The sequence below is a fragment of the Arthrobacter oryzae genome, assembly GCF_037911235.1.
Taxonomy (GTDB): Bacteria; Actinomycetota; Actinomycetes; order Actinomycetales; family Micrococcaceae; genus Arthrobacter; species Arthrobacter oryzae_E.
Window position 1 is genome coordinate 55,386 of sequence record NZ_JBBLYW010000065.1, and the last position, 114,432, is coordinate 169,817.

The 114,432-nt window shown below is 65.2% G+C and carries 110 protein-coding genes and 1 tRNA gene (2 of these 111 running past the window's edge); 52 read left to right on the forward strand and 59 right to left on the reverse strand.

The window, feature by feature from the left end; all coding sequences use genetic code 11:
- Positions 1–937: the end of a 4-alpha-glucanotransferase gene (gene malQ, locus WMN78_RS17185; RefSeq protein WP_340534946.1), read on the forward strand. The gene continues 1,217 nt to the left of window position 1, outside the view; 937 of the gene's 2,154 nt are visible here — the last part of the coding sequence; its start codon lies off the left edge, out of view; the stop codon is at positions 935–937.
- A gap of 16 nt (positions 938–953) precedes the next feature.
- On the opposite strand, the gene WMN78_RS17190 is transcribed toward malQ, so the two are convergent.
- From WMN78_RS17190 to WMN78_RS17210, 5 genes are all read right to left on the reverse strand, one after another.
- Entirely contained in the window at positions 954–1,856 is a 903-nt protein-coding gene (locus WMN78_RS17190; RefSeq protein ID WP_340534947.1) for an HNH endonuclease, read from the reverse strand.
- Positions 1,857–1,886: 30 nt separating this feature from the next.
- The gene (lhgO, locus tag WMN78_RS17195; RefSeq protein WP_340534948.1) at positions 1,887–3,083 is read right to left on the reverse strand and encodes an L-2-hydroxyglutarate oxidase; all 1,197 of its coding nucleotides are present in this window, start codon (positions 3,081–3,083) and stop codon (positions 1,887–1,889) included.
- A gap of 42 nt (positions 3,084–3,125) precedes the next feature.
- Positions 3,126–4,427, reverse strand: a complete 1,302-nt coding sequence (locus WMN78_RS17200) for a class I SAM-dependent methyltransferase (protein WP_340534949.1) — start codon at positions 4,425–4,427, stop codon at positions 3,126–3,128.
- A gap of 475 nt (positions 4,428–4,902) precedes the next feature.
- Entirely contained in the window at positions 4,903–5,094 is a 192-nt protein-coding gene (locus WMN78_RS17205) for a hypothetical protein (protein WP_340534951.1), read from the reverse strand.
- Positions 5,091–5,567, reverse strand: coding sequence for a hypothetical protein (locus WMN78_RS17210; protein ID WP_340534952.1), 477 nt, complete (start codon positions 5,565–5,567; stop codon positions 5,091–5,093). The genes WMN78_RS17205 and WMN78_RS17210 overlap by 4 nt, the downstream gene beginning before the upstream one ends.
- Before the next feature lie 112 nt (positions 5,568–5,679).
- Between WMN78_RS17210 and WMN78_RS17215 the strand changes: the two genes are divergently transcribed.
- The 3 genes from WMN78_RS17215 (at position 5,680) to WMN78_RS17225 (ending at position 7,763) form a co-directional block, all read left to right on the forward strand.
- Entirely contained in the window at positions 5,680–6,183 is a 504-nt protein-coding gene (locus WMN78_RS17215; RefSeq protein WP_340534954.1) for a hypothetical protein, read from the forward strand.
- A gap of 63 nt (positions 6,184–6,246) precedes the next feature.
- On the forward strand, positions 6,247–6,951 hold the full coding sequence (locus tag WMN78_RS17220) for an HNH endonuclease family protein (protein WP_340534955.1): 705 nt from the start codon (positions 6,247–6,249) through the stop codon (positions 6,949–6,951).
- A 77-nt stretch (positions 6,952–7,028) separates the two neighbouring features.
- The gene (locus tag WMN78_RS17225) at positions 7,029–7,763 is read left to right on the forward strand and encodes a Pr6Pr family membrane protein (protein ID WP_340534956.1); all 735 of its coding nucleotides are present in this window, start codon (positions 7,029–7,031) and stop codon (positions 7,761–7,763) included.
- A 70-nt stretch (positions 7,764–7,833) separates the two neighbouring features.
- Here WMN78_RS17225 and WMN78_RS17230 read toward each other — a convergent pair.
- Positions 7,834–7,916, reverse strand: a tRNA-Leu gene (locus WMN78_RS17230).
- Positions 7,917–8,081: 165 nt separating this feature from the next.
- On the opposite strand from WMN78_RS17230, the gene WMN78_RS17235 reads away from it, so the two are divergent.
- Positions 8,082–9,386 carry a M20/M25/M40 family metallo-hydrolase gene (locus WMN78_RS17235; RefSeq protein ID WP_340534957.1) on the forward strand — a complete coding sequence of 435 codons (1,305 nt, stop codon included), beginning with the start codon at positions 8,082–8,084 and terminating at the stop codon, positions 9,384–9,386.
- Positions 9,387–9,432: 46 nt separating this feature from the next.
- Positions 9,433–10,596 carry an acyl-CoA dehydrogenase family protein gene (locus WMN78_RS17240; RefSeq protein ID WP_340534958.1) on the forward strand — a complete coding sequence of 388 codons (1,164 nt, stop codon included), beginning with the start codon at positions 9,433–9,435 and terminating at the stop codon, positions 10,594–10,596.
- 34 nt (positions 10,597–10,630) lie between these two features.
- Here WMN78_RS17240 and WMN78_RS17245 read toward each other — a convergent pair whose 3' ends face one another.
- Positions 10,631–10,864: a DUF5703 family protein gene (locus WMN78_RS17245; protein ID WP_340534959.1), complete on the reverse strand. Its 234-nt coding sequence runs from the start codon at positions 10,862–10,864 to the stop codon at positions 10,631–10,633.
- 39 nt (positions 10,865–10,903) lie between these two features.
- Between WMN78_RS17245 and WMN78_RS17250 the strand changes: the two genes are divergently transcribed.
- Positions 10,904–11,170, forward strand: coding sequence for a hypothetical protein (locus tag WMN78_RS17250; RefSeq protein ID WP_340534960.1), 267 nt, complete (start codon positions 10,904–10,906; stop codon positions 11,168–11,170).
- A 27-nt stretch (positions 11,171–11,197) separates the two neighbouring features.
- Here the strand turns inward: WMN78_RS17250 and WMN78_RS17255 are convergent, their stop codons facing one another.
- On the reverse strand, positions 11,198–12,133 hold the full coding sequence (locus WMN78_RS17255) for an aldo/keto reductase (RefSeq protein ID WP_340534961.1): 936 nt from the start codon (positions 12,131–12,133) through the stop codon (positions 11,198–11,200).
- A 52-nt stretch (positions 12,134–12,185) separates the two neighbouring features.
- On the opposite strand from WMN78_RS17255, the gene WMN78_RS17260 reads away from it, so the two are divergent.
- Together WMN78_RS17260 and mshC are read left to right on the forward strand one after the other, a co-directional pair.
- Positions 12,186–13,019 carry an undecaprenyl-diphosphate phosphatase gene (locus tag WMN78_RS17260; protein ID WP_340534963.1) on the forward strand — a complete coding sequence of 278 codons (834 nt, stop codon included), beginning with the start codon at positions 12,186–12,188 and terminating at the stop codon, positions 13,017–13,019.
- 15 nt (positions 13,020–13,034) lie between these two features.
- The gene (gene mshC / locus WMN78_RS17265) at positions 13,035–14,312 is read left to right on the forward strand and encodes a cysteine--1-D-myo-inosityl 2-amino-2-deoxy-alpha-D-glucopyranoside ligase (protein ID WP_340534964.1); all 1,278 of its coding nucleotides are present in this window, start codon (positions 13,035–13,037) and stop codon (positions 14,310–14,312) included.
- Positions 14,313–14,322: 10 nt separating this feature from the next.
- Here mshC and WMN78_RS17270 read toward each other — a convergent pair whose 3' ends face one another.
- Entirely contained in the window at positions 14,323–15,228 is a 906-nt protein-coding gene (locus WMN78_RS17270) for a PAC2 family protein (RefSeq protein WP_305941092.1), read from the reverse strand.
- A 197-nt stretch (positions 15,229–15,425) separates the two neighbouring features.
- Between WMN78_RS17270 and WMN78_RS17275 the strand changes: the two genes are divergently transcribed.
- From WMN78_RS17275 to WMN78_RS17360, 18 genes are all read left to right on the forward strand, one after another.
- Positions 15,426–16,175 (forward strand): HAD family phosphatase, encoded by a 750-nt coding sequence (locus WMN78_RS17275; RefSeq protein ID WP_340534965.1) that lies wholly within the window; start codon positions 15,426–15,428, stop codon positions 16,173–16,175.
- Positions 16,168–17,355, forward strand: coding sequence for a site-2 protease family protein (locus WMN78_RS17280; protein ID WP_340534966.1), 1,188 nt, complete (start codon positions 16,168–16,170; stop codon positions 17,353–17,355). The genes WMN78_RS17275 and WMN78_RS17280 overlap by 8 nt, the downstream gene beginning before the upstream one ends.
- A gap of 102 nt (positions 17,356–17,457) precedes the next feature.
- Positions 17,458–18,525 (forward strand): tRNA (adenine-N1)-methyltransferase, encoded by a 1,068-nt coding sequence (locus WMN78_RS17285; RefSeq protein WP_340534967.1) that lies wholly within the window; start codon positions 17,458–17,460, stop codon positions 18,523–18,525.
- A gap of 82 nt (positions 18,526–18,607) precedes the next feature.
- The gene (arc, locus tag WMN78_RS17290) at positions 18,608–20,389 is read left to right on the forward strand and encodes a proteasome ATPase (protein WP_340535297.1); all 1,782 of its coding nucleotides are present in this window, start codon (positions 18,608–18,610) and stop codon (positions 20,387–20,389) included.
- 50 nt (positions 20,390–20,439) lie between these two features.
- Positions 20,440–22,059 carry a depupylase/deamidase Dop gene (gene dop / locus WMN78_RS17295; protein ID WP_340534968.1) on the forward strand — a complete coding sequence of 540 codons (1,620 nt, stop codon included), beginning with the start codon at positions 20,440–20,442 and terminating at the stop codon, positions 22,057–22,059.
- A gap of 83 nt (positions 22,060–22,142) precedes the next feature.
- Positions 22,143–22,346, forward strand: a complete 204-nt coding sequence (locus tag WMN78_RS17300; protein WP_340534969.1) for a ubiquitin-like protein Pup — start codon at positions 22,143–22,145, stop codon at positions 22,344–22,346.
- Between the two features lie 86 nt (positions 22,347–22,432).
- On the forward strand, positions 22,433–23,260 hold the full coding sequence (gene prcB / locus WMN78_RS17305; RefSeq protein WP_340534970.1) for a proteasome subunit beta: 828 nt from the start codon (positions 22,433–22,435) through the stop codon (positions 23,258–23,260).
- Position 23,261: 1 nt separating this feature from the next.
- Positions 23,262–23,969: a proteasome subunit alpha gene (prcA, locus tag WMN78_RS17310; RefSeq protein ID WP_340534971.1), complete on the forward strand. Its 708-nt coding sequence runs from the start codon at positions 23,262–23,264 to the stop codon at positions 23,967–23,969.
- Between the two features lies 1 nt (position 23,970).
- A complete protein-coding gene (gene pafA, locus WMN78_RS17315) occupies positions 23,971–25,335 on the forward strand; it encodes a Pup--protein ligase (RefSeq protein ID WP_340534972.1) in 1,365 nt (454 codons plus the stop codon).
- Positions 25,336–25,446: 111 nt separating this feature from the next.
- Positions 25,447–26,376, forward strand: a complete 930-nt coding sequence (locus tag WMN78_RS17320; protein ID WP_340534974.1) for an FKBP-type peptidyl-prolyl cis-trans isomerase — start codon at positions 25,447–25,449, stop codon at positions 26,374–26,376.
- Between the two features lie 44 nt (positions 26,377–26,420).
- Entirely contained in the window at positions 26,421–26,816 is a 396-nt protein-coding gene (locus WMN78_RS17325) for an FKBP-type peptidyl-prolyl cis-trans isomerase (protein WP_028269209.1), read from the forward strand.
- A 122-nt stretch (positions 26,817–26,938) separates the two neighbouring features.
- The gene (locus tag WMN78_RS17330) at positions 26,939–28,930 is read left to right on the forward strand and encodes a helix-turn-helix transcriptional regulator (RefSeq protein WP_340534976.1); all 1,992 of its coding nucleotides are present in this window, start codon (positions 26,939–26,941) and stop codon (positions 28,928–28,930) included.
- Between the two features lie 10 nt (positions 28,931–28,940).
- Entirely contained in the window at positions 28,941–29,318 is a 378-nt protein-coding gene (locus WMN78_RS17335; protein ID WP_340534977.1) for a hypothetical protein, read from the forward strand.
- Between the two features lie 32 nt (positions 29,319–29,350).
- Complete coding sequence (gene tatA, locus WMN78_RS17340; protein ID WP_340534978.1) at positions 29,351–29,644, forward strand: Sec-independent protein translocase subunit TatA; 294 nt, start codon at positions 29,351–29,353, stop codon at positions 29,642–29,644.
- Between the two features lie 48 nt (positions 29,645–29,692).
- Complete coding sequence (tatC, locus tag WMN78_RS17345; protein WP_305943631.1) at positions 29,693–30,487, forward strand: twin-arginine translocase subunit TatC; 795 nt, start codon at positions 29,693–29,695, stop codon at positions 30,485–30,487.
- 24 nt (positions 30,488–30,511) lie between these two features.
- Positions 30,512–33,406: a DEAD/DEAH box helicase gene (locus tag WMN78_RS17350; RefSeq protein ID WP_340534979.1), complete on the forward strand. Its 2,895-nt coding sequence runs from the start codon at positions 30,512–30,514 to the stop codon at positions 33,404–33,406.
- 61 nt (positions 33,407–33,467) lie between these two features.
- On the forward strand, positions 33,468–35,144 hold the full coding sequence (locus WMN78_RS17355; protein ID WP_340534980.1) for an amidohydrolase: 1,677 nt from the start codon (positions 33,468–33,470) through the stop codon (positions 35,142–35,144).
- 418 nt (positions 35,145–35,562) lie between these two features.
- Positions 35,563–36,303 carry a polyprenol monophosphomannose synthase gene (locus tag WMN78_RS17360; protein WP_340534981.1) on the forward strand — a complete coding sequence of 247 codons (741 nt, stop codon included), beginning with the start codon at positions 35,563–35,565 and terminating at the stop codon, positions 36,301–36,303.
- A 147-nt stretch (positions 36,304–36,450) separates the two neighbouring features.
- On the opposite strand, the gene WMN78_RS17365 is transcribed toward WMN78_RS17360, so the two are convergent.
- The 4 genes from WMN78_RS17365 to WMN78_RS17380 all read right to left on the reverse strand — a co-directional run bounded on the left by WMN78_RS17365 (position 36,451) and on the right by WMN78_RS17380 (position 39,604).
- Positions 36,451–36,798, reverse strand: coding sequence for an RNA polymerase-binding protein RbpA (locus WMN78_RS17365; RefSeq protein ID WP_011692034.1), 348 nt, complete (start codon positions 36,796–36,798; stop codon positions 36,451–36,453).
- Between the two features lie 262 nt (positions 36,799–37,060).
- Positions 37,061–38,035 (reverse strand): SPFH domain-containing protein, encoded by a 975-nt coding sequence (locus tag WMN78_RS17370; RefSeq protein WP_340534982.1) that lies wholly within the window; start codon positions 38,033–38,035, stop codon positions 37,061–37,063.
- A 121-nt stretch (positions 38,036–38,156) separates the two neighbouring features.
- Positions 38,157–38,618 carry an NfeD family protein gene (locus WMN78_RS17375; protein WP_305941109.1) on the reverse strand — a complete coding sequence of 154 codons (462 nt, stop codon included), beginning with the start codon at positions 38,616–38,618 and terminating at the stop codon, positions 38,157–38,159.
- A 122-nt stretch (positions 38,619–38,740) separates the two neighbouring features.
- Complete coding sequence (locus WMN78_RS17380; protein WP_340534983.1) at positions 38,741–39,604, reverse strand: methyltransferase domain-containing protein; 864 nt, start codon at positions 39,602–39,604, stop codon at positions 38,741–38,743.
- A 125-nt stretch (positions 39,605–39,729) separates the two neighbouring features.
- Between WMN78_RS17380 and WMN78_RS17385 the strand changes: the two genes are divergently transcribed.
- Positions 39,730–41,790 (forward strand): S9 family peptidase, encoded by a 2,061-nt coding sequence (locus WMN78_RS17385; RefSeq protein ID WP_340534984.1) that lies wholly within the window; start codon positions 39,730–39,732, stop codon positions 41,788–41,790.
- On the opposite strand, the gene WMN78_RS17390 is transcribed toward WMN78_RS17385, so the two are convergent.
- Positions 41,787–42,458 (reverse strand): peptide deformylase, encoded by a 672-nt coding sequence (locus WMN78_RS17390; protein ID WP_340534985.1) that lies wholly within the window; start codon positions 42,456–42,458, stop codon positions 41,787–41,789. The two genes, WMN78_RS17385 and WMN78_RS17390, sit on opposite strands and share 4 nt — an antisense overlap.
- A gap of 10 nt (positions 42,459–42,468) precedes the next feature.
- The gene (locus tag WMN78_RS17395; protein ID WP_340534986.1) at positions 42,469–43,395 is read right to left on the reverse strand and encodes a hypothetical protein; all 927 of its coding nucleotides are present in this window, start codon (positions 43,393–43,395) and stop codon (positions 42,469–42,471) included.
- Positions 43,396–43,453: 58 nt separating this feature from the next.
- Between WMN78_RS17395 and WMN78_RS17400 the strand changes: the two genes are divergently transcribed.
- Complete coding sequence (locus WMN78_RS17400; protein WP_340534987.1) at positions 43,454–43,870, forward strand: nuclear transport factor 2 family protein; 417 nt, start codon at positions 43,454–43,456, stop codon at positions 43,868–43,870.
- 45 nt (positions 43,871–43,915) lie between these two features.
- Here WMN78_RS17400 and WMN78_RS17405 read toward each other — a convergent pair whose 3' ends face one another.
- Genes WMN78_RS17405 through WMN78_RS17415 form a run of 3 tightly spaced genes read right to left on the reverse strand, consistent with a single transcriptional unit; the run spans position 43,916 to position 46,981 of the window.
- A complete protein-coding gene (locus WMN78_RS17405) occupies positions 43,916–45,052 on the reverse strand; it encodes an NAD(P)/FAD-dependent oxidoreductase (protein ID WP_340534988.1) in 1,137 nt (378 codons plus the stop codon).
- Entirely contained in the window at positions 45,045–45,770 is a 726-nt protein-coding gene (locus tag WMN78_RS17410) for a class I SAM-dependent methyltransferase (protein WP_425341169.1), read from the reverse strand. Before WMN78_RS17410 ends, WMN78_RS17405 begins: the two co-directional genes overlap by 8 nt.
- On the reverse strand, positions 45,770–46,981 hold the full coding sequence (locus tag WMN78_RS17415) for a type III polyketide synthase (protein ID WP_340534990.1): 1,212 nt from the start codon (positions 46,979–46,981) through the stop codon (positions 45,770–45,772). Before WMN78_RS17415 ends, WMN78_RS17410 begins: the two co-directional genes overlap by 1 nt.
- Positions 46,982–47,129: 148 nt before the next feature.
- Here WMN78_RS17415 and WMN78_RS17420 point away from each other — a divergent pair, with 148 nt between their 5' ends.
- A complete protein-coding gene (locus tag WMN78_RS17420) occupies positions 47,130–49,523 on the forward strand; it encodes an excinuclease ABC subunit UvrA (RefSeq protein WP_340534992.1) in 2,394 nt (797 codons plus the stop codon).
- A 200-nt stretch (positions 49,524–49,723) separates the two neighbouring features.
- On the opposite strand, the gene WMN78_RS17425 is transcribed toward WMN78_RS17420, so the two are convergent.
- The 3 genes from WMN78_RS17425 to WMN78_RS17435 form a co-directional block, all read right to left on the reverse strand.
- Positions 49,724–50,062, reverse strand: coding sequence for a hypothetical protein (locus WMN78_RS17425; RefSeq protein ID WP_340534993.1), 339 nt, complete (start codon positions 50,060–50,062; stop codon positions 49,724–49,726).
- 44 nt (positions 50,063–50,106) lie between these two features.
- Positions 50,107–50,403 (reverse strand): antibiotic biosynthesis monooxygenase family protein, encoded by a 297-nt coding sequence (locus WMN78_RS17430; protein ID WP_340534994.1) that lies wholly within the window; start codon positions 50,401–50,403, stop codon positions 50,107–50,109.
- 121 nt (positions 50,404–50,524) lie between these two features.
- On the reverse strand, positions 50,525–51,001 hold the full coding sequence (locus tag WMN78_RS17435) for a VOC family protein (RefSeq protein ID WP_340534996.1): 477 nt from the start codon (positions 50,999–51,001) through the stop codon (positions 50,525–50,527).
- A 116-nt stretch (positions 51,002–51,117) separates the two neighbouring features.
- Here WMN78_RS17435 and WMN78_RS17440 point away from each other — a divergent pair, with 116 nt between their 5' ends.
- Entirely contained in the window at positions 51,118–51,750 is a 633-nt protein-coding gene (locus tag WMN78_RS17440) for a LysE family translocator (protein WP_340534997.1), read from the forward strand.
- 3 nt (positions 51,751–51,753) lie between these two features.
- On the opposite strand, the gene WMN78_RS17445 is transcribed toward WMN78_RS17440, so the two are convergent.
- The gene (locus tag WMN78_RS17445; RefSeq protein WP_340534998.1) at positions 51,754–52,122 is read right to left on the reverse strand and encodes a VOC family protein; all 369 of its coding nucleotides are present in this window, start codon (positions 52,120–52,122) and stop codon (positions 51,754–51,756) included.
- A gap of 71 nt (positions 52,123–52,193) precedes the next feature.
- Between WMN78_RS17445 and WMN78_RS17450 the strand changes: the two genes are divergently transcribed.
- Together WMN78_RS17450 and WMN78_RS17455 are read left to right on the forward strand one after the other, a co-directional pair.
- Positions 52,194–52,610 carry a DUF3054 domain-containing protein gene (locus WMN78_RS17450; protein WP_340534999.1) on the forward strand — a complete coding sequence of 139 codons (417 nt, stop codon included), beginning with the start codon at positions 52,194–52,196 and terminating at the stop codon, positions 52,608–52,610.
- 80 nt (positions 52,611–52,690) lie between these two features.
- Positions 52,691–52,972: an Lrp/AsnC family transcriptional regulator gene (locus WMN78_RS17455; RefSeq protein ID WP_028269180.1), complete on the forward strand. Its 282-nt coding sequence runs from the start codon at positions 52,691–52,693 to the stop codon at positions 52,970–52,972.
- Positions 52,973–53,001: 29 nt separating this feature from the next.
- Here the strand turns inward: WMN78_RS17455 and trpD are convergent, their stop codons facing one another.
- Complete coding sequence (trpD, locus tag WMN78_RS17460; RefSeq protein ID WP_340535000.1) at positions 53,002–54,060, reverse strand: anthranilate phosphoribosyltransferase; 1,059 nt, start codon at positions 54,058–54,060, stop codon at positions 53,002–53,004.
- Positions 54,061–54,172: 112 nt separating this feature from the next.
- Here trpD and WMN78_RS17465 point away from each other — a divergent pair, with 112 nt between their 5' ends.
- The 4 genes from WMN78_RS17465 to WMN78_RS17480 all read left to right on the forward strand — a co-directional run bounded on the left by WMN78_RS17465 (position 54,173) and on the right by WMN78_RS17480 (position 58,542).
- Positions 54,173–54,847, forward strand: a complete 675-nt coding sequence (locus WMN78_RS17465) for a heme-copper oxidase subunit III (RefSeq protein WP_340535001.1) — start codon at positions 54,173–54,175, stop codon at positions 54,845–54,847.
- A gap of 87 nt (positions 54,848–54,934) precedes the next feature.
- A complete protein-coding gene (locus WMN78_RS17470; protein ID WP_340535002.1) occupies positions 54,935–55,723 on the forward strand; it encodes a cytochrome c in 789 nt (262 codons plus the stop codon).
- Between the two features lie 100 nt (positions 55,724–55,823).
- Positions 55,824–56,894, forward strand: coding sequence for a ubiquinol-cytochrome c reductase iron-sulfur subunit (locus tag WMN78_RS17475; RefSeq protein WP_340535003.1), 1,071 nt, complete (start codon positions 55,824–55,826; stop codon positions 56,892–56,894).
- Positions 56,872–58,542: a cytochrome bc complex cytochrome b subunit gene (locus WMN78_RS17480; protein ID WP_340535004.1), complete on the forward strand. Its 1,671-nt coding sequence runs from the start codon at positions 56,872–56,874 to the stop codon at positions 58,540–58,542. Before WMN78_RS17475 ends, WMN78_RS17480 begins: the two co-directional genes overlap by 23 nt.
- Positions 58,543–58,603: 61 nt before the next feature.
- Here the strand turns inward: WMN78_RS17480 and WMN78_RS17485 are convergent, their stop codons facing one another.
- Positions 58,604–59,398, reverse strand: a complete 795-nt coding sequence (locus tag WMN78_RS17485; RefSeq protein WP_340535005.1) for a GntR family transcriptional regulator — start codon at positions 59,396–59,398, stop codon at positions 58,604–58,606.
- A 151-nt stretch (positions 59,399–59,549) separates the two neighbouring features.
- On the opposite strand from WMN78_RS17485, the gene WMN78_RS17490 reads away from it, so the two are divergent.
- Positions 59,550–59,843, forward strand: coding sequence for an HPr family phosphocarrier protein (locus WMN78_RS17490; protein WP_340535007.1), 294 nt, complete (start codon positions 59,550–59,552; stop codon positions 59,841–59,843).
- Between the two features lie 94 nt (positions 59,844–59,937).
- On the opposite strand, the gene WMN78_RS17495 is transcribed toward WMN78_RS17490, so the two are convergent.
- From WMN78_RS17495 to WMN78_RS17515, 5 genes are all read right to left on the reverse strand, one after another.
- Complete coding sequence (locus WMN78_RS17495) at positions 59,938–60,339, reverse strand: cytochrome c oxidase subunit 4 (RefSeq protein ID WP_340535008.1); 402 nt, start codon at positions 60,337–60,339, stop codon at positions 59,938–59,940.
- A complete protein-coding gene (gene ctaD / locus WMN78_RS17500; RefSeq protein WP_214951366.1) occupies positions 60,336–62,063 on the reverse strand; it encodes a cytochrome c oxidase subunit I in 1,728 nt (575 codons plus the stop codon). Before ctaD ends, WMN78_RS17495 begins: the two co-directional genes overlap by 4 nt.
- A 10-nt stretch (positions 62,064–62,073) precedes the next feature.
- Entirely contained in the window at positions 62,074–62,946 is an 873-nt protein-coding gene (coxB, locus tag WMN78_RS17505; protein WP_340535009.1) for a cytochrome c oxidase subunit II, read from the reverse strand.
- A 186-nt stretch (positions 62,947–63,132) separates the two neighbouring features.
- Positions 63,133–63,522: a HesB/IscA family protein gene (locus WMN78_RS17510; RefSeq protein WP_011692062.1), complete on the reverse strand. Its 390-nt coding sequence runs from the start codon at positions 63,520–63,522 to the stop codon at positions 63,133–63,135.
- 150 nt (positions 63,523–63,672) lie between these two features.
- Entirely contained in the window at positions 63,673–65,103 is a 1,431-nt protein-coding gene (locus WMN78_RS17515; protein WP_340535010.1) for a dipeptidase, read from the reverse strand.
- Between the two features lie 131 nt (positions 65,104–65,234).
- On the opposite strand from WMN78_RS17515, the gene WMN78_RS17520 reads away from it, so the two are divergent.
- A complete protein-coding gene (locus tag WMN78_RS17520) occupies positions 65,235–65,834 on the forward strand; it encodes a DUF3043 domain-containing protein (protein WP_340535011.1) in 600 nt (199 codons plus the stop codon).
- A gap of 78 nt (positions 65,835–65,912) precedes the next feature.
- Here WMN78_RS17520 and WMN78_RS17525 read toward each other — a convergent pair whose 3' ends face one another.
- Positions 65,913–66,986 carry a quinone-dependent dihydroorotate dehydrogenase gene (locus tag WMN78_RS17525; RefSeq protein ID WP_340535012.1) on the reverse strand — a complete coding sequence of 358 codons (1,074 nt, stop codon included), beginning with the start codon at positions 66,984–66,986 and terminating at the stop codon, positions 65,913–65,915.
- A gap of 124 nt (positions 66,987–67,110) precedes the next feature.
- Between WMN78_RS17525 and WMN78_RS17530 the strand changes: the two genes are divergently transcribed.
- Together WMN78_RS17530 and WMN78_RS17535 are read left to right on the forward strand one after the other, a co-directional pair.
- Positions 67,111–68,121: an alpha/beta hydrolase gene (locus tag WMN78_RS17530; RefSeq protein ID WP_340535013.1), complete on the forward strand. Its 1,011-nt coding sequence runs from the start codon at positions 67,111–67,113 to the stop codon at positions 68,119–68,121.
- Complete coding sequence (locus WMN78_RS17535) at positions 68,118–69,203, forward strand: alpha/beta hydrolase (RefSeq protein WP_340535014.1); 1,086 nt, start codon at positions 68,118–68,120, stop codon at positions 69,201–69,203. Before WMN78_RS17530 ends, WMN78_RS17535 begins: the two co-directional genes overlap by 4 nt.
- Positions 69,204–69,210: 7 nt before the next feature.
- On the opposite strand, the gene WMN78_RS17540 is transcribed toward WMN78_RS17535, so the two are convergent.
- The 3 genes from WMN78_RS17540 to leuA form a co-directional block, all read right to left on the reverse strand.
- Positions 69,211–70,032: an isoprenyl transferase gene (locus WMN78_RS17540; protein WP_340535015.1), complete on the reverse strand. Its 822-nt coding sequence runs from the start codon at positions 70,030–70,032 to the stop codon at positions 69,211–69,213.
- 2 nt (positions 70,033–70,034) lie between these two features.
- On the reverse strand, positions 70,035–70,790 hold the full coding sequence (gene recO / locus WMN78_RS17545) for a DNA repair protein RecO (RefSeq protein WP_340535016.1): 756 nt from the start codon (positions 70,788–70,790) through the stop codon (positions 70,035–70,037).
- A 99-nt stretch (positions 70,791–70,889) separates the two neighbouring features.
- Positions 70,890–72,629 (reverse strand): 2-isopropylmalate synthase, encoded by a 1,740-nt coding sequence (leuA, locus tag WMN78_RS17550; RefSeq protein WP_340535017.1) that lies wholly within the window; start codon positions 72,627–72,629, stop codon positions 70,890–70,892.
- A gap of 254 nt (positions 72,630–72,883) precedes the next feature.
- Here leuA and WMN78_RS17555 point away from each other — a divergent pair, with 254 nt between their 5' ends.
- On the forward strand, positions 72,884–74,836 hold the full coding sequence (locus tag WMN78_RS17555) for a M13 family metallopeptidase (protein ID WP_340535018.1): 1,953 nt from the start codon (positions 72,884–72,886) through the stop codon (positions 74,834–74,836).
- A gap of 113 nt (positions 74,837–74,949) precedes the next feature.
- Here the strand turns inward: WMN78_RS17555 and WMN78_RS17560 are convergent, their stop codons facing one another.
- The 5 genes from WMN78_RS17560 to WMN78_RS17580 form a co-directional block, all read right to left on the reverse strand.
- A complete protein-coding gene (locus WMN78_RS17560; protein WP_340535019.1) occupies positions 74,950–76,521 on the reverse strand; it encodes an LCP family protein in 1,572 nt (523 codons plus the stop codon).
- An 82-nt stretch (positions 76,522–76,603) separates the two neighbouring features.
- A complete protein-coding gene (era, locus tag WMN78_RS17565) occupies positions 76,604–77,563 on the reverse strand; it encodes a GTPase Era (protein WP_340535020.1) in 960 nt (319 codons plus the stop codon).
- Positions 77,547–78,890: a hemolysin family protein gene (locus WMN78_RS17570; RefSeq protein ID WP_340535021.1), complete on the reverse strand. Its 1,344-nt coding sequence runs from the start codon at positions 78,888–78,890 to the stop codon at positions 77,547–77,549. The genes era and WMN78_RS17570 overlap by 17 nt, the downstream gene beginning before the upstream one ends.
- The gene (gene ybeY / locus WMN78_RS17575) at positions 78,887–79,360 is read right to left on the reverse strand and encodes an rRNA maturation RNase YbeY (protein WP_340535022.1); all 474 of its coding nucleotides are present in this window, start codon (positions 79,358–79,360) and stop codon (positions 78,887–78,889) included. Before ybeY ends, WMN78_RS17570 begins: the two co-directional genes overlap by 4 nt.
- The gene (locus tag WMN78_RS17580; RefSeq protein ID WP_340535023.1) at positions 79,357–80,445 is read right to left on the reverse strand and encodes a PhoH family protein; all 1,089 of its coding nucleotides are present in this window, start codon (positions 80,443–80,445) and stop codon (positions 79,357–79,359) included. Before WMN78_RS17580 ends, ybeY begins: the two co-directional genes overlap by 4 nt.
- A 370-nt stretch (positions 80,446–80,815) precedes the next feature.
- Between WMN78_RS17580 and WMN78_RS17585 the strand changes: the two genes are divergently transcribed.
- Positions 80,816–81,778: a GerMN domain-containing protein gene (locus WMN78_RS17585; RefSeq protein WP_340535298.1), complete on the forward strand. Its 963-nt coding sequence runs from the start codon at positions 80,816–80,818 to the stop codon at positions 81,776–81,778.
- A gap of 39 nt (positions 81,779–81,817) precedes the next feature.
- Here the strand turns inward: WMN78_RS17585 and WMN78_RS17590 are convergent, their stop codons facing one another.
- From WMN78_RS17590 to hrcA, 3 genes are all read right to left on the reverse strand, one after another.
- Positions 81,818–82,594 (reverse strand): 16S rRNA (uracil(1498)-N(3))-methyltransferase, encoded by a 777-nt coding sequence (locus WMN78_RS17590; protein WP_340535024.1) that lies wholly within the window; start codon positions 82,592–82,594, stop codon positions 81,818–81,820.
- A gap of 2 nt (positions 82,595–82,596) precedes the next feature.
- Positions 82,597–83,724, reverse strand: coding sequence for a molecular chaperone DnaJ (dnaJ, locus tag WMN78_RS17595; RefSeq protein WP_305941155.1), 1,128 nt, complete (start codon positions 83,722–83,724; stop codon positions 82,597–82,599).
- Positions 83,725–83,837: 113 nt separating this feature from the next.
- Complete coding sequence (hrcA, locus tag WMN78_RS17600; RefSeq protein ID WP_340535025.1) at positions 83,838–84,851, reverse strand: heat-inducible transcriptional repressor HrcA; 1,014 nt, start codon at positions 84,849–84,851, stop codon at positions 83,838–83,840.
- 259 nt (positions 84,852–85,110) lie between these two features.
- On the opposite strand from hrcA, the gene WMN78_RS17605 reads away from it, so the two are divergent.
- Entirely contained in the window at positions 85,111–85,962 is an 852-nt protein-coding gene (locus WMN78_RS17605) for a DUF3097 domain-containing protein (RefSeq protein WP_340535027.1), read from the forward strand.
- Between the two features lie 109 nt (positions 85,963–86,071).
- Positions 86,072–86,491 (forward strand): DUF4870 domain-containing protein, encoded by a 420-nt coding sequence (locus tag WMN78_RS17610; protein WP_340535029.1) that lies wholly within the window; start codon positions 86,072–86,074, stop codon positions 86,489–86,491.
- Positions 86,492–86,525: 34 nt separating this feature from the next.
- On the opposite strand, the gene hemW is transcribed toward WMN78_RS17610, so the two are convergent.
- Positions 86,526–87,755 (reverse strand): radical SAM family heme chaperone HemW, encoded by a 1,230-nt coding sequence (gene hemW, locus WMN78_RS17615; RefSeq protein WP_340535030.1) that lies wholly within the window; start codon positions 87,753–87,755, stop codon positions 86,526–86,528.
- Positions 87,756–87,791: 36 nt separating this feature from the next.
- Positions 87,792–89,645 carry a translation elongation factor 4 gene (gene lepA / locus WMN78_RS17620; protein ID WP_340535031.1) on the reverse strand — a complete coding sequence of 618 codons (1,854 nt, stop codon included), beginning with the start codon at positions 89,643–89,645 and terminating at the stop codon, positions 87,792–87,794.
- 179 nt (positions 89,646–89,824) lie between these two features.
- Here lepA and WMN78_RS17625 point away from each other — a divergent pair, with 179 nt between their 5' ends.
- Together WMN78_RS17625 and rpsT are read left to right on the forward strand one after the other, a co-directional pair.
- Positions 89,825–90,391, forward strand: coding sequence for a type II toxin-antitoxin system PemK/MazF family toxin (locus WMN78_RS17625; RefSeq protein ID WP_340535032.1), 567 nt, complete (start codon positions 89,825–89,827; stop codon positions 90,389–90,391).
- A gap of 188 nt (positions 90,392–90,579) precedes the next feature.
- Positions 90,580–90,840 (forward strand): 30S ribosomal protein S20, encoded by a 261-nt coding sequence (rpsT, locus tag WMN78_RS17630; RefSeq protein WP_011692086.1) that lies wholly within the window; start codon positions 90,580–90,582, stop codon positions 90,838–90,840.
- A gap of 84 nt (positions 90,841–90,924) precedes the next feature.
- On the opposite strand, the gene holA is transcribed toward rpsT, so the two are convergent.
- The 3 genes from holA to WMN78_RS17645 are packed head-to-tail and all read right to left on the reverse strand — an operon-like array spanning position 90,925 to position 94,833.
- The gene (gene holA, locus WMN78_RS17635; protein ID WP_340535033.1) at positions 90,925–91,941 is read right to left on the reverse strand and encodes a DNA polymerase III subunit delta; all 1,017 of its coding nucleotides are present in this window, start codon (positions 91,939–91,941) and stop codon (positions 90,925–90,927) included.
- The gene (locus tag WMN78_RS17640; protein WP_340535034.1) at positions 91,875–93,872 is read right to left on the reverse strand and encodes a ComEC/Rec2 family competence protein; all 1,998 of its coding nucleotides are present in this window, start codon (positions 93,870–93,872) and stop codon (positions 91,875–91,877) included. Before WMN78_RS17640 ends, holA begins: the two co-directional genes overlap by 67 nt.
- A 1-nt stretch (position 93,873) precedes the next feature.
- A complete protein-coding gene (locus tag WMN78_RS17645; RefSeq protein WP_340535035.1) occupies positions 93,874–94,833 on the reverse strand; it encodes a ComEA family DNA-binding protein in 960 nt (319 codons plus the stop codon).
- A 214-nt stretch (positions 94,834–95,047) separates the two neighbouring features.
- Between WMN78_RS17645 and WMN78_RS17650 the strand changes: the two genes are divergently transcribed.
- The gene (locus tag WMN78_RS17650) at positions 95,048–95,503 is read left to right on the forward strand and encodes a hypothetical protein (RefSeq protein WP_340535036.1); all 456 of its coding nucleotides are present in this window, start codon (positions 95,048–95,050) and stop codon (positions 95,501–95,503) included.
- 19 nt (positions 95,504–95,522) lie between these two features.
- On the opposite strand, the gene WMN78_RS17655 is transcribed toward WMN78_RS17650, so the two are convergent.
- The 6 genes from WMN78_RS17655 to WMN78_RS17680 all read right to left on the reverse strand — a co-directional run bounded on the left by WMN78_RS17655 (position 95,523) and on the right by WMN78_RS17680 (position 104,037).
- Positions 95,523–95,708 (reverse strand): hypothetical protein, encoded by a 186-nt coding sequence (locus tag WMN78_RS17655; RefSeq protein WP_305941166.1) that lies wholly within the window; start codon positions 95,706–95,708, stop codon positions 95,523–95,525.
- 59 nt (positions 95,709–95,767) lie between these two features.
- Positions 95,768–96,784 (reverse strand): DegV family protein, encoded by a 1,017-nt coding sequence (locus tag WMN78_RS17660; RefSeq protein WP_340535037.1) that lies wholly within the window; start codon positions 96,782–96,784, stop codon positions 95,768–95,770.
- A gap of 68 nt (positions 96,785–96,852) precedes the next feature.
- Positions 96,853–99,384, reverse strand: a complete 2,532-nt coding sequence (leuS, locus tag WMN78_RS17665; protein WP_340535038.1) for a leucine--tRNA ligase — start codon at positions 99,382–99,384, stop codon at positions 96,853–96,855.
- Between the two features lie 364 nt (positions 99,385–99,748).
- Positions 99,749–101,263 carry a glycerol kinase GlpK gene (glpK, locus tag WMN78_RS17670; RefSeq protein ID WP_340535040.1) on the reverse strand — a complete coding sequence of 505 codons (1,515 nt, stop codon included), beginning with the start codon at positions 101,261–101,263 and terminating at the stop codon, positions 99,749–99,751.
- A gap of 61 nt (positions 101,264–101,324) precedes the next feature.
- Positions 101,325–102,074, reverse strand: coding sequence for an MIP/aquaporin family protein (locus WMN78_RS17675; protein WP_340535041.1), 750 nt, complete (start codon positions 102,072–102,074; stop codon positions 101,325–101,327).
- Positions 102,075–102,234: 160 nt separating this feature from the next.
- Positions 102,235–104,037 (reverse strand): glycerol-3-phosphate dehydrogenase/oxidase, encoded by a 1,803-nt coding sequence (locus tag WMN78_RS17680; RefSeq protein WP_340535042.1) that lies wholly within the window; start codon positions 104,035–104,037, stop codon positions 102,235–102,237.
- A gap of 124 nt (positions 104,038–104,161) precedes the next feature.
- Between WMN78_RS17680 and WMN78_RS17685 the strand changes: the two genes are divergently transcribed.
- The 4 genes from WMN78_RS17685 (at position 104,162) to WMN78_RS17700 (ending at position 108,083) form a co-directional block, all read left to right on the forward strand.
- Positions 104,162–105,124: a sugar-binding transcriptional regulator gene (locus WMN78_RS17685; protein WP_340535043.1), complete on the forward strand. Its 963-nt coding sequence runs from the start codon at positions 104,162–104,164 to the stop codon at positions 105,122–105,124.
- Between the two features lie 69 nt (positions 105,125–105,193).
- Positions 105,194–106,069: an aldo/keto reductase gene (locus WMN78_RS17690; protein ID WP_340535044.1), complete on the forward strand. Its 876-nt coding sequence runs from the start codon at positions 105,194–105,196 to the stop codon at positions 106,067–106,069.
- Between the two features lie 11 nt (positions 106,070–106,080).
- A complete protein-coding gene (locus WMN78_RS17695; RefSeq protein WP_340535045.1) occupies positions 106,081–107,010 on the forward strand; it encodes an alpha/beta hydrolase in 930 nt (309 codons plus the stop codon).
- The gene (locus tag WMN78_RS17700; RefSeq protein WP_340535046.1) at positions 107,007–108,083 is read left to right on the forward strand and encodes a glycosyltransferase family 1 protein; all 1,077 of its coding nucleotides are present in this window, start codon (positions 107,007–107,009) and stop codon (positions 108,081–108,083) included. The genes WMN78_RS17695 and WMN78_RS17700 overlap by 4 nt, the downstream gene beginning before the upstream one ends.
- A gap of 23 nt (positions 108,084–108,106) precedes the next feature.
- Here WMN78_RS17700 and WMN78_RS17705 read toward each other — a convergent pair whose 3' ends face one another.
- From WMN78_RS17705 to pyrF, 7 genes are all read right to left on the reverse strand, one after another.
- Positions 108,107–110,257 carry a primosomal protein N' gene (locus WMN78_RS17705; protein WP_340535299.1) on the reverse strand — a complete coding sequence of 717 codons (2,151 nt, stop codon included), beginning with the start codon at positions 110,255–110,257 and terminating at the stop codon, positions 108,107–108,109.
- A gap of 152 nt (positions 110,258–110,409) precedes the next feature.
- Positions 110,410–111,645: a methionine adenosyltransferase gene (gene metK / locus WMN78_RS17710; protein ID WP_340535047.1), complete on the reverse strand. Its 1,236-nt coding sequence runs from the start codon at positions 111,643–111,645 to the stop codon at positions 110,410–110,412.
- Between the two features lie 109 nt (positions 111,646–111,754).
- Positions 111,755–112,990, reverse strand: a complete 1,236-nt coding sequence (coaBC, locus tag WMN78_RS17715) for a bifunctional phosphopantothenoylcysteine decarboxylase/phosphopantothenate--cysteine ligase CoaBC (RefSeq protein ID WP_340535048.1) — start codon at positions 112,988–112,990, stop codon at positions 111,755–111,757.
- 40 nt (positions 112,991–113,030) lie between these two features.
- Positions 113,031–113,291, reverse strand: a complete 261-nt coding sequence (gene rpoZ / locus WMN78_RS17720) for a DNA-directed RNA polymerase subunit omega (RefSeq protein WP_011692102.1) — start codon at positions 113,289–113,291, stop codon at positions 113,031–113,033.
- Positions 113,292–113,330: 39 nt separating this feature from the next.
- Entirely contained in the window at positions 113,331–113,903 is a 573-nt protein-coding gene (gene gmk, locus WMN78_RS17725; protein WP_305941179.1) for a guanylate kinase, read from the reverse strand.
- Entirely contained in the window at positions 113,900–114,250 is a 351-nt protein-coding gene (gene mihF, locus WMN78_RS17730; RefSeq protein WP_340535050.1) for an integration host factor, actinobacterial type, read from the reverse strand. Before mihF ends, gmk begins: the two co-directional genes overlap by 4 nt.
- Before the next feature lie 108 nt (positions 114,251–114,358).
- Positions 114,359–114,432: the 3' portion of an orotidine-5'-phosphate decarboxylase gene (pyrF, locus tag WMN78_RS17735; protein ID WP_340535051.1), read on the reverse strand. The gene runs 793 nt beyond the window's last position; only the last 74 of its 867 coding nucleotides appear in the window; its start codon lies off the right edge, out of view; it ends in the stop codon at positions 114,359–114,361.

A 114,432-nucleotide genomic window follows, 5' to 3' on the forward strand; every position in this document is an offset into this window, starting at 1 on the left:
GGCCGTGGGCGTCAAGACAACCGGTGCCGACGCCTGGATGCTCCGCGGCGAGCTGGCCCAGGGCGTTACCGTCGGTGCTCCACCGGACGTCTTCAATCAGCAGGGACAAAACTGGACCCAGCCGCCCTGGCACCCCGGTCGGCTGGCAGCGTCAGGGTACAAGCCATACCGCGACATGCTCCGGACGGTGCTCCGCCATGCAGGCGGCATCCGCGTGGACCACATCCTGGGCCTCTTCCGCCTGTGGTGGATCCCGGAAGGCGCCGGTCCGGACGAGGGCACGTATGTGTACTACGACCATGAAGCACTCATCGGCATCCTTGCGCTTGAGGCCCAGCGGGCCGGGGCGACCGTTGTCGGAGAAGACCTTGGCGTGTTCGAACCCTGGGTCCGCGACTACCTGGCGGAGCGCGGCATCCTGGGAACCTCCATCCTGTGGTTTGAACACAATGAAGCCGGTCCGCTTTCGCCCGAGGAATACCGCCAGCAGTGCCTTACCAGTGTCAACACCCATGACCTGCCCCCTACGGCGGGCTATCTCGCCGGGGAGCATGTCACCCTCCGGGAATCGCTGGGCCTGCTCCTGCGTCCTGTCGAGGAGGAAAGGGCGGAGGCGGCGGCCGAGCAGGAGTCCGTGCTGGCCCTGGTCCGCGAGCGGGGGCTGCTTCCTGAGCCGTCCGGAAGCGTTCAGCGCACAGTTGAGGCGCTGTACGCCTTCACCGCCCTGACGCCGTCTTCCATGTTGGGCGTTGCCCTCGTGGACGCCGTCGGCGAAACCCGGACGCAGAACCAGCCCGGTACCGACGCTGAACACCCCAACTGGCGCATTCCCCTCGCGGGGCCGGATGGTCCCGTCCTCCTTGATGACCTGCCCGACAACGGCCGGTTCAATTCCCTGGTGGGTGTCGTCCGGGAAGCGCTGAAGGCGTCCGGCTAAGTGGTTCCTGCCGGGTTCAGGGTTCGGGAACCGGCGGATGCCCGGGATCGGCCCTCACGGGGCCAAGGATCCGTAGTGCCTCGGCGTGCGACTCCAGTTCCTCGGGGCGCACGGTCTGCCCTCTCAGGAAGCCCGCGCCTGCCAGGACCTGGCGCATCTCCGAAAGCGTTCGCGGCGTACTGACGCCGATGTGCGCCATGGCGTGGCAGTTCGCGCACAACGGAATCAGGTCCGTGACCGGATCCAGCCGATAGTTGCTGACAAGCAGTGAGGCGGGCACGGTGTGGTGGACGTCGATGAATTCCCTGCCGATGTCCCCGTAGGCGGTCTCGAAAGAAAAGCCGCAGGCGGCACAACTGGTCCCGAAGTGGGCGATGCAGGCACGCCGCGCCTCCGGATCCCGTTCGTACCGGTTCATCCCGACGGTGGTGACTGCCCACGCAGGATAGGTCCCGGGCAGCGGCAACGTCGACTCCGGAACAGGCGGCGGGCCTTCCAAGCGCCACAGGTCGCGGATCCGGGCCTCCTCGGATGGCTCCAGGCCCTGGCCGTCGCGGACGTCGTTCCAGCCCACTTCCGGAAGCAGGCGCCCGAGGATTTCCGGCCCCAGCTGGTCGCCGAGGGGCAGCAGGGAGTCGAACGCAACGATCCGCCGGGAGGATGACGTGCCGGCGGCGGACGCCGGCACGTTGCAGGGCTCGGCTGTGATCACCGCGCCGTGCCCGAGCAGGCCAGTCCCTTTCCTTCCCCGCAGCAGCAGCCACGCGTCCGCGCCGGCAGGGACTCCGGCGTCTCCGGCGTCTCCGGCGGCGTGCCACTCGCAATGGAACTGACCGGTTTCCTGCACATGCTCGACGACGGCTGCATAGTTCCAGCCATCCCTGCGGTCCGGGTTCCACACCAGGAAGATAGCAGTCATGTACCCATTCTTTCAGGGCAGTCGGCCGCCTTATCGGCGGAGGACATGGTGCTCGAGCACATAGTCTGCGATCGCCATCGCGGAGGTTGCCGCGGGGGAGGGGGCGTTGCGCAGGAGCGTCACGTGTCCCACCTTCTCGATCACGAAGTCGTCGAGGAGGGTGCCGTCCAGCGACCACGCCTGGGCGCGGACACCGGAAGCGGTCTTTGCTGTGAGGTCGTCCATGCGGAGTTCCGGGACAAACCTTCGTGCCTGTTCGAAATACAGCGGTTTGATCAGCGATCCCGCGATTTCCTTGGCGCCCATCAGCCAGTGCTTCCTGGCCAGCGCCCAGGCGCCCGGCCACATGATCGACGCAGCAGTGTCCCTGAAGGACACCTTGTTCCAACCGTAGCCCTCCCGGGCCAGGGCAGGGACGGCGTTCGGTCCCACATGGATGGAGTCGTAAACGCCGCGGGTGAAGTGCACGCCCAGGAAAGGGAAGCGGGGATCCGGCACCGGGTAGATCATGCCCCGGACCAGATGTTGCTTGGCCGCAGACAGGCCCCAGTACTCTCCGCGGAAGGGCAGGATTTTAGGCGCCGGGGCAGCACCGGCAAGCCCGGCGACCACATCGGATTGCAGGCCGGCACACACGATCAGGCGATCGAACACGAACTCGGCCTGTGGCGTGGTGACCCGTACTTCGGCGCGCCCTGACGCGATGGCGGTGGCCTCCTGACCGAAGACAATCCGTCCGCCTGCGGACCTGATGTCCTCGGCCATGGATTCCGTGATGGCAACAAAGTCGACGGCGGCGGTATGGGGTGAGTGAAGCGCCGCCACCCCTGCAACGTGCGGTTCGACGTCGCGCATCTCGCCTGGACCCAGGCGGCGCAACCCGGGCACCCCGTTCGCGATGGAGCGGCTCTCGATGTTGGCCAGGGCGGGAAGTTCGTGGTCCGTCACCGCAACGACGAGTTTGCCGAGTTCCCGGTACGGCAGGTTCTTCTCCTTGCAGTAGTCCCGCGTCAGCACCCGGCCGCGCTGGCACAGCAGGGCTTTCAGCGAACCCGGGGCGTAGTACAGGCCCGCGTGCACCACCCCGGAGTTATGCCCTGTCTGGTGCGTGGCAACGCGATGTTCCTTTTCGAGGACAGTGACCTCCGCGAGTCCGCGGCTGCTGAGGGCGCGTGCAATCGCGATTCCGACGATGCCGCCGCCAATGATGCCTATGCGCTCAGTCATTGATTCGACGATCCGCCCGGCCGCGAGCTGATAACCGCACTTTCAGATCCATGCATGCCGCCGCAGCGGCGGTTTGGCTCCGCCAGGGCGCTGAACCAGCACCTGGTTGACACCGGTCAGGCCATCCTCGAAGCCCAGCGCACTGGCGGCCATGTAGAGCCTCCAGATGCGCGCCCGCCCGGGGCTGCTGGCGCTGACCGCTTCCTCCCAGCGCTCCTCCAGGTTGCGCACCCACGCGCGGAGAGTGAGGGCGTAGTGGCGCCGCAGCGCTTCGACGTCGAGCACTTCCAGGCCGCCGGACTCCAGCGCACCGATCATGTCGGCGAGGCTGAGCATCTCGCCGTCGGGGAAGACGTAGCGGGGTAAGAACGAGTCCGGGTCCGGACTCGTCGGCCCCGCATTCCAGGAGATCGCGTGGTTAAGCAGCCTGCCACCGGGACGCAGCAGACCGTGGAGCTGGGAGACGTAGCGGGAAATCTGCTCGCGGCCCACGTGCTCGGACATACCGATCGAGCTGATCGCATCGAACGGGCCGTCGTCCACGTCGCGGTAGTCCTGAACCCGGATATCGACGCGGTCGGTCAGGCCGGCGTCGGCCACGCGCTTGCGGGCCAGCCCTGCCTGCTCGTTGGAAAGGGTGACGCCGACGACCTCGACACCAAATTGCCGGGCGGCGTGGAGGGCGAAACTTCCCCAGCCGCAGCCGACGTCCAGCACACGCATGCCGGGCTGCAGGCCCAGCTTGCGGCAGACCAGGTCGATTTTGGCCTCCTGTGCAGCTTCCAGACTCATCGGCCCGTCATCGGCGTCCGTTTGGTCGTTCCAGACAGCGCAGGAGTAGACCATGGACGGGCCGAGAACAAGGGCGTAGAAGTCATTGCCGACGTCGTAATGATGCGAGATTGCTGCGGCATCGCGGGTCTTCGAGTGGCGTCTGCCGTGTCGATGGATCCTGGATTCCTCCGGTGGCGGAGCAGGATTCGGACCGATCGCACCGGTCAGGACTGCGGTCCTGAACAGCGTCCACGTCTCCTTCGCCGATAGCGGGGGAAACGGCCCGGGCTCGGCGAACTTCCCGGCCGAGCTCAGGGCGGCGAAGCTGGCGAAAATGTCACCGGGTGCGTCTATGTCCCCGGCGACATACGCCCGACTGAGGCCCAGCTGCCCGGGGGACCACAGCATTCGGCGCAGGGCGCGCCGGGAACGGAATTCGACCACCGGCGCGCCGTCCGGGCCCGCCTCGGAGCCATCCCAGGCGCGCAGCCGCAGCGGGATCCCTTCGGTGCCCAGGACTATGGCCAGCGCTTCGGCCAGCCGTGGTGCCGCACCTGTTGTCTTCGCCATGTGCATGCCTCTCATTCCACCCTGAAACTGCTGCCTGCCGGTCCTCATGTCATGGCTGCGGGAGTGCTGCATGCGCCCTCCCGCACCTGTAATTGTTCAATCTATGGTGCAACCCCCGCCGGTGTCTTGGGCCTAACGACACTCCCGGAGCCGCCGCGCGAAAAAGCGGTCGACCGGCGTGCAGATTGGGAGGAGGATTAAAGGGCATTCACTATGAGGAGGTCAGTGATGTGCTATCCGTATAACAGGGATTTCCAGAGGGACACCAGGAAAGAGGAATCGCGGAAACCTGAGAAGCAGCCGGAACCGCGTGTGGAGATGAAGGACTTCAAGTTCTGGGCTTTCCCGCGCCGGGAACGGAAGTTCGCGGGTTCAGAGCCAGTGGTGGACCGCACCGCCGAAAAGGTTTAGGAATCCTGGACAGAGAAGAGAAGGCCCCGCATTGCGGGACCTTCTCTTCTCTGTCTTCTCTTCTCTACAAATCTTCCTTGGAGAGCGCCTTGGTCTCGGCCGGAGTGGAGCGTCCCAAGCGTTCGTCGAGGGCCACACGCAGCTTTGCTGCGGCAACCTGGACCCTGTGCTCGGAAGGGGTCAACTGCCTGTCCCGCGGCGCGGACACGTGACGGGGCGTCCGGGATTTCTTCTGTTCCGGTGTGCTGGTGCTCATGGCCTGCCCTCCTCCGTTCGGTTCGTGCTCGTGGTTCCATTGTCGCCGATTGGTTCCCCTGAGTCCACGGCGTCGACGTCCTCATCCCATGGGCCGCCATCGCCGTTGGCCTCCGCCACGGATTGCCACGCAATGTCCAGCAACTCAAGCTCCTCTTCACGCGCGAGGTCGCTCCGAGCCAGGACCGCAAGGGACGCGAGGCCAATGGCCTTGGCATCCTCGTGTTCCTCCAAGGCTTTGTCCAGAGCCCACTGCGTGCGCTTCCACCATTCGGCGCGGTCGTCAGCCCGCGTTCTTTGCCTCAGCGCCTGGGCGTCCGCCACGGCTTTTTGCCGCAGTGTCCGCCACCCAATGAAGGCGGCGAGAACGGCTCCCGCCAGCACCGCCAATGGACCCAGCGCGGCCACGATCTGCCACCACTCGGCAGGGGCCGAAAGGGCAGCTTCAAAAGGGGCCGGAAACAACAACTTCACAGAACCAGACTAGGCCTTGCCCCCGGCGGGACGGGTATTTGGTGAGCCGCGACAGCGAGTCTCCTGATCCGGTAAGCCATTGGCCGGTACCGTTGGTTTGGGGGTGCATGACATGGAGAACCGGCTAACCGACCGCCTGTGGGACAGGGACGTGCAGGCGTTCATTGCTGCCTGCCGCCAAGAGCGGCTGAGCGACATCACGGTGAGCCAAAAGGAAGCGGACAACGGGCAGTCGCTCTTGGCCGTTTCGGCAACTTACCGATCCGGGAAAGGGCGCATTCAGCCGGTCGGTTACCGGTGGGTGACGTCAAGATCCGGCCTGGCGGGGGAGGTTTACGTTGGGAAGGCCAAGGCTCCGGCCGGGCTGGAGTTGGACGGCCTGTTCTGGCTGGCCCTGAGGGCCGGCCTGTGGGGGGAGCGGCGACACCTTGCCTTTGCGCTTCTGGCGCTTGCCGACCTCCGGTCAAAAGCCGACGGCGTCCGCGGCCGGCTGCAGCTTGAGTACCTCGGGACGCTTGGCGGCAAAGCCTCAATGGCACAAGCACAGGAGCTGACCCTCCAGACGCTCAATGATCTCGCCTACCTTTACGGCACCCGTACGACGCCAGCAGCCTGAGCTGAAGCCCGCATCAAGAAAGACAAGACGATTCCACACCGCAGTACCAAAGCATTGACCCTTGTGACCGCCGTACTTTTGCTGGGAGGACTGTCCGGCTGTGACGCAGCAGCATCCGCCGGAACTGCCATTGCCAAAACCCTCCGAAGCGCAGCACCGGTCCCTGGTGCAGAACAGCCGGCCGCACAGCCGGCAATAAACCCGCAGGAGGTTGCTGCTGCAATCGCCCAGCTTGGCAACATTCCGGTGAAGGGGCGCGCACCGAAGACGGGTTATAGCCGCGACCAGTTTGGCCCGGCCTGGGCTGACGTGGACCGAAACGGATGTGACACACGTAACGACATCCTGGCCCGGGACCTGACCGGCGAGACATTCAAACCCGGCACCCGCGACTGCGTTGTGGCAACCGGCACACTGGCGGACAAGTACACGGGCACGACCATACGGTTCGTCCGCGGTGCCGATTCCAGCTCAGCGGTACAGATAGACCACATCATTCCGCTGTCACTTGCCTGGCAGACCGGCGCCCAGCAGTTCAGCGTCGAGCAGCGGAGGCAATTCGCCAACGATCCCCTGAACCTCATGGCCGCCGACGGCGCGGCGAACTCGGCAAAGGGCGACCGTGACGCCGCCACCTGGCTGCCGCCGAACAAGGCCTTCAGGTGCGAATATACGGCCCGGATGACCGCGGTGAAGGCAAAGTACAAGCTATGGGTCACCCAGCCCGAGCATGACGCGATCCAAGGCATCCTGGCCGCCTGCACGTAATCCCGGGCGATGGTCCCTTTCCATCACCGGTACTTTTGGCTCTGGGGATCGTCCCCCCGCAGCACCACACTGGTGCAATGAGTGCTGTGCTGACGCTGATTCCCCCGGTCGAACGCAACGTGGGCGCCAACCGGGCGCTACATCCGGACCGTCTCTGGATCCGCCTGGTCCGCGGCGGGGCCGGACTTGCCATGCTCGCCGCTCTCGCCCAGGAGTTCTACGACGCGACGCAGCCGGGCAACTCCGTCGACATCCCCCAGCTCATCTCGCAGTTCACGTTCCAGTCGAACCTCGTCCTCGGGCTCGTGCTGCTTGTGTCGGCCGCGCGACCGCGGGCGCGGCTGCCCCAGTGGTGGGATCACCTCTTCGGGGCCCTCGCGTTCTACCTGGTGATGACGGGCATTATCTACGTGGTGCTCGTGGCCCCGCCCGGGGAGCCGTGGTGGACGCTGGACATGTACTGGCCGTGGATGATCACGCACCGCATCGCACCGGTGGTCGCGGTGCTCGATTGGCTACTCGTCACCCGCACCGTCCGTGGCCCGTGGCAGCGGCCCCTCCTCTGGCTTTGCTACCCAGTCTCTTTCCTGATCTTCTCGTGGGTGCGCGGCGCCCTCGATGGCTGGTATCCCTACGACTTCCTCGACCCGAGGCTCGACGGCGGCTGGCCGGCGGTGATCACCACGAGCGCCCAGGTGCTCGCCGCGTTCCTCATAGCAGGGGTTCTCGTGCACCTGGCCGGCAATGCCCGGGTGGGCCTGGCCCGCGATCTCGGAAAGGAACCCCATGCGGCGTCCCGGACGGTGCCGTGAGATGCGCGGAAGCGTGGGTGGAGACAGAAAAAAACCCCAGGAATCCGTGGATTCCTGGGGTTTTCCCTTGTGCGCGGAGGGGGACTTGAACCCCCACCCCCTTTCGAGGACTAGCACCTCAAGCTAGCGCGTCTGCCATTCCGCCACCCGCGCAGGTGGTAATTCGGAGATCGTTTCCGCCTTTCAGCGTTTTGGATTTCTCCGAAGCAGCGAGAAAGACTCTAGCACGACTTTTCGGGAAACAAATAATCGGGGGTAGCGGGGGCCTTGTGGGTAGGCTGAAACCAGCAATCAAGCCGCCCCCACGAGGAGTGAAACATGACTGAAGTACGCCCCGAGGATGAAGTCGTCAGGATCTGCCAGGAACTGATCCGGATCGACACTTCGAACTACGGCGACGGAACAGGTCCGGGGGAGCGGGCTGCTGCGGAATACACCGCCGGACTCATCGCCGAAGTGGGGTTGGAGGCTGAGATCTTCGAATCGGCGCCCGGCCGTGCCAATGTCGTAACCCGGATCGCCGGAGAGGACCCGTCGGCAAGCGCCCTCGTTGTCCACGGGCATCTGGACGTGGTGCCGGCACTCCGGGAACAGTGGTCAGTCGACCCCTTCGGCGCAGAGTTGAAGGACGGTCTGATCTGGGGCCGCGGAGCCGTGGACATGAAGGACATGGACGCCATGATCCTTTCAGTGATGCGGAATTTCGCCCGGACCGGACGCAAGCCCAAGCGCGACCTGATCTTCGCTTTCTTCGCCGACGAGGAAGCGGGCGGCACCTACGGCGCCCGTTACGCCGTCGAAAACCGCCGGGAACTTTTCGACGGCGCCACGGAGGCAATCTCTGAAGTCGGCGGCTTCTCCGCAACCATCGGCGGCCAACGGACCTACCTCCTGCAGACCGCGGAAAAGGGCCTGTCCTGGTTGCGGCTGGTGGCCCACGGCCGTGCGGGCCACGGTTCGCAGATCAATACGGACAACGCCGTCACGCGCCTTGCCAGCGCGGTATCCCGCATCGGTGAATACAGGTGGCCGGTGGAGCTGACACCCACCACCCGGCAGTTCCTCGACGGCGTGACGGAACTCACGGGCGTGGAATTCGATCCGGACGATCCGGAAAAGCTCCTCAAGGAACTCGGGACCGTGGCCCGGTTCGTGGGAGCCACCCTGCAGAACACCACCAACCCCACGCTCCTCAAAGGCGGGTACAAGCACAACGTCATTCCCGAGTCTGCTGAGGCCCTGGTGGACTGCCGGACACTTCCCGGCCAGGAACAGCAGGTGCTCGAGATCGTGAAGGAACTCGCCGGCACCGGCGTCGAAGTTTCCTACGTCCACAACGACGTCTCATTGGAAGTGCCGTTTGCCGGGAACCTGGTGGATTCCATGATCGACGCCCTGCACGCCGAGGACCCCGGCGCCAAGGTCCTGCCCTACACGCTGTCCGGCGGGACGGACAACAAATCCCTCAGCCGGCTGGGCATCACCGGGTACGGCTTCGCCCCGCTGCAGCTTCCCGATGAACTGGACTTCACGGGCATGTTCCACGGCGTGGACGAGCGTGTGCCCGCCGAATCCCTCAAGTTCGGCGCCAGGGTCCTGGATAGGCTCCTGACCACCTACTGATCCCGCACGCTCCCGAATGACCCGAGACGCCCCGGAAAGGCGGCCCATGACTCCTGACCAGATCCTTACCGAGCCATTGCTGGAGCGCATCCGTGGCCGTGCCGCCGGTTACGACCGGGAGAACGCATTCTTCACTGAGGATCTGGAGGAACTCGCCGCAGCGGGTTACCTCAAGATCTTTGTGCCGGCGGCCGACGGCGGGCTGGGCCTCGGGCTAGCAGCGGCAGCCCAGCTGCAAAGGAGGCTTGCGACGGCGGCGCCGGCCACCGCACTGGCCATCAACATGCACCTGGTCTGGACCGGCGTCGCGCATGTCCTGGCCGCCCGCGGCGATTCCTCGCTCGATTTTGTCCTTCGGGAGGCCGCGCAGGGAGAGATCTTCGCGTTCGGCAACTCGGAGGCCGGCAACGACTCGGTGCTTTTCGATTCACAGACCGTTGCCACGCCGCATGCGGACGGCAGCTACAGCTTCACCGGGCGAAAGATTTTCACCAGCCTTTCCCCGGCGTGGACCAGGCTCGGCATCTTCGGCAAAGACGGTTCTGCCCGGGGCGGCGAGGGGGAACTGGTCCACGGCTTCCTCGGCAGGGACGCATCTGGCTACGACATCCTTGACGATTGGGACACCCTCGGCATGAGGGCCAGCCAGTCAAACACCACGGTGCTGAACGGCGCCATGGTGCCGGCCGACCGGATCTTCCGAAAACTTCCGGTGGGACCGAACGCGGACCCGCTGATCTTTGCCATTTTCGCCTGCTTCGAGACGCTGCTCGCGGCTGTCTACACGGGCATCGGCGAACGGGCTCTCGCCCTGGGCGTTGAAGCCGTGAAGCGGCGGACGTCCTTCAAGAATGAGGGGCGCAGCTACGCCCAGGACCCCGACATCCGGTGGAAGGTGGCAGAGGCGGCCATGGCGATGGATGCTCTGTATCCGCAGCTTGCAGAGCTGTCGCGTGACGTTGACGGGGTAGTGGACCACGGCAGCCAGTGGTTTCCCAGGCTTGTAGGCCTCAAGGTCCGGGCCACGGAAACCGCGCGCACGGTGGTGGATCTGGCAATCCGGGTGTCCGGCGGATCCAGCTACTTCCGGGGATCTGAGCTGGAACGGCTCTACCGTGACGTGCTGGCCGGCATGTTCCACCCCTCGGACGACGAATCAGCGCACAACACCGTGGCCAACGCCTGGCTGGGGAAGCTGGAGACGCCGTAGGCGGCTGTACTGAACGGTGCACCGGGCAGATGACCTAGACAGTCCGCTGGACCTGGATGACCTTCCGGCGGAGCCAGAAGCGCCGCCCGCCGCCCAGATAGAGGACGCTGCGCTCCAGTTCCCACTTGCCGTATTCGGAATGTTCGACGAGGCGCCGGCGGGCCTCCGGCAGCGAATCCTCAGGGCTGACCGTCAGTACAAGGTACTCGTACTGCCTCGCGTAGTCCCGCTCCCGATGGACTGAACTGCTCAGAAAATGTTCTTTCATTGCTCTCCATTTTCGTCTTTTTCCGGCTAACGTGAAGTCATGAGCATCGATCCGCGTGTCGCGCTTCAGTCCCTGACCACAGCCCTTGAAGAACACCTGATCGCAGCCTCCGCCCGGCGGGGCGAAGGGGACCCAACGGTCGAAGCGGCCTTCTTTGCCGTAGCCGATGCCTTCGAAGTTTATGACGATTCCCTCTACGAGGCATATGGCGAGGTGACTCCCCTGGAGGTCATTGACGACGTGGAAGACGACGACGATGACCAGGATGCCGAAGAAGACGAAGAGCTGGAAATCGTCGACGACTAAGTCACCGGGTCAACAGGATCCAAACTGCTACTCCACCGTTGAGACGTCTTCCAGCGCCCGCGCAATTTCCGCAGGCACGTGGGTCAGCTGAGAATTCAGGATCTCTTTCAGTTGCACGGGGGACCTGGCACCCACAATCGCGGTAGCCACGCCATGCTGTGACAGCAGCCAGCTCAGGGCAACATCGATGGGGGAGCGGCCGAGTCCCCGCGCGGCCATCGCGACCGCTTCCACGATCCTGGACGCTGGCTCCTCCAGATAGGGCTCCACGTAGCCGGCCAGCCTCTTCTGCGCCGCCCGCGATTCCGCCGGTATGTGCCCCCGGTACTTCCCGGTGAGGACCCCGCGGCCCAGCGGCGCCCAGGCAAACAGGCCCAGGCCGGCGTCCTCGATGGCCGGAATGAGCTCGGACTCGGGTTTCCGCTGCAGCAACGAGTATTCCGACTGGCTGGCCACCAGCGGGAAACCGGCCACCGCCGCGGCCTTTGCCGTTTGCCAGCCGCTGAAATTTGATACTCCGGCATACCGGGCGCGGCCTGTGCGCACCGCAAACTCAAGGGCTGACAACGTCTCCTCCAGAGGGACGTTGGCATCCCATGCCTGCGCAAACCAGATGTCGACGTAATCGGTGCCCAGCCGGGCCAGGCTCGCATCCAGCCCGGATAGCATGCCGTTGCGGGAGGTATCGACGCTCCTCCGGCCGTCCGACGTCGACACTCCGGCTTTGGTGGATATCACCACTTCAGAGCGGGAGACAACGTCACCGAGCATTGAGCCCAGGAGGGCCTCTGCCTGGCCATCGGCGTACGAGGCGGCAGTATCGATCACGGTCCCGCCGGCGTCAACGAACGAACGCAGCAGTTCGGAGGCATCCTGCTCATCCGTCTCCCGTGCCCATGACATGGTTCCAAGGGAGAGTGAGGACACGCGCAACCCACTGTTGCCGACATAACGCTGCTGCATAGCAGTTAGCTTACGGGGATTCACCATGCTCCATGACGTAGGGTCTATAAACGTGAACTGGTTTGAAGCGGCCCTGCTGGGTCTTGTCCAAGGGCTGACCGAATTCCTCCCGATTTCCTCAAGCGCCCACCTGCGCATCGTCGGTTCGTTCCTTCCCCATGCAGCGGACCCGGGAGCAGCGTTTACCGCCATCACCCAGCTCGGAACCGAGACCGCGGTGATCATCTATTTCTGGCGGGACATCGTCCGGATCGTTAAGGCCTGGTTCGGCTCCTTGACGCGGCGCGTGCCGTCCGACGACCCGGATGCCCGCATGGGCTGGCTGGTGATTCTGGGCAGCCTCCCGATCATCGTCCTCGGCCTGATCTTCCAGGACCAGATTGAGTCCGTACTCCGCAGCCTCTGGATCGTGGCCACCATGCTCATCGCCTTCGGCCTGATCCTCGCCGTCGCTGACGCGGTGGGCCGCCAGGAGCGCGACCTGACGAAGCTGACGTATAAGCACGGCATCCTCTATGGTTTCGCTCAGGCCATGGCACTCATCCCGGGTGTGTCGCGGTCCGGCGGAACCATTACGGCCGGCCTGCTGATGGGATACACCCGCGAGGCAGCGGCCCGGTATTCGTTCCTCCTGGCCATTCCGGCAGTGTTCGGCAGCGGCCTCTACCAGCTATACAAAGTGGTATCCAAGGAAGGGATCACAGGCCCCTACGGCTTGCCGGAAACAGCCCTGGCCACCGTGATTGCCCTCGTCGTCGGCTACGTCATCATCGGCTGGTTCCTGAAATTCGTCTCCACACGCAGCTACCGGCTGTTCGTCTGGTACCGCATCTTCCTCGGCCTGGCGCTGTATTTGCTGCTCGGTTTCAATGTCATCAGCGCCTAGCACTAGGCTTGGCCTGTGAAATCCTGGATCTCCCGCCCTGTACCTCAGCTCCCCGGCCGCATGCCCGCCGTTCGGATTTTCGACACCGCCGAGAGGGCCTACAGCACCCTTGAGGCCACGGGCGAACAGTCGCTTTATGTCTGCGGAATCACCCCTTATGACGCAACCCACATGGGGCACGCGGCAAGCTATGTCGCCTTCGACCTGCTTAATCGCGCATGGCGGGACGGTGGCCAGCGCGTTGCGTACGTCCAGAACGTGACCGACGTCGATGATCCCCTCCTCGAGCGGGCAACTGCCACAGGCGTCGACTGGCGCGAGCTCGCTGCAAGCCAGATTGAACTCTTCCAGACCGACATGGCCGCCCTGAACGTCCTGGCGCCGGACCACTACGTCGGAGCGGTCGAATCCATTCCTGACATCGTTCCCCCGATCGAACGGCTCCTGCACCTGGGCCTCGCCTATCGCGTCGCAGGCACTGCCGGTGAACCTGACGGGGACGTCTACTACGACGTCGAGGCCGCCAGCAAGCGGTCAGCCGACGCCGGAGCCTGGACCCTGGGATCGGTCTCCGGACTCTCTGAAACCGAAATGCTGGAACTCTTCGCGGAACGCGGCGGCGATCCGGGCCGCGGCGGCAAGCGGCAAGCCCTGGATCCGCTGCTTTGGCGCGTGGCCCGCGAGGGTGAACCCAGCTGGCCTGGGGGCGAACTGGGGGAGGGGCGGCCAGGCTGGCACATTGAGTGCACGGTCATTGCCCAGAAGTACCTGCCCGCGCCGTTCACCGTCCAGGGCGGGGGATCGGACCTTATCTTCCCGCACCACGAGATGGGCGCCGGCCACGCATATTCGCTGGCGGGCGTTCCCCTGGCACGGCACTTCGCCCACGCCGGAATGGTGGGACTCGACGGCGAAAAAATGAGCAAATCCAAGGGAAACCTGGTGCTCGTCTCCAAACTTCGGGCTGCCGGCGAGGAACCCGCCGCCATCCGCCTGGCAATCCTCGCCCACCACTACCGCAGTGACTGGTCCTGGACGGAAGCCGGCTTCGCCGAAGCCAAAGCCAGGCTTGCCGAGTGGCGCAGCGCCCTGTCCATGGCCCCGGAAGGGTCGGCCGCGGCCCTTATCGCCGAGATGCGGGACGGCCTCGCGAACGACCTCAACGCACCCGCCGCCCTGGCGGCCGTGGACCGCTGGGCCGCCGACGCGCGCGCCCGCGGCGGAGCCGGCTCTCCCATGGACCAGGCCCTGGTCAGCGACGCCGTCAACGCGCTGCTCGGCGTCGAGGTCTAGACTTCCGGCACTACTGCTTGTCCTTGCCGCGCCGCTTGAGGTACCGCTCGAATTCGCGGGCAATCGACTCCCCGCTCGCTTCCGGAAGGTCGGCGGTGTCTTTGGCTTCTTCCAGCTGCCGCACATAGGCTGCAATTTCGGGGTCCTCGGTGGCCAGTTCGTCCACGCCGCGCTCCCACGCATCCGCTTCTTCCGCGAGTTCGTGCGTGTCGAGCGGCACCTGGAGCAACTCCTCAATCCGGTGAAGAAGGGCAAGCTGGGCCTTGGGCGACGGAGCCTGGGCGACGTAGTGCGGGACGGCCGCCCAGAGGGACACTGTAGGCAAGCCCGCCAGCAGTGCCACTTCCGAAAGCACGCCGACGATTCCGACCGGGCCCTCATACTGTGAAGCCTCAAGGTTCATGCGTTCCCGCAGGGCGCTGTCGTCCGTCGACGTGCTCACCGGGATGGGCCGGCTGTGGGGCACGTCCGCGAGCAGGGCCCCCACAAGGATGACGTAGTCCACGTGCAGGGCTTCGGCATGGACCAGCAGCTCAGCCGTGTACGCCCGCCACTTATACGACGGCTCCGTACCCTGGACAAAGATCACATCGACATTCGCGTCCGGGGCGCTGGCCTTGTAGATCCGCGTGGACGGCCATTTGATTTTGCGCTCCCCGGACGAGGTTCGGCGGATGGTGGGCCTGGTGAACTGGAAATCGTAGTATTCGTCTGCGTCAATCGAGGCCACTTTCTTGCCGCCCCACAATTTGTTCAGGTACCGAAGAGCATCGCTCGCCGCTTCACCGGCATCGTTCCAGCCTTCAAAAGCGGCGAGCATCACTGTGATGCGCTGACCTTCGGGCACGGGCTGCAGCAGCCGCTCCGGCTCGGGCGTGGCACCCGGTTCGCTGGTGTCTCCCTCGAAGCTATTCATTTCTTCACCCTACGTCCAAGACCCCGTCGGGTGCATGAAATGAAGTGCCAGTAATCTTGGCCGCGCCGCAGCCGGACCCCGGCAAAACGGCGGCCAGACCGCAGCTGAACTGCGGGAAGACCACGGCATCCTGCAGGATATTCGCCAAGGGCGTACTGCAGGGCTGCGGCTGATTGCTGCACCGTAGACTTGGAGCTATGCGATCCTCAGCCTCCCAGCCACTTCTCAAAGCCGCTTTATGGGACATGGATGGCACCATCGTCGACACCGAACCGTACTGGATCGAAGCGGAGCATGCCCTCGTTGCAGCCCATGGCGGACAGTGGTCCCACGCGCAGGCAATGCAGTTGGTGGGGCAGTCCCTGGTGTTCTCGGCCGGCATTCTCCAACGGGCCGGCGTGAAGCTTGAGGTACGGGAAATCATCGACACACTCACGGCCCAGGTCGTCAGCAAGGTCCGCACCTCCGTTCCCTGGCGGCCGGGAGCGCGCGAATTGCTGGACCAGCTCCATGAGGCAGGAGTGCGGTGCGCCCTGGTGACGATGTCCGAAGGTCCGCTGGCGCGCGAGGTCGTTGCGGCGCTGCCCAAGCCCTATTTCGAGTTCCTGGTGACCGGGGACACCGTAGCCCACGGCAAGCCCCACCCTGAGGCATACCTCAAGGCAGTAGCCCTGCTGCAGCAGGAAGACCCGGACCTCACCATCCACGACTGCGTTGCGCTGGAGGATTCGGCACCAGGCGTGGCTGCAGCCATGGCCTCGGGGGTGGTGACCGTGGCTATCCCGCACATTGTTCCGCTACCTGCCGATCCTGCCCGGGCCACGTGGCATTCCCTTGAAGGCCGCACCGTGACTGACCTGCAGCAGCTCGTGGCCAAGCGGAGCGAATTTCCGTCCGGGGATGTCAACCTGGAAGACTCGATGGTCCGGAGCCACGGCCTTGACTGAACCGGCAGGCGGCAGGGACCCGAAGGTCGCCAACGGCCGCAGGGAAGGCATCTCACTGGGACGCATCGCGGGTATCCCGGTAGTCCTGGCATACTCGTGGTTCATCATCGCAGCGTTCACCGTGATCGTGTACGGACCCGAACTCGAGCGCCAGTACCCGGGCATGGGCATGGTGGCCTATTACGTGGCCTTCGCCTACGCCTTGCTTCTTCTCATCTCTGTGCTCGTCCACGAGCTCGCGCACGCGCTGACGGCCAAGATCTTTAACTGGCCCACCGAGAAAATCGTGCTGAACCTCTGGGGCGGCCACACCCAGTTCGAGGGCTTCACCGCCACCCCCGGACGCTCGGTGCTGGTAGCGATGGCCGGTCCCGCTGCTAACTTATTGCTTGCCGGAGCCGGCTGGCTGTTCATCCTCGCAACGGACCCCTCCGGCGTGGTGGGCATCCTCTCCAACATCTTTGTCTGGGCGAACCTGCTCATCGGCATATTCAATGTCCTCCCCGGGCTCCCCCTCGACGGCGGCCGCCTGGTTGAATCCATTGTCTGGAAAGCCAGCGGCAGCCAGGAAAAGGGCACCATTGCTGCGGGCTGGGCGGGCCGGATCATCGTTATTGCCCTGGCCGCCTGGTTTGTTCTCCTTCCGTTGGCACGCGGTGACCGCCCTGACGTGGCGCTGATGCTCATCACGGTCCTGGTTGGCAGCTTCCTTTGGATGGGGGCCTCGGCCTCGATCCAGCACGGGCGGCTCCGCAGCCGGCTGCACCTCGTCAATGCCGCCGCCCTCGCTGAACCAGCGGTGGGCATCCCGGAATCCTCCACAGTGTCCGATGTCCTGCAGCTGGCTCCGCAGGGTACTCCGGCCGTTGTCCTGTGCGGACCGGACGGCCGGCCGGCACGAATCGTCTCCGACGTCGCCGTCGCCTCCGTCCCGGCAGGAGCGGCGGCCACGACGCCCGCCACCGCCGTCTCGCACGCCCTCGGTGCCGGCGCGTATGTGCCTGAGTGGTCCCAGGGCCAGGAGCTCGTGCAGTTCCTCGCCCAGCTCGAAGGGCAGGAGTACGCAGTGGTGGATCATCACGGCAAAGTGACCGGCCTGCTCCGCCAGTCGGCCGTGGTGAGCGCCATTACAGGCAAAGAATTGCGCCGCAGCGGGCGGGCGAAGGCACAGAACCGGTAGAGTTACCTGCCGGTCATGAAATACCGGCGCCCGGGCCGGCAGCTGGTGCCCGGCCGTCCTGATGCACGGCCACCCAAGGTTTACAAAAGCGAGGAATATTCCATGAGCAGCGAAACTGCCGCCAACAACATCACGCCGGTCGACGCCGTCGGCACCGCAGGCACCACCGGGGCAATGCCGGTGGGCGCTGCCCGGCGCCGGGGTCCGTTCCGCGAAGGCGAGCGTGTGCAGCTGACTGACGAACGCGGCCGGATGAACACCATCACCCTTGAGGCCGGGGGAGCATTCCACACCCACCGCGGGTTCCTGAACCACGATGAAATCATCGGCAAGGTCGACGGATCGGTCGTGACCAACAACGTGGGCCAGCAGTACCAGACCCTCCGCCCGTTGCTCTCGGATTTTGTCCTCTCCATGCCCCGCGGCGCCGCAGTGGTCTACCCGAAGGACGCCGGCCAGATCGTCACGATGGCGGACATCTTCCCGGGCGCGCGCGTGGTGGAGGCCGGTGTGGGTTCGGGTGCGTTGTCGATTTCGCTGCTGCGTGCCGTGGGCGACAACGGCTACCTGCATTCCTTTGAGCGGCGCGAGGAATTCGCGGACATCGCCCGGGGCAACGTGGAGACGATCTTCGGAGGTCCGCACCCCGCGTGGAAGATTTCGCTCGGCGACTTCCAGGAGGAAGTGGTCCGCAGCGAAGCTCCCGGGTCCGTGGACCGGGTGGTGCTGGACATGCTGGCACCGTGGGAGTGCCTTGACGCCGTGGCCACCGTCCTTGCCCCCGGCGGCGTGTGGATCAACTACGTGGCCACCGTGACCCAGTTGTCGAGGACGGCGGAAGCCATCCGCGCCGACGGCCGCTTTACCGAACCCGACGCCTGGGAATCCATGGTCCGCGGCTGGCACCTTGAAGGCCTGGCCGTCCGGCCGGACCACCGAATGGTTGCCCACACGGGCTTCCTGCTGGTCACGCGCAGGCTTGCGGACGGCGTTACCGGCATATCGGTCAAGCGCAGGCCTTCCAAAACAGACTTCAACGAAGAGGACGTCAACGCCTGGACACCGGGCGCCGTGGGCGAGCGGCTCGTCTCCGACAAGAAACTTCGCCGCGCCGCCCGCGATGCAATCGCCGGCACCAACGTCAAGGACGATCCGGAGGTCACGAACTAGTCCGTATTTCGGATGTCTCCAGCGGTACCCGGCTTCTTGGGGCTATGGTCTTAATAGAAGCGCAGGAAGGGGCTGATGCATGATGGAAACTCCGAACAACGACTCCTCATGGACACCGGACGAAGCCATGGGGGCAGAGGAACCTGAGAATGCCCGCTATGTGGCCAACGAACTCTCGGTTGCAGACCGGCAGGTAAACATCCTTCGGGACAAACTGCGGCACATAGACCGCCAGCTTGCTGCCGCGACGCAGAACAACTCAAAACTGGTAGGCATGCTGGAAACCGCCAAGGCGGAAATCCTGCGTCTGAAGAACGCCTTGGACCAGGAAGGCCAGCCGCCCTACAGCTTTGGCACCATTCTGCAGCTAAACCCCAGGCGGCAGCCCACCCCCGGCAACAGCGGACAGGCTGCCACTGAGGAATCCGTGGACATCTTCAACGCCGGCCGCAAAATGCGGGTCGGGGTGAGCCCGCTCGTCAACATGAACCAGCTGGCCGTGGGGCAGGAAGTCCTCCTCAACGAGGCCCTGCTGGTTGTGGCAGGACTCGGATACGAACGGGCGGGCGAACTTGTGACGCTCAAGGAAATGCTGGGGTCGGACCGTGCCCTGGTGGTGGGTCGTGCTGATGAGGAGCGCGTCATCCGCCTGTCCGGGGCCCTGATGTCGGAAAAGCTCCGCGTCGGCGACGCCCTCTCCATCGACTCCCGGACCGGTTATGCCCTCGAAAAGGTTCCCCGCTCCGAAGTGGAGAACCTGGTGCTTGAAGAAGTCCCGGACATCACGTACGAGGACATCGGCGGCCTCGGCCCGCAGATTGAGCAGATACGCGATGCCGTGGAGCTTCCGTTCCTTCACCCGGACCTTTACCGCGAACACGGCCTCAAGGCTCCCAAGGGGATCCTTCTCTACGGCCCCCCGGGATGCGGTAAGACGCTCATTGCGAAGGCAGTGGCCAATTCACTGGCTGCCCGGGCGGCCGAGCGCACCGGAAACGTGGACCTGAAGAGCTACTTCCTCAACATCAAGGGTCCGGAGCTCCTGGACAAGTACGTGGGCGAGACTGAGCGGCACATCCGCCTGATCTTCTCCCGGGCACGGGAGAAGGCGTCGGACGGGAGCCCGGTCGTCGTGTTCTTCGACGAAATGGATTCGCTGTTCCGCACGCGCGGCACCGGCATCTCCTCCGACGTCGAAACGACCATTGTGCCCCAGCTCCTGAGCGAGATCGACGGCGTTGAACGACTCGACAACGTCATAGTCATCGGTGCGTCGAACCGTGAGGACATGATCGACCCCGCCATCCTGCGGCCCGGCCGGCTGGACGTCAAGGTCAAGATCCAGCGCCCGGATGCAGAGGCCGCCGCGGATATTTTCTACAAGTACATCACCACGGACCTTCCGTTCCATGAGTCCGACCTCGCGGAACACGGCGGCGACGTCCAGGCAACCGTGGACGCCATGATCCAGCGGACCGTCGAAGCGATGTACTCCACCGAAAAGTCCAACGAATACCTTGAGGTGACGTACGCCAACGGGGACACCGAAATGCTGTACTTCAAGGACTTCAACTCGGGCGCCGTCGTGCAGAACGTGGTGGACCGTGCCAAGAAGTATGCCATCAAGGACCTGCTGACCTCGCAGCAAAAGGGTATCCGCATCGACCACCTGCTGCGCGCCGTCGTCGACGAATTCCGCGAACATGAGGATATGCCCAACACCACCAACCCGGATGACTGGGCCCGCATTTCCGGCAAGAAGGGTGAGCGCATCACCTACATCCGCACCATCGTCCAGGGCAAGGCAGGGCAGGAGCCCGGGAAATCCATCGAAACAATGCCGAGCACGGGCCAGTACCTGTGACCCCGCGCAGCGGAGGAGCGCCCGGCGCGCCGCTCCCGGTAGGCGGGGCAATGCGGGTGATGGGATCGGAAACCGAATACGGCATCCACGCACCGTCGGCGCCCGGCGCTAACGCCACGATGATGTCTGCCCGGGTGATCCAGGCCTACGCCCAGCTGACCCGGCAGCGTGCCGCGGGCGGGGCGGAAACCCGGTGGGACTACACGGATGAGGAACCGCTGCATGATGCCCGGGGGTGGACCCTGGAACGGAACCAGGCGGACCCCAGCCAGCTGACGGACCAGCCTCCGGTCCTTGACGCGGAGGCTGTGGCCCTGGCCTATGGGCGGGAAGAACTGGAGCAGGACGGCGAGGACGAAGCCGGCTCACTCCTGATGAACATGGTGCTGGGCAACGGCGCGCGCCTATACGTGGATCACGCGCATCCGGAGTATTCCAGCCCGGAGGTTACGAACCCGCTGGACGCGGTCGCCTGGGACGCGGCGGGAGACCTGGTGGCGCTTTCGGCGGTTCGCCGGATGGCCGCTGATCCGCAGCTTCCGCCCGTGAATCTTTACAAGAACAACACCGACAACAAGTCAGTGTCCTATGGCTCCCACGAGAATTACCTCATGCCGCGCGCCGTGCCCTTTGGCGACATTGTCCGGGGGCTGACGCCGTTCTTCGTCACGCGGCAGATCATGTGCGGCGCAGGCCGCGTGGGCCTTGGCCAGGACAGTTCCCGGCCGGGCTACCAGATCAGCCAGCGGGCGGATTTCTTCGAGGCGGAAGTGGGCCTGGAGACCACCATCCGCCGGCCGATCATCAACACCCGGGACGAGCCGCACGCCACGGCGGACAAGTACCGCCGGCTGCACGTAATCATCGGTGACGCCAACCTCAGCCAGCCCGCCAACTACCTGAAGTTCGGTACCACGGCCATGGTGCTCAGCCTGATCGAAGCCGGACTGGCACCCCGCGTGGAGGTTCACGAGCCGGTTGCCGCCCTGCAGGCCGTCAGCCACGACACCTCGCTGAGCGCCACGCTCCGGCTTCTGGACGGACGCCGGGTCACGGCGCTGGACCTGCAGTGGATGTACCACGAAGCGGCTGCCAAGCTCGCGCAGGACACCGGGGTGGGCGACGCCGTTGACGGTGACGGACATACCCATGCCCTTCTGGAACGCTGGGCTGCCACGCTGACGGACCTCGACAGTGACCGGACAGCCGCCGCCTCCTCCGTGGAATGGCTGGCCAAGCTCTCCCTGCTGGAAGGCTACCGGCAGCGGGACGGCCTGGAGTGGAACGACGCCAGGTTGGGCCTGGTGGATCTTCAGTGGGCCGACGTCAGGCCCGAAAAGGGGCTGTACCACCGGATGCTCGCCAGGGGCCGCATGGAGAGGGTCGTCGACGACGAAACAATCGCCCGCGCGGTGACGGAACCGCCGTCGGATACCCGCGCCTATTTCCGCGGCCGCTGCGTCAGCAGCTTCAGCAAAGACGTGGTCGGCGCCAGCTGGGACTCCGTGATCTTCGACGTTCCGGGCCGCGGGCGGTTGCAACGCGTGCCCACCCGCGAACCACTCAGGGGAACCGAAGCCCTCACCGGAGGCCTGTTTGCAAGGCATCAGGACGCCGGATCGTTCCTGGCAGAATTGCTCGGACAAACTCCGCCTCCGCCACCGGCATAAAGCACCCCACCACGGCTTAAGGCGTGGCAATATGGGCTTACAGGATGTCCCCTCTCATCAGGGGCGGATAGAAGGAGAAGGAAATGGCAGGCCAGGAGCAGCAGCAGCCGCAGTCACGGGAAAACGAATTCGAAGACGAAGCCCCCGCAACGCCGCCCGCATCCGGTGACGCCCAGGCATCGGCGGCCACCCAGGGCGTGGACGATCTTCTGGACGAAATCGACGGCGTCCTGGAGTCGAACGCCGAGGAATTCGTCCGGGCCTTCGTCCAAAAAGGCGGCCAATAGGGCCCAGGCTGCCATCGCCTGAATGGAGGGACGGCAGCCCGGACGGCCGAAGAGACGTTGATCCACCATGTTGAAGGAGTGCATCAGTGCAGGACACCACAGCCAACCAGGTAGCTGCGAACGCCACGTCATCATTCACTGAACACCTCCAACGCAACAGGCCCGGTTTACTGCCCTTCAATCAGGCCCTGCCGGCCGCGCCCGCCGGAGCCGGTTCACAGCCGCTGCAGGTGCCGCATGCCACCACCATCGTCTCGCTGACATATGGCGGTGGTGTCCTGATGGCCGGCGACCGCCGCGCCACGATGGGGAACGTCATCGCGAGCCGGCACATTGAAAAGGTCTTCCCGGCCGACCGGTATTCGGTGCTGGGAATTGCGGGCACTGCCGGCATCGCCATCGACCTCACGCGGCTGTTCCAGGTTGAGCTGGAACACTACGAAAAGATCGAAGGAACGCTGCTGAGCCTGGAGGGCAAGGCAAACCGGCTAGGCGCCATGATCCGCGGAAACCTTCCCATGGCCATGCAGGGCCTGGCGGTGGTGCCACTCTTCGCAGGGTTTGACCTGCCTGTTGGCGTTGGCCGGCTCTTTTCCTATGACGTCACCGGCGGGCGGTACGAGGAGCAGGAGCATCACGCTGTGGGTTCGGGCTCCATGTTTGCCCGCGGAGCACTCAAGAAACTCTGGCGTCCGGGACTTACCGAAGACGAGGCCGTGGCCGTGGCCGTTGAAGCGCTCTACGATGCTGCGGATGACGATTCGGCAACGGGCGGACCGGACCCCGTCCGGCAGTTGTGGCCGGTTGTCTACACCGTGGGCCGAACCGGTGCCAGGCGCATACCCGAACATGATCTGGCCGCCGTAGCCGGCACCATCATCGAGGCCAGAACAGCAGCTCGGCGGGAGGCCTGATATGACTCAACAGTTTTATGTGTCGCCCGAACAGCTGATGAAGGACCGTGCGGATTTCGCACGGAAGGGAATTGCCCGCGGCCGCTCCGTCGTCGTCATCAGCTGCGAGGAGGGAATTGCCCTCGTCGCGGAAAATCCATCGCCGTCGTTGCACAAGATCGGCGAAATCTACGACAAGATCGCGTTCGCCGCCGTCGGCAAATACAACGAGTTCGAAAGCCTCCGCCAAGCGGGAGTCCGCTACGCTGACGTCCGCGGCTACTCCTATGACCGCGAGGATGTCACGGCCAGGGGACTGGCCAGCGTCTATGCACAAAGCCTGGGTGCCGTGTTCACGGCCGAGCAGAAACCCTTCGAAGTGGAGCTGGCGGTGGCCGAGGTCGGGGAAAGCCCCTCGGACGACCACCTGTACCGGCTGACGTTCGACGGTTCGATTGCCGACGAAAAGCGTTTCATTGTCATGGGCGGCCAGGCCGACAAGGTGGCCGAGACCGTGGAGCACGGGTGGCAGCGGGAACTGAACTTCGCCGGTGCAATAAGGCTCGCAATGAAAGGGCTCGTCACCGACAAGGAAGCCGGAGAGTTGCCGGCATCGGCCCTGGAAGTGGCAGTACTGGACCGCAATTCGGAAAGCGCCCGGGGATCCCGTCGGGCTTTCCGGCGCCTCGGCGACGACGAAATCGCCGCCCTGCTGTCTGAGGAGAACTGAAATGGACAAGCGCATTTTCGGCATCGAAACCGAATTCGGCATCTCTTACTCGAGCCCGGATTCGCGTCCGCTCGCACCGGAGGAGGTGGCGCGCTACCTGTTCCGCAAAGTGGTCAGCTGGGGACGTTCGTCCAACGTGTTCCTGACCAACGGTTCCCGGCTGTACCTCGATGTGGGTTCCCACCCCGAGTACGCAACTGCCGAATGCGACGACCTGGGACAACTGATCGCCCACGACCGCGCGGGTGAACTGATCCTGGACGACCTCGTGGATGAGGCACAGGAGAGGCTCGCCGCCGAAGGATTCAACGGCACGGTCTACCTTTTCAAGAACAACACGGACTCGGCGGGCAATTCATACGGCAGCCACGAGAACTACCTCATTCCCCGCCGCGGTGAATTCTCGAGGCTCGCTGAAATCCTCATTCCGTTCCTGGTCACACGCCAGCTCATCGCCGGTGCCGGGAAGATCCTCAAGACCCCTCATGGCGCCACCTTCGCCTTTTCCCAGCGCGCGGACCACATCTGGGAAGGCGTGTCCTCCGCCACCACCAGGTCCCGTCCCATCATCAACACCCGGGACGAACCCCACGCTGACGCCGAGTTCTACCGCCGCCTGCACGTGATCGTGGGCGACTCCAACATGTCCGAAACCACGGCCCTGATGAAGGTCGGCACCGTTGACCTCATCCTCAGGATGATCGAGGCGGGTGTGATCATGCGGGACATGCGGATGGAGAACCCGATCCGCAGCATCCGCGAAATCTCGCATGACCTCAGCGGACGGGCGCTCATCCGCCTTGCCAACGGCCGGCAGTTGACCGCCCTGGAGATCCAGCGCGAGTATCTGAACAAAGTCACGTCCTTTGTCGCTGAGAACGGCGCCCACAACCGGCACGTGCCCGTCATCCTGGATCTTTGGGAACGGACGCTTACAGCCATTGAGAGCGGAGACACCAGCACGATCGATACCGAGATCGACTGGGCCATCAAAAAGAAACTGATGGACAGTTACCGGAAACGGCACGGGCTCGGGCTGGACGCGCCGAGGATCGCCCAGCTGGACCTCACGTACCACGACATTTCGCGGACACGCGGGCTCTACTACCTGCTGCAGTCCCGGGGAGCCGTCCGCCGGGTGGTGGATGACACCGCGGTCAAGGACGCTGTGGATGCGCCGCCGCAGACAACCCGGGCAAAGCTCCGAGGCGACTTTGTCCGCCGCGCCCAGGAGCTGGGCCGCGACTACACGGTTGACTGGGTGCACCTGAAGCTCAACGACCGCGCCCACCAGACGATACTGTGCAAGGATCCGTTCCGCAGCGTGGACGAGCGCGTGGATGCCCTTCTGGACTCTATGGGCTGATACCCAGCTTCAGGGGCTATTCTGGATGGGGCCGTTTAACCGGCCACCGACTGCGTTGCCGTCCGCTTCATTCGCGGCACGCATCCATCTTGCCCCGACGAAAGTTCTTACGTGCGCCGACTACTAGCAATTCTCATTCCCGGACTGCTGCTGATCACCGCCTGCGGCGGATCGCCTGCAGCCCCGGAGCCCACCAGCCAGTCTGCTGGCGAGACCGCCAAGCTCGACTCCCTGAAGCTTACGGACAACGGGGACAAGAAGGCACCCGGCGTCGAATTCGACAAGCCCCTGGATGTCAAGGAAGCCACCGTCAAGGTGGTCACCGAAGGCGACGGGGAGCGCCTTAAGGCCAACCAGATCGCTGACATCTCCATCCTCGCCCTGAGCGGCAAGGACGGCTCCACCCTCGAAGACACCTTCGCCAAGGACCCCGAGCCGCTGGAGTTGAACGATGACCTCAAGACCGGCAACGCCGTAATCTACAACGCGTTCGTGGGTGCCAAGATCGGTTCCCAGCTTGCCCTTGCCGTGCCGGGCCAGGCCGCCCAGGAGGGCGCCGAGGCCGGCCCCACGCAGCTGCTTGTGGTCAAGATCCTGTCCGCCAAGGACGCCCCGAAGGTGCTTGACAAGCCCGAGGGTGAGACGGTTACGCCTCCCGCCGGGCTTCCCGCGGTCAAGGAAAACGACAAGGGAATCCCTGAGATCTCCGTTGACGGCGTCAAGGCCCCCACCGAGCTTGTTTCGCAGGAGCTCATCAAGGGCACCGGCCCCGCCGTCAAGGAAAGCGACACCCTGACGGTCAACTATGTCGGAGTCACCCTGAACGGTGGCACAAAGTTCGACTCCAGCTTCGACCGCGGCGAAAAGGCCAGCTTCCCGCTGACCGGCGTCATCAAGGGCTGGACCCAGGGCCTTGCCGGCAAGACCGTGGGCTCACGAGTACTCCTGGTCATCCCGAAGGACCTTGCCTACGGCGATGCCGGACAGGGCGAGGCCAAGGGCGATCTGGTGTTCGTCGTCGATATCCTCGGCGTCAAGTAACCATCCCGGGCTAGCAGCCAACCCCAACTACAAAAGGAGCAACCATGTCATTTGGACAGCGCAACTTCGACCGCCAGAAGCCGGAAATTGACTTCCCTGAGGGCGACGTTCCCACAGAGCTCGTGATCACCGACCTCATCGAAGGTGACGGCGCCGAGGCCAAGCCGGGCGACACCGTCTCCACCCATTACGTCGGGGTCGCCTGGTCCACCGGCGAGGAATTCGACGCTTCCTGGGGCCGTGGCGCTCCGCTGGACTTCCGCGTTGGCGTGGGCCAGGTCATCCAGGGGTGGGACCAGGGACTGCTGGGCATGAAGGTCGGCGGCCGCCGCCGCCTGGAGATCCCCTCCGAACTCGCCTACGGCTCCCGCGGTGCCGGCGGAGCAATCGGCCCCAACGAAGCACTGATCTTCGTGGTGGACCTCGTCGGAGTCCGCTGAGCGGATGAGGGCCCGGCGCCAGCCGGCCAGCCGTAGGGAGCGCGGTAACAATCGGAAGGAAATTTCCGGTAGTTGCCGCGCTTTCGGCGTTAAGGCGCACCGGCTTTAGTAACGTAGCCAAGGTGTCCGCCTCACGTACAGAACGCCTCCTGAACCTGCTCATCGCGCTTCTCAACACCCGCTACGGCCTGCGACGCGGTGAACTTCGCGACAAGGTCTACCACGACACGAGCAGCAGCGAATCCGCGTTCGGCCGCATGTTCGAACGGGACAAGAGCGACCTGCGCCAGTTCGGATTCGACGTCGAAACGGTCATGGACCACGGGTGGGGCTCCGACGATCCTGCTACAACGCGCTACCGGATCGGCAAGGAGTCCAACCGGCTCCCTGACGTCAACCTCACCTCCGCCGAATGCACGGTGCTCATCCTGGCAGCGCAGCTCTGGGAGCAGGCCGCTCTCGGATCGGCGGCGCAGAACGCCATGCGCAAGCTGCAGGCGGCCGGCGGGCTCACTGAAGCCGAACTGCCGGCCGGCGTTCAGCCGCGGATCAAGCCGGCCGGCCAGGCATTTGAGGACCTGGTCACGGCCATGCACGCCCAGCATCCCGTCAGCTTCACGTACCTTGCCGGCAGCACCGGCCGCGAAGAACCCAGGACCGTGGAGCCGTGGGGCCTGGGCAGCCGCTTCGGGCAGTGGTACCTGGTGGGCTACGACCGGGCCCGTGACGCGAAGCGCTTCTTCCGCTTGTCCCGCTTCACGTCCGCCGTGACCGTCCAGGAAAAGGACCACTACTCGCCTCCCCAGGGCTTCAACGTCCGGATGGAGCTGGATTCCCTTCCGGAGCTGCCCGTTCAGTCCGCAATCGTGGACGTGGCGGCCGGCAAGGTGCTCGGCCTGCGCAAGCGGGCAATGGAAGCCGACGCCGCGGAACCGCCCCTCGGCATGTCCGACGCCGGTTGGGACCGGCTCAAAGTTCCTTTCAGGGATGCTGAGGTGCTGGGCGAAGAGCTCGCGTCCTATGGGCCGAACGTGGTGGTCGCTGCACCGTCGGAACTGGCATCCGCCGTCCGGAGGAGACTGCAGGCCGCCGCGGACTTCGCGGCGTCGCCGGTTCCCCCCATAAATTTTCCGGACACCGTTCCGGCCAAGCGCCCGCGCAAGCGGACGTCCGAGGACCAGCTCAAACGGATGCTTCAGCTGGTGCCGTTCCTGGTCCACAACCAGGGCCTGCATATCAGCGAGGTTGCTGCCAGTTTCGGTGTGACCCGGAAGGAACTGGAAGACGATCTGCGGATCCTGATCTGCTCCGGCCTGCCCGAGGGGTACCCGGATGATCTCCTGGACATCCAGTGGGAGGATGACCACGTCTACATCACCCAGGACCTTGACCTCAATCGTCCGGTCCGCTTTGCGGTGGACGAGGCCTGCGCCCTGCTGACGGGCCTGGAGACCCTCAACGGCCTGCCGGAGCTCGCCGAGGGGAGTGCGCTGGAGTCCGTCACGGTCAAACTGATGGCGGCAGCGGGGGAGGAGGGCCTGAAGGCAGCATCCATTGCAGGTCCCCAGGTGGGCCCGGCAAATTCCGCCCATCTGGCCACCATTCGCGACGCCGTCACGGACGGCCTGCAGCTGCACCTCACGTACTTCTCCGCGCAACGAGACTCCATGTCCGAACGGGACGTCGATCCGCTGCGACTCTACTCGCTGGACAACACCTGGTACTTCGAGGCCTACTGCCACAGCGCCCGCGGCCTTCGGAACTTCCGGCTGGACCGCATAGAGACACTGGAGCCGAACGGACGGCGCGTCACCGCGGCGGCCAGACCCGCGGAAGGATTCCCGGTAAAGCTGTTCACCCCGAACGACGACGACACCCTCGTCACCGTGGAACTCGCGCCCCAGGGGATCGGACTTGCCGACGACTACTACGCCGAACGGACCGCGCCGCTACCGAACGGCGGGCTCATTGCCGACATCAGGTTCGGCAACACGGGATGGCTGCCCATGTTTGTTGCCCAGCACGGCGGCTCTGTCCGGATCCTGGCGCCGGCCAGCCTGGCTGACGCCGCCGGGGAATGGATCCGCGCGGCCCTGGCCCGCTACGGCGGCTAGACTACTCAGCATGCCTTGGTGGTCTTGGATCCTGATCTGGATAGCGCTCGTAGCCGTATCCCTCCTCTTCTATGTGCTGTTGGGAATCAGGCTGTTCAGGCAGTTCATGGCCACGGTCAGGGACCTTGGCGCTGCCGGCGAGCGGTTCGGGGCACCGCTGGCCAATATCGCTGACCCCGCCCCCGGACTGGGGCCGGCACCGGACGGCGCGCAGGGCCACGGGCACCAGGCCGCGACCGGGTCTGCAGTTTTTGCCTCACCGATGCAGATGAGACATGATTACGTCACGTCCAAATCCTCCCGCAGGGAAGAGCGCCGCCGGCGGCGCGTTCAGCGCAAAGCGGACCGTGGCCAGCCACAGGCGCTGCGCGACATCGAATTCAGTTAGACGTAGGATGTATTTCGAGGAAAGGACTTCCAGTGGGACGACTCTTTGATGGCCCGTGGCCCATCGTCATTATTATCATCGTGGCTCTGCTGCTTTTTGCCGCGCCCAAGCTTCCGGCAATGGCACGCAGCCTCGGCCAGTCAATGCGGATCATCAAGTCCGAGGTCAAGGAAATGAAGAACGACGGCAAGCCCGAGGCCAAGGACGGGGACCCGGTCGAAGGCAAGATCGTCAACCACCCGCAGTCCCGCCCGCAAAACGGTGACGCCAGTGGCAGCACCGGCAATGCAGACGGCACGGACGTTCCGCCGTCGAACCGCGTTTGACCTGAAGTGGCACTGACGAAGGGCCGTAAATCCAACCCTGAGGGTCGGATGGCCCTGATGGATCATCTTAAGGAGCTCAAGAACCGGCTCATTAAGTCCGCCATTGGCCTTGTCATCGGCGGCATCGGGGGATGGATCCTCTACGACCCCGTATTGAGCGCCCTCAAGGAGCCGGTTGATCGGATTGCCGAGACAACCGGCGGCACATCCTCGGTCAATTTCTCCAGCATTGCGTCTCCGTTTGACTTCAAACTCCAGCTTTCGCTGCTGATCGGCGCCGTCATCTCCAGCCCCATCTGGATCTACCAGCTGTGGGCCTTCATCACTCCCGGGCTTACCAAGAAGGAACGGCACTACACCCTCGGCTACATGGCCGCAGCGGTGCCGCTGTTCCTTGCCGGCGTGTGGGTTGGATGGATGGTGACGCCGCAAGTGGTTCGCGCGCTGACCCAGTTCACGCCTGCGGGTTTCTCCAACCTCATCGACGCCCGTGACTATGTAGATTTCGTCACGCGCATGGTGTTGTTCCTCGGCCTCGCGTTCCTGGTCCCTGTGGTACTGGTGGGCGTCAACATGGCTGGAATCATCAGGGGCGAAACCATCCTGAAAGCGTGGCGCATCACAGTATTCCTGGTGTTTGTGCTTGCTGCCGTCGCTGCTCCGGGCGCGGATGCCCTGTCCATGTTCCTGCTCGCCGGCCCGCTCCTTGCGCTGTTTTTCGCCGCGATCGGGCTCTGTATCTTCAATGACCGGCGCCGGGACCGGAAGGCCGCGAAGATCGCCGCCGAAACTGAGGCGACGGCCGACGTCGCAACGCCCGGCACGGAACTGGGGAAACTCTAGTCCCGCGCACACTAGGCTGGAAGTATGTCCTCCACAACCGGGCCACAGTCGCCGTCTGAACTTTATCGGGCCAGTGCCGAACGGACGGCCGAAGCCAACACCTACCTGGGTAAATTTGTGCGGACGCTGGATTTCGAACTCGACGATTTCCAGCGCCAGGCGTGCAAATCCCTCCAGGAGGGCAGGGGAGTCCTGGTGGCGGCGCCTACCGGCGCCGGCAAGACAATCGTGGGCGAGTTCGCCATCTACCTGGCACTCCAGCGCGGCCTCAAAGCCTTTTACACCACCCCAATCAAGGCGCTGAGCAACCAGAAGTACTCGGAGCTCGCCGATAAATACGGCCCGGAGAACGTCGGCCTCCTGACGGGTGACACCAGCATCAACGGCGACGCCCCGGTTGTCGTGATGACCACCGAAGTCCTGCGGAACATGCTCTACGCGGATTCAGACACCCTGGATGACCTCGGCTTCGTGGTCATGGACGAGGTCCATTACCTCGCTGACCGGTTCCGCGGCGCCGTCTGGGAAGAAGTCATTATCCACTTGCCGAGCGAAGTCCAGGTGGCATCGCTGAGCGCAACAGTCTCCAACGCCGAGGAATTCGGGGCATGGCTGGACACCGTCCGCGGGCACACTGACGTCATCGTTTCCGAGCACCGTCCGGTGCCGCTCTGGCAGCACGTCATGGTGGGACGTGAAATCGTGGACCTCTTCGCCGGCGAAACCACGTTCGATGAGATAGCCCCTGAAGGGGAATCAGATCCCGCTGCCACGGCAATGACGGCCAACGCCGCACTCGAGCGCGGCTTCGAAGTGAACCCCGACCTGCTGGCGATGGCGCGCACCGAAAGCCAGATGAACTCACGCGCCCGCTTCGGCCATGGCGGACGCAGCCAGCGCCGCCAGCAGAACCAGCGCGGCGACAACCGCCACGGCCAGGGAGGCCAGCAGAGCCCCGTCCGCAAGGCAAGCCGCCCCCAGGTCATTGCCAGCCTTGACCGTCAGGACCTGCTTCCCTCCATCACGTTCATTTTCTCCCGGGCCGGGTGTGACGCCGCTGTGGCTCAGTGCGTCTCAGCAGGCTTGTGGCTGACCACCGAGCGTGAACAACGGGTCATCGCCAGCCGCGTTGATGAAGCGGCGCAGGACATCCCGTCGGATGATCTCGACGTGCTCGGGTTCTGGAGTTGGCGTGACGGCCTCCTGCGGGGCCTCGCAGCCCACCACGCGGGGATGCTGCCCACCTTCAAGGAGGTCGTGGAGAAGCTCTTCGTCGAGGGCCTGGTCAAGGCGGTGTTCGCCACCGAAACACTCGCGCTGGGCGTCAATATGCCGGCGCGTTCGGTGGTGCTGGAAAAACTGGACAAGTTCAACGGTGAAGCCCACGTCGGCATCACCGCCGGCGAGTACACGCAGCTCACCGGCCGCGCTGGGCGCCGCGGCATTGACGTCGAGGGCCACGCGGTGGTGCTGTGGCAGCCCGGGACTGACCCGACGGCGGTAGCAGGCCTGGCATCGCGCCGTACCTACCCGCTGAACTCGAGCTTCCGCCCCACCTACAACATGAGCATCAACCTCCTGGCGCAGTTCGGCAGGCCGCGCGCCCGCGAAATCCTGGAATCCTCTTTTGCCCAGTTCCAGGCGGACCGGTCCGTGGTGGGCCTGGCAAAGCAGGTCCGGAGCAGGGAGGAGTCCCTGGCCGGCTTCCAGAAATCCATGACGTGCCATCTGGGTGACTTCACCGAGTACTCACGGCTGCGGCGGGAACTGTCCGATGCCGAGAACGCCGCCTCCCGCAGCACCTCGAAGGCCCGCAAATCCATCACGGAGGACTCGTTGAGCAGGCTGCTGCCCGGCGATGTGGTGGACGTGCCCACGGGCAGGGCGCCCGGCTTCGCTGTGGTGCTCGGCTCCGACCACACCTCCCGCGAGCCGCGGCCGGCTGTCTTGACCCTGGACAACCAGTTGCGCAGGCTGGGCCTCCAGGACCTCGAGGGGCCCATCACGCCGGTGACCCGGGTCCGGATACCGAAGTCGTTCAACGCGAAGGTCCCCAAGTCGCGGAAGGACCTGTCATCGTCGGTCCGCAACGCACTCCGGGAAAACCGTCCGCCCGCGCCCGGAGCCACCCGCAGTACTGATTTCGGACGGGCCGCGGCCCTGCCGGACCAGGAGAAGCGGATCGCCGACCTGCGGCTGGCGTTGCGGTCCCACCCCTGCCACGGCTGCAGTGAACGCGAGGACCATGCGCGCTGGTCCGAACGCTGGTTGAAGCTCCGCCGCGAAACTGACGGACTGGTTCGCGAAATCCAAAGCCGCACCAATACCATCGCCAAAACGTTCGACCGGGTGTGCGATCTGCTCTCAAGCTACGGGTACCTGGAAACCTCCGGTTCCGGGAGGGTGACGATCAACGCGGACGGCCAGAAGTTGCGCCGTATCTACGGTGAAAAGGACCTCCTCATTTCCCAGTCGCTGCGGCAGGGAGCGTTCAACGACCTCGATGCCACTGAAGTGGCAGCCCTCGCCAGTGTCTTGGTGTTCCAGGCAAAACGGGAGGAACGAGGACTCCGGCCCAGGATGCCCAGCGTGTCGCTGGAGACCGCCGTGGACACCGTTGTCCGGGAGTGGTCCGTGCTGGAAGATGCCGAGGAAGCGAACAGGCTCCCTTTGACCGGCGAGCCCGAACTGGGGCTCGTCTGGCCGATCTTCAAATGGGCCAAGGGCAGGCACCTTCAGGAAGTGCTCAGCGGCACAGACCTGGCAGCAGGCGACTTTGTCCGGTGGGTCAAACAGGTCATTGACCTGCTGGACCAGCTGGCAAAGATCCCCGGCCTGGACCCGAGGCTCTCACGCCTCTGCTCGGAGGCCATCATCCTGGTCAGGCGCGGCGTGGTCGCTTACTCCACCGTGGTGTGACCCGCCGGTCCCGCCCGCACACTTCCACTCACTTCACGGCTGCTGAGGAGCCCCACACAATATGACTGACGCACGGGCGGACCTGCCGGCCAGAGACCACAAAGTAACGCTGTACCGCAATGGTTCCGTCTACACCGCCGCCGACCCCTTTGCCACCGCCATGCTGGTGGATGGGGACACCGTGGCGTGGGTCGGCTCGGAGCAGGCGGCAACATCAATAGCCGATTCGTCCATGGACATCATCGATCTCCAAGGAGCCTTGCTGGCCCCCGGTTTTGTTGATTCACATGTTCACCTGACTGAAACGGGCATCGCCCTGGACTCGCTGCAGCTCAGTGGCATGCGCTCAGCCGCAGACATCCTGGATGCCGTGGCTGCATCCGTTGCAGGCCTGCCAGGCGATGAGCGTGCCACTGTCCTGGGCCATGGCTGGGACGAGAGCGGCTGGGACGACCGGACCTTGCCCAGCCCTGAGGAGCTGGAGCGTGCGGCGGGGGGCCGGCAGGTGTATCTCTCGCGGGTGGACGCCCATTCCGCACTGGTGTCATCCTCCCTTGCCGAGGCAGCGGGTCTGGCCGGTTTGGACGGATTCTCCTCCGGCAGCCAGGTGAAGCGCCATGCCCACACATCGGCCAGGCTCGCTGCGCGGCAACTGCCGGACGAAGTACTGGGGAGGTATCAAGCGCGCGCCCTGGCGGAAGCCGCCGCCAACGGCTACGTGGCCGTGGCGGAAATGGCTGCGCCGCACATCGGCAGCACAGCAGACCTGCGGATGGCAGCCGCGTGGAACAGCCAGGATACTTTCCGGGATCCCGTACCTGAAGTCCTTCCGTACTGGGGCCGGCTGGCCGCGTCCGAGGAGGATGCCCGCAGCATTATCAACGAACTTGGGGCCAGCGTGCGCGGCCTCGCCGGAGACCTGAACATCGACGGCTCCATCGGCTCGCGGACCGCTGCCCTGAGGGACGACTACAGCGATGCTCCCGGGGAGCGCGGCACCCTGTATCTTTCCGTTGACGAAGCTGCCGCCCATGTGGCTGCGTGTTCGTTGCTCGGCATCCAAGCCGGATTCCATGTGATCGGCGACGCCGGACTCGACGCGGCGCTGGACGCCCTGGACCGGGCGGCTGCGGAAGTGGGGGAGCAGCGGGTCCGGGCAGCCGGCCACCGGTTTGAACACGTGGAACTGGCCGATGCCGCGGCCATCGACCGGCTGGCCAAGTATTCGGTGACCGTCAGCGTGCAGCCGGGTTTCGACGCTGCGTGGGGCGGACAGGGGCGCCTGTACCAGGCGCGGCTGGGGCCCCGGGAGCGGGGAATGAACGCCTTCGCGTCCTTCTACGCTGCAGGAGTTCCGATCTGTTTTGGCAGTGACAGCCCCGTGACTCCGCTCAATCCCTGGGCCAGCGTCCGGGCCTGCCTTGAGCACAGCAACCCGGACCAGCGCATTTCAGCCCGGGCAGCGTTCCTCGGCCATACCAGGGCCGGCTGGCGGGCCGCCAAGTACCGCAATCCAATGGCCGGCCAGCTGGTTCCGGGCGCCCCGGCCAGCTTCGCGGTCTGGGAAGTGGAGGAACTCATGGTGCAGGTGGCGGACGGCCGCGTGCAGTCCTGGAGTACGGACCCCCGGGCGCGTACGCCGTTGCTCCCGGCTCTGGACACCGGAAGCGATCCTGTGTGCTTGCAGACGGTCCGCGACGGGAAAGAGTTGTTCACAAACGGTTCCCTGCGGTCATAGACCGGAAAGCTCCCGGCGCGCCGTATGGTCCTGACCTGCGGTAACGCCTAAAGCCCCACGTCAGAGCCGGGTTGACACTGTCCGGGCCGCCCGTAGCATTGAGTCGCAACGGACGGTTCCACCAATCGCGGGGTTCCGTCTGGCCACGCTACCCGCCGGCAGGATGCCCCGTTCGCACCTGGTTGCGGGCCATGCTGTGGCAGTCCAGGGGCAGGTCCACTGTGCAGCAGAAAACAGTTCCGCCGAGGCAGGCCGCATCCGGCCGGAACTGGCCCGAGGCACGTGGACCTGCCCGCGGCTGCCCTCATAACGCGCCCGGACAGCGCAAACTCCCTATAATGGTGACTTGCGCCTTAAGCCGGCACTCCTGTTGTGCTTTCTGGCGCGTGACCGCTCCCATCAAGGAAAGGGCCTCGCTGTGCGTGTCCTCACCATCATCCCCACCTACAACGAGCTGGAATCGTTGCCAAAGACACTCGCGCGCTTGCGTGCGGCCGTCCCGGCTTCCGATGTGCTGGTGGTGGACGACAACAGCCCGGACGGCACCGGACAGCTGGCGGACCGCATCGCTGCCGAGGACAGCCAGGTCCACGTACTGCACCGGGAAGGCAAGGCCGGACTGGGAGCCGCCTACATCGCCGGTTTCAAATGGGGCCTCGACGCCGGCTACGACATCCTCGTGGAAATGGACGCGGACGGTTCACACCAGCCCGAGCAGCTGCAGCAGCTTCTGGACGCCGTGGAAGAGGGCGCGGACCTGGCCATGGGTTCCCGCTGGGTGCCGGGCGGCAGCGTGGTCAACTGGCCGCTTTACAGGCAGGCAATCTCCCGGATCGGCAGCACTTACGCCCGGCTGATGCTGGGACTCAAGATCAAGGACGTCACCGGTGGATACCGGGCGTTCCGGCGGACGACGCTTGAGAAGCTCAACCTCGACCAGGTGGACTCCGTGGGCTACGGGTTCCAGGTGGACCTCGCGTGGCGGGTGGCCAAGATGGGCCTGAAGATTGTGGAACGCCCCATCACGTTTGTGGAGCGGGAGCTCGGAGCTTCCAAGATGAGCGGCAACATAGTGGTGGAAGCCATGATCAACGTCACCAAATGGGGGCTCACCGCCCGCTGGCGGAAGCTGACCGGCCGGGGCTCGGCCACGTCCTGACCCGGCCCGCTCCCGGACACACGCCGCACTAACGTCCGGAGCCAAGAAAAGGGCCGGGCCCGTAGCCTCACGTAGAGGGTACGGGCCCGGCCCTTTGGTTTGGGCTACGACGCCCCGGTGCCCGGTCGGACTAAGCCGAACGTCGGACTAAGCCGAACGTCGTTCGCCGCGGCGTTCCCGCAGAATCGTCAGGCGGTCTTCGAGGATCTGCTCGAGCTCAGGCAGGGAACGGCGTTCCAGGAGCATGTCCCAGTGCGTGCGCACGGCCTTCTCGTTGCTGTTGATGGGGCGTTCGCCGTCGACGAGCAAAGCTTCCTTGCCGGTCTTCGAAACCCACACCGGAGGAATCTCGGCTTCGGAGGAGAAGGTAACGAAGACCTGCTCGCCGTCCTCGCAACGGTACTCAACCCGCTGGCGCGGAGCCGGCTCAACACCGGATTCGGTCTCCATGCTCTGTGCGCCAAGACGCATGCCCCGGAGGCTGCGATCGCTCATGATTTCTCCCTTTGGTCGGTTCGCGGAGTCAGGCCCCGCGCTAGCCGGGGCAGCTCACGCCACGGACTACTGTTTGCAGTGCACTGCACCATTAGACACAACGCTCTGCCAAGCTTGATTGTTCCAGCAGGTCTGAACCGGCCGGACAAATATACTATTATACGGGCTTCGGTCCCGACCCGTAAAGCCGGGTGCGATTGTTGGCCAAAACAGGGGAGGCACCCGCACCTGCGGCTACCTCCCCTGACTGTCAGCGACGTTGTTAGAGCGGCAGCCGCGGGTCGTTGGGACGCCCGCCGTCGGGTCCGGCGTCAGTGCCGGCGTCCGTCCCGGCGTCGAAAAGACCGCCGGTCCGGGGATCCGGATTAGTTCCACCGAGGGCATTGCCGATGCCTTTCAGGGCTTCGCCAACTTCGCTGGGGATGATCCAGAGCTTATTGGAAGAACCTTCGGCCAGCTTCGGCAGGGTCTGCAGGTACTGGTACGCCAGGAGCTTCTGGTCAGGGTTGCCCTTATGGATTGCGTCGAAGACCTTCTGGATGGCCTGGGCTTCGCCGTCCGCGCGGAGAATGGCGGCCTTGGCGTCACCCTCCGCCTTGAGGATGGAGGACTGACGCTGGCCTTCGGCGGTGAGGATGGCCGACTGCTTGGTTCCCTCGGCTGTCAGGATGGCGGCGCGGCGGTCGCGCTCGGCCCTCATCTGCTTCTCCATCGAGTCCTGGATGGAGTGGGGCGGGTCGATGGCCTTCAGCTCCACACGGGAAACGCGGATGCCCCAGCGACCCGTCGCTTCGTCCAGGACGCCGCGCAGCTGGCCGTTGATCTGGTCGCGGGAGGTCAGGGCCTCTTCGAGGTTCAGGCCGCCGACCACGTTTCGGAGCGTGGTGGTGGTGAGCTGTTCCACCGCCTGGATGTAGTTCGCAATCTCGTATGTGGCCGCCCTCGCGTCGGTGACCTGGAAATAGACCACTGTGTCAATGGAGACGACGAGGTTGTCCTCGGTGATGACCGGCTGCGGGGGAAACGAGACGACCTGCTCGCGGAGGTCCAGGAGCGGCAGGAGCCTGTCCACGAAAGGAATGAGGATGGTGAGGCCGGGGAGCAGTGTCCGCTGGTACTTACCGAGCCGTTCCACGACGCCGGCGCGGGCCTGCGGGACGATCCGCACCGACCGGACCAGCACTATTATTACGAACGCAACGAGAACCAGCAGCACGATTGCGACTGCGATATCCATACATCACCTATTCCCCAGTTATGTGCCTTGCTATGGTGTGCGGCTGCTCCGCCGCGTGACCGGCGCCGGTGGCGGCCGCCGGAAATGTGTTCCAGCCCAGGAGGCTGCTTGCCTGCCGTTGCTACTGGACGGCCGTTTCCGGCTGTGGCGCCACGACCGCGGTGGCTCCTTCAATGGCGGAGACAACCACCTTCTGCCCGGCGTTCAGGACTCCGTTTTCGGAGCGTGCGCTCCAGACGTCGCCGCCGATCTTGACCAGGCCGGAGGAGCTGCTGACGGTCTCCATCACGAGGGCGGATTCGCCAATCAGGCGGTCGATGTTGGTTCGTTGTTCAGCGGGGCCCTTCTTCAGGTGCTTCAGCGCAACAGGTCGAACAAAGACCACCATGAGCAGGGAAACAACGCAGAACACCACGATCTGGAGCCAGAAGTCGGCGCCGGCGAAATCAGCCAGCAGCCCGGCCAGCGCCCCGCCGCCGAGCATGATGAAGAACAGGTCCAGCGTCAGCATTTCCACGACGGCAAACGCCAGGAATACGGTGAGCCACAGCGCCCACCAGTTCTCGCCAAGCCACTCAAACATGCCCTCCCCCTTCGTCCCCGGAGCTGCGGAAGCAGGCCCTCAGTAACTGTTCTTCCATCCTAGACCGAAGCTACGGGGCGTAGGAGGGGACCATTGCGCACGTTTGGAAAGTAGTCAAGTCGTTATGCGGGCGGCTGCTTCAGGGGCACAAACACGCTGATCCGGAACCGGGCCGAGACCTTGGTGACGGGCGGCAGCGTGCCAACGAGGGCGTCCAGTGCTGCCGGGTCCAGGTGATGGCCGGCGGGCCCCATGAGAGCGAGGTTGCCGACGTCGGCGGGGTCAAGTCCGAGCTCGAGGTCCAGCTCCCGGGTGGCGTGCGGCGCAAAGTATCCCTGAAGGGAGCTGGCAAGTCGTTCCTCCTTAGCGGGCTCGATGCCGAGCATGCCGGTCCGTCCCGCGATTTCCGCGAGGTGGCCGGACCGCGGGGTCACCACAATCAGCCGTCCGCCGGGACGGAGCACGCGGGCGAATTCCGCGGCGTTCCTCGGAGCGAAGACCACCGTGACGACGTCGACGGCGGTGTCCGCGACCGGAAGCGGCTGCCAGACATCGCTGACCAGGTTGACGGCACCGGGATTCATCCGGGCCGCGCGCCGCAGGGCGAACTTGGAAATGTCCAGACCGATGGCAGCCGCCGGGACAGCCGCCAGCACTGCGTTCAAGTAGTGCCCGGTTCCCGTTCCGGCGTCCAGCACCGTGGACTGCGGCCCCCGCAGCGCGGGCTTTGCCACTTCCGCGACTGCCTCGGCCAGGGGCTGGTAGTGACCCCTGGAAAGGAAGTCGAAGCGGGCGGCCACCATGGCGGCGGTATCGGCTTCGAAGACAGTTCCCTTGCCCACCAGAAAGTTGAAGTAACCCTGCCTGGCGGCGTCGAAGCTGTGACCCTCCGGGCAGGTCAGCCGGTTGCCGCTCGGAGTCAGGGGCAGAGTCAGGCCGTTCCGGCAGACAGGGCACAGGAGGGAACGGACGGCGTCGGAAAGCATGCACCCCATCCTAGAGCCGGGGGTGGCAGGTGGCTCCCGCCTTTCCACCCCCGGGCGTCCCCCGGCCTCAAAAGGGCGGGGTGAGTTGTTTCACAGGCCATGCGCGAGCGGTTAGGCTCACAAGCGTGAAACCTGAACATCTGCCGCTGCTGAAGTCCGTCTCCGCCCCGGCCGTCCACCCGGACGGCACCCGCGCCGTGGTCTCGGTCATCCGTCCTGATTTCGACGCCGACAGCTACGTTGGCCAGTTGTGGACAGTGCCTCTGGACCCGGAGAAGCTGCCACGCCGGCTGACCCGCGGTTTCCGCGACACAGCCCCGGCATTTTCGCCGGACGGGCTGGTGCTGGCATTCCTGCGCGCAACTGCCGGCGGCAAACCGCAGCTGTACGTTGTGGAGGCCGCCGGCGGCGAGCCGCAGGTTCTGACCAACGCCAAACTCGGCGTCTCGTCCTTTGCCTGGTCACCCGATTCGCACAGCATTGTGTTCGGTGCCCGAACGCCCGACGGCGGCCGGTACGGAACGCTGGACGGTGTATCCGCCGGCGCCGAGGACGCGAGGCTTATCACCGACTACAAGTACCGGATGAACGGCGTTGGTTACACGGCGGACAAGCCCGTCCAGCTTTACATTGTGGACGTCCCCGAACTGGATGAGGAGCCGCGCGTGGCACCCGCGGGCCGGGCCCTGGAGGCCCGCAGGCCCACCGGGCAGGGAGCTGAGGGCGGGGAGTCCGGTCCTGCCGCAGACGCCGACGCCGACGCCCTGCTCCCGCCGGCGCGCCAGCTGACGTTCGCCGCCACGGACCACAGCGGTGAATCTTTCAGCACGGACGGACGTTTCGTGTACTTCGTCGCCGCCCTCCATGAAGGAAGCGATCAGGATCTTGAGGCCGGCGTGTACCGTGTCAGCGCTTCGGGAGGAGAACCCGAACCCGTCAAGGCAGCCAACAGCGGCCGGCAGACGGTCGCGGCGGCACGCCAGTCGCGGGACGGGAAGTGGCTGTTCTTCCTCGCCCAGGAACTTGGCGAATCGGGCCAGGACTTCGTGGCACGGAATACTGCCCTTTATGTGATGCCGGCGGAGGGCGGCGAGGCCAGTGTCCTCAGCGACGTGGAAATGATGGACCTCGCCGCTGGCGCCGGGGGACTGGAGCTCCGCGGCCCCGATTCAGTTTTGCTACTCAACAACGCGCAGGGCACGGTGGAGCTGCTCGAGTTCGGAGCGACCGGAAACCACTCGCTGCTGGTCCATGGAGACCGGGTGGTCACCGGCGCCGCGTCGGCGGGTGGCTCACTGTTCGTCAGTTTCTCGGACGCAGCCACAGCCGGGGACGTCGCCGCGCTGGAGGACGGCCAGCTGAGGCTGCTGACGGATTTCTCGGCGGATCTGCGTCTTCAGGCTGAGATCATCGAGCCCCGCGAGCTGACTTTCGACTCAGCTGACGGCTATCCGGTCCACGGCTGGCTGGTGCTGCCGCCCGGGAAGGGTCCGCACCCCGTGCTGCTGAACATCCACGGCGGGCCCTTCGCGCAATACACCGTGGCGCTGTTCGACGAGGCCCAGGTGTACGCCGCTGCCGGCTATGCGGTGCTCATGTGCAACCCCCGCGGCTCGGCAGGTTACGGCCAGGCCCACGGGCGGGCCATCAAGGAAAAGATGGGGACCGTGGACATGCATGATGTGCTGTCCTTCCTCGACGGCGCGCTGGCGAAGTTCCAGGAGCTCGACTCCGGCGCACTCGGGATCATGGGGGGTTCCTACGGGGGATACCTCACGGCGTGGACCATCAGCCAGGACCACCGTTTCAAGGCTGCCATTGTGGAGCGCGGTTTCCTGGATCCGGTGAGCTTCATCGGCTCGTCGGATATCGGCTGGTTCTTCGGCGGCGAATATACCGGCAGCTCGGAAGAGCAGATGGCGGCCCAGAGCCCCATGGCAACCGTCCGCAGCGTGCGCACGCCCTCGCTGGTCATCCACAGCGAGGAAGACCTCCGTTGCCCGGTGGAACAGGGCCAGCGGTACTTCACGGCGCTGAAGCAGCAGGGCGTGGACTCGGCCTTCCTCGTGTTCCCGGGGGAGAACCACGAACTCTCCCGGTCCGGCACCCCGCACCACCGCAAGCAGCGGTTCGAGGAGATCCTGCGGTGGTGGGCGCGTTACCTGCCCACCCGCGCCAACCCTTAGTCCGCGGGCACGTCGGGCAAGAACCCCAGTTCCTGCCGGGCGAGACGGGTGTCCGGATGCGCCCAGCGGAGCCCGTATTCAGCGTTGTTGCTGAGGGAGCGCAGCTCAGCCTTGTCTATATAGAGGATGCCTTGCACGTGGTCCGTTTCGTGCTGCACGATGCGGGCCTGCCAGCCTGAAAATTCCTGCTGCCGTGTGGTTCCGGCAGGATCGGTGAAATCGAGGCGCACGGATTCGTGGCGCGAGACCACGGCCTGCAGGCCCTGGAGCGATAGGCAGCCTTCGTAAAAGGCCGCGGCGCCGCTCCCCAGCGGCGAGTACGACGGATTGATGACCGCAAAGAACTGCAGCGACGACCGGCGGCGGACAGCGGCTATGTCGGCGTCGACGTCGTACTGGTCCTCGAGCACCGCAAGTTGGAGGGGGATACCCAGCTGCGGGGCCGCCAGGCCGACGCCGGGGGCGGCATGCATCACCTCACGCATGAGTGCGATGAGCGCCGTCAGATCAGTGCTGTCCAACTGGCCGTCGTACGGGGCTGCCTGCTGCCGGAGCACCGGATGGCCGGCCTGGACGATGGGCGGAAGCACTCCCGCGGCGAGGATCTCCTGGACTGTTTCCCGGATCCGGGCGGCGCTGAACGGCGTGGGGTTCGCGACATGAAGCATGGGGAAAAGCCTAGTGCCCTCCGCAAGCCGCCGAGACGAACTCGTGGATCTGGCCCTTCAGGGCGGAACCGGCGGCGACCTTGAGCACCCCGCGGCGTCCGCCGGTGTCTATCCGCAACGGCAGCAGGGTGCCCACCTTGTCTTCAGCGACGGCATGCGGATCACAACGGGCCGGCCGTATCCGGAGGCGGAATTCTTCGGGACCCGCACCGGCAGCAACCCTGACACCCCGCGGCCACGGACTGCCCGGGACCTCGGCCAGGAGTGTGGTGCCCTCGATGCTTTCGATGGTCAGGGCGCGCGGTGTTCCGGCGCCCGCCCCGCGCGGCGTGACCTGAAGCGGCGTCACCTGAAGGCGAACGACGGCGATCCGGCCGTCCGCCGCAACCTCCAGTTCCGGGGCAAGGTCTATCCGGGCAATGTGCCCGGCTTCCTCCGCGAGGCACAGTTCAGAATGGTTCCGCGCCAGGACGCCGAAAGGGTCTGCGGCCCGGAGGTGCATCTCCCTGGTTGTGGAACCCACGCGGACGGACACCTTGATTTCGGCCGGTGCCGCGCCGGCGTAGGTGCCCGCCTCTTCATTCGTCCCGGGGTTGCCGCAGTAAGGCGCCGGCAGCGTGGCCGGCAGGCTCTTTGTCTGGCCCGGCGGCACCTCGGTGCCCTCTGGCTCATTCGCCCATCCGGTGCCTGCCGGGAACAGGGAAGTCGACACTTCGGCGCTGAAGACCGTGACGGGCGCGGACGTCGTGTTGTTGAGCTGGATCTCAATGATCTGCGTGGCGTAGTTGTCCCTGAACTGGTTGAGTTCGGCGCTGAGTGGACCACTGGCCTGCGGTGCGGGACTGCATCCCTGGACTGTCACGCCCGCTGCCACGGCAGCGAGTACGACGGCGGCTGCCGCTGACCGCCGTCGACCCGCCTGCACTGCGCCGTCCATGCCAGCAGTCTAGAGTCCCCCTGAGGCCGGGCACATGACGATGGGCTACCCTCGTTCCATGACTGAACAGACCCCGCTCACCTGTGTCCTGGGATTTGTGCGCGCCATAGAAGCCGGCGGCGGCGCAGCGGAAGTGGACCGCTTCCTTGCCGAGGACTTCACCCTGGTCGAAGCGCCGCACGTGCTTGCGCCGGAAGGATCCACGCGCAGCCGCGAGCAGGTGCTGGCCGGGGCCGAGCAGAGCCGCCAGGTGGTGTCCCACCAGCGATTCGACGTTCGGCGGACCACCTGCGAAGGAAGCCGTGTGGTGCTGGAAGTTGACTGGTCGGCCACGCTGTTGATGGACCTGCGCTACTGGGATGCCGGCGAAACCATCCGGGCCCGGACCACGTCGGTGTTTGAGGTCCGTGACGGCCGGATCGCCAGCCAGGACAGTTACGACTGCTACTTCACCGGTGACGCAGACACGGAATGAACAGGCTCCGGGGGCGCGGGCGGGCATCAAGTGACTGCGAAACCGCTAATGCATGGTGAACCGGGCGGCCACGCGTGAGTTGATGGCCGGCACGCCGGCGGCACCTGCGATCAGCCGGTTCCGGACGTTCCACAGCGGAGCCGGCAGCGGCCTGCCCAGCGCCATGTTGATTTCGGACTGCCGGGCTGCCTTCGCGGCGGCCTGCAGCCGGTGACTCTCGAAGTTCCCGAACTCGCGCTCCCGGGCAGTGCGCGCCAACCGGCCGAGGATGAGCGGCGCCAGCTCGGAAGCATCCAGCCAGCCCAGGTTCATGCCCTGACCGCCGATGGGGCTGATCTCGTGGGCAGCATCACCGATCAGCGAAATCCGGCCGTGGATCATCCGCTTCACCAGGCGTGACCGGACACCGAAGCTGCTCAGCATCGAATTGGTGCCGGCGTCGATGACTATCCCGGTCCGTTCCCGCACCATCCGGGCCAAGGAACCGGCAGTGTGCGCGTCCGGGTCTGCTCCACGCAGCCGGGCCACCCACCGGCGCACCCCGCCCGGCAGCGGGAAGGACTCCACGATCCCTGCTGCTTCCAGGAAAAGTGCCGCGTCCGGACCGAACTCCGTGCTGTCGGCGAAGTCTCCCATCAGGTACCTGTCGGGGTACACCTTGAGCGGGGCCGGGGCGCCCAGCCGCTGCCTCACCGTGGAGCGGGCACCGTCCGCGGCCACGGCCAGGGAGGCATGAATCCGGGATTCCCCGGCTGGGGTGAGGAGGTCCACTGCAACTGCTGAACCGTCGTCGTGAATTCCCGTCACGGTAACTCCGCGCCGTATCGCCCCGCAGTCCAGCCCCCTGACCCGCTGTTCCAGGACTGCTTCAGTGCGCGACTGAGGGACCGACAACACAAACGGATATGTCCCGGACACGGCGTCGAAGGACATTTCGGCCACTTCCACGCCGCCACCGATGGCCACGCCGCGCCGGATCCGGACACCATCGGACACCAGGCGGGCTGCGACTCCGATGCCATCGAGTGCCTCCAGCGCCGGGGGATGGATGCCGATGGCGCGGGAGTGGGTGTTGGGTTCCGCGCGCCGTTCGAGGACGCGGACTGAGACACCGGACTGCAGCAGCAGGGCCGCCAGGTACAGCCCCACCGGGCCGCCGCCCACCACGACGACGTCAATCACCGCGGGCGGTCCGGTTCAGGGTGAGGAGGTTGCGGAAGGGCGGGCGGGGCGTCACGGACCAGCCCGGGGGAGCGGCTGCCCGGAGTTCCGCGGTGGTGTAGCTACGGCGGATGGACGTCAGGCCGTCTTCCCTGATGTACGAGCCTGGGAACGGCCAGGAGGCTGCGTAGAACAACGCGAACGCGGCGGGGCTGCGGCGGATGTCGTTGTGGAGGACGATGCCACGCGACACCAGCGCCGACTCGGCCAGGAACTGCGGCAGTTCAGTCTCGTCCAGGTGGTGCAGAACGTGATTGGACACGACGACGTCGAAGTGTTGCCCTTCGGCGGCCAGGTCCGCAGTGGAGGCCTGCCGGAACGTCACGCCGTCCACACTCCCGCGGAGGAGGGCGAACTCGAAGGCCCTGCGGTCCGGATCAATGGCGGTGATCTCCAGCCTCAGCCCGTCCCCGGCCGCCCACGCAGCCAGCAGGACGGGCACATCCCCGCCGCCGCAGCCGATATCCAGCAGGGTTGTCACCTTTGCGGCTGAAAGGACGGGCCGTAGGTGCGTCCGGTAGATTCCGCGCCACCCGGCGACCGCCCTGTTGACCACCGCGAATTGTGCATACGTGCGGTCCAGCTTGGCGGGATCACAGCCCGGACGGTCCATTTCCTCGACCGCATGGACGTCGCGATCGCGCAGCATTCCAGCGGACGACGTCAAGTGAGAGGCCATCAAAGGAGTGACGGCTCAGTCCGTGCAGCTGCCTGGTGCGTTAAGGAGGACTCCCGGGACGCCGGATCAGCGTCCCCCTGAGGTGCCCGCACCTTGGTGAACATCGCCGTTTCCACCGTGAGGCCGGGACCGAACGCCATCGAACAGATGCGTTCAGCGCCGTCCTGCGGCGGGAGCCCTGCGATGTGCTTGAGGACGAAGAGCACTGTGGCGCTGCTCATGTTGCCGTAGTTGCGGAGCGTTTCCCGGGCAGGAACCAGCTGCTCGTCCGTGAGTTCGAGCCGGGACTGCACTTTGTCCAGGATGCTCCGCCCGCCGGGGTGGATGGCCCAGTGGGTGATGTCCCGGTAGGGGAGTCCGCGCAGGGATTCATCGCGGGAAAGCAGCGGCTCAAGGGCGCCGATGATGTGGTCGTCAATGATGTGGGGGACGTAGTTGCCCAGCACCATCTCGAAGCCTTCGTCGCCAATGTTCCAGGCCATGGATTCCTCGCCGACAGGTGTGAGCACGGTTTCGAAGTGGTCCAGCTGCAACAGGGGGCTTCCGTCCGGGAAGTCCCTGGCCGAGATGACTGCCGCTGCTGCGCCATCCGCAAACAGGGCCGAGCCCATGATGGTGTCCGGATCGTTGGACGTGCGGACGTGGAGGGAACAGAGCTCGGCGCAGACCACCAGGACAACGGCGTCCGGGTCTGCCTCGCAGAACGATTTGGCGGCACGCAATGCCGGGAACGCCGCGTAACAGCCCATGAAGCCGAGGTGGTAGCGCTGCACGGCAGGATTCAGCCCCAGCGCGCGCACGATCTTGTAGTCCGGGCCCGGGTTGAAGAAACCGGTGCAGGAGACGGTCACCAGATGGGTGATGTCAGCCGGTTCGATGCCGGGGCAGGCATCCAGTGCGGCCTGGGCGGATTCCACAAACAGCTTGGTGGCTTCGCGTCCGAAAATGTCGTTCCGGACCTTCGTGCTGGGACTAAGTACAAGGCCGGTGTCCGGATCGAAGAACTGCGGATCGTCGGCCCGGCTGTCCTTGGTGAGCTCAGTGACCGCCGTGTAGCGGGTGTCGATGGCAGCGGAGTCGAAACAGGTGTTCACCAGCCGGGAACCCAGCCTGGTCAGCCCCGGCTGGGCAGCGAAAACATCACGGGCTTCAGACTGGATGAGTACGGTGGGCGGGACAGCAGTTTCCAGGGACCTCATGTAGACCGTCATGGTTCATTCTCAGCGAGCTTCGGCCTTAAGACAATGGTGGCTACCCATGCGTAGGGAACCCGGCGGAATGCCCGAAGCTGGTTAGATAGAGCCAGGTGATGCCGGCAGCAGCCACGAAGGCTGCCCCCGACTGACAGATGGAGACACGATGAGCATTGGCACCCGGACGGACCCGCAGTCGCCAGCACAGCAGCACGTGGCCGACACCCACGACCTCATCCGTGTGCAGGGTGCGCGCGAGAACAACCTCAAGGACGTCAGCCTGGAAATCCCGAAGCGGCGGCTGACGGTGTTCACCGGCGTCTCCGGCTCGGGCAAGAGCTCGCTGGTGTTCGCGACGATCGCAGCAGAGTCGCAGCGGATGATCAACGAAACCTACAGCGCGTTCGTGCAGGGATTCATGCCCAACCTGGCGCGGCCCGACGTCGACTTCCTCGAAGGCCTGACCACGGCCATCATCGTTGATCAAGAGCGGATGGGCGCCAATCCGCGGTCCACCGTGGGTACGGCCACCGACGCCAACGCAATGCTCCGGATCCTGTTCAGCCGCCTTGGCACCCCGTACGTCGGCCCGCCGACGGCCTACTCGTTTAACGTGCCCACCCGGAAGGCGAGTGGCGTCATGTCCACGGACCGGGGCGGCCGCGTCGAGAAGAGCGTCGTCAGCCAGGCCGTATACCTGGGCGGCATGTGCCCGCGGTGCGAAGGCATGGGCAACGTCAGCGACATCGACCTCACCGCTTTGTACGACGAAAACAAGACCCTCAGCGACGGCGCCCTCATGGTTCCCGGCTACTCGATGGACGGCTGGTACGGCCGCCTGTTCGAGGGTGTCGGCCTGCCAATGGACAAGCCAATCGCCAAGTTCACCAAGAAACAGCTCGACACGATGCTGTACGCCGAACCGACGAAGATCAAAGTCGAGGGCATCAACCTCACGTACGAGGGAATCATCCCCAAGATGCAGAAGTCGATGCTGTCCAAGGACCCCGAGGCGATGCAGCCGCACGTGCGCCGGTTCGTCGAACGGGCGGTAACGTTCCAGACCTGCCCCGACTGCAACGGGACGCGGCTGACGAAGCAGGCACTGTCCTCGAAGGTTAACGGCAAGAACATCGCCGAGCTCTGCGAGATGCAGATCACCGACCTGGCCGACTGGATCCGCGACCTCAAGGAGCCGTCGGTCGCGCCCTTGCTCAAGGGCCTGCAGCACCTGCTTGACTCGTTCTCCGAAATCGGTCTTGGCTACCTCTCGCTTAACCGGCCGGCGGGCACACTGTCCGGGGGAGAGGCGCAGCGGACCAAGATGATCCGCCATCTGGGGTCGTCGCTCACCGACGTCACGTACGTCTTCGACGAGCCGAGCATCGGCCTGCACCCGCACGACATCGAGCGGATGAACCGGCTCCTGCTGCAGCTGCGCGACAAGGGCAATACGGTGCTGGTTGTCGAGCACAAGCCGGAGACCATCGCCATCGCAGACCACGTCGTCGATCTGGGCCCCGGAGCAGGTACGGCGGGCGGCGCGCTTTGTTTCGAAGGAACCGTCGAGGGGCTGCGGGGGAGCGACACGATCACCGGGCGCCACCTCGACGACCGCGCGGCACTGAAGGCCTCCGTGCGCTCGTCGGCCGGCAAACTGGACATCCGCGGCGCATCGACGCACAACCTCCAGGATGTGGACGTGGACATCCCGCTTGGCGTGCTCTGCGTCGTCACGGGCGTGGCCGGTTCCGGCAAGAGCTCGCTGATCCACGGCTCTGTAGCCGGCCGCGACGGCGTGGTGGTGATCGACCAGGCGGCCATCAAGGGCTCGCGCCGAAGCAACCCTGCAACGTACACAGGTCTGCTCGAACCGATCCGCAAGGCGTTCGCGAAGGCGAACGGCGTGAAGCCGGCGCTATTCAGCTCCAACTCTGAGGGCGCCTGTCCCACCTGCAACGGCGCCGGCGTCATTTTCACCGAACTTGGTGTCATGGCCACGGTCGAGTCACCCTGCGAGGACTGCGAGGGCCGGCGGTTCCAGGCCTCAGTCCTGGAATACACGCTGGGCGGCCGGAACATCGCCGAGGTCCTGGAGATGCCCGTCACCGAGGCCACCGGGTTCTTCGACTCCGACGAGGCGAAGGTCCCGGCCGCCCACAAAATCCTTGCCCGGCTGTCCGACGTCGGACTGGGCTACCTCAGCCTGGGCCAGCCGCTCACCACGCTGTCCGGCGGTGAGCGGCAGCGGCTCAAGCTGGCAGCCCAGATGGCCGAACAGGGAGACGTGTACGTCCTCGACGAGCCGACGACGGGCCTGCACCTTGCCGACGTCCGGCAGTTGTTGGGTCTGCTCGACCGGCTCGTCGACTCGGGCAAGTCGGTCATTGTGATCGAGCACCATCAGGCGGTCATGGCGCACGGAGACTGGATTATCGACCTCGGCCCGGGCGCTGGACACGACGGCGGCATGATCGTCTTCGAGGGCACGCCGGCCGAGCTGGTTGCCAGCCGGTCGACGCTTACTGGCGAGCACCTCGCGGCCTACGTCGGTGGCTGAAACGCACGTCAACGACTGAACGGGACGGCGAAAATCACGGCCTGATCACGGCACAGAAATGTGCCCCGCTTCGCCTGGCCGGACTTCCACCCAATAACGCCGATAATCTACATTATGTAAAGTAAAGGGAAAATCGCCGGTCCCCTTCAACTGCCAGGGATGTGTTTGGAACATATTTCTAGTCTCGACAGCAGTAAGCGTCAGGATGTGCGTTCGTCGATGATCCGGTCTATTTCGTCGTCGTCAGGGCACGGCTGATCATCGATGGGACATGGCCCCGGTCCGAGCGCCCGGCCAAAGACTTCCATGCACATGGAGCACAGGATCTGCGGATCACGGGCGATCGTCATCTCCGGTTCCTCATAGCCGCACATGGCCCGCCGCCAGTCCAGATCCCGGCAGCAGACAAGGTGGACCACTTCGTCGGGGTCCTCGCTCCAGTCGTACTTGACCTTCCATGCCGGTGCGCGACGCATTTCCATCGCCCCGCCCTCGCCTAACGTCGAAGGCTTTGAAGCGTCGCCCTTCGTCTCCGTCATCGCGGTCCCCCTCCGTTGACGTTGAGCAGGATTCCCTCCTGCGCTCAACCGATGCTTGCGGCCTCGTCCAGCGTGTGCGGTTCAAAGTGCTCCAGCAACCCGCGCATGGCCTCGTAGCCCTGGGTGAACGCGTCCGAGGCGCGCCATACTTCGACCTGCTCGAGCGATTCCCACGGGCCTGTGCTGATGAACCTGTTGGGAACGTCGCGGTCGTGCATCAGTATGGCTTTCGCGCCGGGAAAATCCTCTTGCGTCTTCCTGGCGAGGTCACGCCACGCCTGCACAAAGTCATTCTCCCTTCCGGGCTTCACCAACCAGATTCCGAGCGTGTAAACAGACATCGCGAATGCCTCCATTCAGGTGCGGGGTAGGTATTCCCGATTATCGTCCGGCAGTCCCGGGCCGGGTAGGGCCGGATGGCATGTGGTCCACTCCCCTGCGCCAAGCCCGGAGCCGGTTGGCTCAGACTCCGTCGTAGGCGGCCTGGAGCTCAGCGATCTCGAGCTTCCGCATGCCCAGCATCGCCTGCATGGCCCGCTGCGCACCGTCCGGGTCCGGGCCACCCAGCAACTGCCCCAGGACGGACGGCACAACCTGCCACGACACTCCGAATTTGTCTTTGAGCCAGCCGCATTGGCTTTCAGTGCCGCCTGCCGTTAGTGCCGACCAGTAGCGGTCAACTTCTTCCTGCGAGGTGCAGTCGATCACGAAGGAAACGGCCTCGTTGAATGTGAACGCCGGGCCCCCGTTCAGCGCCAGGAACTTCCGGCCTTCGATTTCGAACTCGACCGTCATGGCCTGTCCGGCCGGTCCTGGTCCGCCCTCTGCGTAGCGGGCCACGTTGAGGATTTTGGAGCCGTCGAAGACCGAGGCGTAAAAGTCGGCGGCTTCCTCAGCCTGGGTATCGAACCACAGGCAGGTGGTGATCTTTTGGGTCACGTTGTTCCCTCATCTCGCTGGCAGCGCCGGAATGGACTCCCGACGGCGGTGCTTCCTTCGCGTTGTGAGCCTAGCCGGGCGTGATTCCCAGCACAATGGCGCGGTTATCATCGAATATGTCCATCCCTGAAGCCCTTCTCCAGTTCGCCGTGGTCGCCGCCTTGCTGACAGTGATTCCCGGGCTCGACACCGTGCTTGTGCTCCGCACCGCGGTTAGCCGCGGGCGCGGTCCGGCCTTCGCAACAGCGGCGGGCATCTGCACCGGCACGGTGGCCTGGGGCATCGCGGCAGCGCTAGGAGCGTCCGCGCTGCTTGCCGCCTCTGAGACCGCCTTCACGGTGCTGAAGATCGCGGGCGCCTGCTACATGGGGTGGCTCGGAATCTCGATGTTCATCAGGACTTTCAGAAGGGGTCAGGCAGCACCGACGGAGCTATCGCAGACTGCCGAAAACGCCGCAGCGCCCTTCCTGACCGGCGTGACCACAAGTCTGCTGAATCCCAAGGTGGGCGTCTTCTATATGGCCATGATTCCGCAGTTCCTGCCGCAGGATGTCCCGCCCCTTCTGATGGGCGTCCTGCTACCGCTGGTACACAACGTGGAAGGCATGCTGTGGTTCGCCGGCATTATTGCTGCCACCCACTACGCCCGGCGGTGGCTGCAGTCCCCCGCGGTGGGCAAAACCACTGACCGTATTGCCGGCGTCGTACTTGTGGCTTTTGCCGCGAAGATCGCGGCCAGCAAAGCCTGACAGCTACCGCGGCAGCTGGCTGACCAGGCCAACGGTGTTGCCTTCGCTGTCGCGGATGAAGGCCATCCACTCGTCAGTTCCGGCCGGTCCCAGACGGTTGTCCGCATGGCTGAAAATCACCGCGGGTTCCTCAAGGATCTCTACTCCCCTGTCCCGGAGCCCGGCCACGGACTCCCTGACGTCCGGAACTGCCAGGTAAAGCAAGGCAGAAGGTGCGCCGGACTCGAGCAGCAGCCGCACGCCGTCAAGGTCAAAGAACAGGAGCCCTGGCGGATCGAACACCGCCCGGGCTTCGGCACCGAGCAGGGCGGCGTAGAACCCTGCCGCCCGCTGCAGGTCGCTGGCGTGTTGCGCGATCTGGACAAGTCTCATGCTGTCTCCGGTGTGTAGCCCTGGATGTACTGGCGGTCGAACCGGCGCTCCACCGGAACTACTGTAAAGGTATGCCTTCCCGCACCCATCCAGTACCTGCCCGCACCACCGCCAGAAACGCCGTGGTCCTCGCCGCCCTCGCCGATGCCGCCCTCATCCTGACATTTGCGGCCATCGGCCGGGACGCCCACCAGCGCGGGGATGTGATCACCGGGGTCTTCCTGACCGCCTGGCCCTTCCTGGCCGGAGCGGCAATAGCGTGGCTTGTGACGCGCGTGTGGCGTGCCCCGCTGCGGGCATGGCCGGCGGGCGTCTCGGTGTGGCTTGGTGCCGTCGCCGTTGGCATGGCGCTGCGCGCGGTGACCGGACAAACGGTGGTCCTGCCGTTCGTCATTGTTGCCTTGCTGAGCCTGGGCACATTCCTTGTTGGCTACCGCCTCATCGTGGCCGGATTCCGGCGGCTGGCCCGGCGCCGGCAGCACAGCTGAAGCACCCCGGATGTACTAGGCTGGCACAAACAGCAACGCCTGCCGTTTCCGCAACGGCGCAGCCATCCGAAAGGTCAAGAGTGATCACCGCATTCGTCCTGATCAAGACAGACGCCTCCCGAATTCCGGAGACGGCAGAGGAAATTTCGGCGATACCAGGCATCAGCGAGGTCTACTCCGTGACCGGGGAATGGGACCTGATTGCCGTGGCCCGGGTGGCCAAGCACGATGAATTGGCGGACGTTATCGCGGACAAACTGTCCAAGGTTCCCGCCGTGGTGCACACCACGACGCACATTGCGTTCCGGGCCTACTCGCAGCACGACCTCGACGCGGCATTCGCCCTGGGCTTTGAACAGTAGCCCTGGGCGGTACTCCTAACCCCGGACTATTAGCCCTGGGTTAGGGCAACCCACTTTTCCAGCACGGCGGCCGCGGCACCGGAGTCAATCGATTCCTCGGCGCGCTTCAGTGCGGCGGCCATCCGGTCGGCCAGCGGTCCTTGGGCGTCGACGTCGAACGCCACCAGGCCGGCCGCGGCATTCAGCAGGACAGCGTCGCGCGCCGGTCCGGGCACGCCGCTCAAGACATCACGGACGACGGCGGCGTTTGCTGTGGCGTCTCCGCCACGCAGTTCCTCAACCGTTGCAGGGCGGATGCCCAGCGCCTGTGGGTCAAACGTTTGCTCCGTAACTTCGCCGTTGCGGATCTCCCAAACAGTGGACGGCCCTGTGGTTGTCAGTTCATCCAGCCCGTCACTCCCCCGGAAAACGAGGCCGCGGCTTCCGCGCTTGGCCAGGACGCCGGCAACCAGCGGGGCCATCCGGGCGTTGGCAACACCGACCGCCGAGGCCTGGACCCGGGCAGGATTGGTGAGCGGACCCAGGAAGTTGAACGCTGTGGGTATGGCGAGCTCCCGGCGGGGCACGGCCGTGTGCCGGAACGACGGGTGGAACACCTGGGCGAAGCAGAACGTGATCCCTGCCTCTTCGGCGTTGGCTGCAACACGGTCGATGGGGAGGTCCAGCCGGACGCCGAGCGCTTCCAGCACGTCTGCTGACCCCGAGGACGACGACGACGCCCGGTTACCGTGCTTGACCACCTTTGCGCCGGCACCCGCACAGACGAGCGCCGCCATGGTGGAAATGTTGACTGTGTTCAGCTGGTCGCCGCCGGTGCCAACGATGTCCAGCTTTTCACCGCCGATAGTGACAGGGTTCGCGTGCGCAAGCATCGCCTCAACAAGGCCGGCAACCTCGTCCACCGTCTCGCCCTTTGCCCGCAGCGCCACCAGGAATCCGGCGATCTGCGCAGGAGTGGCCTCCCCGGACATGATGGTGTCCATGGCCCATTCCGTGTTGTCGGCCGTGAGGTCCGTGCCGTTGATCAGCGCCGAAATGAGACGCGGCCAGGTGTTGCCCGCCGCTTGTGCAGATGCCTGTGAAGTCACCTCCTGATGCTATCGAGGCACCTGCCCGTCTGACCAATGTGAACGGCTCCGGGAACTTTTCCGCGCGAATTCGCGTCTTTGTAGAAAAAGTCCCCGCAAAAGGCGGTTTGCATTGGGCAGGAGGAACTTTTACAGACATAATGTCTATGTGACATCTGCGACCCATGCCCCCAGTACCCCGGCGCACCCGACGCTGAACCGCCCGAATATGGTTTCCGTAGGAACCGTTGTCTGGTTGTCCAGTGAGTTGATGTTCTTCGCCGGTCTCTTTGCCATGTACTTCACACTCCGTTCGACGTCCGGACAGATGTGGGCCGAAGAGACAGCCAAGCTCAACTTCCCCTTTGCGCTCGTAAACACGATCGTCCTCGTGGCAAGTTCCTTTACTTGCCAGATGGGCGTCTTCGCCGCTGAGCGGCTCCAGCCGCGCCGCGCCGGCGGCCCCCTTGCCTTCACGCGTTGGGGGATGAACGAGTGGTTCACCCTCACGTTCATCATGGGTGCCTTCTTCGTTGCCGGCCAGGCAACTGAATACGCCATGCTCGTCTCGGAGCATGTCTCGCTCTCCTCGAACGCCTACGGCTCAGCGTTCTACATGACCACGGGCTTCCACGGCCTGCACGTCATCGGCGGCCTTGTCGCCTTCCTCTTCATCATTGGCCGTTCGTTCGCCGCGAAGAAGTTTGGTCACTTCGAAGCTACGTCCGCGATTGTCACCTCTTATTACTGGCACTTCGTCGACGTCGTGTGGATCGGCCTCTTCCTGGTCATCTACGTCCTCAGGTAGCCCCGACTTGACTCTTTTTCTACAAGAGGCAGAATTTCAAGAAGCGGCTCCCGGAGCCGACGCACGATCGAATAAAGGAACCACCACGTGAAGGCACTCTCGCAGAAGCGACGTCACCCACTGGCAGCCATTGCGCTGCTGCTGATGGGCCTCCTCCTCACTGGTGGGCTGTACGCCGTTGCCACCACCGTCAATGAGGCCAAGGCTTCCACCACCAGCTTCAGTGCGAACGACACTGAAGAGGGCGGGAAGCTCTTTGCCGCTAACTGCGCCACCTGCCACGGCATGGGCGCGAGCGGAACCCAGGACGGACCCTCACTTGTAGGCGTCGGTGCTGCCGCCGTTGACTTCCAGGTAGGCACCGGGCGCATGCCCATGCAGATGAATGGCCCGCAGGCTTACAAGAAGCCCGCACAGTTCAACGACGAACAGACCCACCAGCTGTCCGCTTACGTCGCTTCGCTCGGACCCGGACCGTCCATCCCTGAGGAAGGTCTCCTGGACGCGCAGGGCAACGCCGCCGAGGGTGGCGAGCTGTTCCGTGTCAACTGCGCCATGTGCCACAACGCAGCGGCCGCCGGCGGTGCGCTCACCCGCGGCAAGTTCGCTCCCGCCCTGGCGGATGTCTCCGAGAAGCACATCTACGAAGCGATGGTGACCGGCCCGCAGAACATGCCGGTCTTCAGCGACGCGAACGTCACCCCCGAAGGCAAGCGCGACATCATCACCTTCCTGAAGCAGATCGAAGCCAACGGTTCACCCGGCGGAGCCGATCTCGGCGCACTGGGTCCGGTTTCTGAAGGCCTGTTTGTCTGGATCGCCGGCCTGGGCGTCATCATCGCCTTCACCATCTGGCTGACCTCACGTACGTCCTAGCAGCGTCCGTAACTTGTAAGAACTCCTGCTGACGAGTCAGCAGTATGGAATTGAAAACTAACCCGGCAATGGCCGGGACGAGAGAAGGATGAGGCGAATTATGGGCAACCATAGTGACGGCAGTCCGAACCACTCGGGCACCGTAGCTACGGCTGGTCAGAATGAGGTGGAGAAGTTCCAGGATCCTGGAATTCCCCCGCATCGTTTGCGCCTGGCTGACACGGACCCGAAGGCCGCAAAACGTGCAGAACGGCAGGTTGCCATTCTCTTCGGCAGCTCGGTCGTGGGCACCGTGATCTTCCTGGTGGCGTACTTCGCCATCGATCTTGGACCCGACTCCACGATCGCCACCATCCGGCTGCAGAATGCGCTGCTGGGTATCGGTACCGCCTTTGCCATGCTTGGCATCGGCACCGGCATTGTCCACTGGGCCAAGGCCCTGATGCCGGACCACGAAGTCTCCGAAGAGCGCCACGCCATCCGCACTGAGGACGACCGCCAGGCGGCGGTCCGCATCGTGGATGACATTGTTGACGAAACCGGAATCAAGCGCCGTCCGCTGATCCGCAACACTCTTCTCGGCGCCGTCGCATTGGCTCCGCTCCCTGCACTGGCCATCTTCGGCGACCTCGGTCCCCGTCCGGACAACAAGCTTGCACACACCATGTGGGCTCCGCAGGAGGGCAAGCTCAAGCGCCTCACCCGCGACCCGGACGGCACGCCTATCAAGGCCTCGGACGTCACCATCGGTTCCGCTTTCCACGTGATTCCGGAAGGCCTCAACGAACTGCATGAGGGCAAGCTGAACGAAAAGGCCAAGGCCGTCGTCCTGCTCATGCGCCTGAACCCCGAGTCCCTCAAGCCCTCCGCGGGCCGCGAGGACTGGAGCTACAACGGCATCGTTGCCTACTCGAAGATCTGCACCCACGTTGGTTGCCCTGTTGCCCTGTATGAGCAGCAGACCCACCACCTGCTGTGCCCGTGCCACCAGTCGACCTTTGACCTGACCCAGGAATGCAAGGTTATCTTTGGCCCGGCCAGCCGGCCTCTCCCCCAGCTGCCTATCGCAGTTGACGCCGAGGGCTACCTGGTCGCTACGAGCGACTTCAAAGAACCCGTAGGACCGAGTTACTGGGAGCGTGATGAGCATGAGCGCAACATCAACAGCTAATGCCCCCGCCTTCGTCGCCAAAACCAAGGGCGGCCGCATTACCGACTTCGTTGACCAGCGCGTTGGCGGGTCGGGAATCCTCCGCGAGTTCGGCCGGAAGGTCTTCCCGGACCACTGGTCCTTCATGTTTGGCGAAGTTGCCCTGTACTCCTTCGTCATCCTGTTGCTCTCCGGCACCTTCCTGACGTTCTTCTTCGATCCGTCCATGGCGGAGACGCACTACGACGGCTCCTACACGCCGCTGAAAAACGTCGAAATGTCCGTGGCCTACAGCTCCTCCCTCGACATCTCCTTTGATGTCCGCGGCGGCCTGTTCATGCGCCAGGTGCACCACTGGGCCGCACTGCTGTTCGTTGCTTCGGTTTCCGTGCACATGCTTCGTGTCTTCTTCACCGGCGCGTTCCGCAAGCCCCGCGAATTGAACTGGGTGGTGGGCGGTGTCCTGCTCATCCTCTCCATGGCTGCCGGCTTCACCGGCTACTCCCTCCCCGATGACCTGCTCTCCGGTAACGGCCTGCGAATCATCGACGGCGTCATCAAATCGATTCCGGTCATTGGTACCTACATTTCGTTCTTCCTCTTCGGCGGCGAGTTCCCGGGTACTGTCATCATCGGCCGGCTGTACATGCTGCACATCCTCCTGGTTCCTGCGCTGATCCTGCTGATGATCGTGATCCACCTGTTCATGGTGGTTGTTCACAAGCACACCCAGTACCCCGGCCCGGGCCGCAACGACGGCAACGTCGTCGGCTACCCGCTCGGCCCGGTTTACGCGGCCAAGGCCGGCGGCTTCTTCTTCATCGTGTTCGGTGTTGTCGCCCTCATGGCGGCGTTCTTCACCATCAACCCGATCTGGAACTACGGCCCGTACGACCCCTCACCGGTATCCGCAGGCACGCAGCCTGACTGGTACATCGGCTGGGTCGACGGCGCCCTGCGCCTCATGCCCGGCGTCATCGGAGACTTCCACTTCGAGTACGTCATCTTCGGGCAGGTCCTGACCTTGAACGTGCTGCTCCCGGCCCTTGTGCCCGCCGGCCTCGTCTTCACGGTCCTGTTCATGTACCCGTGGATCGAGCGCTGGATCACCAAGGACGACCGTGAACACCACGTCCTGGACCGCCCGCGCAACGCCCCCACCCGTACCGCCATCGGTATGGCCGGGTTCACGTTCTACTGCGTGATGTGGGCGGCAGCAAGCTCCGACCTCATCGCAACGCACTTCCACGTATCACTGAACGACGTCACGTACTGGCTGCGGGCCCTGTTCTTCCTCGGCCCGGTCATCGCCTTCGTTGTGACCAAGCGCGTGGCCCTGGCCCTTCAGCGCAAGGACCGTGAGATCGCCCTGCACGGCCGCGAAACCGGCCGCATCGTACGCCTGCCGCACGGTGAGTTCATTGAGGTGCACGCCCCGCTGGACGACTACAAGCGCTACAAGCTGGTGGGCTTTGAGTCGCCGGTCCCGCTGCCTGCCGTTCCGAACGAACACGGCGTGGTAACCCGCAAGGAGAAGCGCCGTGCAGCGCTTTCCCGCTGGTTCTTCGAGGACAGGGTTGCACCCGCCTCGCCGGCTGAACTCGAGGCGGCCCACGGCCACCACGAAGCCGTCGAAGCGGCCGAGGGACAGAAGACCCTCAGTCACTAGTTCGTCACCACACCACAAAAGAGGCCCGGTCCGAAAGGACCGGGCCTCTTTTGTGTGCTCCCTACTGGTTCCGGTAGCCGGAGGCGTAGTTACGCGTAGGACGCACACCCGGACGCTGCAGCGGAACCCACAGTTTGTAGCGGTCCGCGCGGTAGTAGGACACGGAGTAGTCGACCATCGAGCGGGCAACAAAGGCGTGCCGCTGGATCTTAAGCAACGGGGATCCGACCTCGACATTCAGCAGCCGGGCAGTGGAAGGCGAGGCAGCCGTGGCTTCGATCATGTCCTCCCCCCACTCCATGACCAGCCCGAACCGCTCGCTCAGCACGTTGTACAGCGATGTCGGAGGTTCGCCGTCGAGCAGCCCTGGAACCCGGTGCGCGGGAATGAAGTTCTCATCGACGCTCATGGGTTCGTTGTCGGCCAGCAGGAGCCGCCTGAAGCGCACCAGGGGCGTCCCCTCGTCCAGCTGGAGTTCGCGGGCCAGGAACGCACTTGCGCTGATCTGTTCGAAGCTCAATACCTTGGCTGCCGGCACCATGCCGCGGCGCTGCATTTCCTCGCTGTAGGACGTCAGCTTGACCTGCAAGTCGAGTTTTGGCTTCCGGACGAAGGTCCCGAGACCCACGACCCGTTCAATGACTTCTTCACCCACGAGCGCGTCTATGGCCTGGCGGACAGTCATGCGTGCCAAACCAAATCTCTCCGCGAGGTCCCGCTCCGAGGGCAGGGAGGACCCGGGAGGGCACGAAGAGGTGATGTGTGCGCGGAGGAGCTCCCGCAGCTGCACGTAGATGGGTGTCCCGCTTTCACGGTCGATCTCCCCCACCATTCTGCTCGCGTCAGAGGCCGCCATCGCACCGTTCCGGATCTACATTCATGCTTAAAGGGTAGGGCAATATTAGGGCAGGTCTAGACCACCCTTTCGGTGACTGCGCACGCCGCGGCTACGCTTGTTCAGGAATGCAGTCATGACGGCCGAGTCCCGTCGGAACAAAGGAGTCCTGTTGCCAGTGCGCAAGGCAGTCGTTCAATCACCAATAGGCCTGCACGCGCGGCCGGCCGCCATCTTTGTCCGGGCCGTCACGGATTCCGGGCTGCCGGTCAGGATCGGGAAAGCGGGAATCGTTCCCGTCGACGCACGGTCCCTGCTCGAGGTGATGACCGCCGACTTCCACAGCGGCTGTGAAGTGGAACTGTCGGTTGACCCCGAAGCGCTCCCTGCCCGCTACAGCGTTGAATCTGCAGAGGCGGCACTGGAAGGGCTGACTTTGCTGCTGGAGGCTGGTGCGGCCGCCTGAGGGCTCACAGCCTCCGTAGAAACCGCTGACATAACGACGGCGGGCCCCACCAATTGGTGGGGCCCGCCGTCGTTTTTAGTTAGCCGGTAGTCGCTTAGTGGGCGTGGTCGCCGCGGCTGTACTCGTAGACCCAGCCTACGAGGGCGATGACCGCGAGGCCCGCTGCGATGTAAACGATCCAGAATCCTACTGCCAGGCCGAGGAACCCGCCTGCACAGGAAAGTCCCAGGACCAGCGGCCACCAGCTCCAGGGGCTGAAGTGGCCCTGCTCGCCGGCACCTTCGTGAATCTCGGCGTCGCTGCGGTCCTCAGGGCGCAGTCCAACGCGCTTGCCGGTGAATCCAAGGTAGGCACCGATCATGCCGGCAAGGCCGCCCACAAGCAGTACGCCGAGGATGCCGACCCATTCGGTCCAGTTGGTCAGGAATCCGTAAACCACGGAGACCGGCACGAAGAAGAAGACTCCGGCTCCAAAAATCCATGATTCGATCTTCACTTGGCGGTGTCCTTCTGATCTGCGTTGCCGAGCACGGCTGCTGCCGGTGCCGGTGACTCAACGGTGTGCGACTGTGCGAGCTCCGGGTGGTGGAGGTCCAGGGCCGGACGCTCCGAGCGGATGCGGGGCAGCGACGTGAAGTTGTGGCGCGGCGGCGGGCAGGACGTGGCCCACTCGAGTGAAGCGCCGAAGCCCCAGGGGTCATCCACCTCGACCTTTTCGTTGCTGCGCCAGGTGATGTACACGTTCCAGAAGAACGGGATCAGCGAGGCCCCCAGCACGAAGGAGGAGATTGTGGAGAACTGGTTCATCCAGGTGAAGTTGTCCTGCGGCATGTAGTCCGCGTACCGGCGGGGCATGCCTTCAACGCCCAGCCAGTGCTGGATCAGGAAGGTTCCGTGGAAGCCGAGGAACAGGAGCCAGAAGTGGATCTTGCCAAGGCGCTCGTTGAGCATCTTGCCGGTCCATTTCGGCCACCAGAAGTAGAAGCCGGCGAACATGGCGAACACCACGGTGCCGAACACCACGTAGTGGAAGTGTGCCACCACGAAGTAGGAATCCGAGACGTGGAAGTCCAGCGGCGGGGACGCCAGGATGATGCCGGTCAGGCCGCCGAACAGGAAGGTGGCCAGGAATCCGATGCTCCAGAGCATGGGGGTTTCGAAGGTGATGGAACCCCGCCACATGGTGCCGATCCAGTTGAAGAACTTCACACCGGTAGGTACCGCGATCAGCATGGTCATGAAGGAAAAGAACGGCAGCAGGACCGAGCCGGTCACGTACATGTGGTGCGCCCACACGGTGACGGACAGCGCCGCGATGGCGATGGTTGCGTACACGAGGCCCTTGTAGCCGAAGATCGGCTTGCGGCTGAAGACGGGGAAGATCTCGGAGACGATGCCGAAGAACGGCAGGGCGATGATGTACACCTCGGGGTGGCCGAAGAACCAGAACAGGTGCTGCCAGAGGACGGCACCGCCGTTCTCGGGGTCGAAGATGTGCGCACCAAACCTGCGGTCGGCGCCGAGGGCGAACAGGGCTGCTGCCAGCGGCGGGAAGGCCATCAGGACCAGGATGGCCGTCACCAGCGTGTTCCAGGTGAAGATCGGCATGCGCCACATGGTCATGCCCGGGGCGCGCATGCAGATGATGGTGGTGATGAAGTTGACCGCACCGAGGATGGTGCCGAAGCCGGAGAGCGCCAGGCCGAAGACCCACAGGTCACCGCCAACACCGGGGCTGAAGGTCGTGTTGGACAGCGGTGCGTAGGCGAACCAGCCAAACGATGCCGCACCCTGCGGGGTGATGAAGCCGGAGACGGCGATTGTGGAGCCGAACAGGAAGAACCAGAAGGCCAGGGCGTTCAGTCGCGGGAAGGCGACGTCGGGGGCGCCGATCTGCAGCGGCATGATCACGTTGGCGAAGCCCGCGAACAGCGGGGTGGCGAACATGAGCAGCATGACGGTGCCGTGCATGGTGAACAGCTGGTTGTACTGCTCCTTGGTCTGCAGGATCTGCATGCCGGGTTCGAAAAGCTCGGCGCGGATCAGCAGGGCCATGACGCCGCCGAAGCAGAAGAACACGAAGGACGCGATCAGGTACATGTACCCGATGGTCTTGTGGTCGGTCGAGGTGATCCAGTTGACGACGATGCGTCCCTTGGACTTCGGTACGACGGGAGCCCCAAGGGTCCCGACGGGTGCGGATTGAGTGTAAGTAGCCACGTCGCTCCCCTTACTTAATTTCGTTCAGGTTCGGGTTGCGGTCATACTCTTCACCGATCAGGCCGGTGTTGCCGTCCTGGCGCAGCTGATTCATGTGCGCCTGGAACTCCGACTCGGAGACCACCTTCACGCGGAACAGCATTTCGGAGTGGTATTCGCCGCAGAGTTCGGCACACTTGCCGTCATAGGTGCCCTCTTTGGTGGGGGTGAACCTGATGTAGTTGGTCTTGCCGGGGATCATGTCGCGCTTCTGCAAGAAGGCGGGAACCCAGAAAGAGTGGATAACGTCGCGGGAGTTCAGCTCCAGGTCAACGGACTTGTTGACGGGGAGGTACAGGGTGGGCAGCTTTTCCTTGTCCACTTCAGCACCGGTGAGGTGTGCCTGCACGCCGGCTTCGTGGACGTCTTCGGTGATGACGTCGCCCTGCTTGTAGTTGAAGTCCCAGGCCCACTGCTTGCCGCGGACGTCGACAACGACGTCGGCCGGCTCGGAGCGGTTGTCAATGGCCTGCTGGTCCCGGTCGGTGAAGTAGAAGAACACCAGCACCATGAAAAGCGGAATGGTCAGGTAGAAGACTTCGAGGGGGAGGTTGAAGCTGGTCTGCCGCGGGAACCCCACGGTGCCCTTGCGGCGGCGGTAGGCCACAATGCACCAGACCATGAGTCCCCAGGTAATGATGCCGACGACCAAGGCGGCAATCCATGAGTTGACCCAGAGGTCCATGATGCGGTCAGTGTGATTGGTGGTGCCACGCTCGGTGGGCAGCCAGCCTCTCTGTACCTCTGGTGAACATCCAGTCAAAGCCAACGCGCCGGCTAGTGCCAAGCCAGTGATCGTAGTGATCTGTTTGCGTCGGCTGCCGGTTCGGTTCTGCGAACTCACAGACGGCCCTTCCTACTTGTTGCTGTTGCCCGGGCCGTAGATGGCTCCCCGGGCACACTAAAAGTTTTACTACTCGATGTAGAGCTTACCGCTCCCCGGGGGTTTTCGCTCACATGTCGGCACCGTGCGTCGGCACCGGTTTCCACCGGTGCCGAAAGCAAGCAGTCATGGGGCAAAAGAGCCGGGTTAGTGGAAAGAATCTCCGCATGCGCACGAGCCGCCTGCGTTGGGGTTGTCAATGGTGAACCCCTGCTTCGAGATGGTGTCCTCGAAGTCGATGCTTGCGCCGCTCAGGTACGGGACGCTCATCTTGTCGACAACGACCTCGACGCCGTCGTAGTCGCGCACGGCATCTCCGTCGAGCAGGCGCTCATCGAAGTAGAGCTGGTAGATCAGCCCGGAGCAGCCGCCCGGCTGGACAGCAACGCGCAGCCGCAGGTCGGTGCGGCCTTCCTGCTCCAGCAGGCTGCGGACCTTGCCGGCCGCGACGTCGGTCAGCTTGACCTCGTGCGTTGGCAGCTCTTCGCTCGCGGTGCCGGTGGCTGCGGCGCTATTTTCATTGGTTGTAGTGCTCATTGGCCTACCTTCTTACGACGGTGGTGGCGACTCGGCTTGCGCGTTGCCCGCCCCTACGGAAACGGTATGGGCTATAGCTACATGCTACGTCGATCCAGCGTGTAGCTCTAACTGCTGACGTAACCGTGGCCGTACCCTGAATGTTCCCTGTCAGGCGGAACCTTCGTGGTTGAGTCGTGCCACCAGCAGGGCTTCGGCGACGACTGCGTTGCGGAAGTCGCCCAGGTGCAGCGACTCGTTGGCACTGTGGGCCCGGGAGTCGGGATCCTCGACGCCGGTAACCAGGATCTGCACGTCCGGATAGACCTCGGTGAGGTCCGCGATGAACGGAATCGAACCGCCGATGCCCATTTCCACCGCGGGAACGCCCCAGGCTTCGCCGAGTGCCCACATCGCCATCCCGGCAGCTGCGGAGCCCGTGTCCGTTTGGAAGGAGTTTCCGCTCTCCCCCGGGGTGAAAACCACCTTTGCCCCGAATGGCGCATGGGACTCGACGTGGTGCTGCACGGCAGCCATGGCGTCGGCAGGGTCCTGGCCCGGCGCCAGCCGCAGGCTGAACTTGGCACGGGCCCTCGGCAGCAGGGTGTTCGAGGCCACGTCTACGGCTGGAGCGTCGAAGCCGATGATCGAGAGTGCCGGCTTGGTCCACAGCCGGGAAGCGATGGTCCCGGTACCGGCCAGGCGAACGCCGTCCAGCACCGACGCGTCGGCCCGGTATTCCGCTTCGGTCAGGTCCACCGACACGTCGTCCCTGCTGACCAGGCCTTTCACCGCCACGTTCCCGTCGTCGTCGTGAAGGGTGGCGATCAGGCGCGACAGCAGCGTGGGCGCATCCAAAACTGCACCGCCGAACATCCCGGAGTGCACGGCGTGCTCGAGGACCTGGACCTCGATGGTCCCGTCCACCAGACCGCGCAGGCTGGTGGTGAGCGCGGGAATGCCCACCTTCCAGTTGCTGGAGTCTGCCACCACAATCACGTCGGCGCGCAGGAGCTCGCGGTGGGTTTCGAGGAAGGTACGGAAAGTAGGCGAGCCGGCTTCCTCCTCGCCCTCGAAGAAGAACGTCACGCCCAGGCCCAGCTCATCGGCCAGCACCTCGGTGACTGCGGCGTAAGCGGCGATGTGGGCCATGATGCCAGCTTTGTCATCGGCTGCTCCCCGGCCGTAAAGCCGGCCGTCGCGTTCGACGGCGGTAAACGGTTCGGTCTCCCACAGCGCCAGGTCACCGGTCGGCTGAACGTCGTGGTGGGCGTAGAGCAGAATCGTGGGCTTACCCTCGGCAGCCGCCCTGCGCGCCACCACGGCGGGCCCGCCCGGCGTACCGTCCTCTTTGTTGCAGCGCAGGATCCGGACGTCCTCGATGCCTGCAGCCCGCACCAGTTCCGCGACCGCTTCCGCACTGCGGTCCAGCGGCGCCGGGTCGAAGCTCGGCCACGCGACGCCCGGGATCTTTACGAGGTCCTTCAGTTGCCCAACGGTGGTGTCAAAGGACTCGTGTACGGCCCGGCGCAGGGCATCCGCGTCGATTCCGCCGATTCCTGTGCTGAATTTTTGCGGGGTCCCCGCCGGAGATGAAGTCATGGCCAAAACCCTACCTGTGTCCGCGACCACACGAAACACTGCGGGGCCGCCCGCCGCCTTCCCCGTTCCGTCGGTGCCTCGGCTGTGTGACATATGACTTTTGGCCTGCGTGTGCAAGGTATTCTGTAGGGGTGTTTGGACGTAAAAAGGAAGCGCCGACGGCGCAGGACGTAGTTGACCAGCAGGCAGCCGAGGCACTGGCCCGGGATACCGCCCTCGGCAAGGGCGCTCCGACGCCCAAGCGCAAGGCACAGGAAGCGGCGCGGAAGCGGCCCCTGGTGCCCGAGGACCGGAAGGCCTCAAAAGCAGCAGAGCGGGCGGCCGTGCAGGAACAGCGGATCAAGATGCGCCAGGCCATGGATACCGGTGACGAAAAGTTCCTGCCGCTCCGGGACAAGGGCCCCCAGAAGCGCTTTGCGCGCGACTACGTAGATGCCCGCTTCAGCCTGGGCGAGTACCTCATGTTCGGCGCCCTGGTTTTCGTCATCGTCTCACTGCTGGTTCCCTCCACCAGCGAGGCCATGATCTATGTTCTGGGCGGATTCTGGGTCATGTTCCTTGCGGTGTTTGTTGACGTGTTCATCCTGTCCCGCAAACTCCGGAAGCGCCTCACCGAAAAGTTCGGCGAGGTGGAACGCGGCACTGTCTGGTACGGCTCCATGCGTTCCCTCCAGTTCCGCCGCCTGCGTCTTCCCAAGCCGCTCGTCAAGCGCGGAGATTTCCCCTCCTGATTCAGGACACGAAGTAGCCCCCGGTAAGATGCCGGGGGCTACTTTTGTTTGCGGGACCGGATCCCCCGGCTGACGTCCTCAGCGGCGGGCGGGGTGCTTGGCTAGCTGGCGGTTGATGTGTGCCGCCCAGAACGGACCCTCATACAGGAAGGCCGTATAGCCCTGGACCAGGGCGGCGCCGGCGTCGAGCCTTTCCTGGACGTCTTTGGCTGACTCCACGCCGCCAACGGACACCAGGGTGAGGGCACCTCCGGTGGCTTCCCTCAGTCGGCGGAGGACTTCGAGGGACCGGGCCTTCAGGGGGGCGCCGGAGAGTCCGCCGGGCCCGCATGCCCGCACTTTTTCGGCGTCGGAGGTAAGTCCCTCCCGGCCGATCGTGGTGTTGGTGGCGATGATCCCGTCCAGTTTAAGGTCCAGGGCGAGCCTGGCGACGTCGTCGATGTCCTCGTCGGTCAGGTCCGGGGCGATCTTCACCAGCAACGGGACATGCCTGCCCGCGGCGGCGTCCGCTTCCTCTCCCACGGCTTTGAGCAGGGGGCGCAGGGTTTCAACGTTCTGGAGCAGGCGGAGCCCCGGCGTGTTGGGGGAACTGACGTTGACCACGAGGTAGTCCGCTGCAGGCGCCAGGCTGCGGGCGCTGATGAGATAGTCGCTGATGGCGTCGTCGAGCTCCACCACCTTGCTCTTGCCGATGTTGACGCCGATCACCGGACGGACGCCGGGGTGCCGGCGCTGCAAAGCAGCCCTCGCGGACTTGAGCCGGGGGGCGACGGCGGTGGCGCCGTCGTTGTTGAATCCCATCCGGTTGATCACAGCCTTGTCCTCAATGAGGCGGAACAGCCGCGGCTTTTCGTTGCCGGGCTGGGCCTGCCCGGTGATGGTTCCCACCTCGACATGGCCGAACCCGAGTTCGGTCAACGCCTCAATGCCGTGCCCTTCCTTGTCAAAGCCCGCAGCGAGGCCAAAAGGCGACGGGAAAGTGATGCCGAAGGCCTCGGTCTGAAGCGACGGAGCGGGGGCCGTGAATTTCGCCAGCACTTTGCCCGCCCCGGAGCTGTGGGCCAGCCTGATGGCACGGAAGCCGATCTTGTGGGCGCGTTCGGCGTCCATCCATGAAAAGGCCAAGCGGAAGAAGGTGGGATATACGCGCATGACTCCAGTTTTCCGGTTCAGGCTCCGGAGACCAAACCGGCGCACACCCCGGCCGGCGGTGTGACGCGTCAGGCATGCCCCCGATCCGTTCGCTGCTGCGGCCTGCGTTGTCTAGGCTGATCAAATGAGGTGGCAAACAGATATCCTGGGGGACGATTTCGAAGCCTGCTCCTACCAGGCCACGGGCGACGACGGCGTGGAACGCACGGCCACCCTGGTGCGGCACGTGCCCAAGGCCGAAGCGGGCGGGACCGGCCGGTCTGAACAACGTCCACTCCCCCGCCGGGCCGTCCTGTTCCTCCACGGCTGGAGTGACTACTTCTTCAATGTGGAACTGGCGCGTTTCTGGACGGACAAAGGCTTTGAGTTTTTTGCCCTGGACATGCACAACCACGGGCGGAGCCTGCAGCCTGATACCCATGGCGGCTACGTAGCCGACCTGGACGACTACGACGCCGAAATCAGCAAGGCCATCGGGATCATCGGATCCCTCTGGCCGGAGCAGGCCGGCAAGCCGCCGCTGACCCTGATGGGGCACTCGACCGGCGGCCTCATCGCTGCGCTGTGGGTCAGTCGGCATCCTGGCGGCGCTGCCCAGCTGGTCCTCAACAGCCCGTGGCTGGAAATGCACGGCAGTTCACTGGTCCGGCGCGCTGCCAGATCCATGGTGGGGCCGCTGGCGAAGTACCGGCCGGAGGCTGTGCTGCGGCTGCCGGAGCGCGGCTTCTATTGGCGAAGCATCAGCAGCGAGGCCGAGGGTGAGTGGACACTGGACAACAAATACCGGCCTCCGCTGGCTTTTCCCGTACGCGCGGCCTGGCTCAGCGCGGTTCTGGCCGGGCATTCCCGGGTGGCCCGCGGACTGCGGATAGATATTCCCATCCTGGTCCTCCTGTCCGGAGCCAGCGAAAACGGCATGTTCTGGACCGAAGCCATGCGGAGAACCGACGCCGTACTGGACGTGAACACCATTGCGATCAGGGCCATGGCCCTGGGCCGGACGGTGACCCTGGAGCGGATCGACGGCGCCCTCCATGACGTCTTCCTGTCTCCGCCCCACGTCCGGGCGGACGCTTATGCCCGGCTGAACCGCTGGATCCGGGGATACGTAATGGACGAAAGCGGCCAGGAGTGAAGGCGGCGCCGCCGGTCGCGGCGCCGTGGCAGCCCGACCAGCTTGGTGCAGGATTCGAGCGCCTGGAACTGCCCCTGCCCGACGACGACGAAGGCGCGGTGTGTGCCACGCTGGTGCGGTATGTGCCGGCCGCGCATGCGGGTCCGCCCGGCTTTCTTTCGGTGCTGCGGAACGGCGGCTTCCGGCCGTTCGCCTGGCCGGCCGCGGACCCGCCCGCGCACAACAATTCCGGACAGCCCGGAGCCGTCCTCTACCTCCACGGCTGGGCGGACTACTTCCTGCAGTCCGAACTTGCTGAATACGTCGGCGCCCACGGACTGCACTTTTATGCGCTGGACCTACGGAAATTCGGCCGCAGCCTGCGGGACTGGCAGACGCCGGGCTACACCACTGACCTGGCTGTCTATGACGACGACATCGCTGCCGCCGTGGACGTGATCAGGACGGATGTGGCGGAGCGCACGGGACTGGCCGGGCAACCTTCCGTCCACATGCTGGCGCATTCACTGGGCGGGCTGATCGGGGCGCTGTGGGCAGACCGCCATCCGGGCGCCTTGGGGAGTCTCGTCCTGAATGCGCCATGGCTGGAGCTCCAGGGCAGCAGCCTGATCCGGAACATCGCCATGCACCTCGTGGAGCCGATCGCGCGGACGGATCCTCGGCGGCCGTTTCGTTTTCCGGAAATGCCCGGGTACTGGGAGAGCGTCAGCGACCAGGCCCACGGCGAGTGGTTCCTGGATCCGCAGTGGCGCCCGACGGCGTCGTTCCCCATCCGTGCGGGCTGGACCCGCGCGGTCCTGGCCGGACATGCAGCCGTCGAACGCCGGCTGGACATCGCGGCGCCGGTCCTGGTGATGCTGTCGGACCGCACCAGAATCCAGGCCGAGTGGTCTGAGGAGCTGATGGTCGCGGACGCCGTGATTGATGTGGAACAGACTGCACGCCGTGCCCTCGGCCTGGGCCGCCGGACTGCCGTTTACCGCTATCCGGGGGCCATCCACGACATCTTCCTTTCACGCCGCGAGGTACGCCAGGAGGCCTACCGGGACCTGGTGGCCTGGCTGCATTCGCAGCCGGGCTAACGGCCTGTCAGGTCTGCGGGGCGGCATCCACCGCACCGCCGTAGCGGCGGTCCCGTTGGGCATAGACTTCGACGGCGTCCCACAGGGTCCGGCGGTCGACGTCGGGCCAGAGCGTGTCCATGAACACGAATTCCGCGTAGGCGGACTGCCACAGCATGAAGTTGGAGAGCCGCTGTTCTCCGGAGCTCCGGAGGAAGAGGTCGACGTCGGGAAGGTCCGGTTCGTCGAGGTACTTCTGGATGGTCCGTTCGGTGATGGCGCCCGGTTTGAGTTTGCCGGCCGCGACGTCTTCGGCAATGGCCGAGACCGCGTCCGCGATTTCCGCGCGGCCGCCGTAGTTAACACACATGGTCAACGTGCACGTGCTGTTGCCCCGGGTGTATTCCTCTGCTTCCTCCAACTCCCGGATCACGGAGCCCCAGAGCCTGGGACGGCGCCCGGACCAGCGGATCCGCACACCCCACTCGTCCAGCTGGTTCCGCTGGCGGCGTAGCACATCCTTGTTAAAACCCATCAGGAAGCGGACTTCCTCCGGGGAACGCCGCCAGTTCTCGGTGGAGAAGGCATAGACGGTGACGTACTTGATGCCCAGTTCGATGGCCCCCGCGACAACGTCCAGCAGCGCCGGCTCGCCCGCCTTGTGGCCTTCGATCCGGGGCAGCCCGCGCTGGTTGGCCCAGCGGCCGTTGCCGTCCATCACAATCGCCACATGCTGCGGGATGAATTCTTCGGGGATCGACGGCGGCACCGCCCCGGAACTGTGCGGATACGGTGCTGTCACCGGTGTGGTCCGCTGCCGGACGGGAGTTTTCTTCTTTCCAAGGGCCACTGTCAGCTACGCTCCACATGTTTGAGGGATTTCAGCACACGTTCAAGATGCCATTGCAGATAGCTGGCCACCAAACCGGCAGCCTCCCGCCGGTGGACGGCGATGGAGGCGTCAGCCGTTGTCCAGTCCCCCGTCAGAAGTGCTCCGAGCAGGAAAACTGTTTCGGCTGCGGGCGCGGGCGATCCCGGCGGACGGCAGTTGGCGCACACCATGCCGCCCAGCGGCGCTGAAAAGGCGGTGTGCGGACCAGGCGCTCCACAGCGGGCACACACGGTGAAGCTCGGCGCCCATCCGCCGGTGGCCAGTGCGCGCAGAAGATACGAGTCGAGGATGAGTTCCGGGGTGTGCTCGCCCCGGCTCAGTGAGGCAAGCGCGCCGACCAGGAGGTTGTACTGCGCCGTTCCGGCCTCGCCGTCCACGTCCGTGAGCTTTTCGGCCGTCTCGGTCATGGCGGCCGCAACAGTGTAGCGGCCGTAGTCCGCCGCGATGCTGCCGCCGTAGGCGCCCTTGGCCACCGCCTGCGTGACAATGTCCAAAGTGCGTCCGGAAATGAGCTGCAGGTCCGCCACCATGAACGGTTCCAGGCGGGCACCGAAGCGGCTGCTCGTCCGGCGCACTCCCTTGGCCACCGCACGGACCTGGCCATGGTGCTTTGTCAGGAGGGTGATGATGCGGTCCGCTTCGCCCAGCTTGTGGGTCCGCAGCACCACGGCATCGTCACGGTAGGCGCGCGCAGAGAAGGAGGATTGTTGGGCCACGGTTAATCTTCGCACTGACCTTCTGGAAAACGCGGACGCTGCGCCCCCGGACCAGTCCGGGGGCGCAGCGGTTCAGCGGATCGAATGATTAGCCTGGGCTTAGGCCCGGGCGTCCCGGACCGCACGGTTGACGGCTGAGATGACGGCCTTCAGCGACGACGTGGTGGTGTTGGAGTCAATTCCGACGCCCCACAGCACCCGCTCGCCGACGGCGCACTCAACGTACGCTGCCGCACGGGCATTGCCGCCCTCCGAGAGGGCATGCTCGCTGTAGTCCAGGACCCGGACGTCCACGCCGTCCTGCCCGAGGATCGCCAGCAGCGCCGCGATCGGGCCGTTGCCGGATCCGGTGCGGCGGGCCTGGACGCCGTCAACGGTGACTGTCGCGTGCAGTGTCATGGCGCCGTCGTCGTCCGTTTCCGTGCTGAACGAGCCCAGCGAGTAGCGGCCCCACTGGCCGTCCTCCTTGCTGGAGGGCAGGTACTCGTCCTGGAAGAGCTGCCAGAGCTGGGCGCCGCTGACCTCGCCGCCCACGGTGTCCGTCTGCTTCTGGATCACGCCGGAGAACTCGATCTGCGCCCGGCGCGGCAGGTCCAGGCTGTGCTCGTTCTTCAGCAGGTACGCCACGCCGCCCTTGCCGGACTGCGAGTTGACGCGGATGACCGCTTCGTAGCTGCGGCCCAGGTCCTTGGGGTCGACCGGCAGGTACGGGACCTGCCACGTGTAGTCGGCGACGTCCCTGCCGGCGGCCGCCGCGTCCCTTTCGAGCGCTTCGAAGCCCTTCTTGATGGCATCCTGGTGCGAGCCGGAGAACGCCGTGAAGACGAGGTCGCCGCCGTAGGGCGAACGCTCCGCGACCGGCAGCTGGTTGCAGTACTCCACGGTGCGGCGGACGTCGTCGATATCGGAGAAATCGATCATGGGATCGATGCCTTGGACGAACATGTTCAGGCCCAGCGTGACCAGGTCCACGTTGCCGGTCCGCTCGCCGTTTCCGAACAGGCAGCCCTCGATCCGGTCCGCGCCGGCGAGGTAACCCAGCTCGGCAGCGGCAACACCGGTGCCGCGGTCGTTGTGCGGGTGCAGCGAGAGGATGATGCCCTCGCGGGGGTGCAGGTGGCGGCTCATCCACTCGATGGAATCGGCGTAGACGTTGGGTGTGGCCATTTCCACCGTGGCCGGCAGGTTGATGATGACCTGGCTGTCAGCCGAGGCCTCAAAGACGTCGGCCACAGCGTTGCAGACGCGGACGGCGTATTCGAGTTCCGTGCCTGTGAAGGATTCCGGGGAGTACTCGTAGGTGATGTGCGTGTCCGCCAGCGTTTCCTCGTACTTCTTGCACAGGCGTGCGCCCTGCAGCGCAATGTCCAGGATGCCGTCCTCGTCCTGGTTGAACACCACGCGGCGCTGCAGGACTGACGTCGAGTTGTAGAGGTGGACGATGGCCTGCTTGGCGCCGACCAGGGATTCGTAGGTCCGTTCGATCAGGTGTTCACGGGCCTGCGTCAGCACCTGGATGGTGACGTCGTCCGGAATGTGGTTGCCTTCAATCAGCTGGCGGACGAAGTCGAAGTCAGTCTGCGAGGCGGACGGAAAGCCGACCTCGATTTCCTTGTAGCCCATGCGGACCAGCAGGTCGAACATCTTCATCTTGCGGGCCGGGCTCATGGGGTCGATCAGGGCCTGGTTGCCGTCCCTGAGGTCCACGGCGCACCAGCGCGGCGCCTTGGTGATGACCTTGTCCGGCCATGTGCGGTCAGGCAGTTCAACGGTGATCTGGTCCTGGAACGGCAGGTAGCGGTGGACGGGCATTCCGGAGGGCTTCTGTGCGTTTCGCATTACTATCGGGGCCTTTTCTGTGGTTCCTGTGTGAAAGGTGGCCGGGCAACACAAACTCCGCGACGAGGATTGGCCTTGCGCTAGATCGCGTCTGAGGCCTCGCCGCGGCAGCTAAGAAGAAGCAGTTCTGCGCGCACCATTTCACAGTAACACGGGTGCGTAAGATGAAGGAGCACCACCTCCAGCAACGTCCACTATGCAGACGCTGCCACCGGGGCCAGCGCCGGCGGCAGCCTTCACCTGAAGGAGCACTTGTGCCAAACTCGGGGATCGACCTGTCCAATATCGACCACACCGTGCGGCCGCAGGATGACCTGTACCAGCACATCAACGGCGCGTGGCTGAAGAGCACCACCATCCCTGATGACCGGCCCCTTGAAGGTACGTTCACGGCCTTGCGGGACGGCTCCGAGCTGGCGGTCAGGGAAATCATCGAAGAAGCCGCCGGGCGCGGCGAAGAAGCCACCGGCATCGAACGGAAGGTCGGGGACCTTTACAACAGCTTCATGGATGAAGCCACTGTCGAGGCCAAAGGCATGGAACCCATCCGGGAACGGCTCGCCTCGGTCTACGCCACGACGTCCGCGGCGGACGTCATCGAACTGGCAGGAAAACTCTTCCGTTCCGACGTATCCGGGCTTTTCTACATCTACCCGGCGCCCGACGCGGGAAACCCGGACCGGATCCTGCTCTACACCGGGCAAGGCGGCCTCGGCCTGCCGGATGAGTCGTATTACCGCGAAGAGAAGTTCGCTCCCATAGTCGCGGCCTACCGGGACCACGTGGGGACAATGCTCGGGCTCGCAGGGAGCACGGATCCGCAAGGCGCCGCGGAACGCGTGGTGCGCCTCGAGACGGCCCTTGCCTCGCACCACTGGGACAACGTGACGCTGCGGGATCCGCAGAAGACGTACAACCTGAAAACCGCCGCCGAGGCCCGCGGGCTGTTCCCGCTGCTGGATGCCTGGTTCGAGGCCGCCGAAATCGTGCCGGACAAGCGCCAGGAGCTGGTGGTCAGCACGCCTGATTTCTTCGCCGGGGCTGCCGCCCTGCTTGACTCCGAGCCAGTGGAGGCATGGCAGGACTGGCTGGCCATGCGCGTGGTCAGCTCAGCGGCCGCTTATCTCTCGGCCGAGTTCGTGAATGCGAACTTCGCGTTCTACGGCACCACCATCAGCGGGACGCCGCGCAACAAGGACCGCTGGAAGCGCGGCGTCGCCGTCGTCGAGGCGTCCCTGGGCGAGGCGGTCGGCCAGATCTACGTCTCCCGGCACTTCCCCGAAACCCACAAGGCCCGCATGCAGACCCTTGTGTCCAACCTCATCGAGGCCTACCGGCAAAGCATCACCGGCCTGGCCTGGATGAGCGAGGACACCAAGCTCGAAGCCCTCAAAAAGCTCGAAGCATTCCGCGCCAAGATCGGCTACCCGGATGAGTGGATCGACTACTCCGCAGTGGAGATCGACCCCGCCGACCTCCTCGGAAACGTTGAACGGGCCCACAATGCCGACGTGGACCGGCACCTGGACGAGGTGGGCAAGCCGGTCGACAGGAACAAATGGCTTATGACGCCGCAGACCGTCAACGCGTACTACCACCCGCTCCTGAACGAGATCGTGTTCCCGGCGGCAATCCTGCAGGCCCCGTTCTTCACAGCCGACGCCGACGACGCCGTCAACTATGGCGGCATCGGCGCCATCATCGGGCACGAGGTCGGGCACGGCTTTGATGACCAGGGCTCACAGTTCGACGGCGGCGGCGCCCTCCGCAACTGGTGGACGGAGGAGGACCGGACAGCCTTCGAAGCCCTGACGTCCAAGCTGGTGGCCCAGTTCGACGCGTTGTCACCCAGCGCAGCGCCGGATCACCACGTCAACGGCAAGCTGACCCTCGGCGAAAATATCGGCGACCTCGGCGGGCTCACTATCGCCTACAAGGCCTACCTGATCAGCCTCGACGGCGCGGAGCCTCCCGTGCTGGACGGCATGACCGGACAGCAGCGGTTCTTTGCCTCCTGGGCTGCCGGCTGGCGTCAGGTGATCCGGAGCGAGGAGGCCATCCGCCGGCTCGCCACGGACCCGCACTCCCCCAATGAGTTCCGCACCAACGCCATCGCCAAGAACCTGGATGCCTTCCATGAAGCGTTCGGAGTGGCGGAGCAGGACGGCATGTGGATGCCCGCGGAGGACCGCGTCAGCATCTGGTGACCGAAGAGCAACAGAGAGAACCGCGGGGCCGGCCACAGACTGTGGCCGGCCCGCGGCTCTTCCGGTGGGTGCAGGACCCGGACGGTGCGGGCACCCGGCAGGCGCAACCGCCGCTAGCGGACGATCAGCTCCGGGTTTGCCTGCTGGCAGACGGTGTCGCCGGCAGTCTGATTGACAATGTCAGTGGGCAGCGGGGCCGCTCCCATCTTGGTTCCGGACATGAAATCGGTACCCAGGTAGACCTGCACGCCGCTGACACCAGCCGCGGGAAGCACCTGCGTGGCCGGAATTTCAAGGAGTGCCGCGACATCCGCCGCCACGCCCTCGAAGCCGGGTCCGTAGTACACCGCCGTCTTTTCCACCGGCTGCGCCGTGAGCGGCGCCACCTGGGTGAAGCCGCCGGCGACGATCGCCTCGGTGATCTCCCGGACCCGCTCCGGAACTCCCGTTCCGTTGGCGACCGTTACGGGCTGCAGCGCCTTGTCGTAGGCCGGCGCTGTTTCAGTCGGCACCGACGGTGACGGGGAGGGCGCCGACTCGCTCGGTTCCGGCGTGGGAGTGGGAGTGGCGGTCGGGTCCGTCAGGTCAACGTCCTTGCGCATCGCAGCGAACAGCTGCGATGTAGCGGGTTCCGCGACGGTAAGCCGGTTGGGGTCGGATGGCGCCGGTGTGGTGGGAACGGCCACGAAGGCGACCTTGCTGATGTCGATGTTCTTCAGCCGGTTGCCGATGGTCACCAGCGACGGGACCGAGGCCAGGCCGTCGTCCACCGTCAGGTTCTGGGTCACGACGTCGGCAATTTTCAGCATCTTCTGCGGATCGGAGAGGGTGCCGTCATCCTTGATCTTGCGGGTGAGCGAAGACAGGAAACCCTGCTGCGCCTTGATGCGGCCCAGGTCGCCTCCGTCCGCGAAGGCATGCCTGGTCCGCAGGTATGCCAGCGCCTGCTCGCCCTGCACCTGCGAGTTCCCTGCAGGCAGGCGCAGGCGGGAGTCGGGATCGTAAACGGCGTCACTGATGCAGACTTCCACACCGCCCACGGCGTTGGAGAGCTCCTTCACCGCGTTGAAGTCCGCCATCATGAAGTGGTCGACTTCAAGCCCGGTAATTTTGTTCACTGTGTCCACGGCACAGCCGATGCCGGCCTGCTTCATGGCTTCGTTGATCATCACACCGGTCTGTGCGGGGAAGACCTGATCGGTCTTCTGGTCCGTGCACTCCGGAATGTCCACCAGGAGGTCGCGCGGAAAACTGATGACACTGACCCGCTTGTTGTCAGCGGAGATGTCCATCATCATCATGACGTCCGACTGGCCGTAGCCGGTGGAATCCTCGGCCGTACCGTATTCGGAGTTCTTGCCGTCCCGGGTGTCGGAGCCCAGAATGAGGATCTGCATCCTGTCCTTGGAGTCATTGACGGGATCCTCGGTGCGGTTGCTGCCGGCACCCAGTGGCGCCTTGCTGATGTTCATCTGCAAACGGATGACCCAGAAGGCGGCGAAAGCCAGACCGCCGACCAGGAGGAGGGCCACCATGGCACTGATCACCTTGAACCAGGCGGGCTTCCCCCGCAGGGCGCCGAGGTGCCGGGCCGGGCCTATCGCCTTGTTGTCCGAATGCCGGGCGGCGGCGTCGGACGCTGGCGAACCAATGCCTTGTCCGGGAGTGTCTCGGGGTCGCACCACGTGGTGTTACCTTCCTCTATAAAACGGGGTTCGGTCCATTTTAGTGGCCCAGACTGGGAAAATGCCCGACGCGGGGGTCCGGCTAGAAACCGAGCTTGACCAGCTGCTTTGGATCCCGCTGCCAGTCCTTGGCCACCTTGACGTGCAAGTCCAGGTAGATCCGTGTTCCGAGCAGCGCTTCGATGCCCTTGCGCGCATTGGTGCCGACTTCCCTCAGCCGGGCGCCGCCTTTACCGATGATGATGGCTTTCTGGGACGGCCGCTCGACGTACAGGTTTACCCGGACGTCAAGGAACGGGCTGTCCTCGGGCCGGCCCTCACGCGGAACGATCTCCTCTACCACCACGGCCAGGGAGTGCGGAAGCTCATCGCGGACCCCTTCTAGGGCGGCCTCCCGGATCAGCTCGGCCACCATGACGGCTTCGGGCTCGTCCGTCAGGTGCCCGTCCGGATACAGCGGCTGCGACGGCGGCATGTGGCTGATGAGGACATCCGCTACGGTATTCACCTGGAAGCCGTCCGTTGCCGATACCGGAACGATGTCCTTCCACCCCTCCTCGCCGAGGACTTCACGCCCCAGGGCGGCGACGGCAAGGAGCTGTTCAGTCAGTGCCTGCCGGTCGACAAGGTCGGCCTTCGTCACGATGGCAATGATGGGCTTCTTGCCGACGGCGGCCAGCTGCGCGGCAATAAATCGGTCACCGGGACCGATCTTCTCGTTGGCCGGAAGGCAGAAGCCGATGGCATCCACTTCGGAGAGCGTGTCCGCCACGAGGTCGTTGAGCCGTTTGCCGAGCAGCGTCCGCGGCCGGTGCAGGCCGGGAGTGTCCACGAGGATCAGCTGGGCGTCATCGCGGTGGACGATGCCGCGGATGGTGTGGCGCGTGGTCTGCGGCTTTGCCGAGGTGATGGCCACTTTCTTGCCCACCAGGGCGTTCGTCAGTGTGGACTTACCGGCGTTCGGCCTGCCCACAAGGATGGAAAATCCGGCACGGAAGCCACCGAAGGCTTCCCCGGCATCCGCTTTATTCTGCTTGCTCACGTGGAACTCCCTGTTGCGTTGTTTTGGCCTCGTCGAGTAGGTCTTCAAGGTCAGTTTGTTCTGGAACAGCGCCCATTGCAACGGGCGCCGCGATGATGTGGCTGACCCTGTTGCGGCGGCCTTCCAGGCGTTCCGCCCGCAGCGAGATCCCGTCAACCTCGACGGTGCTGCCGACGATCGGGACCCTTCCGAGGGCCTTGGCCAGCAGGCCGCCCACGGTGTCCACTTCGTCGTCGTCGAGTTCAACATCAAAAAGCTCACCGAGGTCATCGATGCCCATCCGCGCACTCACGCGGTAGCTGCCGTCACCGAGTGCCACGGCCTCGGCGCTTTCGGTGTCGTATTCATCCACAATCTCGCCGACGATTTCCTCGATCAGGTCCTCGAGGGTCACCAGGCCGGCTGTTCCGCCGTACTCATCGATGACGATTGCCACATGCGTGGATTCCTTCTGCAGCTCGCGGAGCAGGTCGCTGACCTGTTTGGACTCCGGAACGTACCGGACTTCGCGGGCAAGGTCGTCCACGATGGGGGGTTCCTCGTCCGGTCCGAGGCTGTGTAGGGCGGCAGCAACATCCTTGAGGTAGATGATGCCAAGGATCTGGTCCGTATTGTCCCGGATGACGGGAATCCGCGAATAACCTGACCGCAGGAACAGGGACATGGCGCGGTGCAGGCTCGAGCCGGCGTCGATGCTGAGGATGTCCGTCCGGGGCACCATCACTGCCCGGACCAGGGTGTCGCCGAAGTCGAACACGGACTGGATCAGTTCCGCCTCGTTGTCCTCGATCATGTCCGATTCCGTGGCGCGGTCCACCAGTTCGCGGAATTCCTCTTCACTGAAGGAAGCTTCGTCGCCGCCGCGTGCGCCCGGTGCCACGGCACTGCCCACGGCGACAAGCCAGCCCGGGACGGGGCCAAGAATCCAGCAGAGAAAGCGAATGATGGGCGCGGTGAACCTGACAACGCCGGCCGCGTGGGCACGGCCCAGTTGCCGCGGTGACACGCCCACGATCACGAAGCCCACGAGGGCCATGATTCCGGTGGCGGCCAGCCCTGCGAGCCAGACACTGTCCAGGAGGCTGTGCAGGAGGACCGCGACCGCCACGGCCGAGGCCATTTCGAACCAGATCCGCCAGAACCTCAGTGAACGCATGTGCGCCACCGGCTGGTCAAGGATGCGCTTCAGGGCATGGCCGTTGCTTCGAAGCACAGCTTCTTCGGCGTCGTGGCGGGGCAGGAAGTTGAATGCGGACTCGGCCGCGGTCAGCAGGGCGGCGAAACTGAGGAAAACCAGCGCCATGCCAACGAGGATCAGTGGGGTCACTGAATCGTCTCTGAGGGGGCTTCTTTACCGGTGAAACCCTCAAGCAGTTCGCGCTGCAGGCCGAACATCTCTTCTTTTTCCTCGGGATCGGCGTGGTCGTAGCCCAGGAGGTGCAGGATCCCGTGGGTGGTGAGCAGCAGCATCTCGTCCTGGGTGGAATGTCCGGCGTTCCGGGCCTGTACTTCCGCGACCTGCGGACAAACGGCAATGTCGCCGAGCATGCCCTGGGGCGTCGGCTTGTCCGGCGTCCCGGGAGTCAGTTCGTCCATGGGAACGGACAGCACGTCCGTGGCTCCAGGCTCATCCATCAGTTCAAGGTGCAGCTTCTCCATGGCCGGTTCGTCCACCAGGAGGATGGACAGCTCAGCCTGGGGGTGGATGTACAGGCGTTCGAACACGAACCGGGCCAGTGCGACCAGCTGGGCTTCGTCCACCCGGACGCCTGATTCATTGTTTACTTCGATGCTCATGCGTGCTCTTCCCGCTTCTCCCGGGGCACGGAATGCTTCACCCGGTTCCTCTGTGCTTCGTCCCAAACGCCGTACGCGTTGACAATGTCGCCCACAAGCCGGTGGCGGACAACGTCCGAGGCGTCCAGCACGGTGAAGTTCACGTCTTCAATACCCTGCAGGATTTCCTCCACGATCCGGAGGCCGGAACGGGTGCCGAAGGGCAGGTCCACCTGCGTGACGTCCCCGGTAACCACCATTTTGGAGCCGAACCCGAGGCGCGTCAGGAACATCTTCATCTGTTCGGGGGTGGTGTTCTGGGCCTCGTCAAGGATGATGAAGGCATCGTTCAAGGTCCGGCCGCGCATGTACGCCAGCGGAGCCACTTCGATGGTGCCCGCCGCCATCAGGCGGGGAATGGACTCCGGGTCCATCATGTCGTGGAGGGCATCATAGAGGGGACGCAGGTACGGATCGATCTTGTCGCTGAGCGTCCCCGGCAGGAAGCCCAGCCGTTCACCCGCCTCCACAGCGGGCCGGGTGAGGATGATGCGGCTTACTTCCTTCTGCTGCAGGGCCTGGACAGCCTTGGCCATGGCCAGGAAGGTCTTGCCGGTGCCGGCCGGTCCGATTCCGAAGATCACAGTGTTGGCGTCGATGGCATCGACGTAGTTCTTTTGGTTCAGCGTCTTCGGCCGGATCGTCTTGCCGCGGCTCGAAAGTATGTTGTACGTCAGCACCTCGACCGGGTTCTGGAGCGACTGGCTCCGGAGCAGGGCCGCGAGTTGCTGGAGGACCGCCGGCGTAATAACCGTTCCCCGGTCAACGAGCCCGCGCACTTCATGGAGCAGCCGCATGATCCTGGGGACGTCGGCGGCGGGGCCGCTGATGGCCAGTTCGTTGCCACGGACATGGAAGTCGACGGCCGGGAACTGTTCCTCGATAAAGCGGAGGGCCTCGTCGTGGCTGCCAAGGGACTGAACCATCTGTTCGGAGTTGTCGAAGATGACCACCTCCGTCCGGACACCGGGAAGACTATGGGGAAATTCACCTGTGGTGCGCTCACCGGCGCTGAACCGGGGCCTTCCGTTTGTTGCTTCAGTCATGGTGCCGGCCTGCGGGCCTCTGGTCCCCTCCAGTTAGGAAATGTGTCTCTCCGGCCGGTCAGTTCGCCGTCGCCGCTTCAGCGCCGGGCTCCGTGCTTGGCCGAGTCCTACCATCTTACGCCAGTACGCCGTGCGAAGGCCGCGGATCATGGGAGGCAGGCGTCCGGAGGCAACCGTTTCGTTGCAGGTTCCCGTCATTAGGTATCAACTTCGTATCGGCCTCATATCGTTCCCGTTGCAGTTCGGCAGAGCCCGGGCAAACGCCATTGAGCGCCGGGGAGTCTATGCAATGCTGGAATCCGCCGGCGTTGCGCCGGCAGGAGAAAACACCGAAAACGTTGACAGGGACAGGGCGGGGACCCGGAGCACCATGGAGATCAGGAATCCACGACGCCGGACGGCAGCAGGAGGCAGGCGGACCCGATCCGCCGCTCTCCTCTTTGTCCTGCCCGCGGCCATGGTGCTCTCCGCCTGTGTGGCCACCCCCCAGCCCGCTGCAACCACCGCAGCCAGCACGCCCCAGACGGTGACCGGATCCGCCACCGCCGGGGTTCCCAGCACCAGTGCACCGCTGGAAACCACCCAGGCTTCCAACAAGGCCCCCGTGTACTGGATCGGGCGCAGCAACGAAAACGTCTTTCTGTACCGCGAGTTCCGTGACGTCCCCGAGCAGGAAAATCCGGTAACCAGGGCCTTGCGCTCCATGATGTCGGACAAGCCGCTGGATCCGGATTTCTTCACTCCCTGGCAAGACCCCAGGAAGCTGGCCACCTCGATCTCCGGCAAGAACGTCATTACGGTGGACGTCTCACCGGATGCTTTCAACAGCAACCTCGACGAAGACATGGCCAAACGGGCCATCCAGCAACTGGTGTACACGGCAACGGCCGCCGGTGCGAGCTCCGGGCTGGTGGACGCCGGCCAGCAGATCCAGGTGGTGATCCTGGTGGACGGACACACTGATTACCTCGCCTTCAACCACGTCAGGCTTGGCACCCCGACTCCCCGCGGCGCAGGCATGGTGGCCCCGGTCTGGATCATCGACCCCCAGGAAGGCGCGGGTGTTGCCGACGGCAGCGTCAAGATCAGCGGACGGAGCACGCTTCCGGGGGCGAAACTTCGGTGGAAGATCCTGAAAGTTGCCGGCAGCAGCGACAAGACGGCCTATTTGGGCGGTGAGGTGACGGCGTCGGCAGAGCAGAACCAGCCAGGGCTTTTCTCGCTGAACGTGAACCTGGCGCCGGGAAACTATGAGATCCGCGTTTCACAGATCGACCCGGGAGCTCCCGACCGGGAGATGAATGTGGACACCCGCACCTTCAAGGTCGAATAGCGGCTGAGCGCCGCCGGCCCCAGCTGCAAGCGGACTCTGCTACCAGCGGCCCAGGATATCGCTGGCGAGCACTGTGGCGGCCGGTCCTGCCGTGGACGACCTGAGCACGTGGTGCCCCAGCAGGGCCGTTACGGCGCCGGCGCCGCAGAGCCTTGTGACCTCCCGCGGACTGATGCCGCCCTCGGGCCCCACAATGAGGAGTATTTCGCGGGGCACCGAAACCGGCGTCCCGCCGTCGCCGTCGCGCCATGACTCCAGGACCCTTCGGAGCGGACGGACGGCATCCTCGTGGAGGATGATCGCCAGGTCCGCCGCGGAAACCGCGGCCTGCAGCCCGGAACCGTCGACGGCGGCACGAACCTCGGGAATCCACGCCCGCCGCGCCTGTTTGGCGGCAGCAGTCACCACGGACTGCCACTTGGCGTGGGCCTTGGCGGCGCGTTCCCCCTTCCACCGGACGATGGAGCGTTCCGACTGCCACGGGATGATGGCGTCGATCCCCAGTTCGGTGGCTGTTTCAGCGGCGAGTTCGTCGCGGTCCCCTTTTGCCAGCGCCTGGACCAGGACCAGGCGCAGGTCCGGGCGCTCCTCCGTTTCGAGGACCGAACATTCCACCGTCAGTTCAGCGTGGCCGACGGCGGCGACGGTACCGGTGAGCCTCTTGCCGGCACCGTCCGCTATGTCAACGGACTCCCCTACGGTGATCCGCTTGACGGTGACCGCATGACGCGCCTCCGCACCCTGCAGGACAAAGCGTGAACCGGGGACCTGTTCGTCCAAGGCCCCCGGTGTTGCGAAAAAGACCGGGTTGCTCACCGCTACAGGTTACCGAGCCGGTCCCGCAGCTTGGCGAAGACTCCGCCGCTGGCGGAGAGTTTTCCCTCGGTGTACTGCTCGCCCCGCAGTTTGGCGAGCTGCCGGAGCAGGTCTTCCTGAGCGGCATCAAGTTTGGCAGGGGTCTCGACCTGCAGGTGAACCTTCAGGTCGCCGCGGCCGTAGCCCCGGAGGTGGGTGACCCCGAGCCCGCGCAGGGTGATGACCTCACCGGACTGGGTGCCCGCTTTGACGTCGATCTCCTGCTGGCCGTCAAAAGTATCCAGGCTGAGCTCGGTGCCGAGGGCTGCGGCAGTCATCGGGATGTGCAGGGTCGCGTGGAGGTCGTCGCCGTCGCGTACGTAGGTGGCGTCGTTGTTGACCCGGATCTCCACGTACAGGTCGCCGGAGGGTCCGCCGGCGGGTCCGGCTTCGCCCTGGCCGCCAAGCTGGATGCGCGTTCCGGTGGCGACGCCGGCAGGGACCTTGACCGTCAGTGAACGGCGGCTGCGGATGCGGCCCTGTCCGTTGCACTCGTTGCAGGGATCCTTGATGACGGTTCCGAAGCCTTCGCAGGAGCCGCAGGGCGCGGCAGTCATGACCTGGCCCAGGATGGAGCGGACGGCCCGCTGGACCTGGCCGCTGCCGCCGCAGATGTCGCACCGCACGGGGTGGCTCCCGGGCTGGCAGCAGGAGCCTTCACAGGTGGGGCACGTGACGGCAGTGTCCACTTCCAGCTTTTTGTTGACCCCGAAGACGGCGTCGCGGAGGTCGATGCGGACGCTGATGAGGGCGTCCTGCCCGCGGCGGACCCGCGAGGCCGGGCCGGCCGAGCCGCCGGCGCCGAAGAAGGTGTCGAAGATGTCCTGGAAGGCGAAGCCCTGTCCCGAGTAGCCGGCCCCGCCGAACCCGTTATCGGTGCCGTTCTCGTTGCCGGTGGTGTCATAGACACGTCGCTTCTGCGGGTCGGACAGCACTTCATAGGCGTGCGTGACGGCTTTGAAGCGGTCTGACGCATCCTCACCCGGGTTCACGTCCGGGTGCAAGGTGCGCGCAAGCTTTCGGTAGGCCTTCTTGATCTCTTCGCCCGTCGCTTCGGGTGAGACTCCAAGAACGTCGTAGTGGCTGCTCAAAGTTCGTATCTCTTCCTGGTTGTACTGCCTGTAATGCCTTTGGTGTCTATGATGCTGCTGCCGTCCCCCGGAAGCCGGGACACGGAAGGCCTGGGTGGCTGATGTATTACCGTTTACGGTCCGAGGATCCTGGAAAGGTAGCGTGCCACGGCACGGACCGCGGCCATGGTGGTGGGATAGTCCATCCGGGTGGGGCCGAGTACGCCCACCTTGGCGCTGGAACCGGGACCGTAGCCCGTGGCCACCACCGAGGCTTCCGCAAGGCCGTCGTACGGATTCTCCCGGCCGATGCTGACGGTCACGCCGCGGGGGTCCTGCGCCATTTCGCTGAGGAGGCGGAGCATCACCACCTGTTCCTCGAGGGCCTCGAGGACCGGGCCGATACTCAGCGGAAAATCAACGTTGGACCGTGCGAGGTTGGCGGTGCCGGCCATGACCATCCGCTCCTCGCGGGTGCTGTTGGCAAGGGCGTCCAGGCCGCGGGCCAGGGCCTGGGCGGCATGCCGGCGGGAGGGTTCACAGCTGGCGACGACGGCGGGCAGCGCCTGCGGGAGCAGGCTCAGCGGCGTCCCCGCCAGGCTCTTCAGGAACCGTGACCTGAGTCCTGCGAGGGCCTCGTCGCTGAGTTCCTGCCCGACGTCTATGACCCGCTGCTCGACCTTTCCGGTGTCCGCAATGAGAACGGCCAAGACCTGGCGCGGGGCCAGCAGCACAAACTCGATGTGCCGCACCATGGCGCGGCTGAGGTGCGGATACTGCACCACGGCCACTTGGTTGGTCAGCTGCGACAGCAGCCGCACGGTGCGCTCCAGGACATCGTCCAGGTCCTCCGACCCTTCCAGCAACGTCTGGATGGCGCGGCGCTCAGCCTGCGACAGTGGCTTGACGGCGGAAATCTGGTCGACGAACAGCCGGTAGCCCTTGTCCGTGGGGATGCGGCCGGCGCTGGTGTGCGGCGCCGTGATCAGGCCCTCGTCTTCCAGCGCTGCCATGTCATTGCGGATGGTGGCACTGGAGACCCCAAGGTGGTGCCTCTCCACCAGTGCCTTGGAGCCCACAGGTTCGCGGGAATGGACGTAGTCCTCCACGATGGCGCGCAATACTTCAAGCTTGCGTGGTTCGCTCATTCTCCACCTCCGATCGGCTTTGCCGGGCTGCGGCCCCGGCACGGCGCCATGCGCACATTCCCGGGCACCCGTTAGCACTCGTCATGTCTAAGTGCTAACCAGTCTAATATGAGTCGCCCCGTTGTTAGCATTGGTACCGCTCCGGGCGAAACTCCGGCGCGGAACTGGACGTGCACTCCATGGAGCCAGGGCCGGCCTGTTCAGTTCTCCTGTTTCACTTTCTGTTTCACTTTTTCTAGCGCAAGGTTGTGTCTATCCGATGTCGTACCAGAACTGGGGCCCGCAAGACATCACGGCCCCCCGGAAAGCGGAGCTTCCCGAAGTGCCGGTTGAGCGTGGCATGGTGCTGGAAGACGTCCAGTCCGGCTGGGTGGGGGCTGTCACCCGGGTGGAAAAGTCCGGCGGCATGCACGTTGTGGCCCTGGAGGACCGGCGCGGCAAGTCACGTACGTTCCGCCTCGGATACGGGTTCCTCCTGGAAGGCCTGCCGATCCGGCTGATGCCCCCTGCGCCCCGCGTCCAGGCAGCTTCCGCGGCAGCCGGCCGGACGGCGTCCGGTTCCGTGCGGGTGGCGGGCCAGCGCGCGCAAGTGGCCAAAGCCAGCCGCATCTGGGTGGAAGGCAAGCACGACGCCGAACTCGTGGAAAAAGTCTGGGGTGACGACCTGCGCGTCGAGGGCATCGTCGTCGAGCCTTTGCACGGCATTGACGACCTCACCGCGGCAGTGGCCGCCTTCCGGCCCGGCCCCGGCCGGCGGCTGGGGGTGCTCGTGGACCATCTGGTTGCCAATTCCAAGGAATCACGGATCGCAGACGCCGTAATGGCGTCCCCTGGCGCTGCCGGCAACGTCCTGATTGTGGGCCACCCGTACGTGGACGTGTGGCAGGCCATCCGGCCGGCCGTCCTCGGCATTGACGCGTGGCCGGTCATCCCGCGGGGCGTGGACTGGAAGACCGGGATCCTGACGGCTTTCGGCTGGCCGCACGAGACCAAGGAAGACATCGGCCTCGGCTGGCAGAAGCTGCTGGGTGCAGTCCGCAGTTACGCGGACCTGGAACCGTCGCTCCTGGGCCGGGTGGAAGAGGTCATCGACTTCCTTACGGTCCCGTAGGGCGAAGTTGCGCTCCTGAGCCAGTATTCTTGATACGGCGGTTGTTGCTTTCGTGGCGGCGCTGCTTTTCCGGGATCCACCGCACCACTGCAATCCGAAGGACGACACCGTGGCAGAAGACGCACGCGAACAACGGGACAATCAGGCCGGCCATGGCCAGCCCCAGTATCATGGTGTCCCCGCCAATGCCCTGCCGCTGACGGCCAATGAAGACCGGCAGTGGGCAACCCTCGCCCACTTCGGCGGCATCCTCGGGTGCGTCCCGTCGCTGTTGATCTACCTTATTTTCAAGGAGCGCGGGCCGTTCACGGCGCAGGAATCCAAGGAAGCCCTGAACTTCACCCTGCCTCCCACGATCGCCGCCGTCATCTGCAACGTCCTGGTGATGCTGCCCGTGGTGGGCAACATTTTCGCGGTGCTGGCCACACTGATTTGGATCGCCGTGACGTGCTTCTCGGTGGCAGCCGGGATCCATGTAAACCGTGGCCAGCCGCACCGCTACGACTACAACCTGCGCTGGATCAAGTAACCGGCCGGATCCCGCAACTGACCGGGCCGGCAGCTTAGTCGGGCAGGATCCTTCTGACTACGGCGTCGGCGAGAAGCCGTCCCTTCAGCGTGAGGACAAGCCGGCCCCGGAAGGCGTCTGCGGGGTCCACCAGGCCATCCGCGATCAGACCGGCGACGGCGTGCCGCCCGGACGTTTCCAGCTCTGACACCTTGAGTCCGCTGCTGAGCCTGGCCTCCAGCATCACGCGCTCAACGTTGCGGGTCCCGGCATCGAGCGTTTCCCTGCCGGCCGCAGGCGATGCCCCGGCGGCGAGCCTGCCCGCGTAGGCGGTGGGGTGCTTCACGTTCCACCAGCGGACTCCGCCGACGTGTGAATGAGCTCCGGGGCCGATCCCCCACCAGTCGTCTCCGCGCCAGTATGCCAGGTTGTGCCGGCACGCCTGCTCCGGCGTGCGGGCCCAGTTGCTGACCTCGTACCAGGCCAGGCCGGCGGCGGTGATGAGTTCGTCGGCGAGTTCGTACTTTGCCGCGTGGTCGTCGTCGTCGATTCCGGGCACCTCGCCGCGGCGGATCTGGGCAGCCAGTTTGGTGCCGTCCTCCACGATCAGCGCGTAGGCGCTGATGTGGTCAGGCCCGTAAGACAAAGCGGTTTCGAGCGAGTACCGCCAGTCCTCAAGAGACTCGCCCGGGGTGCCGTAGATCAGGTCGAGGCTGACGGCAAGGCCGGCGTCCCTGGCCCACTGCACCACCTGCGGCACGCGGCTGGGCGTGTGGGTGCGGTCCAGGACCTTGAGGACGTGCGGGACAGCAGACTGCATCCCGAAGGAAACGCGGGTGAAACCGGCATCAGCCAGCAGCTGCAGCGACTCCGGGGTGACGGAATCCGGGTTGGCTTCCGTGGTGACTTCGGCGCCGGGCGCCAGCCCCCATTCCGATATTGCGGCGGTGAGGATCCGGGCAAGGTCCTCCGCGGGCAGCAGTGTGGGGGTGCCGCCGCCGAAAAAGACCGTGCCGAGCTGCCGGGCCGGCAGCCCGCTGGCCTGCAGCGCCTTGGCGGCGAACTCTACCTCGGCGATGGCCGTGGAAGCGTAGGCATCCTGCGACGCCCCGCCGCCGAGCTCGGTCGCCGTGTAGGTGTTGAAGTCGCAGTACCCGCAGCGGACGGCGCAGAAGGGGATGTGGACATAGAGCCCGAATGCCCGCCCGGCAGCGCCGTCAGCAGCCTGCCCGGGAAGCAGGCCGTCCGACGGCGCGGGGTCACCCAGGGGTAGGACGCTAGGCATTGCTGCGGCCTTCGGAGGTACCGGCCACGGTCATCACTACTTCTTGGCCTTGTCCTTGGATTCGTCCGTGGTGAGGGCTGCGATGAAGGCTTCCTGCGGCACTTCCACGCGGCCCACCATCTTCATGCGCTTCTTGCCTTCCTTCTGCTTTTCCAGAAGTTTGCGCTTACGCGTGATGTCACCGCCGTAGCACTTGGCCAGGACGTCCTTGCGGATGGCGCGGATGCTTTCACGGGCTATGATCCGGGATCCGATGGCCGCCTGGATGGGCACTTCGAACTGCTGGCGAGGGATGAGCTCACGCAACTTGGTGGTCATCATCACGCCGTAGGCGTAGGCCTTGTCCCGGTGGGTGATGGCGCTGAAGGCGTCCACTTGTTCGCCCTGGAGCATGATGTCAACCTTCACAAGGTCGGCAACCTGGTCGCCGTCGGCCTTCCAGTCCAGCGAGCCGTACCCACGGGTCTTGGACTTGAGGATGTCGAAGAAATCGAAAACGATTTCGGCCAGCGGCAGCCGGTACCGGATTTCCACCCGGTCCTCGGAAAGGTAGTCCATGCCGCCCATCACGCCGCGGCGGCTCTGGCACAGCTCCATGATCGCACCCACGAACTCGTTCGGCGCCAGGATGGTGGCGGAGACCATCGGTTCCCGGACCTCGGCGATCTTGCCGGTGGGGTATTCGCTGGGGTTGGTGACGTGGACAACCTTCTTGTCCTCCAGGGTCACCTGATATTCCACGTTGGGTGCCGTGGAAATCAGGTCCAGCTTGTACTCGCGTTCGAGGCGTTCACGGGTGATTTCCAGGTGCAGCAGGCCAAGGAAGCCAACCCGGAACCCGAAGCCCAGCGCGGCCGAGGTTTCCGGCTCGTACACCAGCGCGGCGTCGTTGAGCATCAGCTTCTCCAACGCATCGCGGAGCACCGGGTAGTCCGTGCCGTCCAGCGGATACAGCCCGGAGAAGACCATGGGCTTGGCGTCCGCGTACCCCGGGAGGGATTCGGCGGCAGGCTTGGCAAGGTTGGTGACGGTATCGCCCACCTTGGACAGGCGGACATCCTTCACGCCCGTGATGAGATAGCCCACTTCGCCGACGCCGAGGCCCTTGGACGGTGTGGGCTCCGGGGAGCTGACTCCGATCTCAAGGAGTTCGTGAGTGGCGCGGGTGGACATCATCTGGATGCGTTCGCGAGGGTGCAGCATGCCGTCGACCACGCGGACGTACGTGACAACCCCGCGGTAGGTGTCGTAGACCGAGTCGAAGATCATGGCGCGGGCGGGGGCGTTCGGGTCACCCACGGGGGCCGGCAGGTCGCGGACGATCTTGTCCAGCAGGACCTCGACTCCCATGCCCGTCTTGCCGGACACACGCAGCACTTCATCGGGGTCTCCGCCGATCAGGCTGGCGAGTTCCTCCGCGTACTTCTCGGGCTGGGCAGCGGGGAGGTCGATCTTATTCAGGACCGGAATGATGGTGAGGTTGTTCTCCATCGCCAGGTACAGGTTGGCCAGGGTCTGCGCCTCGATGCCCTGCGCCGCGTCAACAAGCAGCACAGCACCCTCGCAGGCCGCGAGCGAGCGGGAGACCTCATAGGTGAAGTCGACGTGCCCGGGAGTGTCGATCATGTTCAGCGCGTAGCTGGTGCCCTCAACTTCCCAGGGCATGCGGACAGCCTGGGACTTGATGGTGATGCCACGCTCACGTTCGATGTCCATGCGGTCCAGATACTGGGCCTTCATGTCGCGGGACTGAACGACGCCGGTGTACTGCAGCATGCGGTCGGCCAGCGTGGACTTGCCGTGGTCAATGTGCGCAATGATGCAGAAGTTCCGGATGATGGCCGGATCTGTTGCGGCGGGCACCGGGGCGGTGCGGGCCATGGGAGACACGCAGGGTCCTTACTGTTGGCATTTCCGCGGCTGTGCTCAAGATGGCCAAGGCCATCGCGCGACCGGCCGCACATGGACTTCTAGTGTCCCACGTCCAGCCGCCACACAGTGCATTGTTAGCACGACCGGTCCGAGGGAATGCCCCCCGGCGGCGTCCGGCGGCACAGTATCGTTGCAGGATGGCTTTTAACCTCCGCTCCCTCGGCAGGGCTGTCCGCACCGCCTTGCGCCTTCTGGACGGGCGCCCTGCAGCACCTGCCCCACGCACGGAAACCCGCCCAACGCCTGCCCGCACAACACCCTCCCGGTCCACACCGCCGCGCGACGCCGTCGCCGGCATCAGCGGTAAATACCCGGGTGACTTCACGGGCACCGCGACTATCAAGTACGCCCCCTCCCCCAACGGCAAACCGGAACCGGGCGAAGTTGTGTGGACGTGGGTCCCGTATGAAGAGGACCACTCCCGGGGCAAGGACCGGCCGGTGCTCCTGATCGGAAGCCGCGGGCGCTATCTGCTGGGGCTGATGCTCACCAGCAAGGACCACGACCAGGACCGCCGTGATGACGAGAGCTACGTGGAGATCGGCACGGGCAGCTGGGACCGGCAGCGGCGTCCCAGCGAAGCCAAGCTGGACCGCATCGTCCAGATCAGCCCGGATGACATCCGCCGGGAAGGCGCCGTCCTGGACCGGCAGCGCTTCGACAGCGTCTCGACGGCCCTCCGCGAGCTCAACGGCTGGAAATAGGGATCGTCTCACCGAAAGCGGCAGGAGAACACCGGCATTGCAGCGCGTCTGCTATTATTGACAGCTGTGTGTCCGTGCAGGTCGACGGCCACTGATGGTTGGCCGCCATAGGTATCCCCACGCCGCTCAGTCAATGGCCAATCTGAAAGCCCTCTAGACCATTTCCGCATTAAAAAGAGAGTTCACACGTGGCTAATATCAAGTCCCAGAAGAAGCGCATCCTCACCAACGAGAAGGCTCGCCTGCGTAACAACGCAGTCAAGTCCGAGCTGAAGACGGCCATCCGCGCCGTCAACACCGCCGTTGAGTCCACCGACAAGGATGCCGCTGCTGCTGCGCTGGTTGCTGCAAGCCGTAAGCTGGATAAGGCTGTCAGCAAGGGCGTTCTTCACAAGAACAACGCTGCAAACCGCAAGTCGGCGATCTCCAAGAAGGTCAACGCACTCTAAGGTTTTCCAGTTCAACTGAACTGATGATCGTGGCCGGCACCCCTGACGGGGTGCCGGCCACATCCATTTAAGGCCGGCTCAGAACTAGTTGCGGCGGACCGACGTGGCGATCACGGTGACAGCGTGCTCCACCGCGTACACCGGATCACGGGACAGGCCCTTGACCTGAGCGTCCGCTTCGGCAGTCACCTGGATCGAGCGGACCAGGCCGTCCGGCGTCCAGCGGCGGACGTCCCGCTGTGCCTGTTCCACCAGCCACGGCTGCATGCCCAGTTGCCGCGCGATCTGGGCCGAAGAACCCTGCGCACCGGCAACTTTCGCGACCGTACGGAGTTTGGCGGCCAGGGCAGCCACCAGCGGAACAGGGTCCGCGCCCGTTGCAAGGGCGTGCCGCAGCGTGGAGAGCGCCAGCGGGGCGTTGCCTGCCAACGCGGCGTCGGCGACTTTGAAGGCCGTCGCCTCGATCCGTCCGCCGTAGTAGCGGTCCACCATGTCCGTATCAACAGCTGTGGCAGCGTCCGCGATGAGCTGGCTGCATGCCGCGGCGAGTTCCGAGAGGTTGGCACCCACCGCATTGACCAGCGCATGGACGGCTTCCGGCTCGATCCGGCGGGAGGCCGCGCGGAATTCCGCTGTAACGAACGCTGACTTGTCGGCGTCCTTCTTCAACGGCTGGCAATCGACCACCGGCCAGCCGGCCGACTTGATGGCATCGAGCAGTTTCTTGCCCCGGACGCCACCCCCGTGGCGGACCACCAGGACGGCGTCCGGTTCGGGGTTTGCCAGGTATTTGAGGGCATCTGCCAGGAACGCGTCATTCATGGCTTCCGCGGACTCCACCTCGATCAGCTTGGATTCGCCGAACAGCGACGGGCTGACGTTCATGGCGAGGGAGCCGGGCTCGTAGCTTCCCGCGTTGAGCCTGGTGATTTCAACATCGGGGTGGGCTTCCCGGACCTGTGACCTGATGCGGTCCATCGCGCGGATGCCGAGATACTCTTCGGGCCCGCCGATCAGCACCACAAGGGCGGGGGTCACATCGCGCCACGTGGCCGTCGCCGACGTCGCCGGCTTGGATCGTGCTTTTTGCGCAGCGGCCACTCTTGGTTCCTCCCGGACATCGGATTAATACCTCTAAGACTCCCACGGCCGCGGCGCTCGTCCAAGCCGGCGGATGGCAGCCACAGCTCCAGCAGATCGCTGGTCTTTTGATGCAAAGCCAGGACCAGCCGCCACACCGCACGGGGGTGCAGAATGGCCCAGAGCATCAGCACGATGCAGGCCGAGAATGACGCCATGGTGGCCGCGCCGAACGGCCCCTCCGGCCACGGCAGGGCTGCACCGGGCAAGGCAGCGAAGAACCTGGCAACGGCAGCGACTCCGGCCGAGCAGACACCCGCAAATGCGATGGGAACGGTAGCCAAGCCCGGGGCAAGTGGCACCACCGGGACGGCGGCGGTACCGAGGGTGGTCACCGGTGCCACCAAGGGTGCCGCCACCATGTTTGCAAGTAGCGCGTAAGACGAAAACTGCGGCTGCAGCAGGACTATCACCGGCCCGCAAAAAAGCTGTGCGGACAGCGGGACGGCAAGGCCGGCGGCCAGCCAGCGCGGGACAACGGGTGGCAGCCATTCCATCATCCGCGGCCCGGCCACCACGATGCCGAGCGTTGCCAGAACGGACAGCAGGAAGCTGAAGCTGGTCCCGAGCGCCGGATCTGCCACGAGGAGACCGATCACCGCGAGGCTGAGGAAACTGAGTCCGCGTCCGGTCCGGCCACCGGACAGGGACACCAGTCCGATCGCTCCCATGAGCGCTGCGCGGAGGACACTCGCGTCCGGACCCACCATCAGGACGAACAGTGCCAGGCCGCCGAGGGCAACTGCGGCAGCAGGAGCTCTGGGGAGGCGAAACGTTCTGGCCGCGAGCAGGAGGGCCCCCAGGATGAGGCTGCAGTTTGCCCCGCTGACAGCCGTCAAGTGGGTCATTCCCACGGTTTTCATGGCACTCTCGAGCTGTTCATCAAGGAAGCTCGTGTCACCCGTGACCATACCGGGCAGCAGGCCGCGGGCATCCCCGCCGATCCATTCCGCAGCCGCCGCGAAACCTTTTCGCAGGGCTCCGGGCCCCTCCTGCAACACCGAAGCGGCAACCGTGGTGACCGGGCCCGTGGTGGCGGCCAGGGTGCCCGCCTGCGTTTGGCCGTCTTCGGCCGGCCTCAGCTTCCCAGTCGTCCGGATCCGCTCGCCGGGGACCACGTGCTGCCACTCTGCTCCGCCCACTATCAGCAGGCGGGCATCTCCCCTGATGAAGGCGCCCTTGGCAATGATCCCGAACGCCGTGGCCTGGACTGCCCACCGGTCCGACCCCGCGCGGCCGGGAACCTTGAGCTGGCGCGGCGGCCCGGCGATCTCCGCCTCAACCACCACGGCAGCCCCGGCCGTAACGGCATCGGCCACAGGCCCGTCATGTTTCTGCGATGCGGCAATCGCCGAGTGGGACGCGACGGCTGCCGCCAGCAGCAGGGCACCAGTCAGGGTGGCCAGGAAACTGCGGGCTACTTTCCCAGTCCCGGGGACGCGGCGGCGTCCACGGCGGATCGCCACAAGCAGCACGGCGGCCGCCAGGAGCAGTCCCCCGATCAGGACGCTGAGCGCCGGGAGCGGCAGCCAGACGCCCGCGACGGCCGCCGCCCAGGCGAGGAGGGCGGGAGGCGCCAACCGTAGGTCGGTCCGGCGCCGCGGCCTGTCGCCGGTTCCGGACGCAGTAACTTGCCTTGTGCCCCCTGCCCTTTCCCCGGGCCCGGGAAGCAGGAGTGCGGCAAGCCTGCCGCGCAGTCCTGCCGATGTCCGCGGCAGGATATCCCTGATCCCGGCGGCGCGGACAGCCGATCCTGTTTGTGGTGCAGCCACCGAGTCTTGCGTAGCCTGCGGCAGCAGCGGGTTGGCGGCGTCCCGCTCACCCCGGACGGCGTCCCGCTCACCCCGGACGGCTGCGTCGACGAAGCGCTGCCAGGGACTGGGCCTGCCCATCTCAGGAGATCCGCACTAGGGGCAGCAGCGCTTCCAGCATCTTGGGCCCAACGCCGTCCACGGCGTCCAGTTCTTCAACGGAACTGAACCTCCCATGTTCCTTGCGCCAGTCCACGATGCGCTGGGCCAGGACGGGACCCACGCGTGGCAGAGCGCCCAGTTCCTCTGCGGACGCCGAGTTCAGGTCGATTTTCGCGCCGTCCGCTCCCGGTTCGCCGGATCCTGCTCCGGACCCGCCGTCGCCGGCCCCGGTTTCGCCGGCTGCTGTCCCGGGGGCATCTGCCGGATCGCCAATCTGCGGAACGTAAATCTTCTGGCCGTCAGTCAGCACAGCGGCCAGGTTCAGGCGGTTGAGGTCCGCCCCGGGGCCGCTGCCACCCGCCGCGGCGATCGCCTCGTGGATCCGGCTGCCCGGCGGCAGTTCCACAACACCTGCCCTGTTCACCGCCCCCGCAACATGGACCACGATTTTGGCGCCGGATGTGGCATTCGAGGCCTGCCCTCCACGTTGCGGGCCGCCGGCCTCCGCGGGTCCGGCACCAGCATCTCCTTCCGGCTGCCCGCGCGCGTCCGGACTGCTGACATCGCTGAGAGGCACCACGTGGGGACGGCTGACTGCAACGTCCCACCAGAACCATCCGCCCAGCAGGAGACTGAGAATGCCCAGCACTACCGCAACCCGGAGTCCGGTACGCCACCTGATATTCGCCGGCGCCGGCGTCCCGGTAGCGGCGGACGTGTCGATGCCTCCGGATGCCGGCCGCGCACCGCCGTCGTACGTGAAGGTCTGACTGTCGGGAGTTCCGGCGACGTGCTGCAGGAGTCCCGTCAACCCTGCGTTCCCGGTCTCCGGCGCAGTTCCGTCATCACCGGCGCCGGCCGGGCCAAGGGAAGCAGTCAGGCGCCGCCGTGCACGGGTGGCCGCGGCAGGTGCTCCCGCTTCCGCGTTCCGGCGTGACATACAGCCCACGCTAGGAGAACAATCCCGGAACAGACAGTGGGAACGGCCGTATGTGGAAAGCGCAGCGCGCCACACCTCCCGATCGCGAATAGGGCTTTTCGCCATTCACTGGAGATATTGACCCGACGGCGGCTCAGGTTTACGATTTTGCCCGGCCTCCGAAAATCGGGGGCAGGTCTGAGCGATGGGGGCGGTCATAGTGTCGAAAAAGTCTTTGCTCTTTTCCGGTTGCGGAGTGGGTCTGGTGCTGGTGTTTGCGGCCGGGGCGGTGCCGGCAGGCGCCGCAAGCAGCGACGGTACGCAGTTCACCGAAACCTCCTCGTGCATCACGGATGAGGTCTCCGGCTGGACGTTCTGCCAGACGGGCTCGGAACGCCACATCGAGGTCCGGACGCCCAGCGGAGTCGCCGTCTTCCAGGGAAGCGGCCAGGTCAGCGCCACCCAGACTTCCCCGGACGGCGAAACAATCACCGTGGACAACACGCACAAGTTCGTCAGCGTGTTTTCCTACTACGAAAGTCCCTGGTCCTTCGATCCGAATGTCATCAAGACCGGCGCAACCAGCGTCTATTCCTTCCCGGACGGCGCCACCTGCACCGTTGTGTCGGACAGCATCAGCGTCCTCGAGAAAAGCCTCTACAACCGCGACACGGTGACCTGCAGCCCCTGAGCCGGTTGGTATAGGAAGGCTACTTCTGGTAGGTGATGTAGGCCTCGTACTGGACACGCCAGGAGTCCGGGGCCTTCGGGTCGGGAACCGTGGTGGTGAGGAACTGGACGCTGGTTACCTGGCCTTTGAGATACTTCAGCCAGTTGGTCACTTCCTCCGACACGTCCTTGTCGAACTGCGCCACGTGGTGCACCTGCATTGTCATGGGAGCCTCCTTGCTCGGCGGAGAGCTTGCTCGGTGGGGAGACTGTACTACCGGCGCCGCTATTGGGCCAGAGCGGGTTCCTTCTGCGGCGTGCTGCTCTCCCCCACGATCACGGCGAGGACCCCCAGTCCCGCGTGGGCGGCGAGGACGGCCGGAAGCGAACTGATCTGCGCCGGGGGCACGTCCGGGAGCGAGGCCGCAAGCCTGTCCGCCAGCTCGGCGGCTTCCCCGGGGTTGCCGAAATGGTGGACCGCCAGGCGGGCCTGGCCGGACGACCGTCCCGCGGCATCGGCAACCACGATTTCCTCGAGCCGTGCAACGGCCCGTATGGCCGACCTGACCTTCTCCAGCGGAACGATCTTCCCGTCCTCCACGGCGAGGATCGGCTTGATGGCAAACATCGTGCCCCAGAGGGACGCGGCCGCTCCGATCCGGCCACCGCGGCGCAGCTGTTCCAGGCTGGGGACATAGAAATACACTTTGGTGCGGGTCAGCCGTTCTTCGGCGAAGGCGCGCACTTCAGCTGCTGCCCGGCCGTCGGCAGCCGCGATCACTGCACTCTGCACGCCCATGCCCAGCGCCATGCCCACCGTTTTCGAGTCGACCACTTCCACGGGGATGTTCACGCGGGACGCGGCGAGCCTGGCGGAGTCGGCAGTGCCGGAGAGTGCTCCGGAGATATGCACGGAGACCACCGCTTCGAAGCCGTGGCGCTGCGCCGCAAGATACGCCTGCTCGAACTGGCCGGGCGACGGGCGTGACGTCTTGACCGGCGTGCCCGTGGCCAGCGCCACCGCAATGGTCTCGGTGATGTCGTCTTCGCCTTCGCCGTAGATCTCCGGCCCCACCATCACGGGCATGGGAACCACGGTAAGCCGCCCGTCGGCGGCGAAGTCCCTGACCCAGTCGGCAGGAAGGGCGGCGGCGGAATCGGTGACCACCGCGGTACGCACGACGGCGGCCGCCTCCACTGCTTCGGGCGCGGATCCCGATGCAGCTCCCGTTCGGGAAGACTGCCGCAGGCGGATCAGCCGTTCCTTCAGCCACGGCCAGCCGGGCGGCTCACGGTCGTTCACGGCGTCCCCCTGCTGTCCGGTCGAACCTCATGGCCGGCCGCCGGCAATACCGGCGGCCGGTGCCCCGGCTACGCCGAGACGATGTTGACCAGTTTAGGGGCACGCACGATGACCGTGCGGATACCCCGCCCGTCGAGGGCGCGCTGGACGTTCTCCGACTTGAGGGCCAGTTCCCGCAGTTCGTCCTCGCCGATCTCCGGGGAAACCTCGAGGCGGTCACGGACCTTGCCCTGGACCTGGACCACGGCAGTCACTGTTTCCTGTACCAGAAGCGCTTCGTCGTGGGCGGGCCAGCCGGCATTGGCGACGGAGGCGGGGTGCCCCAGAACGTTCCACATGTCCTCGGCTGTGTAGGGCGCAAACAGGCTCAGGATGACGGCCACGGCTTCCACGGCTTCGCGGACCGCCGGATCCGCCCCGCCTGCCCCTGAAGCTGCATCTATGGTCTTGCGGGTCGCATTGACCAGCTCCATCAGTTTGGCCACCACCACGTTGAACTTGTTGCTGTCCAGGAGCGCGGCGGCGTCGGCGATGGTGCGGTGCGTGACGGACCGCAGGGCGCGGTCTCCCTCGGCGGGGTCCGTGCCGGGCGTGCTGGTGACGTCCTGTGCCAGGCGCCAGGCCCGGGCCAGGAACTTCGCAGAGCCCGACGGTGAAACGTCCGCCCAGTCGACGTCGTCCTCCGGCGGGGAGGCGAAGATCATGGTGAGGCGCACGGCGTCCACGCCGAACTTGTCCAGCTGCTCGCCGAGGTCAACACCGTTGCCCAGGGACTTGCTCATGGCCTTGCCCCCGTTGAGGACCTGGCCCTGGTTGAGCAGGGCGCTGAATGGCTCATCGGCGTCGATCATGCCCAGGTCGTGGATGACCTTGGTGAAGAACCGCGCGTACAGCAGGTGCAGGATGGCATGCTCCACGCCGCCCACATACTGGCCAACGGGCATCCAGTCGTTGATCTTCTCAGGATCGAAGGGGCCCCCGGTGTACTGCGGGGAAACGAACCGCAGGAAGTACCAGGACGAGTCGACAAACGTGTCCATGGTGTCAGTGTCGCGCTTTGCGGGACCGTGGCAGTTGGGGCACTCAACGTTGACCCAGGCCTCGACAGCGGCCAGCGGGGAGGTGCCCTTCGGGGACAGGTCTTCGCCGCGCAGGTCGGCCGGCAGGGTGACGGGCAGCTGCTCGTCAGGTACAGGAACCTCACCGCAGGCAGGGCAGTGGATGATCGGGATGGGCGTGCCCCAGAAGCGCTGGCGGCTGAGCAGCCAGTCACGCAGGCGGAAGTTGACGAACTTCTCGCCCGTGCCCTGCTTTTCCAGCATGGCGATCGCTGCCGGAATGGCTTCGGACTTGGGCAGCCCGTCCAGGCTGCCGGAGTTGATCAGCGTGCCCTCGCCCGCGGTGGCCGTTCCCGTCACGGCGGGGTCGTCCTCGCCGGTGTCCAGCACTGCACGGACAGGCAGGTCGAACGTCTTGGCGAAGTCGAGGTCGCGCTGGTCGTGGGCAGGAACAGCCATGATGGCGCCCGTACCGTAGTCTGCCAGCACGTAGTCAGCGGCCCAGACCGGCAGCTTCTCACCGTTCAGCGGGTTGACGGCGTACCGGCCGGTGAACACGCCGGTCTTCTCGCGCTCCGTGGACTGACGTTCGATCTCGGACAATGCCTTGACCTGCTCGCGGTAGGCATCCAGGTCGGCAGCGTGGGCCTCGGTCACCAGTTCAACGGCCAGCGGCGCGTCGGCCGCGACCACGAAGAACGTGGCGCCGTACAGCGTGTCAGGACGGGTGGTGAAGACCGTGACATCCTTGGCGGGCTTGCCGCCGTCGGCTTCAATGACGAAGTTGACGTGGGCACCTTCGGACCGGCCGATCCAGTTCTTCTGCATCGCCAGGACCCGCTCGGGCCAGTGGCCGCGCAGTTCGTCCATGTCGTCCAGCAGGCGGTCGGCGTATTCGGTGATCTTGAAGTACCACTGGTTCAGGGACTTCTTGGTCACGGCGGTGCCGCAGCGTTCGCACGCACCGTTGACCACCTGTTCGTTGGCCAGCACGGTCTGGTCCTTGGGGCACCAGTTGACCGGTGAATCCTTGCGGTACGCCAGGCCGCGCTCGTAGAAGCGCTTGAACAGCCACTGGGTCCAGCGGTAGTACTCGGGATCCGACGTGTGCAGGCGCCGCGACCAGTCCGCCGAGATGGCGTAGCGCTTGAAGGACGCCGCCTGGGTGTCGATGTTGGCGTAGGTCCACTCGCTGGGGTGTGCATTGCGCTTGATGGCGGCGTTCTCCGCCGGCAGGCCGAACGAGTCCCAGCCGATCGGGTGCAGGACGTCGAAGCCCTTCTGGCGCAGGTAGCGCGCGACGACGTCACCCATGGCGAAAGCTTCGGCGTGACCCATGTGCAGGTCGCCTGAGGGGTAAGGGAACATGTCGAGGACGTAGCGGCGCTCGCGCGAGCCATCATCGACCGGCGTGAACACCTTGAGGTCTTCCCACACCTGCGGCCATTTGGCCTCCATCGCGGCGAAGCTGTAGGTGCCCTCCTCAGGGCCTTCCGTCGCGACTGCTGCTGTTCCGGTCTCTGTCTCCGGCTGAACGCTCACTGCTGCCCTCTTCTGTTCTGTACCGCTTTTCGTACGGCCCCGGCGTCCTGTCCCGCCCCGGCCCCTGACCCCCTGCTTGCGGCCGGGAGATAACCCCAGACACACAAAAGCCCCTCGACATGGAGGGGCGGCCGCTCGGCAATCCGTATTTGGTCGGGATACCGGGCGGCTAGCTAAGCAGAAGGATCGCACGCATAGAACTACTTTAGCGCACCTCCAGCGCCCGCTAAACGTAAGTCGCCACGAGCGGCTGAAGTAGGCAGGTGCGCGAAGAGAGGGGCCGGTGACTCCCCGCCATGGTGTGGTGGGCACCGCGAAGCGGGCGGGCGGGAGTCACCGGCCCCTCTCTCATTTCAACTCACGCCTACTTCACGTCCTCGTCGACCCAGTCCATGGACTTCGTGACGGCCTTCTTCCACAGGCGCATCTGGCGGTCCCGCTCGGCCTCGTCCATCTGCGGTTCCCAGCGCTTGTCCTCGGACCAGTTGGCCGAGCACTCCCCCAGGTCCTTCCAGAAGCCGACGGCCAGCCCGGCGGCGTAGGCGGCACCGAGGGCCGTGGTTTCCACAACCTTCGGACGGATCACCGGAACGCCCAGGATGTCCGCCTGGAACTGCATCAGGGCGTCGTTGGCGACCATGCCGCCGTCGACCTTCAACTCCGTCAGCGGAACACCGGAGTCCGCGTTCACGGCGTCAAGCACCTCACGGGTCTGGAAGGCGGTAGCCTCCAGCGCCGCACGGGCAATGTGGTTCCGGTTGACGAAGCGGGTCAGGCCCACGATGGCGCCGCGGGCGTCGGACCGCCAGTAGGGTGCGAACAGTCCGGAGAACGCCGGCACGATGTAGACGCCGCCGTTGTCCTTGACCGCCGCGGCCAGCGTCTCCACTTCCGGGGCGCTGCTGATGAGGCCGAGGTTGTCCCGCAGCCACTGGATGAGGGATCCGGTGACGGCGATGGAACCTTCCAGCGCGTAGTGCGGGGCGGCGTCTCCCAGCTTGTAGCCCACGGTGGTCAGCAGGCCGTTCTTGGAGTGGACGATTTCCTCGCCGGTGTTGAAGATCAGGAAGCAGCCCGTGCCGTAGGTGTTCTTGGCCTCGCCGGCGTCAAACGCCGCCTGGCCGAACGTTGCCGCCTGCTGGTCGCCCAGGATACCGGCAACCGGCGTTTCGCGGAGCAGTTGTGAGGTGTGGACAGTGCCGTAGACCTCGGAGGAGGACTTGATGGCCGGCATCATTGAAGCGGGAACGCCGAAGGCATCCAGGATCTCCTGGTCCCAGGAGAGTGTGTCCAGGTCCATGAACATGGTCCGCGAGGCGTTGGTGACGTCGGTGACGTGCACGCCGCCGTCCACTCCGCCGGTGAGGTTCCACAGCACCCAGCAGTCCGTGTTGCCGAAGACGAGGTCGCCGGCTTCGGCCTTGGCGCGGGCACCTTCGACGTTGTCCAGGATCCACTTGATCTTGGTGCCGGAGAAGTACGTGGCCAGCGGCAGGCCCACCTTCTGCTTGAAGCGCTCCGGCCCGCCGTCTTTGGCCAGTTCATCCACGATGTCCTGGGTCCGGGTGTCCTGCCAGACAATGGCGTTGTAGACGGCCTCACCGGTGGTCTTGTCCCACACCACGGCCGTTTCGCGCTGGTTGGTGATGCCGACGGCGGCGATGTCGTGCCGGGTCAGGTTCGCCTTGGACAGTGCGGAGGCAATGACCTCGCGGGTGTTGTTCCAGATTTCGGCGGGGTCGTGTTCCACCCAGCCGGCCTGCGGAAAAATCTGCTCGTGTTCCATCTGGCCGGAGGAGACGATGCTGCCGCTGTGGTCGAAGACGATGGCGCGCGTGCTGGTGGTGCCCTGGTCGATGGCGATTACGTACTGGTTCATGTTGACGTCCTTGTCTGTTGTCTGAAGGGCTTGGTGGGGTTTTGTTGGTCCGCAGGAGTGATCAGGAAGCTGCCGCGGCGATGATCGGGACCACCGCTGCCACGGCGCCGGCCAGGCCGCCGCCTACCAGCGGCCCGACAACCGGGATCCAGGAGTAGCTCCAGTCGCTGGAGCCCTTGCCCTTGATGGGGAGCAGTGCGTGCGCGATGCGCGGGCCAAGGTCACGGGCGGGGTTGATGGCGTAGCCGGTGGGTCCGCCGAGGGACACGCCGATGCCGACAACCAGCAGGGCCACGGCGAGCGGGCCCAGGCCGGAGGGGGTGCCGCCGAATGTCAGGATGACGAAGACGAGCACGAACGTGCCGATGATCTCGGTGATCAGGTTCCAGGGGGTGGAGCGGATGGCGGGGCCGGTGGAGAACACGGCGAGCTTGCTGGCGGGTTCCGGTTCGGCGTCAAAGTGCTGCTTGTGGGCCAGCCACATGACCACGGCGCCCAGGAACGCGCCCAGGAATTCACCGCCGAAGTAGGTCAGCGTGGATGCGAAGTCGACGCTGACGCCGGGAGCATACTCCGCCTTTCCGTTGACCAGCAGGCCAAGGGTCACGGCCGGGTTGAGGTGCGCGCCGGACCTGGCGGCGACGTAGACGCCGGCGAACACAGCGATGCCCCACCCCCACGTGACCATCAAGAATCCGCCGTTGTTGCCCTTGGTGCCTTTGAGCGCGACGTTTGCCACAACGCCGCAACCCAGCAGGGTAAGCATTGCGGTTCCGAATACTTCGGAAAGGAAAACAATTCCAAGAGACATCTTTGACTCCTCTATTTTCTGTTGTCAGCCCCTGGGAATTTGAGGGGCTGTGGGGCCGGCATCGTTGTTGCGATGCCGGCCGGCTGCTGCGCCGGGTGCTCCTCCAGCGGAACCGCGCAGCCCTTGCGCCCGGGCATCGCCGCCCGGGCACGCAAGCTTTCTAAGCGACCAGGCTGTGGACCTGGACGCCGTGGAAGCGTTCAAGCACCTCCTGGGCATAGCGGATTTCGGCTGTTTTGGCGGCGGTGTCCCAGCCCAGCGGACCAGCGAGGACGTCCGCCACCTCGTTGAGGAGCTCGCCGGTCACCAGCCCTCGGAAGGCCAGGGAGGTGCGCCGGATCAAAACGTCGACGAGGTGTCCCACCTGTTCGTTCCGTGCCATGAACTCCAGTTCGCGGACGCTGAGTTCCCGGGTGGAGTGCAGGAGCCGGTCCGGTCCGGCGTCGAGGTACCGCAGGACCTCTTCGGCGCGGGTTCCGTAGCGGGTCAGCAGTCCGGAGATCCGGTCGGCGTCGCGGCCGGCGGACATATGCGCCTTGATCCACTGCTGGATTCCCGCGTCGGTGTCCGGGAATCCGGCGCCGCCGCCGATGGCGAGTTTCGCCGTCGAAATCTTCCGCTCCAGGCCCAGTTCCTTGAGTACGTCATTCGTGAGGTGCTCGGCCAGCGCCCGGAAAGTCGTCCATTTGCCGCCCACCAAACTGAGTACGACGGCGCCGCTGCCGCCCGCTGCGGTTTCCTGCCCGCCGGCCCTTCGTTCGATCCGGTAGTCCCGGCTGACGAAACCGGGCTGGGTGGCGTCGTGCTTCGGCAGCGGGCGGACGCCGGCGAAGGTGTAGACGATCTGGTCCCGGTTCACGGTGACGTCCGGGAAGACGTGGCCGATCAGGTCGAAGAAGTAGTCGATCTCGGCGTCGGTGCAGACGGCATCCTCGGCCATGTCCGCGTCCACGTCGGTGGTGCCCACAAGGACGCGGTCTCCCATCGGATAGATGAGGACAATCCGGCCGTCGGTGTGTTCAAAGAAGATTTCACGGCCGTTGCAGGCTTCGAGGAGCTCAGGGTGGTCCAGCACGATGTGCGAGCCCTTGGTGCCGCCCATGAAGGCGGACGCGGCGCCCATGGCCTGGTTGGTCAGGTCCACCCATGCGCCGGTGGTGTTCACGATAACGTCCGCCGTGAAGTCGAAGACCTCTCCGGTGAGCTCGTCGCGCAGCTTGACTGTGCTGCCGCCGGTCGGGCTCGTCGAATTCCCTGCCGCGCCGCCCATGGAGAGGAGCGAGAGGTAGTTGCTGGCCCGTGCGTCGCTGTCGCCGCTGGCGCCGGCCTTCTCGCCGTCCTGGAGTACATCGAGGGTAAGGCGCTCGGGGTTGTGGACCGAGGCATCGAAATAGGTTGCCGCGTATTTGATGCCCGGGTGCAGGCGCGGCAGCTCCGCCAGGGCGCGCTTCCGGCCGCGGAACTGGTGGCGCGGAACCGTCCCGCCGTCGCGTGAGAAGAAGTCGTACATACTCAGGCCAAGCTTGATCAGGAAGGCACCGCGTTCTTTCGGTTTGCCCTGCTGCTTGTGGGTCAGGAACCGCAGCGGCGCGGACAGCACGCCGGAGAAGGTGCTGAAGATGGGGATGGTGGTCTGGAGCGGTTTGACGTAGTGGGGAGCGATGCGCAGGAGCCTGTTGCGTTCGACGACGGACTCCTGGACCAGCCGGAACTCACCGTTCTCCAGGTACCGGATTCCGCCGTGGATCATGTGCGACGATGCACCGCTGGCCCCCTGGCAGTAATCCCCCCGTTCAACGAGCGCAACGTCGACGCCCTGTAGTGCAAGGTCGCGGAACGTGCCGACTCCGTTGATCCCGCCGCCGATGATCAGGACTTGCGCGCGGGGCCGCTTGCGCAGGCCCTGCACTGATGACCGCTGGCTGCTGGAGGCCGGATGGCCTGATGAATCGTTGGTTCCCAAATCTGCTCCTTTGGGTTTGGTCCTGTGCGGCGCGCCTCACAGCGCGGCGCCGTTCAACACTATTGTTTGGAGTAATGGAAAATGGAGTCAAGCACTATGCACAAACGTGCAGAACGGAAGCCGAATGCCGCGCTCACGCCACTCAGAAGCCCTCAGGGCTGCACAACTGTATTACCTCCAGGACCTGACGATGGACGCCATAGCCAGGGAGCTCAGGACCTCAAGATCCACGGTTTCACGGCTTCTTTCGGCTGCCCGGGAGACCGGGCTGGTCCAGATCCAGATCCGCAATCCGCTGGACACCGGTCCGGAACTGGAGAACATGATCAGGGCCCAATACCGGGTGGATGTCCACGTGGTTCCGGTGGTGGACACACTGAATGAGGCGGAGACCCTTGACAGGGTGGCCATGCAGGCTGCAAGGACCATCGGCCCGCTTGTCGACTCCAACGCCATCATCGGGGTCGCCTGGGGCTCCACGCTCAGCGCTGTCAGCCGGCACCTCACACGGAAGATCACGCATGACAGCGTGATCGTCCAGCTCAACGGCGCCGGCAACATGCAGACCACCGGCATTACCTACGCGAGCGACATCATGCGCAGGTTCGGCAGCGCTTATGGTGCACGCGTTGAACAGTTTCCCGTTCCCGCCTTCTTCGACCACGCCGCCACCAAGACGGCCATGTGGAATGAACGCAGTGTTCAGCGCATCCTTGAACTGCAGTCGCGCATGAGCATTGCCATCTTCGGCGTGGGATCTGTGGATGCCGACTACCCGAGCCACGTCTATGCGGGCGGCTACCTCGATGAAAGCGACCTCAACATCCTTGCCAACTCGGACGTGGTGGGGGACGTGGCCACGGTGTTTTTCCGGGGCGACGGGTCCTCTGACGGCATCACGCTCAACGAAAGGTCCACCGGCCCTGCGCTGGCACAGTTGCGGCAGGTCCGGCGGCGCATCTGCGTCGTTTCCGGGGCTTCGAAAATTAACGGGCTGCGCGGCGCCCTGGCTGCTGGGCTTGCCACGGACCTGATCCTGGATGAAGCGACCGCCCGGCGCCTGGTGAGTATCGACGGGCTGTCCTGACGCCTGCCGCCAGCCACGCCCGGCTTGTCCAGGGGAGGATGGCCGCGCCGAGTCGGTAGAGTCAGTGCTATGAAAAATTCGCCCCGGCTGAGCCTTAATAACGGTGTGCTGATCGACCAATTGGGCTTCGGGCTCTATAAAGTTCCCCCGGCTGACGCTGCCGGCCTGGTGACCATGGCGCTCGAGGCCGGTTACCGCCACTTCGATACGGCCGCCATGTACGGGAATGAAACCGGCGTAGGCAAGGCCATCGGGGGGCTCGCCGGCTTTGCCGGAGGCGGTACGGCAGGAGGCTCCGGCGAGGCGGCACCATCGCTCTCCCGCGAGGACCTCTTCGTCACCACGAAGGTGTGGAACGAGGACCATGGCTACGACGCAACGATGCGGGCATTCGACACTTCCATGTCCAACCTGGGAATGGAGTACGTTGACCTCTACCTCATCCACTGGCCATGTGCCCGCCGCGGACTTTTTACTGAAAGCTACCGGGCCATGGAAACCCTCTACCGCGAGGGCAAAATCCGCGCAATTGGCGTGTCCAACTTCCAGCCTGCCCATCTGGAGCACCTGCTGGAGACCGCCGAAGTGGTCCCCGCCGTGAACCAGATCGAGCTCCACCCCTGGCTGCAGCAGGAGGAACTCCGCCAGCTGCACGCCCGGCTCGGGATCCGCACCGAGGCCTGGAGTCCCCTGGGCCGGGGCAAGGTGCTGGAGGATCCCGTGGTCCTTGAGATGGCGGCCGCGTACCGCCGGACTGCCGCCCAGATCATCCTGCGCTGGCACGTGCAGCTGGGCAACGTGGTGATCCCGAAAGCAAGCTCCTACGCCCGGATCCGCGAAAACCTGGACGTCTTCGGCTTCGCGCTGAACGACCATGACATGGCCGCACTGGCCGCACTGGAACGCGGCCAGCGGACAGGCTCCCACCCGGACAGCGTCAACTAGGATTCAACACCATGGAAAAAGTGGACACCGGACCGGCGCAGGCTCCGCCCCTCTTCAGCGGGCAACTCGACGACAGGACGCGGGCCGCCAGCGTGGACCTGCACGGCTGTAACGTGGACTACTGGGTCTACGAACCGGTCAGCGTGACGGCTGAGACGAGGACCGTCCTGGTGATCCACGGCTTCCGCGGTGACCACCACGGCCTGCTCCGGGTCGCGGACCAGCTCCCCGACATGCGCCTCATCATGCCGGACCTGCCCGGTTTCGGCAGTTCGGACGCGTTTACGGACGGCGAACACAGCGTCAGGCGGTACGGGCAGTTCATCAGCGACTTCATGGCAGCCCTGGGCCTCGGTCCTGACACGGTGCTGCTGGGACACTCCTTCGGATCCATCATTGCCAGCCATTTCGTGGCGGCGAACCCCGGGGCGGTGTTCCCGCTCATCCTCATCAACCCCATCGCCGCGCCGGCACTGGAGGGGCCCAAGGGGGTCATGACCAAGCTGGCTGTCCTCTACTACGAGGCCTCCGCCAGGCTCCCCCGCGCAATGGGCCTTTACCTCCTCCGCAGCCGGCTCATCGTAAGGGTCATGAGCATGGCCATGGCCAAGACCAGGGACAAGCAGCTCCTGCGCTTCATCCACGGGCAGCACAACGCGTACTTCTCCGCGTTCGCCAACAGGGACAGCCTGCTTGAATCCTTCAAGGCATCCGTCGGGAGCAACGTATCCGACGTTGCCCCGCTCCTGTCACTGCCGGTACTTCTGGTAGCCGGCGAGAAGGACGAGATCGCGATGCTTCCGGACCAACACAAGCTGAAGGCTCTGCTGCCGGACGGCACCCTGGAGGTCATTCCCGGCGTGGGGCACCTCATCCACTACGAGACACCCGAACCCGCCGCCGGCTACATCAGACGCTTCCTGAAGGACCATCCCGCGTGAAAATCATTATTGACGCCCGCTTCACCCGCCTGGACCACCACGACGGCATCAGCAGGTATGGCGCCAGCCTGATCGCGGCAACGGCCAAAATTGCCGACGTCTCGATGCTCATCAGCGACCCGAGGCAGCTGGCCCTGCTCCCGGACGTGCCCTACACGCTGATCAACAGCCCGCTCTCGCCCGCGGAACTGTTCGTGGCTGCCAAAGTCAACAAGCTGGGCGCCGACGTTGTGGTCTGCCCGATGCAGACCATGGGGACGTTCGGCCGGAAATACGGCCTGGTGCTCACACTTCACGACCTCATCTACTACGAGCACCCTGCCCCGCCGGGCTTCCTGCCGGCGCCGGTCCGCGTGCTCTGGCGCCTGTACCACAAGGCGTACTGGCCGCAGCGGATGCTCCTGAACCGGGCGGACGTGGTGGCCACCATCAGCCACACCACAGAGGCCCTGATCGCAAAGCACCGCCTCACCCGGCGGCCGGTCCGGATTGTGGGGAACGCCCCGCAGCACGGCCATACGCCGCGCGATCCCGGCGCCGGCGCGGACCGGACCCTTCTCTACATGGGCTCGTTCATGCCATACAAGAACGTGGAAACCATGGTGCGCGGGATGGCCGGACTGCCCGACATGACGCTCCACCTCCTCAGCCGCATCACGCCCCAGCGCCGGGCGGAGCTCGAGGCCCTGGTGCCGCCGGGTGCCGACGTCGTGTTCCACAACGGCGTGACTGACGCAGAGTATGAGGAACTCCTGGCGCGGACAACGGCACTGATCAGCCTTTCGCGCGCGGAGGGTTACGGACTGCCGCTCGTGGAGGCGATGTCCCACGGCACGCCCGTCATCGCCAGCGACATCCCGATTTTCCGTGAAGTGGGGCACGACGCCGTGAGTTACGTCCATCCGGATTCCCCGTCGGAGTTCGCCGAAGCGGTCCGGAGGCTGGAGGAGCCCGAAGTGTGGAAGGCGCTGTCCCGCCGTTCCGTGGAACGGGCTGCGGAATTCAGCTGGGACCACTCCGCCCGGCAGCTGGTGCAGTTGGCCGGGGAAGCCGCCGCGATCAACCGGCGCTGAGGCCGGGCCGCTACGGTCCCCTGCTACAGGACGTCCACTCCGTCGAGCCTCAGCTGGACGGGATCGTCGCTGCGCCGCGCTGCCGCCGCCGCCTTGACCGCCCGCATCACCCGCGTCGCCTCGGCCGCCTGGGCGTACGGAATGAACAGCAGGGTCCGGACGTCCTCGCCCGCCTCCCGTCGGGGCGCCCGTGCGTCCTGCAGCACCAGGGGCGCCGGCCCGGCCGTGCGAAGGTTGATGCCCTGCCTCGCCAGCTGCTGCTCTATGGCCTCGGAAAAGTGCACGACGGCGGTCCGGCCGCCGGTTACGGAGGCGATCCTGACTGCCGGGGGCAGCTGGAGCTCCTGCCGCAGTGCAAGCTCACGCCGGGCGTATCCTCCGGCATCCCAGCGAAGCAGCGCGCCGACGCCGGCGGTGTCATCGGCGGTGATCACAACCAGCCCGCCCTCGCGGGCAGGCTTGACGAGCGCTGCGGCGTTGAACCAGCGCCGGACGGCGTCCTCCCCCGCCCGGAGGTTTTCGCGGCGCAGCAATGAATCTCCATCCAGGAGCAACGCCGCGGCATACCCCCCCGCTGCCACCGGCTCCGCTCCAACCGTCGCCACTACGAGGGACTTTGTGTCCGGGACCGCGGCTTTGACGTGGTCCCCTGACGAAGTGACCACAGGTTTGCCGGGAAACGCCCGGCCCAGTTCCTCCGCGGTGCGCAGCACGCCGGTGGCGGAACGGCGCAGCCTGGGGCTGCTGCAGTGGCTGCAACGCCACTCCGGCGCGGAAGCGGAACACCAGCGGCACTGCGGCACGGCTGAGCTGCCGGCGGCACCGGCAACAGCAAGGGGTCCGCTGCAGGCAGTGCACCGGGCCGGTTCCCGGCAGGAATCGCAGACCAGCGACGGCGCATAGCCGGACCGGGCCACCTGGACCAGGACCGGACCGCGCTCCAGGCCTTCCTTCGCGGCACGCCAGGCCGCGCCGGGCAGCCTGGCGATCCGCGCGAGGGGGTCGCGTTCCTGTTCGAAGCTGTCCGCCGTATTCACGACGCGCGGCACGGTGTTGCGGACTTCCTGCCGGTCGGCTTCCACCGGCCGGGCCCAGCCCGCCTCCACCAGCCGCTCGAGTTCGGTGCTGCGTGTGTGTGCGGCCATAAGGCACGCCGCACGTTCCTGTTCCGCCCGCAGGAGCAGGATTTCGCGAGTATGGGCGTAGGGCGACCGCTGTTCGATGTGGAGGTCGTCGCCGTCGTCCCAGCACACCACAAGGCCCAGGTTGTGCACGGGAGCATAGGCCGCCGAACGGGTACCGACCGCCACCCCGGCGCTGCCGGTGAGCACGCGCAGATAGTTGCGGTAGCGGGGCGTCGGACCGTCGTCAGCGGTCAGCCTGGCGATATCTTCCCGGGGAAGGAGGACGGCCAGCGCCTCCTCGACGCGGTCCAGGTCACGGTAGTCCGGAACCACCACCACGGCACCCCGGCCCGAGGCGCGGACGCCCGCCACGGCTTCGGCGATGAGCGCGGGCCAGCCGGATGGTCCGAAGCCCTGCAGTGCGCTCAATACCGCCCGCGGCGACTCGCCGGACTCAAGGTGCTGGAGGAATGCCGTTCCGCTGACGTAGCGGGACCAGTTCCCGGGTGCCTGGTCCCGGGCCGCTTCGGGTCCCGGGTCCGCTGCGGCGCCGGACGCGGCAGGGCTTGCGGAGAGCGTGCCTTCTGCGGCCAGTTCCTTCTCGAGCCGGGCAACCCGCGGCGGAATGGCCACGCGCAGCACGTCGCTGATGGTGCCGGCATACCGGGCGGCAACTCTGCCGGCGAGTTCGGCCAGTTCCGGAGTGAGGACCTGGACGGGCGAAACCACCTTGTGGAGCGGCACGAGCATGTGCCCGGCGTCGGATTCGGCTATCCGGTCCAGGATGTAGCCGCTGAGTTCCTGTCCGTTGAATTTGACCTTGACGCGCACACCCGGCTGCGCGGCGTCGTCGAACGCCGCGGGCACGCTGTAGTCAAAGGGCCTGTCCAGGTGCGGCAGCGAGGACTCGATGAGCACCCGGGCGACGGGCAGCCACGATGCGAGAGCGGGACCGCCAGGACTTTGCGGGCGGCCGGCCGGGAAGCCCTGGAGCAGGGACAGCTGGAGCGGCTCTTCGGTTGCCGATGCGTCGCCGGGAAAGGAAGCGATGGGACCAACCTCCGTTCAGCATCCTGCCAGTTGTGGCGCCAATGGTTCCGTTGCGATGAATGAAGCGCCCTCAGCCGGAAAGCACTGTAGCAGGGCCGCCCGGACGGGGGCCCTGCTACAGCCAAACACGTGGCACCGACAATAATCGGTCCTCAGGCGTTGAAGAACGCCTTGAGGTCGTCCACGCGGTCAAGCCGTTCCCACGTGAAGTCGGGATCGTCACGGCCAAAGTGTCCGTGCGCCGCGGTCTTGGCATAGATGGGCCGCTTGAGGTCCAGTGCGTCGATGATGGCACGGGGACGCAGATCGAAGATCTCCGAAATCGCGGCACTGATGCGCTCAGGGTCCACAGTTTCCGTGCCGAAGGTCTCGACGTAGGTACCCACGGGGCGGGCCTGGCCGATGGCGTAGGCGATCTGGATTTCGGCCCGCTTGGCAAGTCCTGCGGCAACTACGTTCTTGGCCACCCAGCGCATGGCGTAGGCCGCCGAGCGGTCAACCTTGGACGGATCCTTGCCGGAGAAGGCGCCGCCGCCGTGGCGGGCCATGCCGCCGTAGGTGTCCACGATGATCTTGCGGCCGGTCAGGCCGGCGTCGCCCACGGGGCCGCCGATAACGAACGCACCTGCAGGGTTAAGGATGTTGTGGGTCCGGGAGATGTCCAGGTTTGCGGCAGCCAGTACGGGATTGATCACGTGGGTGGCGAGGTCGGCGCGCAACTGCTCGAGGCTGGCGCCTTCCGCATGCTGGCTTGAGATCACGATGGTCTCGACGGAGACGGGCCGGTCACGGTCGTAGCCGATGGTGGCCTGGGTCTTGCCATCCGGGCGGAGGTAGGGAAGCTCGCCGTTCTTGCGAACTTCGGTGAGCCGCTCCGAGAGGCGGTGTGCGATCCAGATCGGCACCGGCATGTAGGAGGGCGTCTCATCGCTGGCATAGCCGAACATCAGGCCCTGGTCCCCGGCGCCCTGGAGGTCGTAGTCGTCTTCCTGGCGGCCTTCCCGGGCCTCCAGGGAATTGAACACGCCGCCGGCGATGTCGTTGGACTGCTGGCCGATGGACACGGACACGCCGCAGCGGGCACCGTCAAAACCGTTGGCTGAGGAGTCGTAGCCGATCCCCAGGATTGTCTCGCGCACGATCTGCGGGATCTCCACGTAGGCGTCGGTGGTGACTTCGCCCGCCACGTGCACCAGTCCGGTGGTGGCCAGCGTCTCAACTGCCACGCGGGACTCGGGGTCCTTCGCCAGCAGGGCATCCAGGATCGCATCGCTGATCTGGTCGCAGATCTTGTCCGGATGGCCTTCAGTCACGGACTCCGACGTGAAGAGGCGAAGGGATGGCGGCGTCGCGCCATGGGATGCGGGAATGTGCAGCGGTAAAGTCACTCAACTACCTTACTGGTTGGGAATCGGTCAGGTCTCAGCATGTGTCCCCCTGCTAAGGAGGCCTTGCACACGCCGGTCTCTGAGTCTCCGGAAAACAGTTTCGCGAAAATCACGATCGTGGGAAGACGCGGCTCAACTCGGAGCTGATGCGGTCAATGACGGCGGCCGCAACATCATCCTTCGAACCGGATGCTGCCTGTGGTTCGGAGCCGGAGCGGGAAAGGATGACCACCGAATTCCGGTCCTGCCCGAACACCAGCCCCTCGCCCACATGGTTGACCACCAGCAGGTCGCAGCCCTTCTTGCGCAATTTGGCTTCGGCGTAAGCCAGCACATCCCCGTGGGCGTCGCCGGTTTCGGCCGCAAAACCCACGATCAGCTGTCCGGGCTTGTCCACCCCGCGGACCTCCACGAGTTCCTGCAGGATGTCCGGGTTGCGGAGCAGGTTGATCACCGGGTCGGCGGTATCGTCACGCTTCTTGATCTTGGTGTCCGAAACATCCGCGGGCCGGAAGTCCGCCACGGCGGCGGCCATGATCACGACGTCGGAATCGGCTGCCGCGTGCAGCGCCGCTTCCCGAAGCTGCAGCGCTGTTTCGACGCGGACCACCTCGACGCCGGCGGGTGCCGGCACGTCCATGTGGGCGGCGAGCAGCCGAACGGTTGCGCCGGCATCGCGGGCTGCCACGGCAAGCGCCACTCCCTGTTTACCGGAGGAGCGGTTGCCGAGGAAGCGGACCGGATCCAGCGGTTCGCGGGTGCCGCCTGCGCTGATGGTGACGGTGCGGCCGGCCAGTGGCAGCTGCCCGGGTATTCCGCCGTCCTGCATCAGTGCCATGGCGGCTGCGAAGATGGCCTCGGGCTCGGGCAACCGGCCGGGACCCGAATCGGAGCCGGTGAGCCGGCCGCTCGCTGGTTCGAGGACCGTGACGCCACGGCGGCGCAGTGTTTCCACATTGGCCTGCGTGGCGGCGTGCAGCCACATTTCGGTATGCATGGCAGGTGCCATCAGCACGGGACCGCTGGCCATCAGCAGCGTGTTGGTCAGGAGGTCGTTGGCGTGGCCGCCGGCGGCACGGGCCAGGAGGTCGGCTGTGGCCGGAGCCACCACGATGAGGTCCGCCTCGTGCCCCAAACGAACATGGTTGACCGACGGAACGTCGTCGAAGACGCTGTTGCTGACGGGGTTCCCGGACAGGGCCTCCCAGGTGGCCACTCCCACAAAGCGGTTGGCCGCCTCTGTGGGAATCACCGTGACGTTGTGTCCGGCTTCAGTAAAAAGCCGGAGGAGCGATGCCACCTTGTAGGCGGCAATCCCTCCCCCGACTCCGAGGACTATGCGCACGTGACCTCCGTCAACAGGCAGTCTGTGTATGTACGGAGATCTACTCTGCGGGTTCGATCGGCGTGGAAACGAGCTTGCCTTCGTTGATCTCGCGCAGGGCGATGGACAGCGACTTCTCGTTCAGCTTGGTGTCGACCAGCGGACCCACGTATTCGAACAGGCCCTCGTGCAGCTGGGCGTAGTAAGCGTTGATCTGACGTGCTCGCTTGGCACCGAAGATCACCAGGCCGTACTTGGAATCAGCTGCCTTCAGCAGTTCGTCGATCGGCGGGTTGATGATGCCTTCAAGGTTCGTGGACACGAATTCTCCAAATTCTAACGGGCCGATCCGACCCGGCGGCTAGTGCGGGTGCGGGGTCAGCCCCATGAGTGAAACAAGCTCGTCCGCTGCGCGTCGAACGTCATCATTGATGACGGTGTGATCGAACTCCGGCTCAGCGGCAAGTTCTAGTTTAGCGGTTTCCAGTCTCTGCTGCTGTTCGTCGGCTGTTTCCGTGCCGCGGCCGACCAGGCGGCGGACCATTTCCTCCCAGCTGGGCGGGGCAAGGAAGACGAACTGCGCCTCCGGAACGGCCTGCTTGACCTGGCGTGCGCCCTGCAGATCGATCTCCAGCAGCACGGAGCGGCCATCGGCGATGGCCGCGTCCACGGTGCTTCGGAGCGTGCCGTAGCGGTTACGGCCATGGACCACGGCCCACTCCAGCAGCTCCCCGCCGGCCACCAGGGCATCGAATTCCTCGGCTGACTTGAAGAAGTAGTGAACCCCGTCCTGCTCCCCCGGCCGCGGCGGGCGGGTGGTGGCCGAGACGGAAAGCCAGACTTCAGGGTAGTTGTCCCGGATGTAGGTGGACACGGTGCCTTTGCCAACAGCCGTCGGACCGGCGAGGACTGTCAGTCCCGGTTTCTTGCTCACATATTCCTTTGGGCGTTATTCGGATGGACGTGATTCTCGTTCATAAAATCTACCAGCGCCCGGCGCTGGTGAATGCCGAGCCCCCGCAGCCTGCGGGACGCGGCAATCCCCAGATCGTCCATGATGGCGGCTGCGGTGACGCGGCCTATGCCGGGCAGCGCCTCCAGCATCTCGGAAACCTTCATTCGCGCGATGGCGGCATCGCCGTTGCCGGACGCGAGGAGGTCGGCCACGGAGAGCGTTCCTGACTTAAGCTGCTCCTTGGCTTCCGCCCGGGCCGCGCGGGCCGCTGCCGCCTTGCCCAGGGCCTCTGCGCGTTCCTGGTCTGTCAGGGGCCGCAAGCTCACTCAAGTCACCCCCGAATCGTCAGTCTGAACCACGGCAAAGGCCGTTGGAGTCCTCCTGAACCTACCCTTTGCCCGGCGCGGAAATCAATGGAGACGGAGATCAACGGATCAGCTGGCCAGCAGGGGCTCCAGAGTACGCGCAGTAGCCTCCCGGAGTCCGCCAACAGAGGGGCCCGCGGAGA

Bases quoted from the DNA above. Each gene is read 5' to 3' on its own strand.
- WMN78_RS17190 (WP_340534947.1), bottom strand. From the start codon at position 1,856: ATGACTGCTATCTTCCTGGTGTGGAACCCGGACCGCAGGGATGGCTGG.
- lhgO (WP_340534948.1), bottom strand. From the start codon at position 3,083: ATGACTGAGCGCATAGGCATCATTGGCGGCGGCATCGTCGGAATCGCG.
- WMN78_RS17200 (WP_340534949.1), bottom strand. From the start codon at position 4,427: ATGGCGAAGACAACAGGTGCGGCACCACGGCTGGCCGAAGCGCTGGCC.
- WMN78_RS17205 (WP_340534951.1), bottom strand. From the start codon at position 5,094: ATGAGCACCAGCACACCGGAACAGAAGAAATCCCGGACGCCCCGTCAC.
- WMN78_RS17215 (WP_340534954.1), top strand. From the start codon at position 5,680: ATGGAGAACCGGCTAACCGACCGCCTGTGGGACAGGGACGTGCAGGCG.
- WMN78_RS17225 (WP_340534956.1), top strand. From the start codon at position 7,029: ATGAGTGCTGTGCTGACGCTGATTCCCCCGGTCGAACGCAACGTGGGC.
- WMN78_RS17235 (WP_340534957.1), top strand. From the start codon at position 8,082: ATGACTGAAGTACGCCCCGAGGATGAAGTCGTCAGGATCTGCCAGGAA.
- WMN78_RS17240 (WP_340534958.1), top strand. From the start codon at position 9,433: ATGACTCCTGACCAGATCCTTACCGAGCCATTGCTGGAGCGCATCCGT.
- WMN78_RS17245 (WP_340534959.1), bottom strand. From the start codon at position 10,864: ATGAAAGAACATTTTCTGAGCAGTTCAGTCCATCGGGAGCGGGACTAC.
- WMN78_RS17250 (WP_340534960.1), top strand. From the start codon at position 10,904: ATGAGCATCGATCCGCGTGTCGCGCTTCAGTCCCTGACCACAGCCCTT.
- WMN78_RS17255 (WP_340534961.1), bottom strand. From the start codon at position 12,133: ATGCAGCAGCGTTATGTCGGCAACAGTGGGTTGCGCGTGTCCTCACTC.
- WMN78_RS17270 (WP_305941092.1), bottom strand. From the start codon at position 15,228: ATGAATAGCTTCGAGGGAGACACCAGCGAACCGGGTGCCACGCCCGAG.
- WMN78_RS17275 (WP_340534965.1), top strand. From the start codon at position 15,426: ATGCGATCCTCAGCCTCCCAGCCACTTCTCAAAGCCGCTTTATGGGAC.
- WMN78_RS17285 (WP_340534967.1), top strand. From the start codon at position 17,458: ATGAGCAGCGAAACTGCCGCCAACAACATCACGCCGGTCGACGCCGTC.
- arc (WP_340535297.1), top strand. From the start codon at position 18,608: ATGGAAACTCCGAACAACGACTCCTCATGGACACCGGACGAAGCCATG.
- dop (WP_340534968.1), top strand. From the start codon at position 20,440: ATGCGGGTGATGGGATCGGAAACCGAATACGGCATCCACGCACCGTCG.
- WMN78_RS17300 (WP_340534969.1), top strand. From the start codon at position 22,143: ATGGCAGGCCAGGAGCAGCAGCAGCCGCAGTCACGGGAAAACGAATTC.
- prcA (WP_340534971.1), top strand. From the start codon at position 23,262: ATGACTCAACAGTTTTATGTGTCGCCCGAACAGCTGATGAAGGACCGT.
- pafA (WP_340534972.1), top strand. From the start codon at position 23,971: ATGGACAAGCGCATTTTCGGCATCGAAACCGAATTCGGCATCTCTTAC.
- WMN78_RS17325 (WP_028269209.1), top strand. From the start codon at position 26,421: ATGTCATTTGGACAGCGCAACTTCGACCGCCAGAAGCCGGAAATTGAC.
- WMN78_RS17335 (WP_340534977.1), top strand. From the start codon at position 28,941: ATGCCTTGGTGGTCTTGGATCCTGATCTGGATAGCGCTCGTAGCCGTA.
- tatC (WP_305943631.1), top strand. From the start codon at position 29,693: ATGGCCCTGATGGATCATCTTAAGGAGCTCAAGAACCGGCTCATTAAG.
- WMN78_RS17350 (WP_340534979.1), top strand. From the start codon at position 30,512: ATGTCCTCCACAACCGGGCCACAGTCGCCGTCTGAACTTTATCGGGCC.
- WMN78_RS17355 (WP_340534980.1), top strand. From the start codon at position 33,468: ATGACTGACGCACGGGCGGACCTGCCGGCCAGAGACCACAAAGTAACG.
- WMN78_RS17365 (WP_011692034.1), bottom strand. From the start codon at position 36,798: ATGAGCGATCGCAGCCTCCGGGGCATGCGTCTTGGCGCACAGAGCATG.
- WMN78_RS17370 (WP_340534982.1), bottom strand. From the start codon at position 38,035: ATGGATATCGCAGTCGCAATCGTGCTGCTGGTTCTCGTTGCGTTCGTA.
- WMN78_RS17375 (WP_305941109.1), bottom strand. From the start codon at position 38,618: ATGTTTGAGTGGCTTGGCGAGAACTGGTGGGCGCTGTGGCTCACCGTA.
- WMN78_RS17380 (WP_340534983.1), bottom strand. From the start codon at position 39,604: ATGCTTTCCGACGCCGTCCGTTCCCTCCTGTGCCCTGTCTGCCGGAAC.
- WMN78_RS17390 (WP_340534985.1), bottom strand. From the start codon at position 42,458: ATGCTTCATGTCGCGAACCCCACGCCGTTCAGCGCCGCCCGGATCCGG.
- WMN78_RS17395 (WP_340534986.1), bottom strand. From the start codon at position 43,395: ATGGACGGCGCAGTGCAGGCGGGTCGACGGCGGTCAGCGGCAGCCGCC.
- WMN78_RS17400 (WP_340534987.1), top strand. From the start codon at position 43,454: ATGACTGAACAGACCCCGCTCACCTGTGTCCTGGGATTTGTGCGCGCC.
- WMN78_RS17410 (WP_425341169.1), bottom strand. From the start codon at position 45,770: ATGGCCTCTCACTTGACGTCGTCCGCTGGAATGCTGCGCGATCGCGAC.
- WMN78_RS17415 (WP_340534990.1), bottom strand. From the start codon at position 46,981: ATGACGGTCTACATGAGGTCCCTGGAAACTGCTGTCCCGCCCACCGTA.
- WMN78_RS17420 (WP_340534992.1), top strand. From the start codon at position 47,130: ATGAGCATTGGCACCCGGACGGACCCGCAGTCGCCAGCACAGCAGCAC.
- WMN78_RS17425 (WP_340534993.1), bottom strand. From the start codon at position 50,062: ATGACGGAGACGAAGGGCGACGCTTCAAAGCCTTCGACGTTAGGCGAG.
- WMN78_RS17430 (WP_340534994.1), bottom strand. From the start codon at position 50,403: ATGTCTGTTTACACGCTCGGAATCTGGTTGGTGAAGCCCGGAAGGGAG.
- WMN78_RS17440 (WP_340534997.1), top strand. From the start codon at position 51,118: ATGTCCATCCCTGAAGCCCTTCTCCAGTTCGCCGTGGTCGCCGCCTTG.
- WMN78_RS17445 (WP_340534998.1), bottom strand. From the start codon at position 52,122: ATGAGACTTGTCCAGATCGCGCAACACGCCAGCGACCTGCAGCGGGCG.
- WMN78_RS17450 (WP_340534999.1), top strand. From the start codon at position 52,194: ATGCCTTCCCGCACCCATCCAGTACCTGCCCGCACCACCGCCAGAAAC.
- WMN78_RS17475 (WP_340535003.1), top strand. From the start codon at position 55,824: ATGGGCAACCATAGTGACGGCAGTCCGAACCACTCGGGCACCGTAGCT.
- WMN78_RS17480 (WP_340535004.1), top strand. From the start codon at position 56,872: ATGAGCGCAACATCAACAGCTAATGCCCCCGCCTTCGTCGCCAAAACC.
- WMN78_RS17485 (WP_340535005.1), bottom strand. From the start codon at position 59,398: ATGGCGGCCTCTGACGCGAGCAGAATGGTGGGGGAGATCGACCGTGAA.
- WMN78_RS17510 (WP_011692062.1), bottom strand. From the start codon at position 63,522: ATGAGCACTACAACCAATGAAAATAGCGCCGCAGCCACCGGCACCGCG.
- WMN78_RS17515 (WP_340535010.1), bottom strand. From the start codon at position 65,103: ATGACTTCATCTCCGGCGGGGACCCCGCAAAAATTCAGCACAGGAATC.
- WMN78_RS17525 (WP_340535012.1), bottom strand. From the start codon at position 66,986: ATGCGCGTATATCCCACCTTCTTCCGCTTGGCCTTTTCATGGATGGAC.
- WMN78_RS17530 (WP_340535013.1), top strand. From the start codon at position 67,111: ATGAGGTGGCAAACAGATATCCTGGGGGACGATTTCGAAGCCTGCTCC.
- leuA (WP_340535017.1), bottom strand. From the start codon at position 72,629: ATGCGAAACGCACAGAAGCCCTCCGGAATGCCCGTCCACCGCTACCTG.
- ybeY (WP_340535022.1), bottom strand. From the start codon at position 79,360: ATGAGCATCGAAGTAAACAATGAATCAGGCGTCCGGGTGGACGAAGCC.
- WMN78_RS17580 (WP_340535023.1), bottom strand. From the start codon at position 80,445: ATGACTGAAGCAACAAACGGAAGGCCCCGGTTCAGCGCCGGTGAGCGC.
- WMN78_RS17585 (WP_340535298.1), top strand. From the start codon at position 80,816: ATGGAGATCAGGAATCCACGACGCCGGACGGCAGCAGGAGGCAGGCGG.
- hrcA (WP_340535025.1), bottom strand. From the start codon at position 84,851: ATGAGCGAACCACGCAAGCTTGAAGTATTGCGCGCCATCGTGGAGGAC.
- WMN78_RS17605 (WP_340535027.1), top strand. From the start codon at position 85,111: ATGTCGTACCAGAACTGGGGCCCGCAAGACATCACGGCCCCCCGGAAA.
- hemW (WP_340535030.1), bottom strand. From the start codon at position 87,755: ATGCCTAGCGTCCTACCCCTGGGTGACCCCGCGCCGTCGGACGGCCTG.
- WMN78_RS17625 (WP_340535032.1), top strand. From the start codon at position 89,825: ATGGCTTTTAACCTCCGCTCCCTCGGCAGGGCTGTCCGCACCGCCTTG.
- WMN78_RS17640 (WP_340535034.1), bottom strand. From the start codon at position 93,872: ATGGGCAGGCCCAGTCCCTGGCAGCGCTTCGTCGACGCAGCCGTCCGG.
- WMN78_RS17645 (WP_340535035.1), bottom strand. From the start codon at position 94,833: ATGTCACGCCGGAACGCGGAAGCGGGAGCACCTGCCGCGGCCACCCGT.
- WMN78_RS17655 (WP_305941166.1), bottom strand. From the start codon at position 95,708: ATGACAATGCAGGTGCACCACGTGGCGCAGTTCGACAAGGACGTGTCG.
- glpK (WP_340535040.1), bottom strand. From the start codon at position 101,263: ATGAACCAGTACGTAATCGCCATCGACCAGGGCACCACCAGCACGCGC.
- WMN78_RS17675 (WP_340535041.1), bottom strand. From the start codon at position 102,074: ATGTCTCTTGGAATTGTTTTCCTTTCCGAAGTATTCGGAACCGCAATG.
- WMN78_RS17685 (WP_340535043.1), top strand. From the start codon at position 104,162: ATGCCGCGCTCACGCCACTCAGAAGCCCTCAGGGCTGCACAACTGTAT.
- WMN78_RS17690 (WP_340535044.1), top strand. From the start codon at position 105,194: ATGAAAAATTCGCCCCGGCTGAGCCTTAATAACGGTGTGCTGATCGAC.
- WMN78_RS17695 (WP_340535045.1), top strand. From the start codon at position 106,081: ATGGAAAAAGTGGACACCGGACCGGCGCAGGCTCCGCCCCTCTTCAGC.